109 protein-coding genes, 1 pseudogene, 1 riboswitch and 1 other annotated feature (1 of these 112 running past the window's edge) are annotated in these 115,343 nt (G+C 46.4%); of the genes and pseudogenes, 70 read left to right on the top strand and 40 right to left on the bottom strand.

Annotated elements, in window-relative coordinates:
* The 12 genes from AC58UX_RS10830 to AC58UX_RS10775 form a co-directional block, all read left to right on the top strand.
* On the top strand, positions 1-1,015 hold the 3' portion of the coding sequence (locus tag AC58UX_RS10830) for a polysaccharide biosynthesis protein (protein WP_497252366.1). 917 nt of this gene lie to the left of the window's left edge; only the last 1,015 of its 1,932 coding nucleotides appear in the window; its start codon lies off the left edge, out of view; its stop codon occupies positions 1,013-1,015.
* Positions 1,005-1,622 carry a sugar transferase gene (locus AC58UX_RS10825; RefSeq protein WP_497252364.1) on the top strand — a complete coding sequence of 206 codons (618 nt, stop codon included), beginning with the start codon at positions 1,005-1,007 and terminating at the stop codon, positions 1,620-1,622. The genes AC58UX_RS10830 and AC58UX_RS10825 overlap by 11 nt, the downstream gene beginning before the upstream one ends.
* A 38-nt stretch (positions 1,623-1,660) precedes the next feature.
* Positions 1,661-2,830 carry a DegT/DnrJ/EryC1/StrS family aminotransferase gene (locus AC58UX_RS10820; protein ID WP_497252362.1) on the top strand — a complete coding sequence of 390 codons (1,170 nt, stop codon included), beginning with the start codon at positions 1,661-1,663 and terminating at the stop codon, positions 2,828-2,830.
* Between the two features lie 38 nt (positions 2,831-2,868).
* Entirely contained in the window at positions 2,869-3,942 is a 1,074-nt protein-coding gene (locus AC58UX_RS10815) for an EpsG family protein (RefSeq protein WP_497252360.1), read from the top strand.
* An 11-nt stretch (positions 3,943-3,953) separates the two neighbouring features.
* A complete protein-coding gene (locus AC58UX_RS10810; RefSeq protein ID WP_497252358.1) occupies positions 3,954-5,018 on the top strand; it encodes a glycosyltransferase family 1 protein in 1,065 nt (354 codons plus the stop codon).
* Positions 5,019-5,052: 34 nt separating this feature from the next.
* Positions 5,053-8,181 carry a glucosamine inositolphosphorylceramide transferase family protein gene (locus AC58UX_RS10805; protein WP_497252356.1) on the top strand — a complete coding sequence of 1,043 codons (3,129 nt, stop codon included), beginning with the start codon at positions 5,053-5,055 and terminating at the stop codon, positions 8,179-8,181.
* Positions 8,181-9,464 (top strand): nucleotide sugar dehydrogenase, encoded by a 1,284-nt coding sequence (locus AC58UX_RS10800; protein ID WP_497253623.1) that lies wholly within the window; start codon positions 8,181-8,183, stop codon positions 9,462-9,464. Before AC58UX_RS10805 ends, AC58UX_RS10800 begins: the two co-directional genes overlap by 1 nt.
* Positions 9,465-9,492: 28 nt before the next feature.
* Positions 9,493-10,638, top strand: a complete 1,146-nt coding sequence (locus AC58UX_RS10795; protein ID WP_497252354.1) for a glycosyltransferase — start codon at positions 9,493-9,495, stop codon at positions 10,636-10,638.
* Positions 10,639-10,682: 44 nt separating this feature from the next.
* Entirely contained in the window at positions 10,683-11,624 is a 942-nt protein-coding gene (locus AC58UX_RS10790; RefSeq protein WP_497252352.1) for an SDR family oxidoreductase, read from the top strand.
* Positions 11,625-11,660: 36 nt separating this feature from the next.
* Positions 11,661-12,773: an ATP-grasp domain-containing protein gene (locus AC58UX_RS10785; protein ID WP_497252350.1), complete on the top strand. Its 1,113-nt coding sequence runs from the start codon at positions 11,661-11,663 to the stop codon at positions 12,771-12,773.
* An 84-nt stretch (positions 12,774-12,857) separates the two neighbouring features.
* Positions 12,858-13,937 carry a peptidoglycan bridge formation glycyltransferase FemA/FemB family protein gene (locus AC58UX_RS10780; protein WP_497252348.1) on the top strand — a complete coding sequence of 360 codons (1,080 nt, stop codon included), beginning with the start codon at positions 12,858-12,860 and terminating at the stop codon, positions 13,935-13,937.
* Between the two features lie 106 nt (positions 13,938-14,043).
* Positions 14,044-14,262: a hypothetical protein gene (locus AC58UX_RS10775; RefSeq protein ID WP_497252346.1), complete on the top strand. Its 219-nt coding sequence runs from the start codon at positions 14,044-14,046 to the stop codon at positions 14,260-14,262.
* 170 nt (positions 14,263-14,432) lie between these two features.
* Here AC58UX_RS10775 and AC58UX_RS10770 read toward each other — a convergent pair whose 3' ends face one another.
* On the bottom strand, positions 14,433-14,861 hold the full coding sequence (locus AC58UX_RS10770; RefSeq protein ID WP_497252344.1) for a DUF2621 domain-containing protein: 429 nt from the start codon (positions 14,859-14,861) through the stop codon (positions 14,433-14,435).
* Positions 14,862-14,984: 123 nt separating this feature from the next.
* On the opposite strand from AC58UX_RS10770, the gene AC58UX_RS10765 reads away from it, so the two are divergent.
* Both AC58UX_RS10765 and purU read left to right on the top strand, forming a co-directional pair.
* Positions 14,985-16,112: a deoxyribonuclease IV gene (locus AC58UX_RS10765; RefSeq protein ID WP_497252342.1), complete on the top strand. Its 1,128-nt coding sequence runs from the start codon at positions 14,985-14,987 to the stop codon at positions 16,110-16,112.
* A 36-nt stretch (positions 16,113-16,148) separates the two neighbouring features.
* Complete coding sequence (gene purU, locus AC58UX_RS10760; protein WP_497252340.1) at positions 16,149-17,048, top strand: formyltetrahydrofolate deformylase; 900 nt, start codon at positions 16,149-16,151, stop codon at positions 17,046-17,048.
* A 39-nt stretch (positions 17,049-17,087) separates the two neighbouring features.
* Here the strand turns inward: purU and AC58UX_RS10755 are convergent, their stop codons facing one another.
* Entirely contained in the window at positions 17,088-18,314 is a 1,227-nt protein-coding gene (locus AC58UX_RS10755; protein ID WP_497252338.1) for a DUF1501 domain-containing protein, read from the bottom strand.
* Between the two features lie 18 nt (positions 18,315-18,332).
* The gene (locus AC58UX_RS10750; protein ID WP_497252336.1) at positions 18,333-19,640 is read right to left on the bottom strand and encodes a DUF1800 domain-containing protein; all 1,308 of its coding nucleotides are present in this window, start codon (positions 19,638-19,640) and stop codon (positions 18,333-18,335) included.
* A gap of 184 nt (positions 19,641-19,824) precedes the next feature.
* Between AC58UX_RS10750 and tkt the strand changes: the two genes are divergently transcribed.
* Positions 19,825-21,846: a transketolase gene (tkt, locus tag AC58UX_RS10745; protein WP_497252334.1), complete on the top strand. Its 2,022-nt coding sequence runs from the start codon at positions 19,825-19,827 to the stop codon at positions 21,844-21,846.
* Between the two features lie 78 nt (positions 21,847-21,924).
* Entirely contained in the window at positions 21,925-22,242 is a 318-nt protein-coding gene (gene ppnP, locus AC58UX_RS10740) for a pyrimidine/purine nucleoside phosphorylase (RefSeq protein ID WP_497252332.1), read from the top strand.
* A gap of 433 nt (positions 22,243-22,675) precedes the next feature.
* On the opposite strand, the gene AC58UX_RS10735 is transcribed toward ppnP, so the two are convergent.
* Both AC58UX_RS10735 and AC58UX_RS10730 read right to left on the bottom strand, forming a co-directional pair.
* Complete coding sequence (locus tag AC58UX_RS10735) at positions 22,676-23,218, bottom strand: ImmA/IrrE family metallo-endopeptidase (protein WP_497252330.1); 543 nt, start codon at positions 23,216-23,218, stop codon at positions 22,676-22,678.
* 187 nt (positions 23,219-23,405) lie between these two features.
* Positions 23,406-23,858 (bottom strand): helix-turn-helix domain-containing protein, encoded by a 453-nt coding sequence (locus tag AC58UX_RS10730; RefSeq protein WP_497252328.1) that lies wholly within the window; start codon positions 23,856-23,858, stop codon positions 23,406-23,408.
* A 117-nt stretch (positions 23,859-23,975) separates the two neighbouring features.
* Between AC58UX_RS10730 and AC58UX_RS10725 the strand changes: the two genes are divergently transcribed.
* Positions 23,976-24,386, top strand: coding sequence for an ArpU family phage packaging/lysis transcriptional regulator (locus AC58UX_RS10725; protein ID WP_497252326.1), 411 nt, complete (start codon positions 23,976-23,978; stop codon positions 24,384-24,386).
* Between the two features lie 294 nt (positions 24,387-24,680).
* Positions 24,681-25,067 carry a phage holin family protein gene (locus tag AC58UX_RS10720; RefSeq protein ID WP_497252324.1) on the top strand — a complete coding sequence of 129 codons (387 nt, stop codon included), beginning with the start codon at positions 24,681-24,683 and terminating at the stop codon, positions 25,065-25,067.
* 141 nt (positions 25,068-25,208) lie between these two features.
* Here the strand turns inward: AC58UX_RS10720 and AC58UX_RS10715 are convergent, their stop codons facing one another.
* Complete coding sequence (locus AC58UX_RS10715) at positions 25,209-26,513, bottom strand: NAD(P)-binding domain-containing protein (RefSeq protein ID WP_497252322.1); 1,305 nt, start codon at positions 26,511-26,513, stop codon at positions 25,209-25,211.
* A gap of 203 nt (positions 26,514-26,716) precedes the next feature.
* On the opposite strand from AC58UX_RS10715, the gene AC58UX_RS10710 reads away from it, so the two are divergent.
* The 4 genes from AC58UX_RS10710 to AC58UX_RS10695 all read left to right on the top strand — a co-directional run bounded on the left by AC58UX_RS10710 (position 26,717) and on the right by AC58UX_RS10695 (position 29,952).
* Positions 26,717-28,072, top strand: a complete 1,356-nt coding sequence (locus AC58UX_RS10710; RefSeq protein ID WP_497252320.1) for a glucose-6-phosphate isomerase — start codon at positions 26,717-26,719, stop codon at positions 28,070-28,072.
* Positions 28,073-28,237: 165 nt separating this feature from the next.
* Entirely contained in the window at positions 28,238-28,879 is a 642-nt protein-coding gene (locus AC58UX_RS10705; protein ID WP_497252318.1) for a YigZ family protein, read from the top strand.
* Between the two features lie 65 nt (positions 28,880-28,944).
* Complete coding sequence (locus tag AC58UX_RS10700; RefSeq protein WP_497252316.1) at positions 28,945-29,601, top strand: TetR/AcrR family transcriptional regulator; 657 nt, start codon at positions 28,945-28,947, stop codon at positions 29,599-29,601.
* A 126-nt stretch (positions 29,602-29,727) separates the two neighbouring features.
* Positions 29,728-29,952, top strand: a complete 225-nt coding sequence (locus AC58UX_RS10695; protein WP_497252314.1) for a DUF1128 domain-containing protein — start codon at positions 29,728-29,730, stop codon at positions 29,950-29,952.
* Positions 29,953-30,086: 134 nt separating this feature from the next.
* Here AC58UX_RS10695 and AC58UX_RS10690 read toward each other — a convergent pair whose 3' ends face one another.
* The gene (locus AC58UX_RS10690; RefSeq protein WP_497252312.1) at positions 30,087-30,422 is read right to left on the bottom strand and encodes a hypothetical protein; all 336 of its coding nucleotides are present in this window, start codon (positions 30,420-30,422) and stop codon (positions 30,087-30,089) included.
* 21 nt (positions 30,423-30,443) lie between these two features.
* Entirely contained in the window at positions 30,444-30,971 is a 528-nt protein-coding gene (locus AC58UX_RS10685; protein ID WP_497252310.1) for a GNAT family N-acetyltransferase, read from the bottom strand.
* A gap of 90 nt (positions 30,972-31,061) precedes the next feature.
* Here AC58UX_RS10685 and AC58UX_RS10680 point away from each other — a divergent pair, with 90 nt between their 5' ends.
* From AC58UX_RS10680 to AC58UX_RS10665, 4 genes are all read left to right on the top strand, one after another.
* On the top strand, positions 31,062-32,600 hold the full coding sequence (locus AC58UX_RS10680) for an FAD-dependent oxidoreductase (protein ID WP_497252308.1): 1,539 nt from the start codon (positions 31,062-31,064) through the stop codon (positions 32,598-32,600).
* Positions 32,601-32,725: 125 nt separating this feature from the next.
* On the top strand, positions 32,726-33,055 hold the full coding sequence (locus AC58UX_RS10675) for a hypothetical protein (RefSeq protein ID WP_497252306.1): 330 nt from the start codon (positions 32,726-32,728) through the stop codon (positions 33,053-33,055).
* Between the two features lie 179 nt (positions 33,056-33,234).
* Complete coding sequence (locus AC58UX_RS10670) at positions 33,235-33,477, top strand: spore germination protein (RefSeq protein WP_497252304.1); 243 nt, start codon at positions 33,235-33,237, stop codon at positions 33,475-33,477.
* Positions 33,478-33,496: 19 nt separating this feature from the next.
* Positions 33,497-33,757, top strand: coding sequence for a hypothetical protein (locus tag AC58UX_RS10665; RefSeq protein ID WP_497252302.1), 261 nt, complete (start codon positions 33,497-33,499; stop codon positions 33,755-33,757).
* Between the two features lie 31 nt (positions 33,758-33,788).
* Here the strand turns inward: AC58UX_RS10665 and AC58UX_RS10660 are convergent, their stop codons facing one another.
* The 8 genes from AC58UX_RS10660 to AC58UX_RS10625 all read right to left on the bottom strand — a co-directional run bounded on the left by AC58UX_RS10660 (position 33,789) and on the right by AC58UX_RS10625 (position 38,350).
* Positions 33,789-34,154: a hypothetical protein gene (locus AC58UX_RS10660; protein ID WP_497252300.1), complete on the bottom strand. Its 366-nt coding sequence runs from the start codon at positions 34,152-34,154 to the stop codon at positions 33,789-33,791.
* Positions 34,155-34,177: 23 nt separating this feature from the next.
* Positions 34,178-34,669: a hypothetical protein gene (locus AC58UX_RS10655; RefSeq protein ID WP_497252298.1), complete on the bottom strand. Its 492-nt coding sequence runs from the start codon at positions 34,667-34,669 to the stop codon at positions 34,178-34,180.
* Positions 34,670-34,677: 8 nt separating this feature from the next.
* Positions 34,678-34,896 carry a hypothetical protein gene (locus AC58UX_RS10650; RefSeq protein ID WP_497252296.1) on the bottom strand — a complete coding sequence of 73 codons (219 nt, stop codon included), beginning with the start codon at positions 34,894-34,896 and terminating at the stop codon, positions 34,678-34,680.
* A gap of 134 nt (positions 34,897-35,030) precedes the next feature.
* Entirely contained in the window at positions 35,031-35,474 is a 444-nt protein-coding gene (locus tag AC58UX_RS10645; RefSeq protein WP_441988858.1) for an Hsp20/alpha crystallin family protein, read from the bottom strand.
* 109 nt (positions 35,475-35,583) lie between these two features.
* Positions 35,584-35,877 (bottom strand): alpha/beta-type small acid-soluble spore protein, encoded by a 294-nt coding sequence (locus tag AC58UX_RS10640; protein WP_497252294.1) that lies wholly within the window; start codon positions 35,875-35,877, stop codon positions 35,584-35,586.
* Between the two features lie 22 nt (positions 35,878-35,899).
* Positions 35,900-36,349: a GtrA family protein gene (locus AC58UX_RS10635; protein WP_497252292.1), complete on the bottom strand. Its 450-nt coding sequence runs from the start codon at positions 36,347-36,349 to the stop codon at positions 35,900-35,902.
* A gap of 4 nt (positions 36,350-36,353) precedes the next feature.
* Complete coding sequence (locus AC58UX_RS10630) at positions 36,354-37,364, bottom strand: glycosyltransferase family 2 protein (RefSeq protein WP_497252290.1); 1,011 nt, start codon at positions 37,362-37,364, stop codon at positions 36,354-36,356.
* A gap of 380 nt (positions 37,365-37,744) precedes the next feature.
* Positions 37,745-38,350 (bottom strand): DUF2087 domain-containing protein, encoded by a 606-nt coding sequence (locus AC58UX_RS10625; protein WP_497252288.1) that lies wholly within the window; start codon positions 38,348-38,350, stop codon positions 37,745-37,747.
* Positions 38,351-38,499: 149 nt separating this feature from the next.
* On the opposite strand from AC58UX_RS10625, the gene AC58UX_RS10620 reads away from it, so the two are divergent.
* Together AC58UX_RS10620 and AC58UX_RS10615 are read left to right on the top strand one after the other, a co-directional pair.
* The gene (locus tag AC58UX_RS10620; RefSeq protein WP_497252286.1) at positions 38,500-39,138 is read left to right on the top strand and encodes a futalosine hydrolase; all 639 of its coding nucleotides are present in this window, start codon (positions 38,500-38,502) and stop codon (positions 39,136-39,138) included.
* 1 nt (position 39,139) lies between these two features.
* The gene (locus tag AC58UX_RS10615; RefSeq protein WP_497252284.1) at positions 39,140-39,982 is read left to right on the top strand and encodes a 1,4-dihydroxy-6-naphtoate synthase; all 843 of its coding nucleotides are present in this window, start codon (positions 39,140-39,142) and stop codon (positions 39,980-39,982) included.
* A 374-nt stretch (positions 39,983-40,356) separates the two neighbouring features.
* Here AC58UX_RS10615 and AC58UX_RS10610 read toward each other — a convergent pair whose 3' ends face one another.
* From AC58UX_RS10610 to AC58UX_RS10600, 3 genes are all read right to left on the bottom strand, one after another.
* Positions 40,357-41,313 (bottom strand): D-2-hydroxyacid dehydrogenase, encoded by a 957-nt coding sequence (locus AC58UX_RS10610; protein WP_497252282.1) that lies wholly within the window; start codon positions 41,311-41,313, stop codon positions 40,357-40,359.
* Positions 41,314-41,561: 248 nt separating this feature from the next.
* Positions 41,562-42,566 (bottom strand): RluA family pseudouridine synthase, encoded by a 1,005-nt coding sequence (locus tag AC58UX_RS10605; RefSeq protein ID WP_497252280.1) that lies wholly within the window; start codon positions 42,564-42,566, stop codon positions 41,562-41,564.
* 103 nt (positions 42,567-42,669) lie between these two features.
* A complete protein-coding gene (locus AC58UX_RS10600; protein WP_497252278.1) occupies positions 42,670-43,701 on the bottom strand; it encodes a LacI family DNA-binding transcriptional regulator in 1,032 nt (343 codons plus the stop codon).
* A gap of 240 nt (positions 43,702-43,941) precedes the next feature.
* Here AC58UX_RS10600 and AC58UX_RS10595 point away from each other — a divergent pair, with 240 nt between their 5' ends.
* The 5 genes from AC58UX_RS10595 to AC58UX_RS10575 all read left to right on the top strand — a co-directional run bounded on the left by AC58UX_RS10595 (position 43,942) and on the right by AC58UX_RS10575 (position 49,820).
* On the top strand, positions 43,942-45,285 hold the full coding sequence (locus tag AC58UX_RS10595; RefSeq protein WP_497252276.1) for an FAD-dependent oxidoreductase: 1,344 nt from the start codon (positions 43,942-43,944) through the stop codon (positions 45,283-45,285).
* 317 nt (positions 45,286-45,602) lie between these two features.
* Positions 45,603-45,827: a hypothetical protein gene (locus AC58UX_RS10590; protein WP_497252274.1), complete on the top strand. Its 225-nt coding sequence runs from the start codon at positions 45,603-45,605 to the stop codon at positions 45,825-45,827.
* Positions 45,828-45,915: 88 nt separating this feature from the next.
* On the top strand, positions 45,916-47,679 hold the full coding sequence (locus AC58UX_RS10585) for a B12-binding domain-containing radical SAM protein (protein ID WP_497252272.1): 1,764 nt from the start codon (positions 45,916-45,918) through the stop codon (positions 47,677-47,679).
* A 99-nt stretch (positions 47,680-47,778) separates the two neighbouring features.
* A complete protein-coding gene (locus AC58UX_RS10580) occupies positions 47,779-48,204 on the top strand; it encodes a pyridoxamine 5'-phosphate oxidase family protein (RefSeq protein ID WP_497252270.1) in 426 nt (141 codons plus the stop codon).
* Between the two features lie 113 nt (positions 48,205-48,317).
* Positions 48,318-49,820 carry an IMP dehydrogenase gene (locus AC58UX_RS10575; RefSeq protein ID WP_497252268.1) on the top strand — a complete coding sequence of 501 codons (1,503 nt, stop codon included), beginning with the start codon at positions 48,318-48,320 and terminating at the stop codon, positions 49,818-49,820.
* A gap of 65 nt (positions 49,821-49,885) precedes the next feature.
* On the opposite strand, the gene AC58UX_RS10570 is transcribed toward AC58UX_RS10575, so the two are convergent.
* The 3 genes from AC58UX_RS10570 to mnmL form a co-directional block, all read right to left on the bottom strand.
* On the bottom strand, positions 49,886-50,848 hold the full coding sequence (locus AC58UX_RS10570; protein WP_497252266.1) for a type I phosphomannose isomerase catalytic subunit: 963 nt from the start codon (positions 50,846-50,848) through the stop codon (positions 49,886-49,888).
* Positions 50,849-50,920: 72 nt separating this feature from the next.
* Complete coding sequence (gene mnmM, locus AC58UX_RS10565; RefSeq protein ID WP_497252264.1) at positions 50,921-51,493, bottom strand: tRNA 5-(aminomethyl)-2-thiouridylate-methyltransferase MnmM; 573 nt, start codon at positions 51,491-51,493, stop codon at positions 50,921-50,923.
* Positions 51,494-51,953: 460 nt separating this feature from the next.
* On the bottom strand, positions 51,954-52,910 hold the full coding sequence (gene mnmL / locus AC58UX_RS10560) for a tRNA modification radical SAM protein MnmL/YtqA (RefSeq protein ID WP_497252262.1): 957 nt from the start codon (positions 52,908-52,910) through the stop codon (positions 51,954-51,956).
* A 187-nt stretch (positions 52,911-53,097) separates the two neighbouring features.
* Between mnmL and AC58UX_RS10555 the strand changes: the two genes are divergently transcribed.
* Both AC58UX_RS10555 and trmB read left to right on the top strand, forming a co-directional pair.
* Entirely contained in the window at positions 53,098-53,715 is a 618-nt protein-coding gene (locus AC58UX_RS10555) for a WGxxGxxG family protein (protein ID WP_497252260.1), read from the top strand.
* Between the two features lie 137 nt (positions 53,716-53,852).
* Positions 53,853-54,617 (top strand): tRNA (guanosine(46)-N7)-methyltransferase TrmB, encoded by a 765-nt coding sequence (trmB, locus tag AC58UX_RS10550; RefSeq protein WP_497252258.1) that lies wholly within the window; start codon positions 53,853-53,855, stop codon positions 54,615-54,617.
* 62 nt (positions 54,618-54,679) lie between these two features.
* Here trmB and AC58UX_RS10545 read toward each other — a convergent pair whose 3' ends face one another.
* Entirely contained in the window at positions 54,680-55,807 is a 1,128-nt protein-coding gene (locus AC58UX_RS10545) for an MGDG synthase family glycosyltransferase (RefSeq protein ID WP_497252256.1), read from the bottom strand.
* Positions 55,808-55,810: 3 nt separating this feature from the next.
* Positions 55,811-56,341 (bottom strand): phosphatase PAP2 family protein, encoded by a 531-nt coding sequence (locus AC58UX_RS10540; RefSeq protein ID WP_497252254.1) that lies wholly within the window; start codon positions 56,339-56,341, stop codon positions 55,811-55,813.
* Positions 56,342-57,038: 697 nt separating this feature from the next.
* On the opposite strand from AC58UX_RS10540, the gene AC58UX_RS10535 reads away from it, so the two are divergent.
* From AC58UX_RS10535 to rplT, 4 genes are all read left to right on the top strand, one after another.
* Entirely contained in the window at positions 57,039-58,274 is a 1,236-nt protein-coding gene (locus tag AC58UX_RS10535; RefSeq protein ID WP_497252252.1) for a glycosyltransferase family 2 protein, read from the top strand.
* 29 nt (positions 58,275-58,303) lie between these two features.
* Positions 58,304-58,448: a sequence feature (ribosomal protein L20 leader region), on the top strand.
* 52 nt (positions 58,449-58,500) lie between these two features.
* Positions 58,501-59,001: a translation initiation factor IF-3 gene (gene infC, locus AC58UX_RS10530; protein WP_497252250.1), complete on the top strand. Its 501-nt coding sequence runs from the start codon at positions 58,501-58,503 to the stop codon at positions 58,999-59,001.
* A 30-nt stretch (positions 59,002-59,031) separates the two neighbouring features.
* The gene (gene rpmI, locus AC58UX_RS10525) at positions 59,032-59,235 is read left to right on the top strand and encodes a 50S ribosomal protein L35 (RefSeq protein ID WP_068666422.1); all 204 of its coding nucleotides are present in this window, start codon (positions 59,032-59,034) and stop codon (positions 59,233-59,235) included.
* Positions 59,236-59,291: 56 nt separating this feature from the next.
* Entirely contained in the window at positions 59,292-59,651 is a 360-nt protein-coding gene (rplT, locus tag AC58UX_RS10520; RefSeq protein ID WP_497252248.1) for a 50S ribosomal protein L20, read from the top strand.
* Positions 59,652-59,682: 31 nt separating this feature from the next.
* Here the strand turns inward: rplT and AC58UX_RS10515 are convergent, their stop codons facing one another.
* From AC58UX_RS10515 to AC58UX_RS10505, 3 genes are read right to left on the bottom strand one after another with little or no spacing between them, the layout of a single operon-like run.
* Positions 59,683-60,789: a GerAB/ArcD/ProY family transporter gene (locus tag AC58UX_RS10515; RefSeq protein ID WP_497252246.1), complete on the bottom strand. Its 1,107-nt coding sequence runs from the start codon at positions 60,787-60,789 to the stop codon at positions 59,683-59,685.
* A gap of 20 nt (positions 60,790-60,809) precedes the next feature.
* The gene (locus AC58UX_RS10510; protein ID WP_497252244.1) at positions 60,810-62,030 is read right to left on the bottom strand and encodes a Ger(x)C family spore germination protein; all 1,221 of its coding nucleotides are present in this window, start codon (positions 62,028-62,030) and stop codon (positions 60,810-60,812) included.
* Positions 62,031-62,051: 21 nt separating this feature from the next.
* Positions 62,052-63,590: a spore germination protein gene (locus tag AC58UX_RS10505; protein WP_497252242.1), complete on the bottom strand. Its 1,539-nt coding sequence runs from the start codon at positions 63,588-63,590 to the stop codon at positions 62,052-62,054.
* A 520-nt stretch (positions 63,591-64,110) separates the two neighbouring features.
* Between AC58UX_RS10505 and ilvB the strand changes: the two genes are divergently transcribed.
* The 10 genes from ilvB to AC58UX_RS10455 all read left to right on the top strand — a co-directional run bounded on the left by ilvB (position 64,111) and on the right by AC58UX_RS10455 (position 74,568).
* Positions 64,111-65,856: a biosynthetic-type acetolactate synthase large subunit gene (gene ilvB / locus AC58UX_RS10500; RefSeq protein ID WP_497252240.1), complete on the top strand. Its 1,746-nt coding sequence runs from the start codon at positions 64,111-64,113 to the stop codon at positions 65,854-65,856.
* Positions 65,853-66,341: an acetolactate synthase small subunit gene (gene ilvN / locus AC58UX_RS10495; protein ID WP_056609108.1), complete on the top strand. Its 489-nt coding sequence runs from the start codon at positions 65,853-65,855 to the stop codon at positions 66,339-66,341. Before ilvB ends, ilvN begins: the two co-directional genes overlap by 4 nt.
* Before the next feature lie 129 nt (positions 66,342-66,470).
* A complete protein-coding gene (gene ilvC / locus AC58UX_RS10490) occupies positions 66,471-67,463 on the top strand; it encodes a ketol-acid reductoisomerase (RefSeq protein WP_497252237.1) in 993 nt (330 codons plus the stop codon).
* A 157-nt stretch (positions 67,464-67,620) separates the two neighbouring features.
* A complete protein-coding gene (locus AC58UX_RS10485; protein WP_497252235.1) occupies positions 67,621-69,168 on the top strand; it encodes a 2-isopropylmalate synthase in 1,548 nt (515 codons plus the stop codon).
* A 92-nt stretch (positions 69,169-69,260) separates the two neighbouring features.
* The gene (locus tag AC58UX_RS10480; RefSeq protein WP_497252233.1) at positions 69,261-70,457 is read left to right on the top strand and encodes an aminotransferase-like domain-containing protein; all 1,197 of its coding nucleotides are present in this window, start codon (positions 69,261-69,263) and stop codon (positions 70,455-70,457) included.
* A 183-nt stretch (positions 70,458-70,640) separates the two neighbouring features.
* Positions 70,641-71,474 (top strand): VanW family protein, encoded by an 834-nt coding sequence (locus AC58UX_RS10475; protein WP_497252231.1) that lies wholly within the window; start codon positions 70,641-70,643, stop codon positions 71,472-71,474.
* A 174-nt stretch (positions 71,475-71,648) separates the two neighbouring features.
* On the top strand, positions 71,649-72,104 hold the full coding sequence (locus AC58UX_RS10470) for a DUF2269 family protein (RefSeq protein WP_497252229.1): 456 nt from the start codon (positions 71,649-71,651) through the stop codon (positions 72,102-72,104).
* Between the two features lie 186 nt (positions 72,105-72,290).
* A complete protein-coding gene (gene leuB, locus AC58UX_RS10465; protein WP_497252227.1) occupies positions 72,291-73,370 on the top strand; it encodes a 3-isopropylmalate dehydrogenase in 1,080 nt (359 codons plus the stop codon).
* Positions 73,371-73,587: 217 nt separating this feature from the next.
* Positions 73,588-74,136, top strand: coding sequence for a peroxiredoxin (locus AC58UX_RS10460; RefSeq protein ID WP_497252225.1), 549 nt, complete (start codon positions 73,588-73,590; stop codon positions 74,134-74,136).
* A gap of 105 nt (positions 74,137-74,241) precedes the next feature.
* Positions 74,242-74,568, top strand: a complete 327-nt coding sequence (locus AC58UX_RS10455) for a glycine cleavage system H family protein (protein ID WP_497252223.1) — start codon at positions 74,242-74,244, stop codon at positions 74,566-74,568.
* Here AC58UX_RS10455 and AC58UX_RS10450 read toward each other — a convergent pair.
* The 6 genes and pseudogenes from AC58UX_RS10450 to AC58UX_RS10425 all read right to left on the bottom strand — a co-directional run bounded on the left by AC58UX_RS10450 (position 74,565) and on the right by AC58UX_RS10425 (position 81,002).
* Positions 74,565-74,861: a hypothetical protein gene (locus AC58UX_RS10450; RefSeq protein ID WP_497252221.1), complete on the bottom strand. Its 297-nt coding sequence runs from the start codon at positions 74,859-74,861 to the stop codon at positions 74,565-74,567. The genes AC58UX_RS10455 and AC58UX_RS10450 overlap by 4 nt on opposite strands.
* 68 nt (positions 74,862-74,929) lie before the next feature.
* Positions 74,930-76,894 (bottom strand): glycoside hydrolase family 15 protein, encoded by a 1,965-nt coding sequence (locus AC58UX_RS10445; protein WP_497253621.1) that lies wholly within the window; start codon positions 76,892-76,894, stop codon positions 74,930-74,932.
* Positions 76,895-77,073: 179 nt separating this feature from the next.
* Complete coding sequence (locus tag AC58UX_RS10440) at positions 77,074-79,110, bottom strand: 1,4-alpha-glucan branching protein domain-containing protein (RefSeq protein ID WP_497253619.1); 2,037 nt, start codon at positions 79,108-79,110, stop codon at positions 77,074-77,076.
* 129 nt (positions 79,111-79,239) lie between these two features.
* A pseudogene (locus tag AC58UX_RS10435) lies at positions 79,240-79,944 on the bottom strand (polysaccharide deacetylase family protein); the annotation flags it as partial.
* A 32-nt stretch (positions 79,945-79,976) separates the two neighbouring features.
* Positions 79,977-80,531 carry a DUF4912 domain-containing protein gene (locus AC58UX_RS10430; protein ID WP_497252219.1) on the bottom strand — a complete coding sequence of 185 codons (555 nt, stop codon included), beginning with the start codon at positions 80,529-80,531 and terminating at the stop codon, positions 79,977-79,979.
* Between the two features lie 198 nt (positions 80,532-80,729).
* Entirely contained in the window at positions 80,730-81,002 is a 273-nt protein-coding gene (locus AC58UX_RS10425; protein ID WP_497252217.1) for a hypothetical protein, read from the bottom strand.
* A gap of 134 nt (positions 81,003-81,136) precedes the next feature.
* Between AC58UX_RS10425 and AC58UX_RS10420 the strand changes: the two genes are divergently transcribed.
* The gene (locus AC58UX_RS10420; RefSeq protein WP_497252215.1) at positions 81,137-81,559 is read left to right on the top strand and encodes a hypothetical protein; all 423 of its coding nucleotides are present in this window, start codon (positions 81,137-81,139) and stop codon (positions 81,557-81,559) included.
* 362 nt (positions 81,560-81,921) lie between these two features.
* On the opposite strand, the gene AC58UX_RS10415 is transcribed toward AC58UX_RS10420, so the two are convergent.
* Entirely contained in the window at positions 81,922-82,698 is a 777-nt protein-coding gene (locus tag AC58UX_RS10415; RefSeq protein ID WP_497252213.1) for a LytR/AlgR family response regulator transcription factor, read from the bottom strand.
* Between the two features lie 190 nt (positions 82,699-82,888).
* Between AC58UX_RS10415 and AC58UX_RS10410 the strand changes: the two genes are divergently transcribed.
* Complete coding sequence (locus AC58UX_RS10410; RefSeq protein ID WP_497252211.1) at positions 82,889-83,518, top strand: hypothetical protein; 630 nt, start codon at positions 82,889-82,891, stop codon at positions 83,516-83,518.
* Here the strand turns inward: AC58UX_RS10410 and AC58UX_RS10405 are convergent.
* Positions 83,489-84,130 (bottom strand): helix-turn-helix domain-containing protein, encoded by a 642-nt coding sequence (locus AC58UX_RS10405; protein WP_497252209.1) that lies wholly within the window; start codon positions 84,128-84,130, stop codon positions 83,489-83,491. The two genes, AC58UX_RS10410 and AC58UX_RS10405, sit on opposite strands and share 30 nt — an antisense overlap.
* A gap of 318 nt (positions 84,131-84,448) precedes the next feature.
* Between AC58UX_RS10405 and sigI the strand changes: the two genes are divergently transcribed.
* From sigI to AC58UX_RS10385, 4 genes are all read left to right on the top strand, one after another.
* A complete protein-coding gene (gene sigI, locus AC58UX_RS10400) occupies positions 84,449-85,237 on the top strand; it encodes an RNA polymerase sigma factor SigI (RefSeq protein WP_497252207.1) in 789 nt (262 codons plus the stop codon).
* A 19-nt stretch (positions 85,238-85,256) separates the two neighbouring features.
* Positions 85,257-86,645, top strand: coding sequence for an anti-sigma factor domain-containing protein (locus AC58UX_RS10395; protein WP_497252205.1), 1,389 nt, complete (start codon positions 85,257-85,259; stop codon positions 86,643-86,645).
* A 192-nt stretch (positions 86,646-86,837) separates the two neighbouring features.
* Complete coding sequence (locus AC58UX_RS10390; RefSeq protein ID WP_497252203.1) at positions 86,838-87,851, top strand: aldo/keto reductase; 1,014 nt, start codon at positions 86,838-86,840, stop codon at positions 87,849-87,851.
* A gap of 114 nt (positions 87,852-87,965) precedes the next feature.
* The gene (locus AC58UX_RS10385; protein ID WP_497252201.1) at positions 87,966-89,474 is read left to right on the top strand and encodes a leucyl aminopeptidase; all 1,509 of its coding nucleotides are present in this window, start codon (positions 87,966-87,968) and stop codon (positions 89,472-89,474) included.
* A 101-nt stretch (positions 89,475-89,575) separates the two neighbouring features.
* Here the strand turns inward: AC58UX_RS10385 and AC58UX_RS10380 are convergent, their stop codons facing one another.
* On the bottom strand, positions 89,576-90,130 hold the full coding sequence (locus AC58UX_RS10380; RefSeq protein ID WP_497252199.1) for a hypothetical protein: 555 nt from the start codon (positions 90,128-90,130) through the stop codon (positions 89,576-89,578).
* 129 nt (positions 90,131-90,259) lie between these two features.
* On the opposite strand from AC58UX_RS10380, the gene AC58UX_RS10375 reads away from it, so the two are divergent.
* Both AC58UX_RS10375 and AC58UX_RS10370 read left to right on the top strand, forming a co-directional pair.
* On the top strand, positions 90,260-91,537 hold the full coding sequence (locus AC58UX_RS10375) for an MFS transporter (RefSeq protein ID WP_497252197.1): 1,278 nt from the start codon (positions 90,260-90,262) through the stop codon (positions 91,535-91,537).
* A complete protein-coding gene (locus AC58UX_RS10370; RefSeq protein ID WP_497253617.1) occupies positions 91,533-92,462 on the top strand; it encodes a Gfo/Idh/MocA family protein in 930 nt (309 codons plus the stop codon). The genes AC58UX_RS10375 and AC58UX_RS10370 overlap by 5 nt, the downstream gene beginning before the upstream one ends.
* Positions 92,463-92,863: 401 nt before the next feature.
* Here AC58UX_RS10370 and gcvPB read toward each other — a convergent pair whose 3' ends face one another.
* From gcvPB to gcvT, 3 genes are read right to left on the bottom strand one after another with little or no spacing between them, the layout of a single operon-like run.
* The gene (gene gcvPB, locus AC58UX_RS10365; protein ID WP_497252195.1) at positions 92,864-94,321 is read right to left on the bottom strand and encodes an aminomethyl-transferring glycine dehydrogenase subunit GcvPB; all 1,458 of its coding nucleotides are present in this window, start codon (positions 94,319-94,321) and stop codon (positions 92,864-92,866) included.
* A complete protein-coding gene (gene gcvPA / locus AC58UX_RS10360) occupies positions 94,318-95,676 on the bottom strand; it encodes an aminomethyl-transferring glycine dehydrogenase subunit GcvPA (RefSeq protein ID WP_497252193.1) in 1,359 nt (452 codons plus the stop codon). The genes gcvPB and gcvPA overlap by 4 nt, the downstream gene beginning before the upstream one ends.
* A gap of 34 nt (positions 95,677-95,710) precedes the next feature.
* Positions 95,711-96,799, bottom strand: coding sequence for a glycine cleavage system aminomethyltransferase GcvT (gene gcvT, locus AC58UX_RS10355; protein ID WP_497252191.1), 1,089 nt, complete (start codon positions 96,797-96,799; stop codon positions 95,711-95,713).
* A gap of 217 nt (positions 96,800-97,016) precedes the next feature.
* A riboswitch (glycine riboswitch) is annotated at positions 97,017-97,113 on the bottom strand.
* A 153-nt stretch (positions 97,114-97,266) separates the two neighbouring features.
* On the opposite strand from gcvT, the gene gcvH reads away from it, so the two are divergent.
* The 5 genes from gcvH to AC58UX_RS10330 all read left to right on the top strand — a co-directional run bounded on the left by gcvH (position 97,267) and on the right by AC58UX_RS10330 (position 99,719).
* Positions 97,267-97,656 (top strand): glycine cleavage system protein GcvH, encoded by a 390-nt coding sequence (gene gcvH, locus AC58UX_RS10350; protein ID WP_065857454.1) that lies wholly within the window; start codon positions 97,267-97,269, stop codon positions 97,654-97,656.
* A gap of 43 nt (positions 97,657-97,699) precedes the next feature.
* Positions 97,700-98,296 (top strand): sulfite oxidase-like oxidoreductase, encoded by a 597-nt coding sequence (locus tag AC58UX_RS10345; RefSeq protein WP_497252189.1) that lies wholly within the window; start codon positions 97,700-97,702, stop codon positions 98,294-98,296.
* Between the two features lie 194 nt (positions 98,297-98,490).
* Positions 98,491-98,718 (top strand): spore germination protein, encoded by a 228-nt coding sequence (locus AC58UX_RS10340; protein WP_497252187.1) that lies wholly within the window; start codon positions 98,491-98,493, stop codon positions 98,716-98,718.
* A 129-nt stretch (positions 98,719-98,847) separates the two neighbouring features.
* Positions 98,848-99,093: a hypothetical protein gene (locus tag AC58UX_RS10335; RefSeq protein ID WP_497252185.1), complete on the top strand. Its 246-nt coding sequence runs from the start codon at positions 98,848-98,850 to the stop codon at positions 99,091-99,093.
* 104 nt (positions 99,094-99,197) lie between these two features.
* Complete coding sequence (locus tag AC58UX_RS10330) at positions 99,198-99,719, top strand: DinB family protein (RefSeq protein ID WP_497252183.1); 522 nt, start codon at positions 99,198-99,200, stop codon at positions 99,717-99,719.
* A gap of 69 nt (positions 99,720-99,788) precedes the next feature.
* Here AC58UX_RS10330 and AC58UX_RS10325 read toward each other — a convergent pair whose 3' ends face one another.
* Positions 99,789-100,220, bottom strand: coding sequence for a VOC family protein (locus AC58UX_RS10325; RefSeq protein WP_497252181.1), 432 nt, complete (start codon positions 100,218-100,220; stop codon positions 99,789-99,791).
* 226 nt (positions 100,221-100,446) lie between these two features.
* Between AC58UX_RS10325 and AC58UX_RS10320 the strand changes: the two genes are divergently transcribed.
* From AC58UX_RS10320 to AC58UX_RS10285, 8 genes are all read left to right on the top strand, one after another.
* On the top strand, positions 100,447-102,270 hold the full coding sequence (locus tag AC58UX_RS10320; protein WP_497252179.1) for a cache domain-containing sensor histidine kinase: 1,824 nt from the start codon (positions 100,447-100,449) through the stop codon (positions 102,268-102,270).
* A complete protein-coding gene (locus AC58UX_RS10315) occupies positions 102,254-103,876 on the top strand; it encodes a response regulator (RefSeq protein ID WP_497252177.1) in 1,623 nt (540 codons plus the stop codon). Before AC58UX_RS10320 ends, AC58UX_RS10315 begins: the two co-directional genes overlap by 17 nt.
* Before the next feature lie 140 nt (positions 103,877-104,016).
* Positions 104,017-105,411: an ABC transporter substrate-binding protein gene (locus AC58UX_RS10310; RefSeq protein WP_497252175.1), complete on the top strand. Its 1,395-nt coding sequence runs from the start codon at positions 104,017-104,019 to the stop codon at positions 105,409-105,411.
* 76 nt (positions 105,412-105,487) lie between these two features.
* Entirely contained in the window at positions 105,488-106,384 is an 897-nt protein-coding gene (locus AC58UX_RS10305; RefSeq protein ID WP_497252173.1) for a carbohydrate ABC transporter permease, read from the top strand.
* Positions 106,385-106,399: 15 nt separating this feature from the next.
* A complete protein-coding gene (locus AC58UX_RS10300; protein WP_497252171.1) occupies positions 106,400-107,290 on the top strand; it encodes a carbohydrate ABC transporter permease in 891 nt (296 codons plus the stop codon).
* Between the two features lie 14 nt (positions 107,291-107,304).
* Positions 107,305-109,413, top strand: a complete 2,109-nt coding sequence (locus tag AC58UX_RS10295; RefSeq protein WP_497252169.1) for a heparinase II/III domain-containing protein — start codon at positions 107,305-107,307, stop codon at positions 109,411-109,413.
* Between the two features lie 69 nt (positions 109,414-109,482).
* The gene (locus AC58UX_RS10290; RefSeq protein WP_497252167.1) at positions 109,483-111,900 is read left to right on the top strand and encodes a hypothetical protein; all 2,418 of its coding nucleotides are present in this window, start codon (positions 109,483-109,485) and stop codon (positions 111,898-111,900) included.
* Positions 111,901-112,039: 139 nt separating this feature from the next.
* A complete protein-coding gene (locus AC58UX_RS10285) occupies positions 112,040-114,943 on the top strand; it encodes a discoidin domain-containing protein (protein ID WP_497253615.1) in 2,904 nt (967 codons plus the stop codon).
* Positions 114,944-115,343 lie beyond the last annotated feature (400 nt).

Below are 115,343 nucleotides of genomic sequence, written 5' to 3'. Positions count from 1 at the left end.
TAAACCGAGGCAATTACTCCTTCTTGGACATGGTGAAAATAGTATTTATCATATCGAAGCAGATTTAAAAAGAATGTATCCACAGCAAAATGTGCTTCCAATTATCGCGGATATACAAGATCGAAATCGAATGGAAAGTGTTTTTTCTGAATTCAGACCGGCAATCGTATTTCATGCAGCCGCGCATAAACATGTGCCACTCATGGAAGCCAACCCGGTTGAAGCTATGAAGAATAATGTAATGGGAACGAAAAATGTTGCGGAACTCAGTGATTTATATGGTGTTTCAAAGTTTGTTATGGTTTCATCCGATAAAGCAGTTAACCCGACAAGTGTGATGGGGGCAACCAAACGATTTGCTGAGATGATCGTTCAAGGAATGAACGTTGAAAGCCGAACTACGTTTTCAACAGTTCGATTCGGGAACGTGCTGGAAAGTCGAGGTAGTGTGATTCCATTGTTTAAGAGTCAGATCGAACGTGGAGGCCCTGTTACTGTAACGCATACGGACATGGTTCGCTATTTTATGACGATTCCTGAAGCGGTTCAACTGGTCATTCAAGCAAGTATTCTTGCTAAAGGCGGAGAAATATTTGTATTAGACATGGGCGAACCAGTTAAAATCTTGGACATGGCTAGAGATTTAATTCGCCTATCCGGATATGAACCGGACACAGAAATTCCAATCGTTATTACGGGAATACGTCCGGGGGAAAAGCTTTTTGAAGAATTGCTAACTCTTGAGGAAGGGTTATCTGTAACAGCACATAATCGAATTTTTGCAGGAAAGGCAATGAATTTCTCTCGTGTGGAACTAAACAGTTTATTATTGGAGCTTGGAAATTTGATTCAAGACAAGGGGAATTCTTTTAATGAAATACAAATTAAACGAATTCTAAAAAGAATGATTCCCACTTATCAAGGAATCGATGAGGAAGTACATGATAAAGAAATTTATGCTTCCAATGTTATGTTATTTAAGGGGAAAAGGAGTGCAGAATTGAATGTACTATAAAATGAAACGTTGTTTTGACATTGTTGGTTCATTAGTTATTCTGACGTTGTTCTCACCAATGATTGCTGTAACAGCAATCATTGTGTTTTTGTTTCTTGGCAAACCAATCCTATTTAAGCAGCCAAGACCAGGTAAAGCGGGTAAGGAGTTTACCATATATAAATTTAGAACGATGCTCAATCTTTACGATCAAGAGGGCAAATTACTTTCTAATGAATTACGGATCTCCCCCATAGGAAATCGTATTCGAAAGTTAAGTCTTGATGAGTTACCCCAATTATTTAATGTGCTAAAAGGAGATATGAGTCTGATTGGACCAAGACCGTTGTTAATGAGATATCTTCCCTATTTTACAGAGAATGAGAATAAACGGTTTGAAGTAAGACCTGGAATAACAGGATTAGCACAGGTTTCAGGACGTAATACATTGTCTTGGAATGAGCGATTGAAGTTGGATGTTGAATATGTTGAGAATCTAACTTTGGCAATGGATATTAAAATTCTATGGAATACGGTCTATAAAGTAATAAAAAGAGATGGGGTCATTGAAAATCTTGCTATGAAGTATGAAACTGCCCTTGATAAAGAAAGGTCTATGCATGTATAAAAAATAGGATTTCAGGTTTTCCTAGAAGGAGTAAATATATGACTATCTCAAACAGTCGCATCTACTTATCCCCTCCACATTTAAGTGGACTTGAGCAGAAATATGTGGAGGATGCTTTTGCTTCAAATTGGATTGCACCATTAGGACCACATGTGGATGAATTTGAGAAAGAAGTCGCGGCTTACTCAGGCTGCAAAGGAGCGGTGGCCGTATCCTCTGGCACTGCGGCCATTCAATTAGCTTTACGTCTTGCAGGAGTTAAATTTGGTGATTTTGTTTTCTGCTCCACACTAACTTTTGCAGCTAGTGCTTATCCGATTGTGTATCTAGGAGCTACTCCCATATTTATCGACTCCGAACCTGACTCCTGGAATATGTGCCCCAAAGCATTGGAACGAGCATGTAAAGAACTAGAATTACAAGATAAACTACCAAAGGCCGCAGTAGTCGTTAATTTATATGGTCAAAGTGCTGATTTCAACCCAATATCTCACGTTTGCCGTCGCTATGGAATTACGATTGTAGAAGATGCTGCTGAATCATTAGGGGCTACCTATCATGGAAAAGCAAGTGGGGGGCTTGGTGATTTCGGCATTTTTTCTTTTAATGGCAATAAAATTATTACGACTTCAGGCGGAGGGATGTTGGTTTCTAACAACATAACTGCCCTAGAAACAGCCAGAGGGTGGGCGGCACAATCGCGTGATCCAGCAAGACATTATCAACACTCCCAAATTGGATATAATTATCGGCTAAGTAACATTTTAGCCGCGGTTGGCAGAGGCCAGCTGCAAGTTCTTGATCAACGTGTAGCGGCGAGGCGGAAAGTGTTTGAGAGGTATCAACAATATTTGGGGAATGTACTGGGTATTAGTTTTATGTGGGAAATGGAATATGGAGAAACCACTCGCTGGCTAACGACATTGACCATTGATCCGGAGAAAACAGATGTCACAGCGGAACAACTTCTTGTTGCTCTAGAAAAAGAAAACATCGAAGCGCGGCCAGTATGGAAGCCTCTACATCTTCAGCCAGTTTTTGAAGGCTGCGCTTATTATCCTTATTCGGAATCCTATAGTGTCTCAGATGATTTGTTTGCTCGAGGAATATGTCTACCTTCTGGCTCTAGCCTGACCGAAGTGGAGCAAATGCGTGTTATTGAAACCATCCAGAAAAGTGTATTGCGCATGAATATCAACTTGGTGTAGAAATGCATGATTATAACTAGAACCTGGGAGAGGGCTTCATGTTAATTTCATTATCTGTCATCTTTCTGTTATTCGTTTCTTCCATTTCGCCCAAAGATACAATGATCAATAATAAAATAAGCAGCACGTTTATTCTGCTGTGCATGGCAATCATTATTACAATTAGCATTACATTTAGGAATCTCGTCGACGATGGTGATACGCTAAATTACGTGAATCGCTTTTTAGATATGAATGACTTAAGCCTTAGTGCTGCCATTGAAAAATATCCAGGTGATCCCTTGTTTGCGACATATCAATGGATATTATCTCAATTCTCGGACTCATCACATGTATTTTTACTAGTTAATTGGCTTATTTTTCTTATTATTTTTGTAATATTCATTTTTAGAATATTTGATTCTTGGCAAGCGGTTTATGTCATCTTTACATATTCCATATTCGGCTTTTTTTACAATTTAGTTACTAACGTTCTAAGACAAGGTTTAGCTTGCGCGTTTCTTTTAATAATTATTGTCTATTACCTGAGAGGGGACACCAAGTGGCTGCGCACAATTCTACTTTTTGCATGTGCATCTTTGCTGCATTGGTCCGCAGTACCTTTTCTGGCTATTTTATTACTTCTCAAAAGATTCGACATTAAATTAGGCGTGTTACTTGGTATTTGGCTGGTTGCCGCTGTTGCCTTTTTGGGCAAGCTTCAAAAGGTTCTGCTGGGCCCGGTGCTAGCGTACATACCCAAAATTGATGAGTACCAATCAGCTTACGCACTCACCTCTTATTCTAATAAAACGAACCGAATCGATTTCTTTCTATTTAGTTTATTTTGGTTGGTACTAAGCGTTGGTATTTATCACATGTTTTTCCGAGATGGTACCTATCAAAAGTTGATTAAAGTGTACGTTGCATTTAATACGGTATTCCTGCTCATGGGCTTCCTGCCCTACACGGATAGAATCGCCATCTATTCATGGTTTTTAATTCCACCGCTTGTTTGGTATCCTATTTTGAAAAATAAAAACTATTATTGGCAACTGTCCTTTTTGGCTGTTGTTATTTCTTTATGTATTGGCTTTTACACAGGAACAATTAGTCACTATCAATTATTTTGAAAGGATTTATTATGACTAAACCCTATTGTCGTCTGAACATTTTCTCCAAGTCAGATCATATCAGTCAAGTTGTAACTGGGTTTCACATGTTGGAGCGAGCAGGAATTATTGATTTACAAATAAGCAGCATATCGGATCATACGCACCCATCACCTCATATTGTTGAAGTCGAAATAAATAACCAACATAAGGTGGCCTATGATCTTCTGGATGGCTATAACATCGACCAAGATACTTTCCAAAATTACTTGCGGAAGTTCAATTATTATTTTAAACGTAGCTATAATCCGGAGTACCATCAAGATTTACAGGGTGCATCACAGATATACCCACTCGGTTTGAATTATCATGTGACAATTTCCCGCAATAGGCTGGACCAAATCTTTTTTATGAATGATAAGAGCTTATCGAATGGAATCAAAAAATTTGGTAAATCGATTACAGGTTATCACCAAAACTTTTATGTACATCAATTTGAAGATACTCCGCATATGGAACACCAGCCGAATATTTTATTTACAACACGGACGTGGGATCCTAAAGAGAACGCTAGTAAGAGCACTACGATGCATTCGGCCAAGAGTAAGGATGATCGCATCACGATTAACGAAACGCGAGCCAAGTGTATAAGGCTGTTACGTAAGGAGTTTGGGAATCGGTTTATTGGCGGATTTAGCCCCTCTGAGCATGCAGTGACGCATTATCCAGATTGTGTTGTAGACAAAGCGCTCACGAATCGCATTCATTTTATGAAATTAGTTAAAAAGTCAGGTATATGCATTGCATCAATAGGGTTACATGAATCGAACGGATGGAAGTTAGGAGAGTATGTAGCGGCAAGCAAAGCGATCGTTTCAGAGAAGCTTCGTTATGAAGTTCCAGGCGATTTTGCTAAGGGAACTAACTATTTGGAATTTGTGAATGCCGAAGAATGCGTGGAGCAGACGGTACTTTTATCTGAAGACACAGATCTCGCCTATAGAATGCGAGTCAAAAATTATTTGTACTATCATAATTACGTGCGTCCAGATCGTTTGGTACTGAACAGCTTGCTGCAAGTATTAGCTAATTCCTAAAAAATTATGATGATGATCATGAGGGCAAATCCAAATGAGAACTAAAAAAGCATTTAATAATCTTGCTTCTAGTTTAATCCTACAATTTACAATACTCATTGTAGGATTCATATTGCCGAGATTGTTTATTACGATGTATGGATCCGAAGTGAATGGCATGATTTCTTCGATCAAAAACTTTATGGCGTATCTGATGATTGTAGAAGCAGGTGTTGTGAACGCGTCCATTTCGATTCTATATAATCCATTGTCCAAGCAAGACAGTGCAGGTGTCAACGGAATTATATCGGCATCGAAAACCTTGCTAATGCGTTCCTGCTACCTGCTTATTACATTAACCGTCATACTTGCTATTCTGTATCCAAGCATCGTTACAAGCAATATTGATCCTATGTTATGCGTATTTATGGTATTAATTGTAGGCTGCAGCGGGATTCTGGAACTAGCCGTCATCAATAAATACTTGATTATTCTTACAGCTGATCAACGAGGCTATGTCGTTACCAACATGCAAACCTTAGCTATGATTATGAATGCTGTTATTAGCATTACACTGATTTATTTCAATTTCAGTATCCTGTTTATATCTGCCATTGCCCCGCTAACTGTCTTAGTAAGGGCAGTATTGCTACAACGATATATTAGGAAGCATTATCCTGATATTGATTATAACCAGCCATCACCAATAAATACAATCGATCGGCGCTGGGACGCCCTTGTTCATCAGGTTTCTAGAATGATTATCTTTAATTCGCCGATCCTACTCGTTTCTATTTTTTGCGGATTATCAGAGGTTAGTGTATTGGTGGTTTATAACATGGTAATTTTCGGAATTGCATCTTTCATATCCGGGATGACTGAGGGAATTCTAGCCGGCTTTGGAGATCTTTTAGCCAGGAATGAGCGGGGGACGCTTTTAAAAACATACAACAGTTTAGAATATATTTTCTTTCTAATTATCGCATGGCTCTATACTACTACTGCCCTTCTTCTAATGCCTTTTATTAAAATGTATACATCGGGTATACATGATGCGGATTATTTACGTCCTTGGCTTGCCGTATTGTGCATTGCTGTAGGTATATTAAACAATTATCGAGAGCTGTTCAAAACGATTGTTTTCTCTGCAGCTCGTTTTAAAGAAACAAAATATAGTTCATTAATTGAGGCTGCTATTAATATAGTGGCATCTTTAGTTTTTATTTATTACTTTGGTGTCGAAGGCGTGTTAATGGGAGCAATTTGTTCTAGTTTATATCGCAATATTATCCTTACAACGTACGTTTCACGGCATATTTTACAGCGTTCAGCACTGCTAACCATACGTAGAATTGTGATGAATGGCATCTTCTCGGCAGCAGCAGCAGCACCTTTTATGTATGTTTACAAGATCCAAGTGACCAGTTTTATTAGCTTTGTATTATGGGGAATGGTGATTTTTACTTGGTCGCTCATTATCATTTTCGGTGGTAATGCTCTGATTGATAAAGCGACGACGCGAGACATTATTTTTCGTGTAAAGTTATTGTTTATGTCCAAGGTTAAACCTCAATCGATAGCTGCTAGCACTAACAAAGCGCCAAAGGCGTTATTACATAAGGAGGAGTCTTCTATTTCTGCGATTCAGTTAGGGATTGTTGTTGGAAGTTTTAAGGTACCCAAGTGGGTCTATAATACGATTTCTACACTTGCATCGGATCCTAACTTACAAGTTCAGATCATTATTGATCAAAGCAGAGTAGCTCAAGACATATTTGCTTGTGATGGGCTTATCGACAAGATCGAAAATGCGCTTCAATCAGCCGCGATGAAAATATTGTCACGTCGTATGCAAAATGCTTTTCTTCCAATGGATATCAAATCCTTAGATCACATTGAGGTGATCGAAGGATACACTAATATGGGACGTTATGACGAAATCCTCTCATTAGTAGGTCCGTTGTCTTCTAAGATTGTCTCTGAATTGAAAGTATCTCATTGCGCAGTAGCAAGCCTCTCGCTTCGAAATAAGTATCTGTTAAATGACTATCAAGTAGGAAATCATGCTTTTGATCAGGAAGGCAATGGACTCGTGCTTTTTCAATATGAAAAAGAGGGATGGCAGTTTAAACAAGATATTTGCACCACAATTACGCGTTCAAAGAAATGGATTTTAAACAATCTCAGTTTTGTTCTTCCCCACATCATTCCTGCTTTATTGATGAAAGCCCGATTAATGAGGAATGAAGAGATTCCTATAAACAACTTGATTCAATCTTCATTTACGAAACGTCGCAGAAAGTCATCTAAATTGATGAATTTTAGAAGGCAAATGCGATATGTAGCGGAAAAAATGATGCCTCAGGCTCGGTGGGAGCTTTGGTATGCAACAAGCAATACTTCTTTACATGACATGTCGTCGTACCGTCGACTTAGAGCGCCTGGAGGCGCGGAATGGGCAGATCCGTTTGTAGTTAGTCATGAAGGAAAAACATTTGTATTTTTTGAGGACATTCCATACCGCGCTAAAAAAGCACATCTTTCTGCCGCAGAACTTATGCCAGATGGGTCCATGAAGTTATTTGAGAAAATAATCGTAGAAGATTTTCATCTGTCATACCCGCAGGTATTTAAGATTGGAAATCAATATTACATGATGCCTGAAACTCGCGGCGATCACTCCATCCGAATTTATCGTTGCGTGAGCTTTCCAGATCAATGGGTACTAGACAGGCGAATTATGATTGGAACTGACTGCGTGGATAGTACACTATTCCAGCACAATGGGAAGTATTGGATATTTACAAGTCATTATGCAGGTAATGATGGGCATAACCTGAGCTTGTATATCTATTCATGCGATGATTTATTCTCAGACAATTGGTCACCTCATCCACAGAATCCTATCATTACGGATATAAGGCGTGCAAGAATGGCTGGCCCGATATTCAAGCAAAATGGTCGTTTATACCGTCCATCCCAATACTCAGAGCATCGTTACGGTGAGGCACTTTATGTAAATGAAATTATCGAGCTTAATGAGTTGATATACCGAGAGAAGGTTGTTGATCAAATAAGTCCACCTAAAAATCAAGGGATTGTTGGCTTACATACGCTGTCCGAGGCCAATGGCATCCGTTTTATCGATATTCTAAGGAGAGAGAAAGGTAGTGTGTTAATATGATGAATCAGACTATAGGCGTAGTAGGGTTAGGCTATGTTGGATTACCCTTGGCAGTAGCCTTTGGAGAGAAGTATCCCACAGTAGGCTTTGATACGAATGAACTAAGAGTAAAATCACTACGTATGGGAAGAGATCACACAGGAGAAGTGAAGGAATATGATTTAAAAAAATCGCAGATGAAATTTACGAATGACCCTACGGAATTAACCAACTGTAGGGTCATTATTATTGCAGTGCCTACTCCAATTGATAATGCCAAAAAACCAGATTTAAACCCGTTAATTAAAGCTTCAGAAACGGTAGGCGCGTATCTAGGCAAAGGCACGATTGTTGTTTACGAATCAACCGTATACCCTGGTGCTACCGAAGAAGTATGCGTCCCAATTCTTGAGAAATGTTCAGGATTGAAAGCGGGATTGGATTTTAAGGTAGGCTATTCGCCAGAACGAATTAACCCAGGAGATCAAGAACATACCTTTAAATCCATTATCAAAGTGGTATCTGGTCAAGATGAAGAAAGCTTGAATATCATTGCGGATGTTTACGGATCAGTAGTGGAGGCTGGGATATATCGTGCACAATCGATTAAGGTAGCCGAAGCAGCGAAAGTCATCGAGAATACACAGCGTGACATTAACATTGCATTAATGAACGAATTGGCCATTATTTTTGACCGATTAGGCATAGACACGAAAGAGGTACTAAAAGCATCCTCGACCAAATGGAATTTTCTTAATTTCACTCCTGGTCTCGTCGGTGGCCATTGTATTGGTGTGGATCCCTATTACTTAACGTATAAAGCAGAAAGCGTTGGTTATCATCCGGAAGTTATCTTGGCAGGACGCCGAATTAATGACAGGATGGGTCAGCATATTGCTACTTCATTAGTCAAGCAGATGATTTTGAAAGGAATTCCTGTTCAACGTTCGAGAGTTGCGATTCTGGGATTAACGTTTAAAGAAAATGTGCCAGATATCAGGAATTCCAAAGTTGTGGATATCATAAACGAATTACGACAATTTGGGGTTGATGTTTCTGTGTGCGACCCCTTGGCAGATTCTGAAGACTCAGTTCGAGAATATGGCATTGAGCTAACCAGTATTGAAAATCTGTGCTACTCGAATGATGCAGTCATTATTGCAGTACCCCATCGTGAATTCATCTCCATGCGCTGGAACGGCATTATATCATTACTGAGAAACAGCAGAGGGATTGTGGTTGACGTTAAAGGTTGCTTAGAAGCGAATTCATGTCCTGAAAATATAACTTTGTGGCGGCTCTAGAATTCTGCCAAATGAGGAGAATGTATACATGCTTCATTCCAAAAAAGTGAAAATTTTATATGTCATACCACAAATTATAGTTGGTGGAGCCGAGAAGCAATTATTAGAAACCATAAAATATCTAGATAAAAATGTGTATGAGGTTTATGTTTGCTCCATTTATTCCTTGAATAGAAGTAATAAGGATTTAAAGAATGAGTTCTTGAAAGCTGGCGCTCAGATCATAGATATACACAAGAAATCTAAGTATGACATGTCGATCATCTGGAAACTATTCAAATTTTTGAAAAAGAACGAGATCGCGATTGTGCACTCATTTTTGAATAATATGTGGGCAAGGATGGCGGGGATTATGGCCAAAACACCCGTCATTATTGCTTCTGAAAGAAGCGTTGATAGTTGGTGGAAAACCAGACTTCATTTGATCGTTGATAGTTTTTTGGCTATGTTTACAGATCATATTCTCGTAAATTCTGTAGCGGTGAAAAACTATTATTCGGAAAACTTATATTTTTTGAATAAAAGTAAAATTAAGGTGATATACAACGGAATCGACGTATCTAAATATGATAATGGCAAAAACAAGCATGAAATAAAGAGTCGTTTGGATATAGACAATACGAAGTTAATCGTGGGGATTGTTGCTAGCTTGAAGGAAGTCAAAGATCATTGGACTTTCTTTAATGCGGCTAGATTGATTCTGAACGAAATGAATAATGTGATGTTTCTCGTCGTTGGAGATGGGAGTATGAGGGAGAAGCTGGAGGCGTACACCCGACAGCTAGCTATTGAAGATCATGTGAAATTTCTTGGTTTGAGAGATGACATCCCAGGCATTTTATCCGTCATGGATATCTCCGTATTATCTTCGTTGCAAGAAGGGTTCTCAAACTCAATCTTAGAAGCAATGGCTGCTCAGAAACCGGTTGTTGCAACGAATGTTGGTGGAAATGCAGAAGCGGTTGTAGATGGGGAGACCGGATATATCGTTCCGCCACAAAGAGCAGATTTACTAGCAGAGGCTATATTGAAAATTATGAAGGATAAGAAAACGTTAAAAGAATTTGGGATCAACGGATACAAACGTGTGAAAGAAAACTTTATTAAGGATGATCGGTTCCAAGAATTACACGAGGTCTATCAATTTTCTTTGAAAAAGAAAGGTATTGGATAGGGATAAAATGGTGCCCAAACTCTATATGCGAATTGGAGGATACTATGACGAAGTGTTTAGTAACGGGAGGAGCCGGATTTATTGGTTCTAATTTAGTAGAAACATTATTAAATCAAAATTATGAAGTTAAAGTACTAGATAATCTCTCTACTGGAAAGAAAGAAAATTTGAGAAGTGTTATCGGGGACATCGAATGGATAGAAGGAGATATAAGAGACCTCAATACGTGCCAGAAAGCTTCGAAAAATGTGGATTATATCTTTCATCAAGCTGCATTAGGTTCAGTACCTCGATCAATCGTAGATCCAATTACTTCTCATGATAATAATGTCAATGGGACATTAAATATGTTAGTTTCCGCAAGAGACAACGATGTACAACGAATGATTTTGGCAGCATCTTCTTCTGCTTATGGAGATACAGCTGTTCTGCCGAAGGTTGAGACAATGAATGTAACGCCTTTATCGCCATATGCGGTTACCAAATTAATTTCCGAGTTTTATGCGAATGTATTTTATCGGACTTATGGGTTAGAAACGGTCACACTTCGATATTTCAATGTATTCGGACCCAAGCAAGATCCGAATTCGCAATATGCAGCTGTCATACCCAAATTTATTAAATCCTTACTCCAGAATGAGTCACCCGACATCCATGGAGATGGTGAACAGTCTCGAGACTTTACTTATATCGATAATGTGATGCAAGCGAATTTGAAGGCTTGTTTGGCACCAGTAGAAGCATGTGGAAAGGTATTTAATATTGCTTGCGGCGACCGAATTACGCTTAATGAAGTATTTTACACATTATCCAGTTTGATGAATCGTGATATTAGTCCGAAGTATGTGAAAAGTCGTCAAGGGGATGTAAAACATAGTTTGGCAGATATCGAACAAGCAAGGCTCTTACTAGGCTATCAGCCAGAAGTCAACGTATTTACAGGTTTGGAAAAAGTAGTGGAATGGTATAAGCAAAGTGTCCTATAACTCAATCAGAGAAATATAAACTTGGAGGTTGTCATGATGGGAAAAATACGAGTATTAATTACAGGTGCTGGAAGCGGGGTAGGACAGTCAATCATAAAATCTTTGAAAATGTCCGATTTAGATATCTTACTGATAGGTGCAGAACTGAATCCTTTTAATGTTGGAACCTATAATTGTGATACGGGCTACCTACTTCCTAGTCCAACGAGTCCAACATATGAAGATGAACTCATGCAGATCATCGAAGATGAACAAGTGAGGATTCTATTCCCTGGCACAGATACGGAACTCCCAATTCTAGCTAAGATGCGAGATAGGCTGCTTAACGCGGGTTGCATTGCAGTTGTAGGAAGTGTGGAGAGTATTGAATTAGGTTCGAATAAATTCTCGTGTTACAACTTTTTTGAAAACATAGGGTTCCCATTTGTAAGTACAGTGTATGTAAAAGATAGGATGAGTTTATACGAGAAGTCGGGTCTTCCCATTATTGTGAAACCAACGGATGGTTCGGGTTCTAATGGCATTACCATTATTACCAATAAGGATCAACTACACAATCTCGAGTTTCATGACAGCACATTAATTGCACAGAAGTTTCTCGTGCCGCAAAGTTGGAACAAATCACGCGAAGAAATTACAGATCGAGATGTATATAAGAATGGCAGTCTAAATCAACAAGACGAAATTTCCATTCAAGTTTTGATAGGACAGGATTCTTCCATCCTCGGTTGTTTTATGAGCAATAACGACTTAAAGGCTGGTTATCCCATGAAGATCATTCCTTTTAAAGATGTAAAGCTTGAGAATCTAGTGGTTAAAATGGCAAAAGCTCTTGCTAATGTAGGGCTTGTCGGACCTTGTAATTTTCAATGTAGGATGACAGATGAAGGCCCCGTATTCTTCGAAATAAATACCAGATTTACGGGAATAACAGGCATGAGAGCAGCAATGGGCTTTAATGAGTGTGATGCTATTATTAGAAGCTTTTTGCTCCACGAAAGCACGGAGTCCATACAAAAACGCCTCATCTACGAAGAAGGATTGGTCTGTGCTAGATATATGACGGAAGTCATTATTAAAGAATCTGATTTACAGCAATTCGCCTTATCCAGAGTTAGTTATGCCAAAGGAAATGCGATAAGTCTTTAAACTTCTTGTCATGTAAAAAGTCGCCACTCCAATTAGATGAGGTATGAGTGGCGACAATCGAAATATATTAATGGAGTGATATCGATGTTAACCGTTCCTGGCACTCAACAACAGTTTAAAATACTTAGATTGAGTGACCGAGCTCAATGGGAGTTCTACTTAAGTAGATTTAAAAATAATGTTTTTTGGAGCTACAACTATTCTTGCTTGTATCTTAATGAGGGAGAGGCAGAACTAGCCGTGTATGAGGATTCATCAGGGATCGTTATTTATCCATATATTAAAAGGAAAATTGAAAAGATGCTGGATCTATCTGCAGAGGAGAATTACGACATTACTTCTTCTTATGGATATGGTGGTCCTTTAATCCAGATGTTTGCTGATGGCGATCAGTTAGATTTAATGTATAATTTTTATCTCTACTTTGGTGCGTATTGTAGGGAAGCAAATATTATCTCAGAATTCGTTAGATTTCATCCATTAATACACAATAAAGAATTGTTCGAGAATTTTATTCAAATCGAAGAGATCAACAGAAACATATATGTTGGGCTTAATCGTTTTGAGACGGATGAGGATGTACTAAAGAGTTATAAACATAGTAATAGAAAAAGTATTCGTAAGGCAAAAGAGCATGGTGTTTCGATAATCGTCGATGAAACTTCCAGGTATGGAAGTGAATTTCGCCAAATTTACTATCATACCATGGATAGAAGTGAAGCGAGTGATTTCTACTATTTTTCTGAAGACTATTTTAATCGAATTGACACGCAATTATCAGGGAATTACGTTTATTTTCATGCCGTATTTGACTCGAAAATAGTTTCATCCGAATTATTTCTCTATGATGATGAATGCATTTATTCCTTCTTAGGTGGTACATTAACGGACTATTTTCATGTGTGCCCAAATAATCTACTGAAACACAATGCGATTGTATGGGCGATGAAAAAGGGCATAAAGTACTTTATGCTAGGCGGCGGATATAAAAGTAATGATGGCATATATAAATATAAACAGAGCTTTTCACCAAATCTTGATGCGGGATATTTTATTGGGAAAAATATTCATTGCTTGGACAAGTACAATAAACTTTTGGAACTAAAAAAACAAGAAGTTGGTTCAATAAATTTGAACTACTTTCCAGCGTATCGAAGCGGATAAAAATATGCAGACCTCTTGCATTGTTACGAAATGTATCATATACTAATTATGCAATACATAATGTAACAACAACCGACATTAGGATATGATTAGGAGGCTTTCTACGATGATTACTTCTTCCTCAATTTTTTGTATAGAATGTAATACAGTACTTGAAAGAGGAAATGCAGAATTGATTTTCAAAACAGGATTCTATAAATCACTTATGCCATTGGGGCATTGTAAGGAATGTGTCTGTGAAGGGAAAGATGTGAATATTGCCGTTGTAAGTGTATCGGGGCAAGATTACTCAGATTTTTCAGCTGCTGCATCTTATTTTGCCTAGATGTTCATCCAAGACTGATGCGATCTGGAGGATGTCTGCTGTTGTAACTGTGCATTATTTTCGCGACAGCAGGAATCGAACAGATTTTTTATTTCAAGTTATTGAAAGCGCATTCATTTATTTGATGAAAAACCTCCTTGTTTACAAGTAGGAGGCCACAAACTCACATCTTAATTCAATAAATGCTTATACGCGCTATAATCAATCTGCTGCTTCTCCAGAAAGCTTGTCAAACTCCGATAATCTCGCTTCGGCGTTGCTAATATATATCCCTCAATACAGTGCTCTCTTGTAACTTCCTTCGCGTTCGCCTCTAAGGCAACTTGTCCAATCCTTGCGGCAATGGAATGCTTAGCAATATCACGGAAGGCCGTTGGCACAGGTGAAACCAATTGGTCGAGAAATGCTTTGGAATCAGCAGTCCATAGATGACGCGAGTTGTCCACGTAATGATTTTGCCAATCGAGTTTGGATTTGCCATCCTCTTTCGGAAGTACCTTGAGAAATTTGCGAAACATGAAGTATCCGCCTACGGACATGAAGAAAAGCAGCACGCATACCCAGAAAATGATGAACCACATGAAAAAATCATTCGCCATTTATTTGTCACCTCACCAATTTGCTTCAAATAGATAGTAAGAATTATACCTTATTTCTAGATTTCTTGCGACAATACAGGTAAAATAGGAAGGTAGCAGCTACTAATAAAGGAGTTATGAACTATGCCCAAAATTGGATCACACGTTTCGTTCTCAGATAAAGGCTTGCTAAATGCAGCAGAAGAAGCCGTTTCCTACGGATCATCCACGTTTATGATATACACAGGCGCACCGCAAAATACGCGTCGCAAGCCGATTGAAGAGCAATATATTGAAGAAGGCAAAGCAGTGATGGACAAGCATGCGATGAATGAAATCGTCGTTCATGCGCCATACATTATCAATTTGGGCTCTTATAAGGATGACACCTTTGAGCTCGCTGTACGATTCCTTCAAGAAGAAATCCGTCGGACGGATTATATCGGTGTGCGCAATATCGTGCTTCATCCAGGGGCTTACACGGACAAGGATGCAGACTATGGGATTGCCAGAATTGCCGAAGGTTTGAATGAAGTGCTTGCTGGAGTGAAAGATACGAATGTCAACATTGCTTTGGAAACGATGGCAGGCAAAGGGACAGAAATCGGCCGCAGCTTTGAAGAAATTGCAGAAATCATGGAGCAAGTAGAGTTCAATAACAAACTGACAGTGTGTATGGACACTTGCCATATTCATGATGCCGGCTATGATATCGTGAATGATTTAGACGGAGTATTGCGCCATTTTGACCGTACGATTGGCTTAGAGAAGCTAGGCGTAATCCACTTGAATGACAGCAAAAACCCGCGCGGAGCCAGCAAAGACCGCCATGCACCGCTGGGTTCAGGGTGGATTGGTTTTGAAGCGATGAACAACCTTGCAAACCATGAGAGTCTGCAGCATTTGCCGATGATTCTGGAGACGCCTTGGATTGGTAAAGAAGACAAAACACAGCGTCCGATGTATGAAGCGGAGATTGCGTTGCTTTCCGGTAACTTAAGTGGACGTTTTGGCGGTGAGTTCTTGGATCATGTGGAACGAATCGACTTTTTGATGAACAAAAAGGATATTCACTTCCGCGATTACGTTCTCAAGACGTGGGAACTGCTCAAAAATGATGCAAAAGCGAAGAAAGCAGACGGACGAGAGCCGCTCGAGCGTTTATACGATATTCTGCACGAGGAACGACTTTTCGCTGATCTGAGCGAAGAACAAATCAATCAACGTTTGATTGTCTGGCTTGCTGGAAATGGCGTTTTGAAAAAGGCATAATCACTAGACAAGAGAAGAATCGCTAGGGGGATAAACATGGAAGCGGGAACCACGAATAATTCAATTCGCCGGGAGAGCGAATTGATGAATAGAGCAAGAATGTTGATTTCTTGCCCGGATCAGCCGGGGATTGTTGCAGCTGTATCACAATTTTTATTTGAACATGGTGCGAATATTGTGCAATCTGATCAGTACACGATGGATCCAGAGGGCGGCATGTTTTTCATCCGTATCGAGTTCGATCTAACGGAGTTGACAAGTCGTGTGGAGAAATTAAGAAAGGATTTCTTGGTCGTTGCGGAGAAATTCTCGATGGACTGGAGCCTTTCTCTGGCAAGCCAGAAGAAGCGTATTGCGATTTTCGTTTCAAAAGAAGATCATGCGTTGCTTGAGCTATTATGGCATTGGCGTGCAGGTGATCTCAAAGCAGACATCGCAATGGTTATTTCTAACCATAATGATATGCGCTCCTTGGTAGAGCCGTTTGGGATCCCGTTTCATCACATCCCCGTTACCGCGGCTACTAAAGCGGAGGCGGAGCAACGTCAGCTAGAGGTTATTGGCGATAGCGTCGATGCGATCGTGCTCGCTCGCTACATGCAAATCGTTTCTCCTTCGTTCATTCAACATTATGCGAATCGTATCATCAATATCCACCACTCCTTCTTGCCTGCTTTCGTAGGTGGTAAACCTTATGCCCAAGCGCATAACCGCGGAGTGAAAATTATTGGAGCTACGGCGCACTATGTGACTGACGAATTAGACGCTGGTCCAATTATTGAGCAGGACGTTCAGCGTGTAAGCCACCGTGATAATGTTGAAGATTTGAAACGCATTGGTCGCCATATTGAACGTATCGTGCTTGCACGTGCGGTAGCATGGCATGTGGAAGATCGGATTATTGTGCATAACAATAAGACAGTTGTTTTTAACTAAAAATGGAGCTGCGTCCTTTATTCGGACGCAGTTTTTTGTTTAAATAAACCCAAGATTCTCATATCTCCTGCCTAAGACACCTCTCGCATCGCCGCGCAGCCAATCCTCGATTAGTGTGTAGTATACAGATCGAAAATCGACTTCGTATTTCAAATCGTCTCCATCGAGTCGGATTAAGCTTGGATTATCGCCATATAAGCCACCTTTTACTCGACCTCCAAGTACGAATACTGGAGCAGCAGTGCCATGGTCGGTGCCACCGCTGCCATTTTCTTTCAAACGTCGGCCGAATTCGGAGAAAACAAGGGTTACTACATCGTTTTCCAATCCATGTTCTTTTAAATCTGAGTAAAACGCATGAAGTCCTTTATCTAACTCATCCAAGCTCACTGCATGCTGCTCTCGCTCATTGGCATGATCGTCAAACCCAACTAGTTGCGTGTAATAGATGCGGGTGTCAGAACGAGCGGAGATCAATTTGGCTGTAAGTTGAAGATCATTGGCAATATCAGTATCAGGATAGGATACATGGCTCGAGTAGGAAGATACCATAGAATGAATCGTATCGACACTTTGAAATGCAGAAGTCATGTGAGCCGCAGTTACGCGCAGTGCTTCTTTTTGAGATTGTTTTTGATATATATGCTGTAGTGACTGCGTCATTCTCAGTCTATCATTTTCATAGGTCTCAGAGGAAAAAGGATAGAACTGTTCGATTGAAGTTATAGAAGGAATATTGACACCAGGTGCGTTGAATGACAACTGAGCATACCCTCCAATTTGAATAGCAGGGAGAGACTGGTCACCTAGCGATGTTACGATATAACGGCCAAGCCAACCGCTATCTGAGTACTTCTCGGGCATAGCGGTTTGCCATATATCCATAGAACGGAAATGGGAGAAATTCGGATTAGGATAGCCAACTCCTTGAATAATTGCTAAATTTCCGTCACGAAAATAGTTATGCAAATGCGAAAGGCTTGGGTGAAGGCCTAGTTGATTATTTATGGCGAGAACTTCTTTTTGTTCATACCCAAGTGAAGGGCGATTGTCGTAATAAGCTCCGTACCCATAAGGGATGAGCGTATTAAGCCCATCATTTCCCCCTAAAAGTTGTAAGACAACCAGTATTGGAGATTTACTACGATACCTGTGTCCTGTAAGAAGAGCTCGTCCTTTCTCTGTGGCAAGCAGAGTTCCACCTAAGCTTAGGGTTGCAAGGAGAGCAGTGCTTTTTTTAAGAAAATCTCTTCTAGATAGCCTCATATTGGGTTTAAATCCCTCCTACTTTACTTGACTTTCAGGACATGCCAGTAACAACTGAAGAAGTTGACGTTTGATTGTATCTGAGAGTACGAGGCTATCCTGCGCATACGAGGTAAGCCCCTGAATTGTACTGCTGTTCAATTTACTAATCCGAAGCTTCTTACTCCATATCCGTAATCTTTCTTCCATTGAAACTTTGGCTGTTGGTCTATAGGAATCCAGAAGGAACCAAGAGGAAGACGTTTGGAAAGCGGCAGCTTCTGCAAATCGTAAGCGTTCAAATACATAGTTGGTGTAGAACCAAGCTTCGTTTCCAGCCCACCCAGCCACATTTGGCGGTGCATACAGCTCTTGTCCCATATCTGCTATGGCTTCAATCATGTTCATGGAAGGTGGTAAAGAGAGTGCTCGAGCGATCCCGACTACATAGTCAACAGGTGATTTGATTAGTGACATGTAATGGCCCTCTTCATAGAATTCATCGGAAATAAAGACCCCATAAAGTACATCTTTGATTTGCTTGGATTGTGCGAACTGCGAGGCTACTTTGGCTCTCCACGCATTAGAAGGATCTGGAGATGCAAAGGCTTGCAACAACTTTAATGTAATGAAATCATACAGTGCCGGTTGCGAAAGCAGAACGTTTATCACATCCTGGTCACGCATGTTTCCTTGCTCGCCAAATATCGTTTTCATATGATTATCATGTTGCTTTGGGTCAAACACTGCTTGTTCATGATCGTCATCGTATCGCCATCCCGTGAAGGCCCTGGCAGCTTCTTTCACATCTTGTTCGGTGTAATGCCCCCTACCTAATGTAAATAGCTCCATGACTTCACGCGCATAATTCTCATTTGGACTATCCTTACGATTTTCCCCGATATCGAGCCAAATCATCATGGCTGGATCTCTCCCGATTGCTACTAATAATTCACGAAAAGATCCGAGAGCCTCTCTTCGAAAGAGTTCATTTTGAATGACCATAACGTTGACATCTTCTACTTTTCGAATGGAAGTTGTGAAGTGATTATGCCAGAAAAGAGTCATTCTCTCGATCAATGGTGTATTGCTGTGTATCATTCTATAAACCCAGTAGATTTGTTGATCGTTCAGTTGGTCATATTGTAGTGATCGACCCTCGTCAAGCACTTCTTCTATTGAAAACAGCTTAATCTGTTCATCTAATATCGGCACCCCATTCACCAACCGCCTTACCGTCTCTTCCCTTCCCAAAGCCAAGCTCGCGGCAATATCCTGATCACTAGCGCCAAATGCGGCTCGATTAAATAGATGGATGATTTCTCTTTCTGTCCAGTTCTTTGCCATTTCCCACCTCTTGTCCCAAGCTTATAATTATATATAGTCCGATTATGTGAAAAAAATGATGTTTTAACGGGTTATTGTGGCAAAGCCTTAAAGCAAATGGTACAATAATGCAAGCGAGAAATGTCACTTGTATGTACAAGTTGAAGGCTGATGAAAATACAGAAATCATGGAGGGAAATTTCGAATGACTGCATCAAGCAAAACAATCGAACAATTAGCCGTCGACACGATCCGTACACTCGGTATCGACGCGGTTGAGAAAGCTAAATCAGGCCACCCAGGTATGGTAATGGGAGCGGCGCCAATGGCTTATGTGCTGTGGAAGCAGCATATGAAGCACAATCCTTCAAATCCAAAATGGGTGAACCGTGACCGCTTTGTTCTATCTGCTGGACACGGATCCATGCTACTATACAGCTTGCTTCACTTATGTGGCTATGATTTGCCAATGGAAGAGATCAAGAACTTCCGCCAATGGGGAAGCAAAACGCCAGGTCACCCAGAGTATGGTCATACAGCTGGTGTAGACGCAACTACGGGTCCACTTGGACAAGGTGTTGGTATGGCAGTCGGTATGGCAATGGCTGAAGCACATTTGAGAGAGACTTATAACAAAGAGAACTTCCCAGTTATCGACCACTACACGTACGCGATTTGCGGCGATGGCGATATGATGGAAGGCGTTTCTTCTGAAGCAGTTTCCCTAGCAGCTCACTTGAAATTGGGCAAATTGATTATGTTGTACGATTCAAATGATATTTCGCTGGATGGCGAATTAAATATGGCGTTCTCTGAAAACGTACAAGCACGCTTCGAAGCTTATGGCTGGCAAGTATTGCGCGTAGAAGAGCAAAACGATCTTGCTGCGATCTCCCAAGCGATTGCAGAAGCGAAAGCTGATACAACGCGTCCTACATTGATTGAAGTGAAAACGACAATCGGCTTCGGCAGCCCGAACAAAGGTGGTAAAGGCGGTCACGTTGGACCTCACGGATCACCACTTGGCGGCGACGAAGTGAAATTAACGAAGCAAGCATACGGCTGGCCAGAAGAGCCGGATTTCTTAGTACCGGACGAAGTTCGTGCACACTATGCTGAAATTCAAAAAGAAGGTTCTGCAGCTGAAGAAGCTTGGAGCCAATTGTTGAATGATTACATCAAAGCTTACCCAGAGCTTGGCAACCAATTCAGCGCGGCTGTTAATGGTGAACTGCCTGCTGGCTGGGATGCAGATCTTCCGAAGTACACAACTGCTGATAAGCCAATGGCTACACGTGTTGCTTCCGGTAATGCAATCAATGCAGTTGCAGGCAAATTGCCGCAATTAATTGGGGGTTCCGCGGATCTAGCGAGCTCGAACAACACAATGATTAAAGGCGAATCCAACTACAGCGCTAGCAACTATGCTGGACGCAACGTATGGTTCGGTGTTCGTGAGTTCGGTATGGGTACAGCAATGAACGGTATGGCGCTACATGGTGGTGTCAAAGTGTACGGAGCAACCTTCTTCGTATTCTCAGACTACCTGCGTGCATCCATCCGTCTTGCAGCACTTATGGAGCTTCCTGTTATTTACGTACTAACACACGATAGTATCGCTGTTGGTGAAGATGGACCGACGCATGAGCCGATTGAGCAACTGCCGGCGCTTCGCGTAATTCCAGGCATCACTGTAATCCGTCCTGCTGACGGTAACGAAACGTCCGAAGCTTGGCGTTATGCAATCTCCGAATCCAAAGGGCCGGTTGCGCTTGTATTGACTCGTCAAAACTTGCCGATCCTTGAAGGTACAGTTGAAGGAGCAAGAGCGAACCTAAGCAAAGGCGGATACGTGGTATCCGATGCTGCAAACGGTAAACCAGATGCACAAATCCTGGCAACAGGTTCTGAAGTTCAACTGGCTGTCGCGGCTCAAAAATTGCTGCAAGCCGAAGGCATCAACGTTCGCGTTGTCAGCTTGCCGAGCTTGGAGTTGTTCGAGAAACAATCCAAAGAATACAAAGATTCCGTTATCTTACCAGGCGTGAAGAAGCGTCTTGCAGTTGAGATGGCTTACCCACTTGGTTGGGAGCGTTACACTGGCGACGAAGGTTCAATTCTTGGTATTTCCACATTTGGAGCATCCGCACCAGGGGATACAGTTCTTAGAGAATACGGCTTCTCACCAGAGAACGTTGCAGCACGCGTGAAGGCATTGTTAGGTTAATGAAAATGTAGGGGCTCAGCTTGTCTGAGCCTCGGCTTGCAATCATACTTAGTCATTTTAGAGGGGGAACTATTAATCATGTCCAGCTTTGAAAATGTAACAGTACTTACGAAAGCCAATGTATATTTCGATGGAAAAGTAACAAGCCGCACGGTACAATTTGCTGACGGCACGAAGAAAACACTAGGCATCCTGCTTCCAGGTGAATATGAATTCGGAACAGATGTGAAAGAAATCATGGAAATCCAAGCTGGTGAGCTGAACGTATTGCTTCCAGGCAGCAGCGAGTGGATTACGATCAATGGTCAAGGTGAATTCACAGTGCCAGCGAACGCGAAATTCAAGCTCGAAGTAAAAACAGTGAGCGACTATATCTGTTCTTATATCGCAGAGTAATAACAAAGAGAGTCTAACTCGCTTCAATCCCAAACCCATACATCGATTTGGACCTAAAGTTCAATGGATGTATGGGTTTTCTCATTTTTTGGTAATCCAGCTATAATGGGATCTGATTTCCATCTGCAGCACCTCTTCGATGTCGGTTATACGAATCCATAATTGCTGGATCGTGGGGTGAGTCTGGAGTAGGAGAGTGTGTCGTTGTTTGATGTTAGAGAGGGAGATGCCAATGGATGCAGGATGTGCAGAGTTGACGACGAGGTCCTCAAGCAGCACGGTAATTCCGGCCTCTAAATCGAGGAGTTCTTCAAGGTGAAGTTGCTGAAAAGGAGCGCTTATTGGTATATAAAGTGTGTTCTTGTTGAAGTCTAGATCGTTAGGCCGAAAATGCAGCGCCATCAGAACTGGCTGGATGCGCTCTTCATGAAACTCATAAAAGACGGCTAGTTTGGCTATCTGCCATTCCCCCTTTTCGCTTTAAAATCTCTAATTTGTTCATAATGGCGCGGGTTGCATCGGACCAGTTGGCAGGATTATATGTACGCAATCGAGGTTGATTGAGTTGCTGGTATTCATGATCCATACTACCTTGCAGGACTCGCCGCTGAATCTGTTCGATCCTTTCATTAGCAAGTCGACAAGTCACCTTAAACTCATCAGCAAGAAAGGCGACGATTTCATTCTTTTGTTCGGGGAGCGATAGTTTCTTCAGCATAGATATGGGCATAGCCGCGTAGAGCTGAAAGGCAGATGCGTCCTGCTCCTGCCAATCGACATAGCGTTCTGGCATAACCATCTGATTGCCCGAATGGCGAAGCACATGACAAAGCTCATGTAGAAAGTCTTCCCACTGCTCTTTGACGGATAAACGGCGATCCACATTGATGCTGAATAGCCCATCTTTTTCAATCGCCATACTGTTCATATCCATACTATAAATCCAAATATGCAGTTTAGCAGCCAAATTCGTCATGTTGAGGTGAGTTGGCGATGTGATGCCATGTTGTTGATATAAATCCTCTACCCACTGTTCAAGGGAGGTAGTTTGGTAATGTGTGAACAGGTGAAAACACCTCAATTCCAGAATGTACGTTCGTATATTTAAGGTAAAGAAAAGCCCGTAAGGGCTCTATGTTCGTATAGCTAAAAAGAAATTTTGGCTACTGCTGGCTGTCTGGCGTTCGGGACTGCTGCTGCTCTTTAATGAAGTTCCAAAAACGGAGCATCTCTTCGCGGCGCTCTTTAGGAGCATTCTTGAAGTCTTTAAAAAAAAGACTGACCTCCGGGTCATCGACTTCATCAGAACTAGCCCCGTGTAGAGTGTCTAATGAATCTTCCTCCGTCGGAGCGAATCCAGCAAGGAGCAGAAGCTCGTCTTTCTCAGCAATACTAAGAGCATCAGCTAAGGCAATAACCGTCTCTCGTGAAGGACTGAAGCGGTTATTTTCTATGGAGTTAATAAATGAATAACTAACGCCGGACAGTTCACCTAGTTCTCTAAGAGAATAATTGTGCTGCTTGCGCAGATGCCGGATTCGAATGCCGAATTGCACCATATCTTTCATTGTGTGATCACCTGATTTAATTGTAAATGCTGAGTTGTGCAAAAACAAGGGAACAGGCGAAAAAAAGTTTTGAAACTCAAAACTTTTTGTGTTGAATTTTTAAACAAGAACAAGTATGATATGTTTAGAATTTCAAAACGACAAATTTTAGGAGATGAATGCGAGATGACAGGACATATTTTTAATATAGAACAAGAGCAGGTCGATCGTCGGGCCACACGCAAAAAAGTGGAAAGCGTACTGGAAGCAGTACGTATGTATCGTACGATGGGGGATTTGCGAAGAGACAATGAATTGATTTTGTTCAAATTGATGGAGCAACCGGCTAGCTATCAGGTCGGTTCAGATGAACACTTGCTAGGTGTATGCGGTGAAGTTGAGCAAGCCATATCCCGACTCGATGAGCAAGAACAGGAAATTATTAGAGAAAGGTATTTAAAAAGGGAGAAGACGTTCGACTTTTTGCTGTTTCATGAGCTTAATTTTAGTGAGCGTACGTATCGACGGAAGAAGGGAAGAGCGATTGAAAAGCTTGCGTACATGTTACGACTGGAAGTGAAGGTACAAGAAAGGTGACCGAAGGATGACCGTATGTTGGCAGTTTGCACTTAGTAAAGGCATGGTAAGATCGTTGTGTAGCCAAGTAATGGAGGTGATCTTGCTAAACAAACTGCCCCAATGAACGTTCCGAAAAGATCGTAGCGTGATGTAAGGGACGTGTGGAAGGAGTGAAGAAACGTTTTGATAAGAAAAAAATGTTTTGAATTTCAAAACATTTCATAGAACAACAACGGAGTGAACTAAGAGCAAAATTTATCGGATCTAGAGGGTTTAGTAGCTCTATTCCAAAAAAGAAAGGAGCAAAAACGCATGATCGAAATCAGTTTTAACCTATTCATAGAAGCGCTCGGTGCAATTGCAACTTACGCTTTCGGTGGGTGGAGTGAACTTATAGGGCTGTTCCTCCTGGCGATACTCGTCGATTATGTCACCGGCATTGCCGCCTCGATGAAGGAGCAGAGGAGTCTTGGTTTTTGGGGCCTTGCGCGAAAAGGGCTGATGTTGTTTGTTATTATCCTAGCGCATCGCATGGATATTCTCATGGATACAGACCTGATGATGACGTGCGCGATCTATTTTTATTTGGCAAACGAATTTATTTCGATTACGGAAAATTACGGACGTTTAGGACTGCCGCTTCCTATATTTGTTAAGCAAATGATTCAAGTTTTACGAAGCAAGGGGGAGGGGCTTTGAAATGGTTATTAACTTTTTATTTGCTACTTGGACAAGCCTCACTAGCAGAACCATCAGGTTCGTAATCGGCAGCCGATCCTAGAAACAGCAAAGAACACCGCCTCTTCCCTGTAAGGAAGCACGGTGTTCTATTAGAAGCACCTACACGGCACTCGCAATATGATCCTCAATATACTGCTCTAATTTAATCCGCACGTATGGCGGCAAGCCTGACAGCATACAGCCATAGCGGAAGCTGCGGCCTTCGGTCACGATGCGAATGACGCGTCCTGTGATCGGAGGGAGATCGGCTTCCTGCGGGAAGTGAATGACGACGAACATATCTGGCGCTAGCAGCACATTGGTTGTGATTTGTAAGCCGCTCTCCGATAGATCGAAGAGGGTACCTTCGATGGTTTGTCCGGAGAATGAACCTTCTTGCTCCCATTGATAAATGGACAGCTTGAGGTTAATGTCCAGCTGCACTCGCGTCTTCTTGCGCCGTTCGCGACCTGATAGCGGTGAAGCCGGTTTTCCCGCCTCAACGACAGGCTCGCGAGGCTTAATGACCTGCTGCCCCATCCACTCCTCGTAGCACTTAATAACAGCGCTGAGATCCTCTTCGCCAAAGCCTTTGCTTAGGCCAATTTGGAATAGATTGGTAGCGGATTGCAGCATCGGTGTCGGTAATTGAAATTTATTCGTAATCTCTTGGGCGAGCAGCAGATCCTTCAGCATCAGCTTCAAAGAGAATTGATTGCTGAAATCACGATCAAGAATTTTCTCGCCTTTGAGCTCGACTTGCTTGCTATTGGCTCCGCCAGAACGGGCGATTTCTAAGAATTGGTCTGGGTTAATTCCAGCCTTGGTGGCGATGGATAAGCCTTCTGCAAGACCGGCAAGATTAATGCCTACCATCGTGTTGTGAGCAAGCTTAGCGTAAGAACCAGAGCCGCTCGGGCCGAGGTAAAGTGCTTTGCTGCCAAGTACATGGAACAAATCCAGTTGCTCCTCAAATACTTCTTGGCTGCCGCCGACCATGAACGTAAGCGTACCTGCTTCAGCAGCAGGCTTCGTGCCGGTCACAGGCGCATCAAGGAAGTCGACGAAGTGCGCTGCGAGCTCCTCGGCAAGCTTTTGACTTGTTTGGGGAGATACGGTACTAGAATCAATAATGGTGAGTGCCGGGTGGATTCCGCTCAGAATACCTTGCTCACTATAAAATGTTTCGAGAAGCGCAGCATCATTGCTGAGCATTGTAAATAGGACATCTGAATTACGAGCAACCTCAGCAGGCGTATCGCCAGCTTCAGCCCCTAGTTGCACAAGCTCGTCCACTTTTCCAACAGTGCGATTATACACAGTTACCATAAAACCTTTTTGAATAAGGTTAGCAGCCATGGGCTTTCCCATTGTGCCAAGTCCAATAAAGCCGATACGTTTCATGTCCCTCACCTCTGATTTCATTTTATCATGGGAATTAATACCTGTGAATGACTTTATAGGGACTTTAGTAGGATATAAATGTCTTTTCGCTTACACGATCACTCATCGTGGAATATCATTGCATATAGGTTAGCTCTCTTGGAATATAGGCTCGCTCTCTTGCTTTTAGACAAGCAAATAAGTATGCTAGGAAAAGGTGAAAAATAGAGATGGAGGCGAACCTATTGAGTAAAAAGCTACATTTTGATTACAGTAAGGCATTATCCTTCTTATCCCAGCACGAGGTTGATTACATGTCAGCTCAAGTTGAGCTAGCGCATAATCAATTACATAACAAGACAGGCGCAGGCTCTGATTATTTAGGCTGGGTGGATCTTCCTGAGAACTACAATCGTGAAGAGTTTGCACGCATTCAAGCTTCCGCGAAGAAAATTCAATCCGATTCCGACGCACTAGTTGTGATCGGTATTGGCGGTTCCTATCTAGGTGCGCGTGCGGCACTTGAAATGTTGTCACATTCTTTTTATAACATTTTGCCAAAAGAACAACGTAAAACACCTGAGATTTATTTCGTAGGAAATAATATCTCTTCGACATATGTCACGCATTTGCTTCAATTGCTTGAAGGTAAAGATTTCTCCGTTAACGTCATTTCCAAATCCGGTACAACAACAGAACCAGCGATTGCTTTCCGTATTTTCCGCGAACTATTGGAGAAGAAATATGGTAAAGAAGCAGCTCGCAAACGGATCTATGCAACAACGGATCAAGAGAAGGGCGCACTCAAAACATTAGCGACAGCAGAAGGCTACGAGACTTTCGTGATTCCAGATGATGTTGGTGGACGCTATTCCGTACTAACAGCGGTTGGCTTGCTTCCGATTGCTACAGCTGGTATTGATGTTGAGGCGATTATGAAAGGTGCGGCTGATGCACAGCAAGAGTTCTCTAATCCGAAGCTCAGCGAAAACCAAGCTTATCAATACGCGGCAGTGCGTAACTCCCTGTATCGTAAAGGGAAAACGATTGAGATCCTCGTGAACTACGAGCCATCCTTGCACTTCGTTTCCGAGTGGTGGAAGCAATTGTTCGGGGAGAGTGAAGGGAAGGATTACAAAGGGATTTACCCTGCTTCCGTAGACTTCTCAACGGATCTTCACTCCATGGGACAATTCGTTCAAGATGGTAACCGCATTTTGTTCGAAACGGTAATCCAAGTTGACCAAGTGGCAGATCATATCACAATCGGTACGGATGCAGATGATCTAGATGGTCTGAATTTCCTTAGCGGCAAAACGATGGACTTTGTAAACAAGAAGGCTTTCCAAGGCACGATGCTTGCGCACACAGACGGTCAAGTGCCGAACCTGATCGTAACGCTGCCTGATATGACGCCTTACTCTTTCGGATACATGGTGTACTTCTTTGAAAAAGCATGCGGCATTAGCGGCTACTTGCTGGGTGTGAATCCATTCGATCAACCAGGTGTTGAAGCGTACAAAAAGAACATGTTTGCCCTCTTAGGCAAGCCTGGCTATGAGAAGGAAAAAGCAGAGCTTGAGGCTCGCTTGCAGCAGTAATTAGCATTTCAAAATAAAAACGATCAATCCTATGGGATAGGTCGTTTTTTTGCACCTTATTTTCCATTATTTAGATGGTAAATTTTCTTTCCATATTGTCGAAGTCCAAGCATGTGTGTAGAATATAGTGAAACAGTTGTTTCCTTCTACCGAGAAAGGTTGGCTATGCTAGCACATTACAAAACAATCCATTCGTATGGTTCGTCTGAGATTATCATCAAGAAGTCACGTTTCATCGGTCATGCTAAACCCGTAGAGTCAGAAGAAGAAGCAATTCAGTTTATTGAAGCAATCAAGAAAGAGCACAGATCGGCTACGCATAATTGCAGTGCTTATATCATTGGCGAGCGGGATCAAATCCAGAAGCAATCCGATGATGGTGAACCTAGCGGAACAGCAGGGAAGCCGATTCTGGAAGTGATGAAGCATCAAGGGCTCAAGAATACCGTTGTCGTAGTTACTCGTTATTTTGGTGGCATCATGCTAGGGGCTGGCGGTCTCATTCGTGCGTATACGGATGGCGCTGTGGCAGGCATTGAAGCAGGAAAGCCGATTTATAAAGTAAATCATCAGCTCGTGCTGATTGAAGTCGATTATACATGGTATGGCAAGCTGGAAAATGAACTGAGAAATCAAAAGATGCTGCTAGGGGAAATCGGGTTTACGGACAAAGTGACTGTTCCTTGTTATCCTTTAGCTGCTGAAGCGGAAGCATTCATGAATTGGGCAATTGATGTTACACAAGGTCAAAGCTTGATCGTAGCTGGAGAGAACGAATACATCGATCATGAGAGCTTGCCGGAATAGGCAGGCTCTTGAAAAAAGACAGACACAACGAATTTCATATGAGCTGAGGATGCGGAGGGATAGGAATGGCTAGGAAAGCAGTCGCGCAAGAGCTTAGCAGAGAACGAATTCTTACGGAGGCGCGGGAATTATTCGCTTCTTTCGGCTATCGCGCTTTAACGATGCGAAGCATTGCTAAAGCAATGGGGTACAGTCATGGTGCGTTATATTACCATTTTAATGAGAAAGCTGAATTATTTTATGCACTAATTAAAGACGATTTCGCCTCCTTGCTGCAGCGTCAGCGAGAAATGATTGGTCGTGAGCATGGGTTTAGCGTGAACTTGCTTCAGAAGTTAATGATGGAATTCGTCTGGTTCGGTTTAACCAATCCGAATCACTACGAAATGATGTTTATGATTAACGAGCCTGAACTACAGCAGTACTCGCGCACCGAACAAGCGCAGTGCTTGGATTTGTTTGCCATCGTAATTCGCGAAGTCACAGCTGATCAACCTGGCGCGGAGAGCCGGAAGTTTACGCTCCCGTGGAATTTGTTTATGTCCTTACATGGTCTTATTTCTTATTGTATTCAATTCAAGTTGTCATACGAAGAAGCACGTAAATTAGCGGATGAGCATATTCGCTTGATCTGTGTTAGTTTGGATGTGGATTCGTTAGAATTACAGCGTCCGCTAGTCAAAATGGTTGGGCCGAATGTACGGAAATCATTCGTCATATAGAGGTGAGAAGGAAGCGAGACATTGTGTCTTTGCTTCCTTTTTTAATCCAATAAAACAAACGGTATTTTACATTACCCTATCTGTGCTTTAAAATGATGAAAAGACACCGAGGGAAGGATGATTATCATGAATTTGAATATATGGTCGGAAGAGAACGTTGAGTTTATGTTTGAGGAAATTAAGAAGAAGCTACGCATGGCGACTGGGGGATCCATTAAAGCCTCCAACGTGAAGGAAGAGGTCTACGAGGATCTGAAGGATCTCTATGAGATGGTCGCAAGCAAGGATCGCTTCAGCATAAGCGAGATTGATGCGATTACAACGGAGCTTGGGAAAATTCGTAAAGCATAGTGGATTTGTTGTAAATATTATAAGCTAAAAAATAAGCCGCTGTTTCTGACGTTGAGTCGGAAGGGCGGCTTTTTGCTGCGATTGGCGAGGGGACTGGAACTGGAACTGGAACTAGAACTAGAACTCCATCGGTGCTACTGCTGTCTTCGCATTCCTAAAGCCGACACAAGATATAACAACAACATCACACTAAATAAATTCCAGATACTTGGTACGCTCGCTACCGTCAAGTAAAGTCCGTAGGGAAGTGACCAAACAAAAGCCGCATACATCAGCTTCCTCTTCCTTGTTAATGAGGCGATCAGCCCTAGTCCGGCAGGAGCAACCAACATCACGAGAAGGATTAGCTTTGTATTCATACTTGCTGCACTTTCTGAATAAGGATTCCAAAAAAGGAACCAACAGCAGAGCAGCATGCTACCTATAGAAGCGACGACCCCAACGTAGGAAATTGATAATCTCCATTTCAACGGAACTCCCCCTTTTACCCCTTATTCAGCACCGGCAAGCTCCAATCGCCAATCATGACATTGCATGAAATGGCCAGGTGGATACTCAAATTCACATTCACGCATCAGTGAAAAATGAAGCTTTCGGCACACCGCATTTGATGCGGGGTTGTGAATGGAGGGAAACGCGTGCATCCATCGAAATTTTGCTTCTGAGCTTGCATGGGCAATCGCTGCCTCTAAGGCTGCGCTAGCTATTCCTCGCCCTTGAAAACGGGACAGCACACTCCAACCGACCTCATACACGTTTTCCCCCTGCCATTGGCTGTTCCAGTATCCAATACTGCCCACGACTTCTCGGTTTGGTAGCATAACGATGCTGAACATATGGCCTTTCCCTTTTTCGCTAATTTCAAGGTAGCGTTTGTGGCGAATGAGAAGCTGCTCTTCGGTTTCCGGCCCTCCCAGATGCACCATCATCTCAGGCGCATTGATGAGCCGCAGAAGCTCGAGATCCGTTTCGGACCAAGGCAAGAGGTTAACTTGTGACACACTCACTTTATCTGACATTTTCTCACTCCTAAAGTAAACATGTTGTTTGTTTATACATACTAACACACTTACGAGGACAAAATAGGTGGAAATTGGTAAATAAGGAGTATGAAAATGGTTACCTTACCACAATTCCCACAGTCCTTCTGGCTCGACTCTGTGGACAAGATCCCTCAGTTTCCTAGCCTGACGGCTGATCTTAAGACCGATGTCGTCATAATTGGCGCTGGTATTACTGGGATTACGACTGCATATTTACTCGCTAAGCGAGGTGTGAAAGTCGTCGTTCTGAATGCAGGACCTATTCTAGAAGGTACAACAGGGCACACCACAGCTAAACTTACAACACAGCATGGACTTATTTATCATGAATTTTTGTCCCATTTTGGCGAGGAGAAGACACGGCTTTATTATGAAGCCAATCACGAAGCACTGACGCTTGTCAAACAGACGGTGAATGAGCTAGGCATCGAGTGTCAATTCACAGAAGATGATGCTTATTTGTATACGAGTGACGAAGCTTATTTAAATCAATTACAAGATGAATATTTGGCTTATGGAAAGCTTAACATTCCTGCTGATTATTTGGAATCAAACCCTTTGCCTTTTGCGACGAAATCAGCTATTCGTATGAAAGGGCAGGCTAGATTTAATCCTGTGCCCTATCTGATTCGACTCATTCAGGAGATTACCCAGTTAGGTGGGCAAATATTTGAAGGAACAACAGTCATCGGCGCCACGCACGAGAAGCCTTCTACTGTGAAAACAAAACAAGGGAACCAAGTCATCTGCGACTATGTCGTTACGGCATCCCATTATCCGTTCAACGATATCAAGGGCGCTTATTTTACCCGCCTGCATGCGGAGAAATCTTATGTGATCGCGACTCGTACGAAGACAGCCTTCCCAGGAGGGATGTACATCAACGTGGAGCAGCCGTCACGCTCACTCCGTGCTGTCACCATAGCTGGGGAACCTGCGGTTTTGATAGGCGGCGAGGGGCATAAGACAGGGCAAGGGCTATGCACCCACCAGTATTATGAAAATTTACAGAAGTTCGGGGAGGAGACGTTTGGACTCCAAGAGATTCTGTATCGTTGGTCAGCGCAAGACGTGTTCACGCTAGATAAAATGCCTTATATCGGGCAGCAATTCTCCGATGCTCCTCATCTCCTCATGGCGACTGGCTATCGCAAATGGGGGATGACGAACAGCATGGTCGCAGCGATGCTGAATACGAAGATTATCCTAGGGGAGCAAAGTCCCTACGAAGACGTATTCACACCGCATCGTTTCCATGCGGACCCTAGCGTCAAGACATTTGTCATGGAGAACGCGAATGTTGCGAAGCATTTTGTAGCTGGGAAGTTTGATTTGCAGCATAAACACCCAGAGGAGCTGTCGCCTGATGAGGGATCTGTCGTCAATGTAAATGGCAAGAGAGCCGGCGCTTATCGAGAACCTAATGGTGAGCTTCACGTGGTTGATACAACTTGTACCCATTTGGGGTGTGAAGTCGAGTGGAACGATGCGGAGCGAACATGGGATTGTCCATGCCACGGTTCCAGATATTCCTTCCAAGGCGATGTGATTGAAGGACCGGCGAAAAAAGCGCTAACCAAGCTAATCATCGAAGAACAAGCCTAGGCAAGCAAATCAAGGACAAGAGCGTATTTTTGCATAAAAATGGACAGCTATCCATGCGATGTTACCCCAATAGCCATACACTGTAGAGCAATGTATCTCTGCTCACGTGAAGGAGGTGGACGTTCGTGGCATCCAGAATTCGTAAAGAAGACGTTCGCAAATTGGTCGGAAAAGATATTTTAGCCGTTAAGAAAGACGGCACACAAGTAACGGGTAAGTTAGTACGGATTAGCGGTAACACATTAATTGTAGCTCCACAAAATGGCAAAAAAGTGCAAATCAAAGCGATTATCCCATTGGTTTTATTTGATTTGTTAGCGATTGGTACTGCACCTTATGCGTATGGTGGCTTTGGTGGTGGCTTTGGTTATGGTGGAGGCTTTGGCGGTGGCTTTGGAGGCTTTCCGTATGGCGGTGGCTTTGGCGGCTTCGGTGGTCCAGGACTCTGGTTCTGAGGATGATCGAAATCGAAACTCTTTCCTTTGGGGAAGAGTTTTTTGTTGTTTTAGAAAGGGAACGAAGGCGCCCGCACCAATCGGCAGCCCCCTGAATAGGCTAACATACAGGTTAACAGACGGTGCCCCGAATTGAGGGTAGAAGCGCTGAAACTAACCGCAAACAGGGAGTGAGCAGCATGCCGAGTTCCATCGTGTTTAACATGATCAATATTAATAATCAGAATACGAATGCAACGGTCGGGATCGGAGAGAATGCACAATCCAGCTGGGATTCTCATAGTAAAAACAATTACGGCACCGGTGAATTCATCGGTAATTCGATCGCCTGCAACTTCGTCAATACCATCTTTGATAATGACTTTATCGATGCTCCAATTAATGATCAGGACTTTAAACCAGCCATAACGAATCAAGCTTAGCGGAAGGGTGGCCCAAGGAATGCTGAATCTGCCTGGACCTTTAGACCCGCCGCTGATCCAATTTGATGCGATTCACGTCAACTCCATAGCTGATGGATCTGGAATATTCATCGGCACGAATGCTCAGGTGAATTGGACAACAAGCGGTAAAAGTAATAGCGGCCTTGGTGAAGTGAGTGGTGAACATAACTTGGTGTGGAACAATGTGAACACTGTTTACGATAACGATATCATCGACGCACCATATACCAAGGGTGATTTGATTATTGGACGTGTTTGAAAAACAAGTAAAAAAAAGCTTCGCAACAGCCTTAATCGGCCGTTTGCGGAGCTTTTGTCGTTCCATCTGTCGTAGCATCTGTTGATGCATCTGCCTGTTCTGTTGATGCTGCGGTGCCGGCGGTGAAGCCCGACGCCTGTGCTTGCGAAGTAATCATCTCCTGCAGCCACTCTGGCGTTTCGTTATCACCGACATTGAGCATATCGAGGAAATCCGAATCGTTTAGCATGGAGCGGGTACCGACCAGTTGATTATGATCGCCTTCGACGGCACCGAAGCCTTGAACGGTTTTTTGATTGCTTTGAAAATCGGTTGGCCAATTATTTCCCATATTGATACAGGATGCACTTTCGACAGAACCAATGCGGATGGAGCCAATAATAAAAGTCGGGGACATGAAAGAAGACACCGTAAATCACCTCATTCTCGCACTTTTGACGACTGTGGCGGTGTGTATCGGTAGCCGGTTGAGGTTCGCTCAGGTCCTGAACCCTCATGCACGGATGTACTGTCGGCAGATCTCTCAGGCCTTGACTCTTTGGTCACCTGAGAACGCTGAAAAGCTTTATCTACAGCTTCGTCCTGCGCTTTTCCATTCGGTTTAGCTCCAAAATTATTCCCTAAATTCAACGAGCCGCTCAGTTCCTTAATATCGAGTTGATCGAGTCGAAAGGTTAAATTTTCAAGCACAGGCTGATGGACGTGAAGGTTATCGATATGAATGCGCGGGTGCTTGGCTGACATGTCAGCCAATTGTTCTTCGAGCTTCCGCAGCCGCTGCTCTAATAAATGGACGGTTTGCGTGTGCAGGGAAGACGACACAGTCTCGTTTCTCAGAAGAGAGGATCCTGCTAAAGGCATGGAAGATGATCCGGACGGCGGCCGCGGCGCTTTCTTTTTTTGAAACCACATAGGTAAGGTCAGCTCTTTCGTTTATTCGGTTTAAAATCAAATGTATCATTATCTAGGACCGTGTGCTTCCCGCCTATCACCGCATTGTGATCACCTGTCAGTTCACCGATCCCTTGATTCGTCTTGGCTGAATGCCGCCTTCCGCTAATCCGATTGCTGCCCTTGTTCACGCTGGAATTTTCCGTTATGTCATCAATATGAATGGATTGAAATTGAATCCGAACCATCGTCATTCCCTCCAAATCCTCAATTTCGCCAGGTCTTTCTTTATTTATATGGGGACAAACGCAGAATCATTTCTTTTTTTGCAAAACAAAAAGATCACCTTGCCCCCATGAAGTGGAGTAGGTAATCTCTTCGGTTACGTAAACTGTATGGGGATGACTTTCTCGCCACCCTCCGGAGCAAGCGGAATCCGAATGATAAGCAAGCCATTATGATACTGCGCTCGCATCTGATCGGTCAAAGCTCTGCCAGGCAGGCGAATTGCGCGCTCAAATGTGCCAAAATAACGCTCAGACAGCCGCATTTGCTCGTCACTGACCTGATAAGGACGAACGAGCATGCCTCGGATCAGGAGGGACTGGTCGCGAAAAGATAGCTGAATGTTCTCAGGGGATGACAGTCCTGGCACCTCAGCGACTACGACGAGTTCCTGTGGCGTCTCGTACATATCAACTCTTGGACCAGTTAGCGGAATAATACTGGCAATGTCCTGCCAGAACTCGGGGCCAAGCACATCGCCGGCCTGTGCGGACAGTCCCTTCCAATCGGGTTTTGACGAACGGTTGCCTGGAGGATTCATCTGCCATCATCACCTGACTTCACCATTAAAAGTAGAGCTGCAAGCAGCTTGCTACTAGTTTATGTACTCAGGAGGCGGATTATGGCTGACTCCTTCATTCTGGCCTTACTTACTGCTGCGGAGACCGCCCATTCGCTAGCTGCTGCTGCGCCATACGTACGAGCTCCTTCACCATCGCACCTCCGATTGGACCGCCGACCCTGCCGGCGTCTTCGGAGCTGAGTTGTCCATTGTAGCCTTGCTGCAAGGGAACGCCGAGCGTACGAGCGACCTCGTATTTCACAAGATCAGGACGCTCTGGGTTCACCGCATATCCTTGGTTTTGCATGACGTGAGCTTTCAAAAGCCCTAAGCCATGCTCGGATCCGGGCACCATGGCCCGGTTTCTTCGTCTTCGTGACATCGTCTATCACCTCTTTTTGGTGTTAGGATGCCCTGTCACTCGAGGGTTCATGAGTACGGAAGGTGAAATATTTATGCCCAACATAATTGGCAATGGTGTATATTCCATTTCCGACTAGAATGGCTCCATTATGGAGCCAACCCGTACGGGCATTCGTTAGATAGGAGCCTAGCGCTTCGGCAAGAAGCCAGCTAATTCCATAGGAAACGAAATAGCAGACGAGGATCACCAGGACGAATTTCCACCAACTGCTGCCAATGCTAGCTTTTGAGCGGAAGGTAAACGAACGATTAAGCACGTAGCTCACGACGGCGCCGATCGTATTCCCTCCAAATGTAGCAACCCAATAGTTAAGATCAAATAAGTTAAAGAGAGCAAAGCTGGCGGACAAGCCAACCAACGTATTCAAAACGCCTACAAGTAAGAAGCGCACGAAGCTGCCTGATAATAAGTTTTTTATAGAAAAAGTCATCCCATTACCGCCTTGCAGTTACAGGTTTAACCGCCTGCGAAGTGACAGCTTCATTTTGCAGAGCGTGCTCCGTTAATTCCTTTTCGATCACAAACAGCGGACGCTGCTTCACTTCTTTATAAATTTTACCTATGTATTCGCCGATCAAGCCGAGCGCAAGGAGCTGCACGCCGCCGATGAACCATACCGAGAGAACAAGGGATGTCCACCCCGTCACGTTCGCACCTAAAAACTTGCCCACAATCGCATAAACAGCTGCTACAACGCTCATTGCAAAGAGAACAAAGCCCATCACCGTGACGAATCGGATCGGAGTTACACTAAATGAAGTAATGCCATCGAAGGCAAAAGCCAGCATTTTACGCAATGGATATTTGGATTCACCAGCGAATCGTTCTTTTCGGTCATAATAGACCTGAGTTGAGGGAAATCCTAGCAAAGGGACTAACCCGCGAAGGAACAAGTTAACCTCTTGAAATTTCTCTAAATTATCAAGGGCGCGTTTGCTCATTAAGCGGAAATCCGCATGATTGTAATGGATTTTTACACCTAATGATGTCATGAGTTTATAAAAGCCTTGAGCGGTAGCACGCTTGAACAACGTATCTGCTGAGCGATCCTGACGAATGCCGTAGACAATGTCGTAGCCTTCATGGAATTTAACGAGAAACTCACGAATGACCGCAGTATCATCTTGGAGATCAGCATCGATAGAAACGACACAGTCGGAATACGCTTTCGCTTTCATAAGCCCGGCGAGCAGGGCGCTTTGATGACCGGCATTTTTCGCAAGCTTAAGTCCTGTTACGAATGGATTAGCGAGATGGAAACGCTCAATTAGCGGCCATGTTGCATCTTTACTGCCATCGTCTACAAACAAGACCGTACTACCTTCGGCAACCAATTCATCTGTAATTAGCGCATCTAAGACCTCGCTGAGTTGAAAAACCGTTTCTGGGAGAACTTCTTCTTCGTTATAACAAGGGACCACAATGGTCAAAATCGGTTTAGACACAGTACCTCGTCTCCGTCCTAAATAGGTTGTAGATGTCATGATATAGCTTAAGATTTAATTATAGCTAAAAGGACTGGAAAAAGTAAGCGGCCAGAACGTAAACCAACGTCCCAGCCGCCATGATGCTATTTATTTATATTACCAGCCAAACCCGAATGTACTAAGAACGATAACCAAAAGGACGTATAGAACGAGGACTACAGCAGTGCTTGATCCAGTACCGCAACCACAACTCATGTCAATCCCTCCCTTCACAAAATTACTATATGTCATTCAACTAGTGGTTGCATGGATGAATGTCCCGTATACGTCATAATTATTGGGCAACGTGTCCACTTTTGGAGAGGAGATCTAAGGCCTGTGAGGGACGTTAAAGATGGCTACGATAATGTCTCCCATTTTGCCCACATTTCCCTCGGATTCAACTCGTAGACTTCACTTTCTCGGAACATAAACTGGTGCATAATCAACTCTCGGCGTAAGGTAGCGAAATCGGGATGAAAGTTTTTGAGCATGGTGTTTAGTTCCTTTTCGGTGTAGGCGCGTCCTTTTTCAAGTTCAGCAATGAGGTGCTCGAGGACAATAAGCTTCTTCTTAAGCTGCGCAGGAATGTGTTTGAGTTTGCCGTCGTTTGTGAAAAAGTTTTTTAGAACAGACTGCTTGAGACTCGAATTTTTGTCTGTGTGATCCATAGCAGCGGGAACCTCCTTTTTATTTTTAAAAATAAGGTCAGCAGTCGCTTGACCATGACTGCGAATGAAGGCGTCATTTAATGCGAAATAAATGGTGTTTTTGTCTCGACGTTCATGAATCAGGTTGGCTTCGCGAAGCTTGGAAGCATGGTGGGTAACGGTTGCAGGCGTCACACCTAGTTTCTCAGCGAGAGCTTGCCCATTGGATTCGCCGTCTGCTAACAAGATGAGCATACGTATACGCGTCGCATCGGACAGTGCTTTGTGATAGGTGATGATTTTATCTAATTGCATAGGACGATTAACTCCTCAACTAACTGATTTAATATATATCTAATTAGATAATATTTAAATTAGGTGAACGTGTCAAGCGCGAAAGTTTCCTTCTGGACAGGGGTCATGTAAAATACAAGTATAGAAGTCAAAGCTTAAAGGGGAAAACAATGCGAATACTTGTCATGACAGCAGTCGCTCCCGAGCGAGATGCTATACAACGCGGTCTTGGTCAGGATAGCCGATTCGAATATGCATTAGCAGGCGTGGGTCTTGCCGCAGCAGCAGTGAATGGTGCCCTCGAGCTTGCGAAAGCCGACTATGACCTGTTGATTATCGCTGGCATCGCTGGCGGTTTTGTAGGTCAAGCGGAGGTCGGCTCGCTTGTGATCGCGAGCGAAATCATCGCCGCCGATCTAGGTGTAGAGCTGCTGGACGGCTTCAGCAGCTTGGACGAGCTGGGCTTCGGCTCAACGCGTATTCGCGCCCAAGCCGACCTCGCCCAGCGGGTCACGGCGGCGCTGCAAGCCGCCGGTCTGCAGGCGCAAGCGGCGCCGGTGCTCACGGTGGCCACAGCCACCGGCACAGCGGCAACCGCCGCTGCGCTTGCGGCGCGCGTACCTGGCGCTGCCGCCGAAGCCATGGAAGGCTTCGGCATAGCGACAGCTGCGCAGCAGCGCGGCGTGCCTGTGTTGGAGATCCGCGCGATCTCCAACGCGGTCGGCCCACGAGACCGAGACGCCTGGCGGATCGGTGATGCCTTGCAAGCTCTAGAAGCAGCAGGTTCAGTCTTAGCGGAGGTGCTTTAACATGAAAATAGCGTTCTCACCATGTCCGAACGATACGTTTGTATTTCACGCCTGGGCGCATGGCTTAATCCCAGGCGCACCAGGACTCGATGTCCTCTACGCGGACATCGATATCACCAACCGTCTGGCTGCCGAAGGCATGGGGCCAGACGTGCTCAAGATCTCTTACGCAGCACTCCCGTGGGTGCTGCAGGATTACGCCCTGCTGCCCTGCGGCGGCGCCTTGGGCAGAGGCTGCGGGCCGCTTGTGCTGACGCAGCCAAGCGACGGCCTTGCGGCTGACCCGGCGGCCCTTAGCGGTCGTCGAGTAGCCGTGCCAAGCGAGCGCTCGACCGCGTACTTACTGTTCCGCCTCTGGGCGGAACAGAACGTGCCGGGCGGCGTAGGCGAAATCGTGGTCATGCCGTTCCACGAGATCATGCCCGCTGTGCGGGACGGCCTCATCGATGCCGGCCTCGTTATTCATGAAGCGCGCTTTACGTACCCGTCGTACGGGTTAGCGCTTCTAACGGATCTGGGCAGCTGGTGGGAGTCCGACACCGGGCTGCCAATCCCGCTGGGCGCCATCATTGCGCGGCGCACCATGGATTTGAAGGCGCTCGCCGGCTGGGCTCGCGCCTCGGTTGAATACGCATGGGCGCATCCGGAGGCTTCGCGTGACTACGTCATGCAGCATGCGCAGGAAATGGACCCGCAGGTCGCGCAGCAGCACATCGACCTGTATGTCAATGAGTTCACCGCTGATCTCGGCGATAGCGGTTATGGCGCTGTTTTGACCCTGCTCCAGCGCGCAGCTGAGACAGGTCTTGTGCCGCAGATGGATTATGCGGCTTTACTGAAATAGCTTATTTTGAAGTATCCAAAGAAACACAAAGGGCTGTCTCTCCCTGTAGATGAAATCTACTTGGAAAGACAGCCCTTTTTTAACATATAGGAATTTAAATGTTTTGCGTTCTTTTAAGCGAAGCTAGTTGTAAAAGATGCAAAAAGACACTTATTTTTTGAGAAAGTGGTGAAACGGAGGGAAATAAGTGCAAAAGTGCAACCTTTTGGACCGAAAAGGTGCTCAGAAGAGACATGGCGGCGGAAATAGTTGCCTATTTGCAAAAAAATTGAATCGAGCGGTTCAGCCGCTAGAAAAGGATGCCTTTTTGCAATTTTGCAGCCTTCACAGCTGCATGCAAGAGAGGACCCCGATCTCCTGCCGCCAATTCCACGCTACCCAATCACATTCACCAACCGACCCTCGACAAACCCGCGTGCATTCCGGCTCGCAACATCCATCAACCTTGCTCGCGCTTCCTTCGTTGCCCAAGCAATATGCGGCGTAATAATCACATTCTGCGCATGCAGCAAAGGGTTATCTGGCTTCGGAGGTTCAACCGTTAAGACATCAAGTCCGGCTCCAGCGATGCGCCCCTCATTCAAAGCTTGCGCTACATCGGCCTCATTGAGCAGCCCACCTCTGGCTGTATTAATTAGAATAGCCGACGGTTTCATCAAAGCGATCCGCTCCGCGTTAATCAGCCCATTCGTTTCCGGTGTCAGCGGACAATGCAAACTAATCACATCTGCACGCTGCAGCAGTTCCTCAAGCGATACCCATTCGATGCCTTCCACAGGCTCTGGTTCGCGGCGTCCACTACCTGTGGCTATGACCTTCATGCCCATCGCCCTAGCGATGAGTGCGGTTTGCTTGCCGATTTGACCTAGTCCGACTAGACCCATCGTTTGACCGTTTAACTCCATGAGCGGGGAGACACTATAGCTGAAATCGATTGACGCAGCCCAATCCCCCTGAAGCACACTGTCGCTATGGCGCTGCACACGATGGCAAAATTCCAACACCAACGCAAAAACCAACTGAGCCACCGAATGCGTGCTATATGCAGGAACATTCGTAACGACAATGCCTTTCTCCTTGGCAGCATGGACATCTACAATATTGTAACCAGTAGCCAAAACACCGACATACCGCAGCTTCGGCAGCTGTCCCAGGGTTTGCGCGGAGAGAGGCGTTTTATTCGTCAGCACCATGTCTGCGTTAGCCGCACGCTGGGCGATTTCGGACTCAGCGGTCCGCTCATACACAACTAGCTCCCCAAGAGCCTCAAGCTCGTTCCAGTCCAGATCCCCCGGATTTAACGTAAATCCATCAAGTACAACAATGTTCATCTATGTACATCCCCCAGTCTACGCTTACAAGCATTTACACTCTTTCGCTTTCTTCCTCAATCTCCCGGTTTCCGCTCTCCGTTCTTTCGCTTTCTTCCTCAATCTCCCGGTTTCCGGTCTCCGCTCTTTCGCTTTCTTCCTCAATCTCCCGGTTTCCGCTCTCCGTTCTTTCGCTTTCTCACTGAATCTCCGGTTTCCGCGCTCAATCTCTTTCCCTCACCGGTCTCCAACGTGCCTACATTCACACCTTACTTCTTCACACCCGGCTCCTTAAAAGGGTTCAAAAACACCTTCGGAATATGCGTCTCAAACCGCATCAACTGCCCAGTCGTCGGGTGCACAAAAGCGAGCACACGCGCATGCAGACCAAGTCGATTGATCTCCTTTGATTTGGAGCCATATTTTTTATCGCCAGCAACGGGATGCCCGATGTCCTGCATATGGACGCGAATCTGGTTCTTACGTCCAGTCTCCAAGTTCACCTCAAGCAGCGAAAAGCTCTTGTTCGCTTGCAGCGTTTTGTAATGCGTGACCGCATGCTGTCCGTCGTTCGGGTACGGCGTTGAAAACATTTTGAGCGATTTCGCATGCTCCTTGAGCCATGAAGTAATCGTACCCTCTGGCTTGCGCACCATGCCTTCCACTAGTGCAACGTAGGTCCGCTCCTTGACGCTCTCCTGCCAAGTGTTCTGGAGGTGCTGTTGGACTTGTTCATTTTTGGCAAACATCATCACACCGGATGTGTCTCGATCTAGGCGATGAACGACAAAAATCCGCGCCTTCGGATCATGATTCCGCACATGCGCCGTGAGCTGGCGATAGGCTGTAATTTGATTTTCTTGCGTGTCCGTCGCGATGGATAGCAAGCCAGCATCCTTTTGAATCACAATGACATCGTTATCTTCGTGCAAAATCGTCATGCCTGCCAGCGGGATATCCTCTACGACTTTATCTTTGTTAATCGTAACCGTCATTTCGGGTTGCAGGGGGTAATTATATGCCGTTACCGCTTTACCATTTACAGCGACTTGTCCGCGGGCAAGAATGGCTTTTACTGCGTTTCGGCCTAAGCTCGAAAGCTTTTCTAACAAAAAGGGTAGAAGCTCAGTAGGCTCCTTCACCGTATACTGACGAGTGCTCGACTCCTGGCTTACTTTAGCTGTTTGCGAGTGCTGGCCTTGCGGTTTATGAGAACCGAATTTGGGTTTAGAGTTCGGGCTCCCTTTTGGACGTGAACCTGGTTTCTTTTGCATGAAAAAGTCCTCCTCTTGCGATCGCTTACCTTCCGGTCAGATCATTTGACCTTCAATATACCACGTTCATAAAAGCAAATGAAATGCTTAGCGCGAAGCTTTCCTACCCCTGCAATCTCTGAATCGTACTCCCCGTGAAAAAATCCCCCTGCAGCCGCACATGCTCAAAAGGTAAATGCGGATTCGCAATCCGCCATAGCATGCGATCCGCTGCACGATAGCCAGCCTCTCGAATCGGCAGTTGTGGGCGAGAGCAGAGAGGCAGCGTGTCGATCTGCTCATTCAGGAGTGCAACCAGCGAGCATTGCTGCGGCACGTTCACCCCTAAGCGACGAAGTGTGTGGTACACAGGTGCAGCTTCTTCGTCAATGCCACAAATCACAGCTGTTGGCTGATGCCGCACATATTTTTGCTCAAAATCAACCAACCACCCCTCTGAACCATCTCGCTCTATCGCATGGTCCTTTGGATCAACTGCCACACCAGCTTCTTTCATCGCTTCGTTAAAAGCCTGCCAACGGATGACGAATCCGCGTTGATCTTTCGTATCACCGACATAGAGGATGTTCCTGTGGCCCATTCGCACGAGCCTTCGCACGGCCTGATAGACAGCCTCATAGACATCCCAAATGACACTGTCGACCTTGGACTCCGGCGGCGGAAAATTCAACAAAATTCTAGGGAGCTGCAGCTCTATCAGCTTTTGCTCCAACAAATCCCAGTTCATCCGTGGTGCGATAAACACCCCCTCTGCATAGAGCAGTCCTTGATCCTCAGCCCAGTCATCGAATTGAGAGGGCTTCAATTGAGGCGGTATGAGCAGCGGCTGTACCGTGTGTCCAAATTCCATGAAGCGTTCATGCAAGCCTTGCAGCAGCAAGCGGTTGAAGTTCAACGACTGTTTGTTCTGGACGAGCACAAACCTGCGCTGGACGACGGGATACGGTGAGATGAGATCCTGCTGTAAGGTTTGTTTCTGGTCTTTGGTCATGTAACCAAGTTCACGTGCTAGTTTGAAAACTTCACTTCGTGTCTGCTCAGACATGCCGGGCAGTCCGCGCAATGCTTTGGATACCGTTTGTATAGTCAAGCCTAGCTGATCCGCTAAGTCATGGAGTGTAATTCGTTTGCGCATACGTCTGAGTTGTCCCCTTTTCTGAAATATAGCATTTATATGTTTCACATGATAAGTCGGCTATATTTCTCCATAAACGCACTCGTCCTAAGAGGCCGGCGTAGCCGTTTATTTTGCTACCATCTGTATCTTTAATTTTAAACTAAATTTAAACTAAAAAGAAGGTTATTTTTAAACTACACTTAGAGAGAAGAAACGTATGCGGCATACCCATAAATGAGCAAAAGGGAGCGAATTCAGATGATTAAACAGATAGAAGCAGATGTGGTTGTAGTAGGGGGAGGACCAGCGGGGGTAAATGCAGCGATCGCAGCAGGCCGAAGTGGGGCCAAAACTGTTCTCATAGAAAAATACGGCTTTATCGGCGGGATGTCGACCGCTGCGCTGGTGTATCCTTGGATGACGTTTCACACCACGGATGGCAAACAAGTGATTGCCGGGCTCGCACAAGAAATCATTGACCGTCTCATGGCGATGAACGCATCCCCAGGACATCTTCGGGATACCGTTGGATTTGTAAATACGATTACTCCGTACCATCCTGAAATATATAAGGTTTTGGCTGTCGATATGTTAAAGGAAGCGGGCGTTAAGCTGCTTTTCCATAGCTTTGTGGATCATGTTGAGACGGTGGACAATCGCATTCAATCGGTGCAGCTAACGTCCAAGTCCGGCAGAATTGATGTCAGCGGCAAAGTGTTTATTGATACAACAGGTGACGCTGATCTCGCGTATCTGTCTGGAGCGCCGTGCTTAAAAGGGCGTGATGGTGATAAAGCCACACAGCCAATGACCATGAAATTCAGAATGCGCGGTGTGAATCTGCCTGCCGTGAAACAATACATGATCGATCATCCTGACGAGTTTTATAAAAAGACGCCTTTCTCCGAGCTCGCTGATCTCCCTCTATCTGGTGTACTAGGCTATTTCAAACACTGGAAGGAAGCGAATCTTCCGATCAATCGCGATCAAGTGCTGTTCTTCACAGGTCCAGAGGACGACGAAGTGCTGGTCAATACTACGCGTGTGCAGGGGCTGGACGGCACCAATGTGGAGGATCTGACAGAGGCTGAGGAGCTTGGACGCAAGCAGGTGCTGATGGTCGCTGAGTTTATGCGCAATAACCTGCCGGGCTTCGAAAAAGCTTCGATTTCCAATGTTGGCGCACAAATTGGTATTCGTGAAACACGTCGGATCGACGGTCAGTATGCGCTGCAGGTGGATGATGTCGTGCAAGGACGTCATTTTGATGACGTTATCGCACGCAGCGGCTACCCGATCGATATCCACGATCCGTCTGGCAAAGGCGTAACCGCAGCTTGGGTCAAAGGGGACGGCGCCTACGACATTCCTTACCGCTGCCTGCTGCCGCAAAAAATCGAAAACCTGCTCACCGCAGGTCGCTGCATCTCCACCACGCACGAAGCGCTGGCGACGACGCGCCTCACGCCAAGCTGCATGGCCACGGGCCAAGCCGCAGGCTCCGCAGCGGGACTCGCTGTGAAACACGGCTTGCTTCCAGCGGAGATCAACATTGCTGAATTGCAGGCCGTCCTTGAGAAGGATGGGGCTTTGTTGAAGTAATTAGTTGTTCAATTCAATTTAAATTTAACGTGAAAACCTACAGTTAATTTTCTGAACTTTTGACTTTTCTCCACATTACATGGAAAACCTCCAGCTATTTTTCAGGCTTTTTCCGCTTTCGCGGTAATTACCTGAAATTAACGGGAGGTTTTCCATTTATTTCACTATATTAAGCGAAAATCACGAAATTAGCTGGAGGTTTTCCAGTTAACTCCGTGTTAGGGGCAGGAGGGATGGAGGTTTGGCGTCCGAATACCTCCCCTCAAAACAGGGAATACTTGCATACACATCCTAACCTGTGAGAGAGGCGAGTCCCTATGCTTTTATACCAATTAACCCAATGGTTTGAAGAACGCACGACGTTGCAGCAAGCACTGCAGCATGAGCCGCTTGAATCGGCCGGAGAAATCCACCAGAAGATTCAAGAGGTGGAGCAGCAGCTATATTCCCATGCGGAACGCTGGAAAAACGCCATCGAAGAAGCCTCCTACCTGCAGTTCCCCTATGAAGTCCCGCATCTGGACGATGACATGGTCTTATAATTTGCGTTGTCTTTCCTTTGTATTTCCTCCGTTTTCGTGTAGAATTAGAAGGCACGATAACCCAAGAATAGAACGAGGTTTTTTTCATATGAAAGTACTTGTATCCACACTGAACGCCAAATTCATTCATACCTCCTTGGCTTTGCGCTATCTGAAAGCGTTCTGCGAGAAGGATTTTGATGTTGAAATATCCGAATATACGATCAAAGACCCCGTCATGAATGTTGTCTCTGACATTTATCAGAAGGCGCCAGACGTGCTGGGCTTTTCCTGTTATATATGGAATATCGAAGAGACGATCCACATTATCAAAATGATCAAAAAAATCAGACCAGAAATCCTCATCGTCCTCGGTGGACCTGAGGTTTCTTATGATACGGACTACTGGATGGAGCGCATTCCAGAGGTTGATTTCATCGTCATGGGCGAAGGGGAAGAGACGTTCCACCAGCTGCTGACCGAGATTTCAACAACGCGCAAATACCACTTCGTGTATGGCCTTGCTTACCGCAAGGAGCAAGAAGTCGTGCTCATGCCGGGCAGACCGAAGCTGAAGCTGGATGATATCCCGTCGCCGCACCGCTTCAAGGAAGATCTTCCGAGCCTAGCCAATCGTGTTGTTTATTTTGAGACGAGCCGCGGCTGTCCGTTTTCCTGCCAATTCTGTCTATCCAGTATTGAAGTGGGTGTGCGGTATTTTGACATGGAGCGAACGAAGTCGGACCTGCTGTACCTCATTGACTCCGGCGCGAAGCTGATCAAATTCGTGGATCGTACATTTAATATTAAGCGTGATTATGCGATGGAAATCTTTGAATTCCTTATCCAAAACCACCGCGGCACCGTGTTCCAATTCGAGATTACGGCGGACATCATGCGGCCAGAGGTTCTAGACTACCTTGCTGAAAATGCGCCTCCAGGCACGTTCCGTTTCGAAATCGGTGTGCAATCGACGAATGACACGACGAATGACCTCGTGCAGCGCAGACAAAATTTCTTCAAGTTGAGCCGTACCGTTTCTAAGGTGAAAAACAGTCTCAAAATCGATCAGCATCTCGATCTCATCGCCGGACTGCCGGAAGAGGATTATAACTCGTTCCGTAAGACATTTAACGATGTTTTCGAGCTAGGACCGGAAGAGCTTCAACTAGGCTTTCTTAAAATGCTGCGCGGCACAGGGATGCGTAACGATGCCCATAAATATGGCTATATTTATATGGATCACGCCCCTTATGAGATTCTCGGCAACGACATCCTGCCGTTCACAGACCTAATTCGCATCAAGCGCGTAGAGGATGTGCTCGAAAAATATTGGAACGCCCACCGGATGGATCACACGGTGAAGCACCTTATCGCCAAAGAGTTCGCTTCGGCGTTTGATTTCTTCCAAGAATTCGGCGACTTCTGGGAAGGTCGCGGCTGGCAGAAGATCGGGCATCAGCTCGAGGATCTGTTCACGCGATTACACGAGTTCCTGCTGCATCGCGGAACGAAAAACATGCACATCATCGAAGGCCTGATGAAGCTCGACTACTTCCTCGGCCATAAATATAAGCCGCGCAAAATCTGGTGGGACTTCACCTTGGAGAAGTCCGAGCAGAATGCGTACCTCAAGCTGATCGCGGAGCAGCCTGAGCTCGTCAGCGGAGACTTCCAGAGCCTCCGCATCAACGAAAAAGACCTCCACAAGCATGCCATGCTTGAGGTCTTGCCGTTCGCTTTGCAGACGTATCTGCAAAGCGGCGAACTCGACGAAAGCAGCAAGGAGCTGCTTGTCGTTCACTTCCCGCCGGACGCACAGAAGCCGGCGTCCTACTACACGATGCCGCTGCAGCAGCTGGCCACCATCTAACAACCCTGCCCCTCACGATCATCGTGAGGGGTATTTTTCTTGCGATCTGGGTAAATTAGGAGAGTTAAAGCAGATTGAGAAGAAAGAGGAGAGCGAACAATGATTGAAACGAAACACACACAACTTGAAGAACAAATCATCCAGGTACTGAACGCCAATCAGGTGTGCTCCTTCGCTACGATTGACGGTAACAAGCCGAAGGTACGCTATATGGCCTTGTTTCACGACGGTTTGGAGATTTATTTAACGACGAGCAAAAAAACAGATAAAGTCGAAGAACTCCAAGATAATCCCCATGTGCATATTCTTGTGGGATATGACGGGAAGTCTACGCCTAATATTTTGCAAATTCAGGCTACAGCAACGATTTCTTCGGATAATGCTCTTCGGGAGAAGCTCTGGACGGAGGAGATGAAGCAATGGTTTGAGGGGCCGCATGATCCTAACTATGTCGTAATGGACATTTCTCCTTCCTATATTGAGTATTCGAGTCATGGCTCCGAGCCGCAAGTTTGGAAGAAATAACGCCAGAATCGTAGCTGACTGAACATTTCCCTAAAAAATCCATTGACCACAGGCAAGGTTCAGTGATAAGATTATAAAAATTTACCTATGGATCAAAAGGAGGAAATTGTAAAGTGGCTACGTATTATATGGAACCATCGCGTACGTTTAGTGAGTTTTTGTTGATTCCTAACCTGACGACGAAGGCATGTACACCGGCGAACGTAAAGCTGAAGACCCCGCTAGTCAAGTTTAATAAAGGTGAGGAGCCTGCAATCTCACTGAATATCCCGTTTTCTTCTGCTGTCATGCAAGCTGTATCCGATGACGGAATGGCTATTGCTTTGGCGCGTAGTGGCGGGATTTCGTTCATTTTTGGCTCTCAGTCGATTGAAGAACAAGCGCAGATGGTGCGCAAGGTAAAAGGGTACAAGGCTGGTTTCGTCGTAAGCCGCTCCAACTTGACACCTTCTCATACACTTAGTGATGTGTTGGCATTGAAAGAAGAGACAGGCCACTCCACAGTTGCGATCACAGATGATGGTACAGCGAACGGAAAATTGCTGGGGATCGTAACAGGTCGTGACTATCGCAAGAGCCGCGACTCGCAAGATCGTAAGATTTCGGAGTTCATGACGCCTTTTGAGAAATTAATTTACGGCAAATCAGGGATCACATTGTCCGAAGCGAACAATCTCATTTGGGATCATAAGTTGAATTGCTTGCCGATCGTTGACGATAACGGGCAGCTGGACACGCTTGTTTTCCGCAAGGACTATGATGAGCACAAAGAGAACCCGATGGAGCTTCTAGATAAAAACAAGAGCTACATTGTTGGCGCAGGGATTAACACGAAGGATTATACCGAGAGAGTTCCAGCACTTGTTGAAGCGGGTGTAGATATTCTTGTTATCGATTCCTCGGACGGTTACAGTGAGTGGCAGCATGAGACTGTGCAATATGTGAAGCAAAATTTTGATGTCAAAATTGGTGCCGGTAACGTCGTTGACCGTGAAGGCTTCCGTTACCTAGTAGAGTCCGGTGCAGACTTTATTAAAGTAGGGATCGGCGGCGGTTCTATCTGTATTACGCGGGAACAAAAGGGTATTGGCCGCGGCCAAGCTTCCTCTGTTATGGAGGTTGTTGAAGCAAGAGACGAGTATTTCAAAGAAACAGGTATCTATGTTCCGATCTGTTCCGATGGTGGTATCGTACACGACTACCATGTTACCCTTGCTTTGGCGATGGGCGCTGACTTCGTGATGTTGGGCAGATACTTCGCACGTTTCGATGAGAGTCCAACTCGTAAGCTCAAAGTCGGTAACAATTTCGTGAAAGAGTATTGGGGCGAAGGTTCCAATCGTGCTCGTAACTGGCAGCGATATGACACAGGCGGCAAAAGTAAGCTTCTGTTCGAGGAAGGCGTGGATTCCTACGTTCCTTATGCGGGAAGTCTGCAAGAGAACTTGGACAAGACACTTGGTAAAATCAAGTCCACGATGTGCAACTGCGGTTCATTGTCGCTTGATGAATTGAAGCAAAATGCAAGAATCGCGCTCGTATCCGCAACATCACTCGTTGAAGGCGGAGCACATGACGTGATTCTAAAAGAAAGCAGCCTAACGGAAGAACACTAATAGCGAGAAATAAAAAGCTCTCTGACCATGCCGTATCGCGGCGGATCAGAGAGCTTCTTTCATACTTAGAGATAACTGCGAATAACCGTCATGGTGCCTTCTAATGAGTAGCTGCCCAAATCGGCAGGAAGCAAGAAGCAATCGCCAGGTTTCGTGGCAATTTGGCCATCAGCCCATTGCAGCGTTCCGTTGCCGTCCGCGATAACGAGGATAACGAAGCTGTCAGGCGTTGTGGTAAGCTCCCATTGCGGACCTACAAGCCCTTTTTCTACTGTGAAAAAAGGAGAGGACGCGAGCGTCAACCATGTGCCGGTTTCTGTCATATTGGTTTTCATACGTGTAGAGCCTGAGCCTTCATAGGCGATCACGTTGAGGGAATCCTCGATGTGCAGCTCGCGCAGTTTGCCATCTAGACCAGGACGATTATAGTCATACAACCGGTATGTCGTATCGGAATTTTGTTGAATTTCAGCAACTAGAACGCCCGCGCCAAGTGCGTGTACCGTTCCAGCAGGTATGTAAAAGGAATCGCCAGCTTGAACAGGAACTTCTTGCAAACAGTCCATAATGCGGTTTTCCGCAATGGCTGCTGCCAAGCTTTCCCGTGTTACGCCTTCATTCATGCCGTAAATGATTTTGGCACCAGGCTTCGCATCGAGAATGTACCACATTTCTGTTTTGCCAAGCTCGCCAGCGGCAAGGTTCTCATAGTGATCGTTCGGATGAACTTGAACGGACAGATCGTCCTCACAATCTAGCAGCTTAATTAATAGAGGGAATCGACCGTTTTTCTCGGAAAAGCCTTTCGTACCGAACAACGTTTTACCGTATTTCTCACGAATCTCATCCAGACCTAGGCCTGCCAACTCGCCATTGATGACTTTCGTAGTGCCGTTCGGGTGATCCCCGATCATCCAGCCTTCGCCAATCGCGCCTTCTGGCAGCTCAAAGCCGAATCGTTCAAGGGTTCTGCCTCCCCAAACACGTTCTTTCATTTCTGGTTGAAATTGCAGCGGGTATGACTTCAAAACAATCCCTACTTTCCCCTAGTATTCTATCCATCTGTGTCATTTCTTTCTCTCTAGCATTATATCATGCGGCTATCTTTTTTCTAGAGCCAAGAGATACGGCGCGGAGGCGCTGCGATTGGCAAATTGATACCGCAGCACTTGAAACGCTGCGAGTGGCAGCTGAGAAGCCCAGCGCTCGACCGCGGCGGCTTCTTCGGATCCACCATCGTGCCCGCTGTACAGCACGATGGTCACGATTCCGCCTTTGCGCAGCAGGCGGAGCGCAGCTTCGAGAGCAGGAATGGTGGATTCCTGCTCGGTGATAATGGCTGTATCGGCTCCTGGCAGGTAGCCGAGATTGAAGGTGACCGCGGCGACCTTGCCGTGGCGGTCTTGCGGCACCGCCGCTTCCATGAGCGCATGGCTGCATAAGCTCATGTGCACCTTGGCGTCTGGCTGCTCCTTCGCCAGACGCTGCTCGGTTTGATCCAGCGCGGCCTGCTGGATATCGAAGCCGTACACGCTGCCGCGAGGGCCTACGAGCTTCGCCATATATACAGCATCCACGCCCGTGCCTAGCGTGGCATCTATAACCGTATCACCTGCTTGGACTCGCTGCCCAAGTAGTTGGTGTACAAAACTCAGAACTGAAACAAAACCCATGTGTAATCAACCTCCGTTATTCCGATTTGTCTCTCTTACAAAGGTGTGGTCACATACGATTCCCAAATTCCAAATAAGGTTTTACAGTAACCTTATTTGCTCCACATCCATGTTCTACGATAAAATAACGCCGCGAAAAAACGCTATTTCGATCGAAATGAGTGAAAAATAGCCGTTTTGGAAGAATAGCGCTGTGATATAACGCTATTCTTCCGAATTCTCTACCGAACGACCAAATAAGATGTTTTCGTAACGCTATTTTTCAGAACAGAGGGCATCTTCTCCATACCAGAGGCTGCACTATGACCACTATCCCGCTAACTCAGTAATGCTCAACTCTCGAATCGCCTCTTCCTACCTGAGCGAATGGGATAGTGTCTAGAGGTGTCCTTCTATAACAATGTCACTCCATCACAATAGAGCATTCTGGCTTGGCTCACCAGAATGCTCTAGAGTAATCTTACTTTTTACCTTCCCAATACTTTCCTTGCCACGTATTGCGCTCCAGTAACAATTTATCAAAGGCATTCAGCACTTCCCACTTCTTAAGGCTCCACATCGGTCCGATCAACAGATCCCGCGGAGCATCTCCGGTCAAGCGATGCACGATCATTTCTGGCGGTAAAATTTCTAACGTATCTACAATCAGCTTCACGTACTCATCTTTCTCCAAGAACTGCAGCAAGCCTGCTTCGTATTGTTTCACCATCGGTGTTTTGCGCATGAGATGAAGCAAGTGAATTTTGATGCCTTGCACATCCATCTGGGCGACAGCTTTACCTGTGTCCAGCATCATCTCATGTGTTTCCCCTGGCAAGCCATAAATAATGTGCGCACAGACACGGATATTATGTTTGCGTAGCTTGGCAACGGCGTCCAAATAGCATTGGGTATCATGCGCGCGATTGATCAACGTGGAGGTTGATTCGTGCACGGTTTGCAGACCCATTTCCACCCATAAATACGTGCGCTGATTCAATTCAGCCAAGTATTCGATGACATCATCCGGCAAGCAGTCTGGTCTTGTAGCGATAGATAAGCCTACCACGCCAGGCTGCTTTAAAATGACTTCATAATATTCGCGAAGCTCTTCAACTGGCGCGTAAGTGTTCGTATAAGCTTGAAAATAACCAATATAGCTGGCTTCTGGCCATTTTTGATGCTGCAGATCGCGGATCTTATTAAATTGGGTGACGAGATCATCGCGGCGACTGCCTGCGAAATCTCCTGATCCGCGCGCACTGCAGAAGGTGCAGCCGCCAGTTGCAATTTTGCCATCGCGGTTCGGGCAGGTAAAGCCAGCATCCAGCATAACTTTGAAAACTTTCCCGCCGAAAGCATCGCGCATTTCATAATTCCATGTATGGAAACGTTTATCTCCCCAAAGCTGAGGTGATTCCTGAATCATTGTAGACATAGGACATGTATCCTTTCTTTCTGTTGCTTTTCTTTCTTTCACCCTGTTTTGTTCCAACCTATATTGTAGCGAAATTCCCGCTTGAAAGCGACCCCTGCCTTTCCAATAAAGTCCCCCTATAAAAGCCCATAGAAGGGAGCATGATAACCTTGCACCACAATTACGAGCTGAGAGGGGACATGACTACGTGAAAAAGTTTCGTACGATAACTTTAGCAGTAGCTTTGACAGCAGCTTTAAGTATGGGGGCAGCGGGTGTACAGGCAAGGAATATGGATTCAGGAAACGCAGTGGGAACGGGATCACCAATTGGGACATTGGGGACGGGAACTACGACATCTACGGGCTATACAGGAAGCAACTATGATGCTACTTCTCCTGGAATGGGGCTAGGAACTGGCGTCAGCTCACCAAATTTTAGCGGAAATGGAACGAACGGAATTTATAACGGAAATTTAACGACTCCGAATACGTATTCTGGCTATGGGACAACGACCAGGGGAACTGGTGTCATGGACCATATTAATGGCTATGGAACGAATCCGGTAGAAAAAGGCGCTAACGCGGTTGAACGGGGTGTCGAACGCGGAGCGAATGCTGTCGAGAGAGGTTTTGATCGCAGCGCGAATATGGTTGATAGAATGAGTACCAAAAGCATAGCGACAACACCTCCGAACACATATAGAGCCTATGCAACACCGGAAGATAACACGGATATGAGCTGGGGATGGCTAGGCCTTGTAGGTTTGCTGGGCTTAGCAGGTCTGCGAAGCAATAATAGAAGAAGAGACGAAAGCTATAAATAACGTTCTTTGAACATGCTGCAGCACCTTCCATCTTGGAGGGTGTTTTCTTCTATCTATGAGAGAAAGCTTTGATTTTTTTTATAGAATCGACTATGATTTGTATTCGATAGCATGTACGTGTAGGAGGAAAATGAATAATGCGGTTACGGGGCAGAAAAGGTATTAGAGAAGATATAGAACGTCAAAAAGAACTCGTAGTGTTAAATGCCAAGGATTATAAGGGCAAATGGGCCGAGTTATTCGGAAACAATAACCCGATTCATGCCGAGCTTGGGATGGGTAAAGGGCGCTTTATTAGTGAAATGAGCAAAAAATATCCGAACATCAATTTCATTGGTGTCGATATGTATGATGAATTGATTCGTAAAGCAAGTGAAAAGGCCAAAGTTGCACACGAAATTACAGTTGAAAATGAAGAGGATGCGGTACTTAGCATTCCAAATCTAAGATTGATGCTGTTCAACATCGAGCATATTGAGGATGCTTTCGCTGATGGAGAGTTAGAGCGTGTGTATTTGAACTTCAGTGATCCTTGGCCGAAAAAGAAGCATGCTCGCAGACGTCTAACGCATCCAGGCTTTGTTGCCAAATATCAACAAATTTTGAATGCAAAAGGCGAAATCCATTTGAAAACCGATTCTCAGTCCTTATTCGAATTCTCTTTGAATTCCTTTGCCGATATGGGCCTCAGAATGCGCAATATTTCACTGAACCTTCATGTGGATGGCATTCACCCAGATCACGTGATGACCGAATACGAAACAAAGTTCGCAGGGCAAGGCATGAATATTCATCGCTGCGAGGTTGTGATTGGACAAGAAGCTTTGTCTGCACACCAAGAGCAATTGAAGCAAGCCGTCGCATCCGCTCAAGCCGAAGAAGCTGCTGAAACAGCTGAATAAGACGCTAATCAAACAGACTTTCCAGAGTTGCTGCCAATAAGCAACATGGAGAGTCTGTTTTTTCATCCAAGCAATTGCAGGATCACTTCTGAACCGTCGCCTGCCGGCAGGTGAGACTTTCTATGCTGATTGGACATCCGCTTGGCCTGCACATCGGCATAACGACTAGCAAGCATGGACAACCAGTGTGAGATCGTATCCGCGGACTGGATCGGTTCACCGAAGCCATGTCTTGTACAATAATGAACGTTTTCTTCTTCTTGGCCTGGAAGGGGGTCATAAAATAACATAGGAATCCCTTTAGCCAGCCCTTCTGAGCAGGTCATTCCGCCTGGTTTCGTTACGAGCAAGTCCGAGGCCTCCATCAGTTTACCAATTTCCTTTGTAAATCCGAGCAGATGGATATGAGGGTGCTGATACCGCGGATCTGCGGATAGCTTCGCGATGGCTTTTTCATTATGTCCTAAGCAAAAAATAAACTGAATCCGGTCTCTCCACATCAATAGATGCTCACTTAACGAATCGCCGCCGATCAAGCCCCAGCCTCCGCCCATGACTAATACGGTAGGTATGGAAGACAGCTGGAATTGCTGGCGAATCAGCGTACGATCGTGAATTTCTCGAAAGCTGGGATGAACGGGTATCCCTGTTATTTCGACATGTGAGGCCGCGATGCCATGAATGAGGAGCTTGTGTTTCACATCTTCGGAAGACACCATGTATTTATTAACCTCACGGCTGACCCATGTTCCATGAACATCGTAGTCGGTAATAACTGTACATAGGGGGATGTGTAAGCCTGCGCGCTTTAATCGAGAAACAACTACGCTGGGAAAAGGATGCGTACATACTATGGCTTGGGGGGCCCAATGCTTAATCATAGCAGCCGTTTGTGCATAGAAAATACGATGAAGCGCAAGCTGAGTCAGTGGGTTCAGCGATTTTTGATACTGAGCACGGTACAAACGACCATATAATTTCGGCTGCTTGGAAATAGTTTTCTTATAAGCGCTTAGAATCCATGGGGCCAAGGTGGGATGCAAAAAGGAGCCGAGCTCCACCACACGTGTTTCGATGTTAGAACAGCGCTGCTCCAAGCTGCTGGCTAGTGCGAATGCAGCTTGTGTATGGCCCGCCCCAAAGCCTTCGGATAGAATGAGTACTCTTCTTTTTTGCGATAGATGTTCCATGATTCACCCCCAGAAGGCTGCAGTCACTAATGAAGCTGTCGTCCCAAGCAAGCAACCGACAATACAATCGGATGGATAGTGAAGCCCCAAGTAAATGCGGGACAAGCCGACGATACAAGCTATAGGAATCAATACGAGTCCAAGCATAGGTAAAGCAGATACAATGGGAATCATAACTGAAAAGATGGCTGTGGTATGTCCAGAGGGAAAAGAATGATCCGTTAGTGGGTTTTTATGTGTAATGGTTTGAGGATGGACAAGATAAGGGCGCAGTCTAGGGTACCTTTTTTTCATAATGGCAACAGGGATGTGACTGATTGTCAACGCGATCAGTGCTTGAAAGCCGGCTATACGTAACGAGCCTTGCCCAAAGCAAGCCAAGCATATAGCAACCATGATGGAAGCTGTGGCACCGCCTAGATGGGTTATTTTCGCAAAAAAATGGTCTAGGAAATGATGATGGATACGCTGATTGACGAAGTGGAATAGACGTGTTTCATGATGCTGAAGCCAATGCACAACTTTGCTGCTCATGAATAATCTCCTCCTTCTAATCTGATGAAGTTTCACTCTAGCTTAATTGTACGATGGGTTTATTCGAGGAAGATTAAATGAATGATAACAATTCATAAATTTAAAATTAATGTTGCACTAATCTAGCGTTAATATTTCCGTGTTAGGATGACACATATCTTCGAACCAACAGGCGCAGTTCATAGATCACATCGCAGTTTTCTTCCAGTGTTCCCCAAAGCGGGTACGACTATCCCATCCAAATCTTAGATGATATGTCCTATTTGTGAACGACGGACTCTCTTCGGCATTGTTCTTCGAATGATGTGAAGGTGACCATTTCATCCATTAACAGGGTAATTAAGCAAAAGTTGTCAGTGATTAGCGGAGTGACTTATAATAGGGACGTCGCCACTTAGAAAAGACAGTGTTCGTCTAAATGGTGAACTTTTTGTACACAATAAATGAAAAACGATGAAAACAAGACATTTTCGACCCGATTTCAAGCGCATGCTCTATTCGGCTTGTGCGAATCACCCAAAAATCAAAGAACTGCCCTTTTTTCGGTGTTTGCAGACTTTGACAAACCGGGGGAAAGAGAGGAAAATCAAAAACGATTGTTTTAACGTTTGCCTTTAAACACGAACTACCTGTACATAAACGCACGAAGCATACAAAAAGATAGCTAACGTGCACAAAAAAAGGGGGACTTTGCTTCATGCTAGACAAGATTATGCTTGCCGTTCAAATGTTCTTGGCATTAGTCGGTGCGTATCAGCTGTTTTTAACGTTTTTTGGTTGGTATCGTCCCAAAAAGAAAAAAATGTTCGCTCCGCAGAAATCATTTGCTGTATTGGTTGCCGCTCATAACGAGGAACAAGTTGTTGGGGCCTTGATTGAGAATCTCAAGACGTTAGATTACCCAAAAGAGTTGTATGACATCTTCGTGATTTGTGACAACTGTACAGACAACACAGCGGATATTGCGCGTAATCATGGCGTGTATGCGATGGAGCGTCACAACCCGAACCTGAGAGGGAAAGGGTACGCGATTGAATGGATGCTCAAAGAGCTGTGGAAGCGTGAGCGCCAGTATGACGGCATCGTAATGTTCGATGCGGACAATCTTGTAAGTCCTGACTATTTGACTCACATGAATAATGATCTTTGTTCAGGATCCCGCGTCATTCAAGCCTACTTGGATACGAAAAATCCGAATGATTCTTGGATCACTGGTTCCTTTGCAATCTCGTTCTTCTATGCAAACCGTTTTGTACAAACTCCGCGTTCCAATCTAGGGCTTGCCAATTACCTTGGTGGGACGGGCATGTGCTTCGATGCCGCTTTGTTAAAGCAAGTAGGCTGGCGGGCAACAAGTCTGGTTGAGGATCTTGAGTTCTCCATGATGTGTGTACAAATGGGGATTAAACCTACGTATAACTATGAAACGCGTGTCTATGATGAAAAGCCGCTATCGTTCAATGCTTCTGCTAAGCAGCGTCTGCGTTGGATGCAAGGTCACTTTGAGGTAGCGAAACGTTTCTTCTTCCCGTTGCTATGGCAAGGGATTAAAACAGGCAGCTGGATGAAAATTGACGCGGCGATCTATTCGGCGAATGTATACAATTTCTTCTTCGGTGCCATTCTAACCGTTATGTTGTGGATTCAGTCCATGACATCTCACGGCACAGCGGATTCAGCGTTAGTTCACGTCAACCCCGTGCTTATCAATTCAATCAGCTTAGCGATCTATGTATTGCTTCCGATGGCGATGCTAATTGAAAAGGCACATAAGAAAACATATAAGTATTTGCTGCTTTACCCGCTTTTCATGCTTTCCTGGTGGCCAATTACGTTCTATGCGTTCTTCACGCAAAACAACAAACAATGGAGCCACACCGAGCATACGCGTGTTATTCGGTTAGATGAAATGAAAAGTAAACAAGTGAGTTGACTTTTCTAGAATGAGATGATAATATGTTTCAAGTAAAGCAGAAGCGCCCGCTTCTCACCTGACTAACACAACGTTGGCTGGTTTGAATGAATCATCATGGATATACAATAGGTTTCGTATGAACCTGTTATTGATGAAGATGTGGGCCCACTGTGCCCGCATCTTTTTTATATTTGGAAGAGAGTTACATACTTTATGGAGGTGGAACACGATTAGCAAAGATCATATGATTAATGACGAGATTCGTGTTAAAGAAGTACGCCTTATTGGGGCGGACGGAGAACAACTCGGTATCACGCCGATACGCGAAGCTCTACAAATTGCACTTGACGCGAATCTTGATTTAGTAAACGTTGCACCGACGGCGAAACCGCCTGTCTGCCGCATTATGGATTACGGCAAGTTCCGTTACGAAATGCAGAAGAAAGAAAAAGAAGCTCGTAAGAATCAGAAGATCGTGGACATCAAGGAGATTCGCCTTAGCGCGACGATTGATGAACATGACTTCCAAACGAAGCTTCGCAACGCTGTTAAGTTTCTTGGCGATGGCGATAAAGTCAAGGCTAGCGTTCGTTTCCGTGGTCGCGAAATAGCGCACTCGGAGATTGGCCGCAAAGTTCTTGAGCGTCTAGCTACAGAAACTGCTGACATCTCCTCACAGGAGCGTGCTCCTAAGCTTGAGGGAAGAAGCATGATCATGATCTTAACGCCAAAAGCAACAACTTAGGCGGTATACTAAATTAGGAGGAACAACACCATGCCGAAAATGAAAACACACAGCAGCCTGAAAGGCCGTTTCAAAATCACGGGCACAGGCAAAGTGATGAGATACAAACAAGGTAAGAACCACTTGCTTTCCGGTAAATCATCCAAGCAAAAACGCGTATTGTCCACGAACCCAGTAATGGCTCCTGGCGATGTACGTCGTTTGCAACAACAATTGTCCCTTATCAAAGGTTAATCGTTACTCAGCTTAAACACGGAACATCATTTATATATCCCAGGAGGTAGTTCACAATGGCAAGAGTCAAGGGCGGATTTATTCGCGCTCACCGTCGTAAGAAAATTTTGAAATTAGCAAAAGGTTATTTCGGTTCCAAACACCGTTTATTTAAAACAGCTAAAGAACAAGTAATGAAGTCTTTGGTATATGCATACCGTGACCGTCGTCAAACGAAACGTAACTTCCGTAGACTTTGGATCACTCGTATCAATGCAGGAGCTCGTCAAAACGGCTTGAGCTACAGCAAATTGATGCACGGTTTGAAATTGGCTGGTATCGAAGTTAACCGTAAGATCCTAGCTGATCTAGCTGTTAACGATGCTAAAGCGTTCAACGATTTGGCAACAGCTGCAAAAGCAAAAGTAAACGCGTAAGCGATGCGATGCGTCTGAGAGCTTGTCCCCATCAGGGGGCAAGCTCTTTTTCTTTTTGTACGGAAATCTTGCGAAATCGCATCGTTATAAACATCAGGATCGGGATAACGACTTGGAACAAGGGGTATATCTTCACGCTAAACTTTAGTCCTAACCAAACGTGGATCGTATAGTTAGGTTCAAGAAAGGCAGTAATGAAGATAAGAATCCCAATAATAATAAGCCAACGGCGTTTTTTGATAGCCGGGAACAGATGGGTAAGGGCATATACGGCCCCCCAGTAGAATGTCGTCATTTTCACGAATAAGCCAAGAAACAGCAGTAAGGTGACCATCACATCCAAACGCTCTAATATATCTCCCACCTCGATAAGCTGAACGGTCTGCAGGAAGGGCAGCGTACTGTTAGCCACAAGCGTCGTGCCTAAGACGGCAATATTAAGAACGTTCATGGCGATTAGAAATAAGGAAACGGTCGTATACGAGAGTAGACTGATCTTTTTTAACTTGATCTGATCCGGGAACAGATGCCAAATCATAAAGAAGATAACTGTCTGACCAAAGGGAAAAGACACAAGATCAGGAAAGGCTGTTTTAAGGACGGGAGATAAGCCATTTTCCAGCACTGGGAGCACATTATCGAGATGGATCAAGCCCGCAATGCTAATTAGCAGGATAAGGAAGCTATAGCTCAGGACGACAATGGGGAGAAGTGCCTCTGTCACTCGAAATAACGTATCTACGCCCATGATAATCGCATAAAAAGCTAAGAGAAGGATGATGAACATGGTCACATATTTCGGTGTTGTGCTAAGTAAGGTTAGATTGGAAATTTCGCCGAAGTCGCGCACATTCCTCATGGACTCATAGGCAAAATACATAGCAAAGGATACTCCGATGCAGGTGCCCCCCCACTTACCAAAACAGAGTTTGAGCAATCCCATTAAATCCTGATCAGGTGCCCTTCGTTGTATCGCTATAAATAAAAGCAGGAGGAAAAAGCCAGCCACCGCAGCAGCAAGCATCGCAAGCCAGGCGTCTTGTTTGGCCGAGCTGCCTAACGCAAAGAGCGGAGTACTTCCGATTTCGAAGAGTACGATCATCACAAAAAGCTGATATTTCGAAATCTGAACGGGCATTAGCTAATCCTCCTCTTTGTTTATTTACCAGTCTCTTCTTTTATTTGTAGAAAGGATTTGCCGCTCATCCCAATTCTTTCGATTTTCACTTGTACATTTGTCTCTATTTGAAGGTTTGCAAACTGCTCGTCCCAATTGGGTTTAACTTGATTCCAGATTTTGAGGTAATGTTTGTGCATCGTATCTGCAAGCAGGAAGACATCTGCTTTTTTCTGAACAGCGGAACGAAAAGACTTCGTGATCAGCTCCGTAAGTTCGGCGGAAGCAGACTGCTCCAAGGTGCGTATATCTGCAGGCTGCGTAGGATCATTTGGACAACCGAGCTCCATGAGGGTGCCAGAGGCCTCAACATCTAGGTGCATGATTAATTTTCCGTCTTCGGAGAGAATCGGCTTCATCTTACTTTTGCTGCGATCAATGCGCAGTGCTGAATTGAATTCTCCTGTTCCTTGCTTACACCCAAAGTATAACGTGCTTCGGCTAATCGTATTTCGTATCCAACTTATCCCGTATTCTTCGTCAGGTGTAAACCAGCCAATCAGCTTGTCTTTTTTGAAAATAGACATTCTCCCTAACCGCAGCTTATTCGTGAAGGAGGTTTTTGTAAGCGTAGAAATCGAGGTATTCTCTCCTGTCCCTGAGATGATGATTTCAGGAATAAGGGTAAAAGGGGAGTCTCCCGTCATGCCCATCATCATTTGATACATCATGAGCTGATTGTAATTAGAGCTATTGTTCGCTTCGTTACGAATCATGTTTTTAATGGCGGCTCCTGGCACTTTCTCCAGGGGGATAATTTGTTCAATAATCGTTCTTCCTTGGCCGCCAGTCACTAAGATACTTACCGTCTCACGCGAGTCAGCGTTGCGCAGATAGACGTCTAATAATTGGGATATGCCTTGTTCTGCGGCCTTTTCGCCGATAACAATGACACGATTGTGTGCGAAAAAAAGGGAACGAGGCATTTCCCGGCTTGATTTCTGCACAGCGCCTCGAATCGAGCCGCCACTTGTTGAAAAGACCATCACGGGAGCTTGCTGTCCAGGACTGCCACCCGTGTTAGGGTTTGCAATGGATTGTGGAATAACGACCTGATAGGAAACGATCCATTCCTTTCCGTCCCAGTCAACGGCGGTTGCAGAGGTAATCGCGAGCTGATTTAATTCTTTTCGATCCCAGCAGCCAGTAAGCAGTAAGCAATAGAAGATAAGAAGCCCGAATCGCAGAATACGTTTGTGCATGTCGATCCTCCCATAGGATATCTAACGATCGTCATTGCGATCCTCCTTAGGCATAGAAGGTTTGTCATATGGTGTTTGTCTATTTCGGTTTGTTTTACTGAGCGGCCGTATGAACGTTAACCATCTAGGAATACGAATGAAGGTATCTTTTAGTCTGCTCAGAATCATTGGTGCCACTGGTGTTAAATAGGGGACGCCAAAGGAGCGCAATGAGACCAAATGGATAAGGATGGCCATACAGCCTGTCAATATGCCGAATAAGCCGAAGGTGCCTGCCAGGAGCATCAAGCCAAATCTGATTAAGCGTGCGGCTACAGCCATATTCAGCGCAGGTGTCACAAAGTTGGAAATCGCGGTAAAAGAAACGATAATGACCATCGCAGCAGAAACTAATCCAGCTTGCACAGAGGCTTGTCCTAGCACGAGAGCTCCTACAATGGAGATGGCTGAGCCGATGACACGCGGCATACGCACACCGGCTTCACGAAGCACCTCGAACGTAATTTCCATCAGAAAGGCTTCAACAATCGCTGGAAATGGAACGCTCTCGCGCTGCGCAGCCAAGCTAATTAGCAGGGTAGTCGGCAGCATTTCTTGGTGAAACGTTGTGACCGCGATGTACAGAGACGGCAGCAGCATTGATACGAGGAAGGAGATATAGCGAATGCCCCGGATGAATGTCCCAATGTCAAAACGCTGATAGTAATCTTCACTCGATTGTAAGAATCTAAAAAACGTGACGGGCGCCTGCAAAACAAAGGGAGTCCCGTCCACAAGAATGGCTATTTGTCCCTCTAAAATGCCTGCGGCTACTGAATCCGGCCTTTCAGAATTCATAATCGTTGGAAAAGGAGAGTAGGTCACATCCTCGATATATTCTTCGATATAACCGCTTTCGAGAATACTATCGGTATCGATTCGTTCCAGCCGTTGCATCGCTTCTTTCACGACCTCCGGGTTCGCGATGCCTTCCAAGTAGGCAATCACGACTTCCGTTTGCGTAAATCGGCCAATTCGCAAGGAAATGAACCGTAGATCTGGTGATTTTATTTTCCTGCGCAATAAGGAAGTGTTCGTGCGTATGTCCTCTGTGAAGCCTTCCTTGGGGCCGCGAACGACCGTTTGTGTTTGGGGCTCCTCAATGGCTCTTTTTTCCCAGCCTGCTGTACCTGCAAGTATGGCTTGGTCATAGCCGTCTGCGATAAGAATCGTGTTGCCATTGATCAGCGCAGCGAGGACATCATTGCCTTCGGTGCTAAAGGATATATCGCTGATTGTGATCGTCTGGCACAGCAAATCATGGAAGCACACATCCTGCTGCCAAAAGGATTCATTCTCATGGGAAGCCTGAAGCGGTTTCGTGATATGCTCATTCAGGAGGTCATACTGGGCAAGTCCTTCTATGTAAAATAACGCGACATGATTCGTATCCGGGTAGACGCCGATTTCGAGCAGACGATAGTACACATCAGAGCTTTGGCCTAATTTTTGCTGAAGCCAGTTAACGTTGTCTTGTAAGCTTGTAGACAAAGGGAAAGCGACTTGTAGAGACGGCTTCATGGGTGGCTTCCTCAGAACTTTCCATAGAATTGGTATTATCTTCTCTCTCGCCTCCATTTTTTATTCGATTTCCCTATTGACTATTGGCCTTCCGATGCATATAATAATCTTTAATCATATTTGATATGGTGAAGCATACGAATGAATCGCTATGAAGAGGAAGAAGTAATAAGGGCACTTATGCGCAGAGAGCGTTGGACTTGCTGAAACCATCGCCTTAATCCCTTACGTACGAAGTCACCTCGGAGCTGTTTTCCTGAAACATGCAGATCGCTTGCAAGTATTAGGGAGAACCGGAAGAGCACACGTTATCGTGCTGAAGGTAATGTTCGCTGATGAACATTCCTGCTAAGGTTATGTGCTGTGAGGCATATAGCAAATTTGGGTGGTACCACGGAAGCTTAAACCCCTTTCGTCCCGTTGAACACGTTTTGTGCGTGTCCGGGATGATAGGGGTTTTTCTTATTTTCATGGAAGATTTAACGATGACACGAATTGACTTTTCGAGAGGAGGATCACAATGAATGTTCAAACTGAACCAAAACGCTCTAAAGAAGAACTAATTGAGAAGCTTACGCAGCCAGACCTGATTACAGGTTCCGAAATTTTGCTAAGAAGCTTATTGCTGGAGGGTGTGGACTGCGTCTTTGGATATCCAGGCGGCGCTGTATTGTACATCTATGATGCGATGCACGGTTTTGATGATTTCAATCACTTGTTGACTCGACATGAACAAGGCGCGATTCATGCGGCTGATGGCTACGCTCGTTCAACAGGCAAAGTTGGTGTATGTATCGCAACTTCCGGACCGGGGGCTACGAACCTTGTCACTGGGATTGCTACAGCATATATGGATTCTGTTCCTCTAGTCGTGATTACAGGTAACGTGGCAACGAGCTTCATCGGTACGGATGCTTTCCAAGAGGCTGACATCACAGGCATTACAATGCCGATTACGAAGCACAGCTATCTGGTGAGAGACGTTAATGACCTGCCGCGTATTATTCATGAAGCTTTCCATATTGCAAACTCAGGTCGTAAAGGGCCGGTTCTTATTGACATACCAAAGGATGTCTCCGCTCATAAAACGATATTTAAGCCTGCGAAGGAAGTAAATATTCGTGGATACAACCCTACGGTACAACCTAACAAGCTGCAAGTAGATAAGCTGATCAAAGCCATCGAAGAGGCTGAACGTCCGGTTATCATTGCAGGCGGCGGCGTTGTGTATGCGAATGCTTCTGAGGAATTAATCGAATTTGTAAATAAAACACGGATCCCTGTAGCAACAACGTTGCTAGGCTTAAGCGGCTTCCCAAGTGCACACGAGCTGTGGCTCGGTATGCCAGGGATGCACGGAACGTTTACAGCGAACACAGCGATCCAAAATGCAGATCTTCTTATCTCTATTGGCTCCCGTTTCGATGACCGGGTAACGATGAATTTGAATGGTTTTGCTCCAAAGGTGAAAGTGATCGCGCATATCGATGTTGATCCAGCGGAAATCGGCAAAAACGTGAAAACAGACATTCCTTGCGTAGGCGATGTGAAAGCTGTTCTCGAGTATGCCAATACGAAAGCGAAGCCTGCGAATAATGCAGCTTGGATCACTGAACTGCAAGAAAGCAAAGAGAAGTTCCCGTTGAAATACGGCGAAACAGAAACTGAGCTTAAGCCTCAATTCGTTATTGAAATGATTAGCGAAACGACCAAAGGTGAAGCGATCGTTACGACTGACGTTGGTCAACATCAAATGTGGGCCGCGCAGTTCTATAAGTTCAAAAACCCGCGTTCCCTTGTAACGTCTGGTGGACTTGGTACGATGGGCTTCGGATTCCCATCAGCGATCGGCGCTCAAATGGGGAACCCAGATAAACTGGTTGTTTCCATTAACGGTGACGGCGGCGTGCAGATGTGTGCGCAAGAGCTTGCGATCTGTGCGATCCACAACATACCAGTGAAAGTTGTTATTATTAACAACCAAGTGCTAGGAATGGTTCGCCAATGGCAAGAGATCATTTATGAAAATCGCTACAGTCACATTGATTTGGCAGGAAGCCCTGATTTCGTGAAGCTTGCAGAAGCTTACGGCGTGAAAGGCTTGCGCGCAACGACGAAGGAAGAAGCGAGAAAAGCATGGCAGGAAGCCCTCGATACACCGGGGCCTGTCGTTATTGATTTCGTCGTACCGAAGGGCGAGAACGTATTCCCAATGGTTAAAGCCGGCGATACAATTAGTGACATGTTAATGGGGGATTCGGAATGACAACTAAACATACAGTTTCCGTACTCGTAAACAATCAGCCTGGTGTCCTGCAACGTGTATCTGGTTTGTTTGGACGCAGAGGCTTTAACATTGAAAGCATCACGGTAGGAGAGTCCGAAGAAAACGGACTTTCCCGCATGGTTATCGTAACCACAGGTGACGACAACACGTTGGAGCAAATCTCCAAACAATTGTACAAGTTGATTGACGTCATCAAGGTTGTTGATCTGAGCTCCAACCCAATGGTTGCCAGAGAACTCGCACTTATTAAAGTAAATGCAGAACCTATTATGCGTCCTGAAATTCTTGGTATTGTTGAAACGTTCCGCGCGGCAGTGGTCGATATTGGCCCAGCTTCGTTGATCGTGCAAGTTGTAGGAGATTCAGATAAAATAGATGCTATGGTCGAATTGCTTCGTCCTTATGGCATTCGTGAGCTTTCCCGTACGGGCGTAACTGCGATGATTCGCGGTTCGGTTAAATAAAGAGCTATACCACAAGAAATAAGCTCCTCTTGAGTGGGGGTTTCAGCGAAGTACCACGGTAAATCGTTGAAACACCCACTCAAGGGGTAGACAAAACGGATTCATCATATCAAAGGAGGATTTATTCGAATGGCAGTTACTACTTACTATGAAAAAGATGCAGACTTAGCGGTACTTAAAGGTAAAACGATTGCAGTTGTTGGTTATGGTTCCCAAGGGCACGCACAAGCACAAAACTTGCGTGACAGCGGTTTGAACGTTATTATCGGACTTCGTGAAGGCCGTTCATGGAACGCAGCTAAAAACGATGGTTTTGAAGTTGTATCTGTAGAAGAAGCAGCACGTCGCGCTGATGTTATCCAAATTTTGATGCCGGATGAAACACAAGCTCGCGTTTACCGTGAGTCCATTCAACCGAACATGAAAAAAGGCGCAGCTATCATGTTCTCCCACGGATTTAACATCCATTTCGGACAAATCGTTGCTCCTGAAGGTACAGATGTATTCTTGGTAGCTCCTAAATCCCCTGGTCACATGGTACGTCGTACGTACGTTGAAGGCTTTGGTGTACCTGGCTTGATCGCGATCGAGAAAGATGCGACTGGCAATGCAAAAGCAATCGGTCTTGCTTATGCAAAAGGTATCGGCTGTACACGTGCAGGCGTTATCGAGACTTCTTTCCGTGAAGAAACAGAAACTGATTTGTTCGGTGAGCAAGCAGTTCTTTGTGGTGGTGCTTCCGAGCTAGTTAAAGCTGGTTTCGAAACATTGGTTGAAGCGGGTTATGCTCCAGAAATGGCTTACTTCGAGTGCTTGCACGAATTGAAATTGATCGTTGATATGATGTATGAAGGCGGAATCTCCTCCATGCGCAGCTCCATCTCCAACACAGCGGAGTATGGTGACTATGTAACAGGACCTCGTATCATCACAGCTGAAACGAAAAAAGAGATGAAAGCTGTTCTTGCTGACATCCAACAAGGTAAATTCGCTCGCGACTTCATCTTGGAAAACCAATCCAACTTCGCATTCATGAACGCTACGCGTCGTAATGAAGCACAACACCCAATCGAGGTTACTGGTGCTCAATTGCGTGAAATGATGCACTGGATCAAAAAATAATCATTCGGCATTATAGAATCTTATAGATGTACATTCCACAGGGAGTGATTGAGGAGAATTTCCCAATTGCTCCCTGTGAATACTATACAGACATGGAAATTCAAATCGTAGCACATGCTTACAAAATAAGATTTCAAACGTTTTAGGAGGTGACATGGTGCGTAAAATTTATATTTTTGATACAACTCTTCGTGATGGTGAGCAATCGCCAGGGGTAAACCTAAATACGCAGGAGAAGGTCGAGATCGCATTGCAGCTGGAGAAGCTGGGCGTGGATCGTATGGAGGCTGGTTTTCCTGCAGCATCCCCAGGGGATTTGGCTGGTGTAAATGCGGTCGCAAGAGCGGTTAAGAACGCTTCGGTTATCGGCTTGTCTCGTTCCAGAGAGCAGGATATCGAGGCTGTGCGTGAAGCCCTTAAAGGTGCACAAGATCCTTGCATCCATCTCTTCCTTGCCACGTCGCCAATTCACCGTCAGCATAAGCTGCGGATGGAGAAGCACCAGGTGCTGGAAACTGCGGAAGCTGCGATTAAATACGCGAAAAAGTACTTTAGCAAAATCGAGTTCTCACTTGAGGATGCTGGACGTACGGAGCTGGACTTTATCGCTGAAGTGACGAACATGGCGATTCGCGCCGGCGCTTCTGTCGTGAATATTCCAGATACCGTTGGCTACATGACACCGTATGACTACGGTAATATTTTCAAAATGCTGAAGGAAACCGTTCCAGGCATTGAGAAAATTCAATTGAGCGCGCACTGCCATGACGATCTTGGCATGGCGACTGCGAACGCGCTCGCTGCTGTTCTGAACGGTGCCGATCAAATCGAAGGCACCATTAACGGAATTGGCGAGCGAGCAGGGAACACCTCGATCGAGGAAGTCGTCATGGCGTTGGAAACTCGCCAGGACTTCTACCAAGCGAAGACATCGCTTGTGTTGAACGAGATCTACCGCACCAGCCGTCTTGTCAGCAAGCTGACAGGCATGGTGGTTCCAGGCAACAAGGCGATTGTTGGCGCTAACGCCTTCGCGCATGAGTCCGGCATCCATCAGGATGGGATGCTCAAAGAGAAAACAACATACGAGATTATGTCTCCGGAAACGATCGGCGTGAAGGAAAGTAAACTCGTGATGGGTAAACACTCCGGACGCCACGCGTTCCGTGAGAAGCTCATTGATCTCGGCTACGAGCTCGGCGACGAGCAAGTGAACGCAGCTTTTGCCAAGTTCAAGGATTTGGCAGATCGCAAGAAGCAAGTCGAAGACGAAGATATTCGTGCTTTGATCGAAGAGAAATTGATCGAGACACCGGAAATTTTCGCGCTGGGTACGCTTCAAGTTGCTTACGGCAACCAAATGACACCAACGGCAACAGTGCACGTTCGCTTCCAAGACGGCAGCGAAGTGGCTGAAAGCGCGGTAGGTAACGGTTCCGTTGACGCAATTTACAACGCGATTGATAAAGCGACAAAGGAAAACGTAGAGCTGGATGATTATTCCATTAAATCCGTTTCCCACGGGAAAGATGCGCTTGGTGAAGTTCACGTCGTGCTGAAGCAGGACTCAGTATCTGTGCAAGGACGCGGTATTTCGACGGACATTCTGGAAGCAAGCGCGAAGGCTTACCTCGACGCTGTGAACAGACTGATCGATAAGCGCAAAAACCCAACAAGCAACAGAAGCAACGTAACGTTAATATAAGCTCTTAGCTATTATGGCAACCCGGATTAGCACCTCACCTCCAAGAATCGAGGAGGGGTGCTTTCTACAAATGCGAAAGGATGCGTCCCTGTATGAAATATCGATTTTCTAAATCGTTGGAAGGCTTCTCATCGTCGGCTGTAAGAGAAATTCTTAAGCTGACACAAGGGAGCTCGATTATTTCCTTCGCTGGCGGATTGCCTGCTGAAGAGTTTTTCCCATTAGACGCTGTCAGTGAAGCGTTTACGCGAGTTGTAGGCGGCGGCAAGTCTGCGTTGCAATATGGTTTGACCGAAGGTTACAAGCCTTTGCGCGAGTCCCTATGCAAGCGGATGGCGGCTAAAAACATGATCGTTACGCCAGATGAGATGTTGTTGACAACAGGCTCGCAGCAAGCGATCGATCTTTTAACTCGTGTGTACATTGACGAAGGTGATGTCATTCTCGTCGAACGTCCGACCTATTTGGCAGCGATTCAAGTGTATCAAGCCAAAGGGGCGAAAATCGTTTCGGTTGATAGCGACAATGACGGTATGATTCTCGAGGATTTGGCAGCTAAAATCGCGAAGCATAATCCGAAAATGGTCTACGTCATTCCAACGTTCTCCAACCCTGCGGGTCGTGCGTGGAGCTTGGAACGTCGTCAAGGCTTGCTGGATATTTGTCGCGGTGCCGATGTACTCATTTTGGAAGATGATCCGTATGGTGAAATCCAGTTTGACGAGAGCGAAAGCTACCCGACGATCTACTCGCTTGGCGGTAAAGCGGAAGGTGGCAACGTTGTTTATACGAGTACGTTCTCCAAAACCGTAGCGCCTGCTTTCCGTACAGGCTGGATCATGGGCGACGAGTCGGTTATTCGTCAGGTTGCACGCTTCAAGCAATCCGCGGATCTGCACTCCAGCACGATCGATCAGCAAACGCTGTATCATTTGCTTGAGCATTTTGATCTGGACGCTCATATTTCCCTCATCCGTGAACAGTATCTGGATCGGATGAAATTCATGTCAGGGCTGCTCGCAGAGTTGAACTGGCCTGGTCTGAAATGGGAAGAGCCAAAGGGCGGCATGTTTATCTGGGTAGAGCTTCCTGAGCAAATTAACGCAGCCGAGTTGTTGAAAATAGCGGTCAAAGAAGGCGTTGCCTTTGTACCAGGCGCAACGTTCTACGCGGAGAATCCACAGTATAACACGATGCGTTTGAACTACACGCACACGGATAAAGAAACAACAGCTTTGGGTATGAAGAAGCTCGCGAAGGCGATGGAATCGTATTTGCAAAACGCATAATTTAGAGAGAAAGCACCCAAGGTTTTGGCCTTGGGTGCTTTTTGTCCATGACCTTCTTTCAATCTTCGTAATCGTTCACCCTAGCGTTTTACCATTAATGTGAGTAACTAATCAAACAATTGACTAGGAAAAAATTAGAAATTAAGATGGAAATAGGATGTGAGAAAGGGGGCTTTCTAGCCGATGCGCAAGCAAAAACAACCCTTAAAGCCGATCCGCCGAAGTCGGGCGAGGATTTATTTCGGAATCAAAGCCTACCGATTGAAGCGATATATAGCCTGGTTTTTTGATGGGAAAAAATATGCGAAAAGTCAACAAGAACAATCGCTGCCAGAGCTAGCTTTTACGCACCGTACTCCACTTCTAAGGCAGTTAAAAGACGTTGATATGTGGCTTCAGCACAATAAGGTCATCAATTTGAGGCTCGCTGCCAAGAAGTTGAATGGCGTGATCATCCGGCCTGGCGAGACTTTTTCCTATTGGCGCTTAATTGGGACGACGACCCGTAGAAAAGGATATGTCGATGGCATGGTGCTTTTTCATGGGCAGGTGAAGTCGGGGGTTGGAGGCGGTTTATGCCAGCTTTCGAATCTGATCTATTGGATGACGTTGCATACGCCGCTTACGGTAACCGAAAGGTATCGCCACAGCTATGATGTATTTCCAGATGCGGGGAGAGTTCAGCCTTTTGGGAGCGGGGCAACGTGTTACTATAATTATTTGGATTTGCAGATTCGGAACGACACGACGGAGGCGTATCAGCTTGTTATCCAGCTCACAGATACCCATTTGGTTGGAGAGTGGCGAACGCTAAGCCCAAGTCTTCATCGTTACGAGATCTATGAAAAGAGCCATAGAATGACACGTGAATCTTGGGGCCGATATGTGAGGCACAATGAAATTCACCGAAAAGTGATGAACAGGGACGGGCAGCTAGTTAGGGATGAATGGGTGACGGATAACCATGCCATTATGATGTATGAACCTTTACTTACGGCGGGCGAGTCCAAAATATGAGTCCCGAAAGCTTACCAATGAAGTCCGGACATAACTCCGAAATTTGATGAAAACTTAATGTTTTTTATGGGAAATATATCCACTACTGGATGTGCTCATCATTGGAAATTGTTCGATCAGATTGTATCTTATACAATGTGTTGTTTGTATATTACGTCTGAGAGGGGAATTGGCATGAAGTTTCTTGTCCTTGTTCATGTTTTGTCTGCGATCATCGGGGTTGGTCCAACGTTTTTTGCCCATGTACTGCTAAGAAAAAAGCAAACGCTCGAGGAATTGAGGATGTCTTTACGAGTAGGTAGTCGTTTGGAGATTTTCCCGAAAATCGGCGGCACTCTTGCCGTACTGACTGGATTGTTGCTGATCTGGTTAGGCGATTATGGCTCCATCATGCAAACTTGGCTGATCGGCTCGCTAGTGGCCTATGTCATCATTCAGATTCTTGCGATCGGTTTCGCAACGCCAAATCAGAAAAAGCTTGGAGGCTGGGTGCTAGACCCTTCCAATCAGCAGGCGACTACACTGCCAGGGGAGCAAGTGATGCTGTGGTCAAAAGCGCGCAATTACTTCTATGCCGCATCTACGGTGGGTGTCATATTGTTCATCTTCATGATCATGAAACCAAGCTAAGCTTACGCCCTTTCATGCTAATCGGCAGGAGAGGGCTTTTTGTAACTAGCTGTTATAGGAATAAACTATTAAAGCGATAGCTTTTATATCTAAAGTAGGGTGTAATCTTATGGTACAATGAGGACAGAAATAATGATTGGAATGCTAACAAACTAGGTTTGCTAAAATAAGGAGTGAATGATTGTCATGGCTGATGTTAAAAAAATCGCGGTAATCGCTGGGGACGGTATTGGTCCAGAAGTCGTTGCAGAAGCAGAAAAAGTATTGAAACGTACCGAAGAATTGTTCGGATACCAATTTGAAACAGAACACGCGCTTTTCGGCGGTATTGCGATTGATGAGAAAGGTACACCGCTTCCGGAAGAAACGTTGAAAGTTTGTCAATCCGCAGACGCTGTACTTCTAGGAGCAGTTGGCGGTCCGAAATGGGACAACAACTCCAAAGAGCTTCGCCCAGAAACAGGTCTTCTAGGCATTCGTAAAGCGCTTGGCTTGTTCTCCAACATTCGTCCTGCGTTCATCTTCGACTGCTTGAAAGAAGCTTCCACATTGAAACCGGAAGTTCTTGAAGGTACAGATTTGATCGTTGTTCGTGAGTTGACTGGCGGTATTTACTTCGGTGAGAAATTCCGTCGTGAAACAGCTAACGGTCAAGAAGCGGTTGATACTTGTGCGTACTCCGTGCATGAAATCGAGCGCATCGCGCGTCAAGCGTTTGATATTGCACGCACACGTCGCAAGAAGCTTGCTTCAGTTGATAAAGCGAACGTACTTGAAACATCCCGCCTATGGCGTGAAGTCGTTATCCGTGTATCGGCTGACTACCCAGATGTTGAGCTTGAGCACGTATTGGTTGATAACTGTGCGATGCAATTGCTTCGCCGTCCGTCCAGCTTCGATGTTATCGTAACAGAGAACATGTTCGGCGACATTTTGAGCGACGAAGCAGCTATGCTGACAGGCTCTATCGGGATGCTAGCATCCGCTTCCCTTGGCGAAGGTGCATTCGGCTTGTACGAGCCGGTACACGGCTCTGCGCCTGATATCGCAGGTCAAGGTATCTCTAACCCAATCGCAACAATCCTTTCCGTTGCATTGATGTTCCGTTTGACATTCGGCTACCACGAAGCTGCGGATTCCATCGAGCGCGCGGTGAAAGAAGTGTTGGACGCTGGTCACCGTACTGGCGACATCGCCGTGGATAAGAGCACGGCGATCGGTACGCTTGCTATGGGTCAATTGATTGTTGACGCTATGCGCAAATAAGAATAACAATAAGCTCGCACCTTCGAGGCAGATAGGCTTCGGAGATGCGAGTTTTCTTTGTTTGAGCAAGCAGATGGAGCGAAGAGCTGTCATGATCTCATTTTAAAATAATTATTATCTAGGATACGATCTAATTATTGACTTTCAAGTAGGTGAATGGTACCATTTTATACGGTAAATATAGAATTTAGATAGATTTTGAGGAGGAATTATACTCATGGCAGAGCGTTTAGTTGGTAAACAAGCTCCTGATTTTACTATGGAGACAGCTACAGGTGACGGTACAGCATTTGGTAAAGCATCTTTGTCCGATTACAAAGGAAAATGGTTAGTTCTTTTCTTCTACCCATTGGATTTCACATTCGTATGTCCAACTGAAATTACAGCACTTAGCTACGCAGCTGATAAATTCAAAGAATTGGACACTGAGATTCTTGGTGTTTCCATCGACAGCATCCACACACACAAAGCGTGGATCAACACACCAGTTAATGACAATGGTCTTGGCAAATTGGCATTCCCACTTGCTGCGGACATTACGAAATCCGTTGCTCGTGACTATGGCGTTCTTATTGAAGAAGAAGGTATCGCACTTCGCGGTCTTTTCATCATCGATCCAGAAGGCGAATTGAAATATGAAGTAGTAAACCACAATGACGTAGGTCGCAGCGTAGAAGAAACACTTCGTGTGCTTCAAGCGCTTCAATCCGGCGGATTGTGCCCAATGAACTGGAAACCAGGCGACAAAAACTTGGTTGTAAAATAAGTTAGAACTACATAGGAAGGCCCCTCAGGTTAGCATGCGAATGCGGGCAGAGGGGTCTTTCTTCACGATTCACGATTCACGAAAACAAGAAAGGTGGTTAAAGCAGTGACAGATATCGAAGAAACACTGGATCATCAAGCAATGTACTGGATTCGTGACGAAGGCACGCATGCGGTCATTGGACTAACCGAAGCGGCGCTGGAGCGATGGGGGATGATCCTGTTCATTGAACTCCCTGAAGTTGGAGCGGTATTAACAGAAGGCGGGTACATGGGTCTTGTCGAGACCGCTGAAAGCGAAATCGATATATTCGCCCCGATGTCAGGCATGGTAACGTCAGTGAACCTGCTGCTAGAGCGCTCGACCGAGCTGCTGTACACGTCGCCAACAGTGAAAGGCTGGCTAATCCGACTGGAAAAAGAAATAGGCTAGTCCGAGCTGCCGGAGTCCCCGCCCGAATCACCGGAACCACCTGAATCACCGGAATCGCTGGAATCGCCGGAATCCCCACAGTCGTCATCCCCATCCCTGTGATGGTGATGCTTGTGGTGTCCACCACCGGAATTGTGCAGTGGGTGATTATAGTAGATCGGGTCGTTCCAATCGCTTGAAGCTTCTGCAATAGCCCCTTTTTTACGAGTCCTTCCCTTCCGGAAGCGGGACCACACAAGATAAATCAAATACAGAACAATGGCACATAAAATGTAAAAATTTAAATTCCCCAAACCAAATCTTCCCCCTAAGGCTGGATATGAAAAGAGGACAAGAATCGCTCCTGTCCTCCGTTACCCGTTTATTTCCCTGAAAGCTGTTTATATTTGTTCAAATATTTGACGACCGTAAGGACATATGTCGCGTGGGACCACGTAAGCGGCGCTACGGACACGGGCTCGCCAGAGAATGGATCCAATTGCTCGGACAAGACGCCGCTTTCCATCGCGTGCTTGACGACCCACTCCAGTGTGCGGCGCGGAGCCTCCAGCTCTTCAATGGACTTGGCGTACTCAATTTCCCATTCAGCAATCCAGAGGGTACAAATAATCCAAGGATTACCCGGCACTTTTTCAATATCAGTGGAGCGTTGGAAGTAATAATCATGATGATAGCGGGCGGAGCCACCGACTTCGGTTTTGATCATAAGACCTTCTTTATTAGCTTTCATCGTACTTACCACACGTGGATCATCAGCAGGCAGCACACCGAACTCAAAAATGCCGTACACGGAGCTCTCGAGCGTCATATCTTTAACCCAAGCGCCATCTTCCATATACAAGCCGCGAACGAATCGTTGTTCACCTTCATCCCACAGATGCTTCAGGATACCGGATTTGATTTTCTCCGCCGTATGCTTGTAGCGGTTGCTTCGCTCTTCATCCCCAAACAAATCGCTGAAGTTCGAAGCCGCAATTAACCCGCCGTACACCGCTGAAGCAGTGAAGGTATAGATCCCGTAGCGTTCTTCCCATAAATCGTAGCTTGGCTTAGGCAAATTCAGCTCTTGATCAATGTAAGTGGACATGAATCTGGCCGCTCTACGAATGAGGTTGCGATATAAAGATTGAGCAAACTCAAGGCTTCCATTTTTCTGGAAATCCTGCCAGAGTGCATATAAGACAAGCGCCGTCTCGTCTTCCTGAATGGGAAGTTGTACACGGCCGGAATGAATATAAGGATGCCAGCTGGAGCCTACGGTGCCATCTGGATTGTATTTATGATGCAGGTACCCCTCAGGCGACAACACATTCGCGCAAAAGTTAAAGAACGGAATAATCATACCTTGGTAGCCAGCCATGGACATGGAGTAAGCGATTAACGCGCCATCGCGCGGCCACATGTAGCTGTAATGATCGCGGTTGCTTTGCATGATGTCGGAATCGTTTGCCGCAATAATAGCGCCATTTACATCGGTTTGCGTACGAACGAGCAGCAGGCTTTGTTTGAATAGCCGTTGCACTTCTGGGGTGAGATCGAAGTAGTCGCGATCGATTTTGTTCGCCCAACGCTGCCAATACACCGTCACACGGTCAAGCAGCTTGCCTGGGTGGCTGTCTTTGACATAAGCGTCGAGCTTTTTGACTTCCTCGAGGTTTTTGCCTGCGCCCATCCAGTAGTAGAGCGTCTGGTTTCCGTTGGGAGGTACGAAGAGTCGGAAGGAGATGGTACTATCGACGGAGCCTTGTGCGATGGCATTGCCCATGAGATGACCATCTTCGGCATCGCGCCATGTGCCTTCGGCGTTGTAGAACCTTTTGACACCGGTAGAATATTGATAAATACCCTCCGTACCCGTGGAGCCGTTAAACATGAAATAACGATCCTTTTTATAATGAAAGACGGTGTTGGTTGCAGGGTAGTAAGCGGCTGTATCGCCGACTTCCGTCTCATTAATGAGCAGGTCCTGATTGAAGAACATACGTACTTCACGCACCGTATTGGTGTGATTCGTAATGTGAATCCTTTTCAAATAAATATCCTCACGCTGGTGAACGCCATCATTCATAAGCAGAGTAACACCGAGTCCAGGATGCGTAGCAGTCACCTCAGTAACCAGAGAGTCTTCTACATAGCCGAGCTTGAATTGCCACTCAGGGGCATTCAACCATGCGAAGTCACCATCTACCCATACACCAACACGACACTGATAGCCGCCAATATGGTTAAGCTGGCCTACGAAAGGATAGTACAGATCTCTCATGTACGAGTGCTGATCGAGGTTAATAAGGAATTTTCCATTTCCGATGACCAGATGTCTTGGCAATACAATCACTTCCCCACTCTTTTGTTTGATGCGCATTCAGCTCAGACCAGGAGGACTGAACCATGGAGCACAAGTCTTGCCAATAGGTTACCTAATTCTAACAAAGGAATCAATGATCCTTTGAAAAAAATTCTGAAAATTCTTACTGGTCGCGCTTACATGTGGTATTTATATCCAAATTACTTGTTTATTCCCTTTTGTTGAGGGGACACACTACTTGAAATAGCCAGATTGGAAATCACTTTTTCGTAAACGTGAGTTGTCAAAGATCCGATTTTTGCCCAGTCATACAGTGGATAAAGGGTTCGTAAAGCGGTGTCTGCCAGCTTGGACGCGTAGACGGGTTGATTGAAAAGCTGAATGACTTGTTCTGCTAAAACATCGCTATTTCCTGGTGGAAATGTGCATCCGTTCACACCGTGATGGACGATCTCTGCAAGTCCTCCGGTATCCGAGACGATGAGAGGCGTTCCGCTGGCCATGGCTTCCAAGGCAACTAATCCGAAAGGCTCGTAGAGGCTTGGAACTATACACAATGCTGCTGAGTTTAAAAGAAAGCTTTTGTCCGCCTCACCGAGAAATCCTGTGAAGCTAACTTGATCTCCGAGGCTTGCAGCGAGAGCGAGCTCCTCTAAGGCCTCACGCTCGGGACCTTCACCTGCGATGACTAATTTGCAATCCGGAAACCTTGCTAGAACAAGGGGCATAGCAGTTAGCAGCGTGTGTACGCCTTTTTCATAGACAAGACGCCCCAAAAACACAAGGATACGCTGCGGCGTAGCGGCCGTAGAAAGGGCATCAGCAAGCAGCGGATTCGCTGTTGGCAATGACGAGTGTAAAGGTGCAACACCGCCCGGAATAGGTGTGATTTTGTGAGTAGGGACGTGAAAGAGCGTCTTGATCTCCTGCTGCATGGACAGACTGCAAACGATGAGATGGTCGGCCGCCCCTGTTAATTTATCTTCTAGGGTATGAATTCGTTTCTGTAACGGTGACTCCAGCTTTCCAAGATTTCGTCCTGTTTCCGTTGCATGGATCGTTGCTAGAAGCGGGAGGCGCAGCTCATGCTTGGCTGCATGCGCTGTATAATACACGAGCCAATCGTGGGCATGCACCAGATCGAAAACGAGACCCTGCCGCGATAAGCCCAACATGACGTCAGTGAATGCCAGATTAAATTGGAATACGCGATCCAGAAAATGCAGCGTGTCAGTCGTCGGCAGCACTTCTGCACGATGAACATGAACCTTATCGATAACCTCATAGGAAGGGCATCCCGGAGACTGGCAGGTGATGACATGCACCGTATGGCCGCCTGCAGCAAGTTGTCTGGATAGGTCGCAGACGGCTCTTGCCAATCCTCCGATTACATGCGGCGGATATTCCCATGCGAGCATGAGAATGCGTAGTTTCGACGGATGACGGCGTGGTGCTGCCTCTGTCACAGAAGAAGTTGTCTGAAAAATGCGATAATGAAGTTCAGGTAAAAAAGGAGCCTTTCGTTCCAGCGAGTGGACGAGTGTGGAAAGCTCTTTATCCGAGCTGCCCTTGTCTAGCAAGTTCAGCAGGTTATGAAAGTGAGATAAATGATTTTCGATACGTTTAGTCGCGTATGTCGTGACCGTGTCCGTATCGAGAATAAACGTCCAGTCGCTGCTCTGCGCGAGCATCAGCTCCCGCGCGGCTTGATTCAGCGCCCGCAGCTGTAGACTGCTGAGCGCTGCGGGGTCCTGGTGCTTCTGCGCAGCCAGCACCATCCGATCCTCCGCCGCGTGCAGCCGCGGCGTAACCCACTGGCTGCGCGGCTGCAGCCAGACCTCGGCATAGCCGCCGCGGCCCCAGCTCGACACCGGTAGCTCCGCTACGGTGGTCGGCGCATGGGCGGCGGCGTAGCCGCCAAGCGTAGTCGTGTTCACGACTACGCTTTCATCGCTGCGCGCGGCAAGGCCGCGCAGCACGGCTTCGAGCCACTGGTGGCCTTCGTGCCACCAGTGCCCGAACAGCTCGGCATCGTATGGACATACGATGACCGAGGAATCCGTGCGCTGCTCCGCGAGGCGGCGCACCTGCGCCACCCGGCTAGCGATGAAATGCTCAGCATGCTGCTGAGCTTTCAGAGCGGCGCGCGCCGGGTGGTAGGGCTTTTTGGCGTCACCATCGCTGGTGACGCTGTAGTACTTGAAGCCCGTATTAACGCGTGCGCCGTCCGGCAGCACATAGGGCTTCAAGTAAGCCCACTCGGCGCCGCCTTCGCGGCCGAGGTCAAAGCCGATATCGCGATAATATTCGCGATAGTCAGCATCGCCGGGGTACCCGGCCTCGGCGCTCCAGACGTTGGCGCCGGCCTCGGGGTCCCGGGCGAACGCACAGGCACCGCCTGGCGTGCGCAGCGGCAGGCCAGCGATGCTGGCTTGACCATCGCGATGTGCTAACGCATGCGCGTGCGATTCAACGACGAAATAGCGCAGATTCAGCGCTTGCAGATGTGGTTCTAGCGCTGGCGTGTAGCCGCACTCCGGCAGCCAGATGCCAGCCGGGGCAACACCAAAATGCCGGCGGAATTCCTGCACCGCCGCCTCAAGCTGTGCGCGTATGGCGGCATCGTTCTTGACTAAAGGCAAGAACGCATGCGTGGCTGCGCAGGTAATTAATTCTAAGCAGCCTGTGCTGCTGAGGGTGCGGAATTTGGCAATGAGATCGCCATGAAGCCGATCATATAAAAGGCTGAGCCGATGATAACGATCCGCATACAGCTTCGCTAGCGGGCCGAAGTCTTCATCGCCCCACAGGCGAATGACTTCACGCTGTCCCAGCTCGCAAAGCGAGGACAGGTGCTTGCGAAGTCGCAGATGCAAACGTGAATCCTCCAACATCGCGAGCAGGGGCGGAGACAAGGACAATGTAAGCCGGAACGGGACTTGATCTTCAAGGAGCCTTTCCATCATATCGATGAGAGGAAGATACGTATCAACAACCGCTTCGAAAAACCAGCGTTCTTCTAACGTAATTTCGGATGCATTATGGCGAACATAAGGGATATGGGCATGCAAGAGCAAAGCAACATAGCCTTGTACGTTAGTGCTCAATCAGTATCGCCTCCGGATTCCATATCTACTAGGTAAGTGTTCTTCGGGACATACACCGAATAGGCCGAGAAATACGCATACGCGTCGGGCGTTACTTGCGGACAATGAATGGGCGCGGGCTGATAGACGAAAGGCTGGTCAGAATCGGATGGATCACTTGTGCCAGGCAGTGCAATGGCTGGAATTTGAATGGTATTGGATTGCAGGATCGGAAGAAATTGGCCGTGTTCATTCCGAACACCGAGGCTTGCGTAGTACGCTCGACCAGCTTTCAATCCGCTTACAAAGCAAGATTCTCCTGGGGGAAGTAGAAGCTCTAAGAGCTGCGCTACAGGCTCCTGTGGCTTCCTTTGGGATGGATCGTCCACTTCATGAAACCGAAGTGAGGGCGTTAAGGAGCGCCAGTCCATCTGGAAATGCTCCTGAAGGAGCATTCGTTTACTGGCGGAGAGCTGCCAATAAATAAACTGAACGTAAGGGGACTGTCCTACTAAATGAAGCGTATCATGATCGATGTCAAAGAGGCGTGCTTGGCTAGAGATCAGACTCACCTTTTCTCAAAGTTTTACCTATATATAGATTAAGAAAATAAAAAAACAGTGTCGAGGCCATTCAGCCATTAACTCATGTAAGAGGATTGGGTTTAAGATCGCACAATTGTGCTAAACCTAAGTTTAATTGTAGCATATGCGCCATATAAACCAAAAATCTCCACCCATATTAAAAGGGGGGAGATTACTGCATAGGCTCTACTTGGATGAAATGTTTCCTTCCATGTACCTACTTTCCGTAAGTCTCATTAGAGAATCATACCGATTGGCCGATGTAAAAAGCAAGAGATATTCATCTTGTTTTACATTGGTGTAGGAGGCTCTGAATCCGGTATGATACTGAACTGTCATGCTGGAGGATTGATCGTCATATTGGACAAAAGCAATCTGTCTGGAAACACTCGGAATCATGTTCAACGCCGCTCTCCCCTTCATCTCAAGAATTCGGAAAACACGTAATGGATCGATCATTAGTATAATTATGCTTATTCCCACACATTTAGAATGTTTTGACATTAAGCCAGCTCTCACCCGAAAAAGGAATTTCACACATTTGTAACGAATATATTAAAATATTCCGGGTTCGACGATTAGGAGGGAATTCCATGAGTTTTTGCTGTGGAGCCAGTATGATTGGAACAAAAGGTACTTTGAAGCACATTCGTACACAGATTCACAATGTGCCCATTCTCTTCTGCCCGGTATGTCACCATATTGAGGTTCATTATTTGGTTGAGAACGAATATGAAATTCTCGCCGAATACGCCCATGGAGATGGAGCAGTTGAAGTCGATTTTATTGAATACGTGGATGGCAAAGACCATCTGTTGCACGACAATTGTGTCAACCACGAAGGCGAAGAGCCGATGGATATTGTGCGCTGTCAAATTGACATGGCGTTAGATTTGCTAGGCTTCGCCAAAACGATAGCGGATCATGAATGGGAAGAGCAGCTCATGAAACGGTTAAAAATGCTAAGCGCGCGTCGCGACAAGCTGAAAAACAAAAAAACCTCGAAGAACTCTTAGAGGTGCAAATAGACTTGGCTTCGCCCTGGAAGTAGATGGAAAATCTACAGCTATATTTTTGATTTTTCAATGAATATTCTAAATAAATGGAAAACCTCCCGTTAATTTTCTGGTTTTTGCTGTTTTTGAAGCAAATACCCGAGAATAGCTGGAGGTTTTCCTGTTATTTGGCTTATAGGCGGATTTTTGGCGGAAATAGAGGGAGTTTTTACAGTTAGATTTTATTTATCAATGCTAATTGATGAAAGGTAGTCTACTTTGAGGCCCAACTGCTCGAAAAACGAGCGGAAGGGTACTAAAACAGGTTGCAGAAAAGCCCAAATAAGCCGCGCTCATACTGGCAGCGGCTCATCTAACCATGCTCACTTAGTTTCCTGAAGCAACCTTGCAAAATCCTTTTGTAAATCCCGGCTCAAAGGAATTTTGACCGAGGTATGATTCAAATGAATCAAGAATCTCCGAGAAGTGGGAAACCCACTTTCTTTCTCAAAGCAGACGACATGCCGTAAATTGACCAAAAAACCCTTGAATGGGCTGAACATGTGCGGTGTACTTTGAGCCAAAATCTCGGATAAATTAGAACTGGATTCCATTTGTGCTCCGTTCACCAGATGGATTCTGGACAGACGCTTGTCTTCTTTTTCCACAAAGAGAATGGCATCTTCGGAGATGGGCAGCTGGGATTTCTGATTTTTTATGGTGATCCAAGTTGCGGAAGGCGACTGGGGCACTTGCTCCTGCACGCGGCTGCGATCTAATTGAATTTCGGAGATAGCCTTGCGGATGGCGGCTTGAAATTTGGGAAGTATGACAGGCTTGGATAGAAAGTAGACAGAGTCTAGTTCGTGAAAGGCTGTCAAAATATGATCCATATTCGTTGTTCCGCTAACCATGATCACCTTTTGCTGATAGCCGGACATCCGTAAGGATTGAATGACACTAATGCCATCCAACTTCCCTTCAAGTCCAATATCCATGAGCACAATGTCAGGCTGAAGCTTGTCGTATTCCTGTATAAACTGCTCCCCGTCCGATACGATTGCTATGACCCGCAAACCGCATTGCTGACAGTAGCTTTCAAGCAATTGACCTACCCAATAGTTATCTTCTACGATGGCGACTGTAAAATCGTGCTTCATTTTCCTGAACTCACTCCAATCCTTTCTTGACAACAGCACGAAAGTTTGTCATCTTATACGCGTTAACAGCCAACTTAGTCCACTTTGAATGCAAAAGAATGAATATCTTGTATACTTCGAAGTGTGATTAGAGAAGGTCAGAAATGCTTATGTAGCACCATGGCTTCGGTTAGAAATGAGGGAAATACACTTGCCTACATGGGTGAAATTGATCATAGGTATTATTCATTTTGTTCCCATGTTCTTATTCTCTCTCTTACTATTTCGAATCCGCATTAAGCCATATTTGAAACAAATCGCACTAGCTGTGCTGGCAGGCACTCTGTGCGCATTGTTTACGGACTCACCGCTACCGTTGGTTTGTCTGATATGTATTATGCTTATGTGCGTATGGAAATATCGGTTCATACCTGCTTTATTTATTGCACTTTCAGGCTACATGACAGCTGTCCTCGTGTCTACAACGACGATCGTTTGTATGGATTTCGCATATGCGAAAGCGTATATAGATGTCAAAGACGATCTCATGATTTCCCTTGTGGCGCGTTTCTTTATGTTATTGGCAAAATGTGGGCTTATCCTCATTCTCTACAAGCAGAGATTGGGTTTTACTTTTCTCACGCATTATACGAAAATCCCTTTGGTACGTGAAAACGCAGGGGTGTATTTATACATGATCGTACTCATAGTAGGTATGATTTACCGTCATGCCTTCCGTGATAATGTGTTCAGCGCAATTATGCCAATTCAGTTATTGAGTATGGCAGTATTCCTCTTTATTTACGTCATGCTAAGTAAAGAACTTAGCCTTCAAAGATGAAGGGCACATGGCACCTAATGAATCCACAGCTTGCCCATTATTCAGAGCGACATAGTCAAGAATGGTTTGATGATATTTCTTCTGTGGAATGGCCGCTGCAACGATGAAAGGTGCATTTTCATACGTATCAAAATAAAGTTTGCCTTCTGAGGGGGCATACTTTTTTATTTTGTTCAGATTTACAAATAGATGCATATCTAATTTAACAAAGTGATGCTCTGTTAATGTTTCAATGAAGTGTGTGAAGGCCACGAGTGATTCGACCAGTTCTTCTTCCATCCCGTCTGCAGAAACGTACAGGATCGTTTGAATGCCGAACTCGACATACCAAATGTCATCCAGATTCACTTGAGCTGGTTTAGACCATGTGGAAGATTCCTCCAAATATCCGGCTTTCTTAAGTAAGTCCGTATATGGATATTGATAGGCCTGAGCCAATTTTCTCAAGGTTTCAGGCGATGGTTTAATAACATCGTTGGTCGTTCGATTTCGACCGAGCTCCAGATCCCTAATATATGCGTGAGATAACCCACTTTTGTTAGCTGCTTTTCGCAGTGATGCTTTGCCTCGTAACGTTTCAAGGAACTTACCGAAGTGATTGCTAGCTTCCATATGAAACACCCCCCAATCTTACCAACTTAAGAATAATACAAGTTCTCGAGATTCGAAACCAAAATATTTTCTCAATGGCATTAAAAATGATTTACCTCTAAAGCGGTGCTTACCCTGGTTGGCAACGATAAAGGCTTTCTTAATATTATAAAGGATTGATTAAGCAATTGAAACCGTAATCAAGGGTTTATTTGCCAGTAGGTGCTCATTTAGATATCTATGTTATAATGAATCAGCAAATTATTTGTGATTTTCATCATACGTACCCCCCGAATTGATATACATAGGGACGAAACTACTATACTGTGAGGTGGAAAGGTGCTACTGGTACTATTCAAAAAGTTTCTGGGAAAGAACGAGTCCCACGGAAAAAATGAACCGCAAGCCTCTTCACTCGAGGTCACTATACATCAAATACAATCAGGAGACCTACGACTACGGAATCAATTTATTGCGGATTATCAGCCGTATGTTGCGAAAGTAACGAGCCGATTTTGCAAACGATTCATTGATCCCGCCAGGGATGACGAATTTAGTATTGCATTGGCTGCCTTCAATGAAGCTATTAATCAATATTCATCTGCGATGGGAAGGTCATTCCTAGGTTTTGCAGAGACGGTGATTCGGCGAAGGTTAATTGATTTTATTCGTAAGGAGCAACGATTCAAAGGGCAGATCCCTTACAGTTCATTCGATCAGGAAGATGATGAAGATAACTTAATGAATCCCATTGAGGTTCATCAAGCGATCGAAGCCTATGAGAAGCAGAAGGGGTTAGAAGAAAGACGAAGCGAAATTATTGATTTTAATCGTTGCTTAAGTGATTTTGAGATTAATTTTTCGGAGTTAACGGAAGCCTCTCCCAAGCATGACGACTCAAGGCAGATGCTGTTCGGCATTGGCCGTACACTTGCACAGGATTCAGAGCTTATGCGCACTCTGTTGACGAAACGACAGCTGCCGATTAAAGAGCTGCTCGAGCAGGTTCAAGTATCTAGAAAAACCTTGGAACGAAATCGTAAGTACATCATTGCAATTGCACTTATTTTTAACGGCCCATATCCGTATTTACGGGATTACTTACATATTCGTGATGACGAAAGTTGAATGAAAGGAAGAACAGCGCATGAACAAGGGGATCGTAATGGAATTAAGCGAGAACTCCATTATTGTAATGAACTCAGAGGGTCGGTTTGATAAGCTTCCAAGGGGGACGCGTAGCTGTGAGCTGGGAGAAGAGATTCTCTATACGCCAGAGAAACGTCGATTACGAGTACCGCAGATGGCGATTGTGTCAGGGCTAGCTGCAGCAATTATGGTTTGCTTCGTTCTGGTCTCGACCTTGTCAGGTGGCGTGCCAGGCAATAGCGTTGTTGCGTACGTATCCATTGATATTAATCCAAGTGTTGAAATTGGGATCGATAAAAATGAGATTGTTCGTGACCTGCACGGACTCAATACAGACGGTGATGTTTTGATTCAAGCTTTAGTGTATGAAGGCAAATCACTAGAGGATGTAACGTCTGCTATTCTAGACAAAGCCGAACAGGGTGCACTCGCTAAAGGGGAGGGAGATATCATTATTTCTTCCACAGTTGTAGGCTCCAACACAACGGTGAGTGACGAGGCCATCGCCACAAAGCTGAAAGCTCAGGTCAATAAACATATCGAAGACAGTCACCCAGACCGAGTGAAAAATTATGAGGTGCAAGCCTTCGCTGCTCCGCAGGAGGTTAGGAAGGAAGCACAAGCGAGTGGGGTTTCCGCAGGGAAGTATGCCATTTACCTGAATGCCGTTGATAATGGTGTGAAAGTATCGCTGGATGACATCAAAACGACTTCCATTCATGATCTGGCGAAGAATAACGGCGGTATAAAATCATTTGTCCCACCAGATAAGCCGATTGATAAGTCATCTTTACAAAGACTGCTTGCAGATGAAAAGTCCGGTAAGTTGAGTGAACGTGCTGGGCAAACGCAAGGTGCTGCGAAATTTGGTGCGAGCAATTCACCGAATAAAGATGATGATAAAAACAAAAACAACAACGGCAAAGGGAACAGCTCAGGGAGTAATACCCCAGGCAAAGTGACAAGTAAACCGACGCCGACGCCAACACCGAAGAATGATCGCGACAATAATAACAAGAACAACAACGATAGAAATAATAATGACAGAAACAATAATAATGATAAAAACAATAACAACAATGATAGAAATAATAATGATGACAGAAATAATAGCAACGACAAGAACAACAATAATAAGGACGATAAATCGACCCCAAAGCCGGATCGTAAAGATGACGACGATGATAAAAAGCCATCCGCTACGAAGAAGCCTACATCAACACCAAAGGCAACCGCTAAGCCTACTGTAATGCCGACAAGCACTAGTAAACCAACGCCGAAGCCATTTCAGCAATCCAGAGATGACTTTGGGAAATTTCCAGGCGTTGGTTGGGGCTGGGGAGACAATGATCGAGACAACAATGGCAATAATGAGGGAAGACGGTAGTAATCAGAACACCTGAGGCGATGGCCTTAGGTGTTTTTGCTTTTGGATAGCCCGTTTCACAGCATGGAAAGTGCAACCGAGTTGTATTACAATAGTTGAAGATAACGTGAAGTTTGAAGCTCTTGCGGGAGAGCCAAGTTTGAGGAGAAAGTTGATCTGGCAGCTAGCTGCTAAACAAAGGGGGAAAAAGGCTTGAGGTATTCGACGTTTGGGAAGTCAGGCTATAAAGTGTCATCACTAGGTTTCGGGGCAATGAATCTGCCGAATGTACCCATCGAGCAAGCAAGAGAAACGCTTAATTATGCCTTGGATCAAGGCATTAATTATATAGATACGGCCGCTGCCTATAGGAATAGCGAAGAAATTATTGGGGAGTGTATTTCCCACCGGAGACAGGAATATTTCCTGGCAACGAAAACAGGGGCACGCGATTATGCAACCGCGAAAGCGGAAATTGAGCGAAGCTTGGTGCGCATGAAGACCGATTATGTGGATTTGCTGCAAATTCACTATGTGAATAATGTGACTGAGTATAAAAAAGCGATGGAAGTCGGCGGCGCCTATGAGGCTGCGTTAGAAGCACAGCGAGAAGGCAAGGTGCGATTTATCGGCATATCCGGGCACCGTCCAGATCTTCTAGTCAAATGGATTGCGAAGGGTCAATTTTCACAAATTTTATTCCACCTGAATTTGGCGCAGCCCTTCGCGCTGGATGAGTTGATTCCTAAAGCATCCGAGATGGATTTGATGCGGGTAGCCATGAAGCCATTGTCGGGCGGATTCATTCAACCCGTCGATCGTGCAATTCGATACCCGTATAGCCAAGACGTACATGTTACGATTTCTGGTATGGTAAGCATCAAGGAAGTACAAGAGAATTTGGCTGCCCAAGAGAAGGAAGTGGGACCAGAGGAACGACATGAGCTAGAGCTGCTGGCTCGTGAATTAGGTGAGCATGATTGCAGACGCTGTAACTATTGCTCATGCCCACTGGAAGTATCCATTCCTGATGTCATGATCGCTAGTAAGTTCAGAGAGAAGTTTGGCTTGCTGCCGAAGGGTGATGGATTCTTCCAACGTCAAAAGGATCGCATAACCGGCTGCGCTGACCATGACGATTGTAAAGTTGCCCCACTTTGCGAAGCGAAGTGCCCATACCAATTGCCGATGCAGTCGGTTGTGCAGAAGGCGGCATCTTTTTATTAAGGTATTTCAGCTAAAAAGGGAAATGATGGGAGATACTACAGTTTTGAAGAATACCGAAGCTGGGGATCAACACGAGAAGACTAGAAATTTGAATGAGGGCAGGGACAAATTCCTATGTTTACAAAAATAACAGACATCACCACGCGTGTTTATACCTCGCTGATGGAGAATTGGGCAGGGGCAGACGCAATTCTCGTCTGCCTGACAGAAGCGGAGCTGCGCCAGGACGGCGTCCTCGGCCTGCCGCAGCTCGATCAGGCCCTTGAGCGCATGCGCGCAAAGAGCCTATTCACGGGCGCCTCAGGCGAGCTCGAGGCGCTGCCGACCCACGGGCTGCTGCCGTACGCGTACGTTCTAGTTGCGGGGCTCGGCCCCGCAACAACGCGCGATACGCTGCGCGCAGCCGCGGTCTTTGCAGCGCGCAAGATGCTCGCGCTGCAGTTCGAACGCTTGGCGCTGAAGCTGCCAAGCGGGTTTGACGCTAGGTCAGCCGCCTCGGCGCTGACCGAAGGGCTGCTCCTCGGTACGTACCGCATCGCGGCGTACCGCAAGAACGAGCCTGCGCGCGCGGAGCTGCGCCAGGCGGTGTTGCTCACAGAAGCGGCTGCGGATGCAGCGCTTCTGACAAGCGCGATCGCAGCCGCTGAGGCGGTTGCGGAGGGCACGAACTATGCTCGGGATCTCACGAACCTCCCGGGCAACAAGCTTGTGCCGGCTTCCCTTGCCAAGGAAGCCATGCAACTCGCCCTGCACTATGGCTTCGCCTGCGAAGTGCTGGATGAGTACGAGATCGCCGCCCGCGGGATGGGCGGCCTCATCGCAGTGGGCGCGGGGAGTGTCCACCCGCCCCGCATGATCACCCTGCGTTACACGGGTGATCCCGACAGCGCCGACGTGCTGGGCCTCGTCGGCAAGGGCGTGACCTTCGATACCGGCGGTATCTCGATGAAAAAGCCCGACGGCATGGAAGAAATGATCAGCGATATGGGCGGAGCCGCCACGCTGCTCGGTGCCCTGCACGTCGTTGGTCAACTGAAGCCGAAAGTGAACCTTGTTGTGGTTATTCCGGCAGCGGAGAATATGACATCCGGCGCCGCGTACCGCCCAGGAGATGTCGTCAGGCTGCTGAGCGGTCATTCCGTGGAGGTTTTGAATACTGATGCGGAGGGGCGAATCATCTTGGCAGAGGGCATCACCTATGCGAAAGCGCATGGAGCGAACCGTCTGATCGACGTAGCCACCTTAACGGGAGCGATTCTGATCTCTCTTGCAGATGTTGCGACAGGGGCGGTAACGAATGATGATGAATTTTTGAAGCCATTACTTCAAGCAGCTTCAGCTGCAGGAGAGAAAGTCTGGCAGCTTCCCAACTATCCGGAGTATCGTGCGATGCTAAAGAGTGATGTCGCAGATATCAAAAACGCAACCTCCTCCGACCGCTGGGCAGGCGCGATAACAGCTGGTTTGTTCATCGGCTTCTTTGCCGAGGAAACACCGTGGATCCATCTTGATACTGGCGGCACAGCTTGGCTTTGGTCGGCCAAAGGCATCGAGCCTAAAGGGGCAACAGGTGTCATGGTCCGAACGTTAGCTGCGTACTTGTGCGGCGAGCAGCTCGGCTAATATATTTAAATTAAAAAAATCACCCGCGATTGAGACTTCTCTGACCTGCTTTTGCAAGTCGGTCGAGAGCTCAAACGACGGGTGATTTTGTTTTGTGTTGCTTATGCGCCAACCTGTTGCCCTACGGATGCAGGGTGATTCACGTTGGTTTGCTGCAGTTCTTGAATATCCGAAATGCGAATAATGAGGCGGTTTACTTCATTGGTTGTATATGAGAGCTGTTCGGTGCGCTGCTCGAGTTGTGATAAGGAAATGCCGATCCAATTCTTTTTGCGGCGATGCGTTTGTAGATCATATTTGAGAACAGTAAGCGTTGCTGCAAATGGATCTGGCTTTACATACACATCTTTCATTCTATCTGCCAGATTGAAAAATAGCTTGCCGCCATTCCATTTGATATATCCTGGTTCAAAAAGGATCACGATAAAATCGGAATCTCCGCCATCCTTGTCTTCCATGGAAATGAGGCGTACGGCTCCGTTCGCCTTAGGTTTAATATATTGATTGGAACGGATATCTGGTAGAAATGGAACGACCAGAATCGGGCAAACACTAGCGATATACAAATAAGTAGTTGACTCAAACTTGATAGAGAGTACAATGAAAGTCAAAAAGAGCAACAAAGTTGCAAGTAGACCCAAAATTTTAGGTTTCATAAGTTTACGAGAATCCCGCCTGACATGATAGATTAGGTAGTCCTACCTATTTTACCATAAGCAACCCATAGGTTGTAAACTATTAGATCCTGCTAACTATGATAGACAGACATAAGGAGGTTTATGCCTATGAAATTATTTGATCCGAACGCCCGAAAACCGAAGAAAAAAATGTCCACATACCGAAAAAGCCTACTCGTAGCGACATTTGAGGGCTTCCCTGCTGTCATTATTTTTCAGTTGCTAGGTGGACCGTTTCTAACCGGTTATTTGATTTACTTGGGAGCAAGCTCAACTGAGATTGGTTTCATTCTTGCGATAACCACGGTCGTGAACATCATTCAAATTGCGATGGCCGTCGTCATGCAAAAATTCCGTAATCGAAAGCTCATGCTCATTATTTTCGGATCTTCGCATCGAATTTTATGGGCTTGTGTAGGTCTAATTCCTTTTATCTTGCCGCAAGAGTATTGGGTCATCACGTATATCATTTTGTACACAGCTGCGCATCTAGGGAATGCCGCTGGGGGGATTGTGTGGACTTCCTTGATTAGCGACGCGGTACCGGGGCCGATTCGGGGACGGTATTTTGGACTGCGCAATACCATTTTAGGAGGAGTCAGCTCGTTGGCACTTTTTGCAGGCGGACAGATTCTCGATCAGTACCCGGGTGAGCAGGGCTTCACCTATATTTTTATGATCGTTAGTGTTTGTGTGGTACTTAACGTGAGTGCTTACTTTTTATACCCGAATCCACCTTTCGAGCCATCAACAGCATCCAATCCCGTCGGGATGATCCGGAAGCCGCTTATGGACCGAGCATTTTTAAAAGCCATTATTTTTCTGGCAGCTTTCCTCTTCGTTCAAGGATTGACCGTGCCTTTGTTCTCTTATGTCATGTTGAAGCTGATGAATATTTCGTACAGTACTGTTTCTTATATAACTGTCGTACATACCTTAGTCATGATGGCTAGCTACTATGTTTGGGGAAATTTGAATGCGCGCTTCTCGGCGCAAACCTTGCTATTATGGTCTTTGCCGATTATTGCTCTGGCGTGCCTCTTATGGGGAGCGATCGCCTTCGTTCCAGCGGTCGTTGTTCTGTTTGTCGTTCATATCGTGCTGGGGATTGGCTTGGGCGGCTTCAATCAAATGGTCTTCGCTTTTACGATAGGCGATACGCCGAAAAGTGAGCGTCCGATGTATATTGCGACATACTCGGCGATTACTGGCTTCGCAGCGTTCCTGGGCCCGATGGCAGGCGGGAAGATTTACGCCTTAATTACGGAACAACCGATGTGGGTGCAGGTTTATGGCATGTCGACGTTGGTTGGGGCTATTTTGCTCATACTAGGATTGTGGGTAGGGCGTTACGTATTACGAACAGAGATAAGGAGTGGCAATTAACGTGTCTAAAAAGAGAATTGGCCTTATCGGCTTAGGAGATATCGCGCAAAAGGTATATTTACCGCTGCTGTCCGTCAATGAGCAAGTTGAGCTTGTAGGCATCATGAGCTCTACGCCTGCAACCGTTGAACGGATGAAACTGAAATATAGAATTCCATTCGGGACGACACAATTGGATGAACTGCTAGCGCTTGGGTTAGATGCCGTGTTCGTGCATAGCCCGACGTCGACGCATTTTGATATTGCGATGAAATGTATGGCGCATGGCGTTGCGGTATACGTAGATAAGCCGCTTTCGTATACGTGGTCAGAGTCAGTGGATATGGCGGTCTATGCGGAGCGAAAAGGCGTGCTGCTAGCCGCAGGCTTCAACCGTCGCTATGCGCCGCTGTATATCGAGGCGAAGCAATGGTTGCAGGAAGCGGGCGGTTTTGATGTGGCCTCAGCGGTTAAGCACCGGACCAAGCTGCAGGGGCATAGCGCTAAAGAAACGCTGTATGACGATTTGATTCACATGCTGGACACGTTGCTTTGGTTGGGAGAGCGTTCTTATGAGGTAAAAAGCTCCCATCAGCAAGTGGATGACAGCGGCAAGCTGCTGCATGCAACAGGCACGCTGGGCTTCGGCTCCGCGATCGGCTCTTATAGCATGGTCAGATTAGCTGGCGTTGATTTGGAAAAAGTCGAGCTGCATGGCAGCGGCAGATCCGTCGAGGTGACGAATTTGGAGTCAGCGGTCTTCTATGATAAAAACGCCGCTCCCCGCCTGCGCACCTTTGGCAGCTGGGACACCGTGCTCGAGCGCAGAGGCTTCGCCGGCGTCGTTCAGCATTTCTTGGACTCGCTGGATAATCCGAATGCCTGCGGCATCCGCGGGGATTTGGTGCTGGCTTCGCATCAGTTGGTGGAGAAGTTGTCGGTGTGAGTTAAATAACCCACATCCATCCGACTGGACGCCGATCTTTCCAACACCTATCCGACTGGACGCTCCGTCCACCCCCATCGATTCGGCTGAAGACAGTTGTTGAGAATGTGGGAGTGGATTAGTTCGATTTTGCCTGCTTAAATGGGAAATTTGAAGGCGATTAGCGGCAGTAGTTTGATTTTGCCTACTTAAAACGCCGGAAATTGGCAGTCACCTGGGAAATTGGTTAAATAGTTGGGTGGAATCGAACTATTCGTTCATCGGAGATGATTTGGGCTCGTTTAGTTCGGGTTTTTCGGACTAATGACTGTCAGGTAGCTATAATGACGTAAAAAGGCTGATCCTATCAGGTAGAAATCTACTTGAGGGATCAGCCTTTTCGTATATAGATGCGTGTTGAGTTACCCGCAGGTACAGTTCAAAACCGGCTTCCGAGCGGCCAACGCCTCATCCATGCGACTGACGACTGTCGTGTAGGGGGCGTTTTTAACCAGTTCAGGATTCTCTTCGGCTTCCTTAGCGATCGCAATCATCGTGTCGATGAAGCTATCGAGCGTTTGCTTGCTTTCGGTTTCCGTCGGCTCAATCATGATGCATTCTTCCACGCTGAGCGGGAAGTAAATGGTCGGCGGGTGATAGCCGAAGTCAAGCAGTCTTTTAGCGATATCGAGTGTACGAACGCCCAATTTCTTCTGCCGGTTGCCGGAGAGCACGAATTCATGCTTACAGAAGCGCGGATGTGGAACGTCGAAATAAGGTGTTAACCGAGCGAGCATATAGTTAGCGTTCAGCACGGCGTATTCGGATACTTTGCGCAAGCCCTCCGGACCGAGCGTACGAATGTAGGTGTAGGCACGAACTAGGATGCCGAAGTTGCCGTAAAAGCCTTTGACACGACCGATGGACTGCGGATAGTTATAGTCGAAATAGAAGCTGTTATCCTCACGTTTGGCTACGAGCGGCGTAGGCAAGAAGGGGATCAACCGCTCTTTGACACCTACGGGGCCTGCGCCAGGACCGCCGCCGCCGTGCGGGGTGCTCATCGTTTTATGCAGGTTGAGATGGACCACATCGAAGCCCATGTCCCCGGGCCGCGTGATGCCCATAATGGCATTCGCGTTTGCGCCATCATAGTAGAGCAAGCCGCCTGCGGCATGCACGATCTCTGCGATCTCGACGATTTGTTCTTCGAACAAGCCGAGGGTGTTAGGGTTCGTCAGCATGAGTGCTGCGGTATCGGAGCCGACGGCACGGCGCAGCTCGTCGAGATTTACAAGGCCGCGTTCATCTGATTTGATCGTGACCGTATGGAATCCGGCAACGGTTGCACTGGCTGGATTGGTGCCATGTGCGGAGTCAGGGCAAATGACTTTTGTCCGGTGCTCGCCACGGCTTTCGTGGTACGCGCGGATCATCATGAGACCGGTCCATTCGCCATGGGCACCAGCAGCAGGCTGCAGGGTTACGCGGTCCATCCCCGTGATCGCTTCAAGATCATGCTGGAGATTGTACAGCAGCTCCATCGCGCCTTGCAGCGATTCCTCGGGCTGATAAGGATGTATATGGGCGAAGCCGGGGAAGCGGGCGACGTCTTCGTTGATTTTGGGATTATATTTCATCGTACACGAGCCTAGCGGATAGAAGCCATTATCCACCCCGAAGTTGCGACGAGAAAGCGCCGTGTAGTGGCGGATGACATCGACTTCATACACCTCGGGTAAGTCGGGCTCCTGTTTACGCCGAAACTTGGCAGGGAGAAGCTCATCGATGTTTACGTCGGGAACATCCGAGTCAGGCAAGGAATAGGCGACACGGCCAGGATGGCTCATTTCAAAAATGAGTGCTTTGTCGTTGCTCATACAAGTTCCTCCAATGCAGCTGCGAAGCTATCAATGTCTTCGCGAGTTCTTTGCTCGGTGACGGCGATCAGCATGTGGCCAGCGAGCTCGGGATAGTCGCGGCCGAGGTCGTAGCCGCCGATGAAGCCCTTCTGCAGGAGCTGACGATTCAGCTCCTCGATGTTCGTGCCGTCCGGCAGCTTGACGGCAAATTCATTGAAGTAGCTGCCGGTGAACGGCAGCTTTAGTTTAGATGACGCGGCGAGGCGATTCGCCGCGTAGTGCGCTTTGCGGACGTTGAGCGTGCCAACGTCCTGAATGCCTTGCTTGCCCATCGTGGACAAGTACACGGATGCGCAAAGCGCGAGAAGCGCTTGGTTGGAGCAGATGTTCGACGTGGCTTTCTCACGTCGTATATGCTGCTCCCGCGCTTGCAGCGTAAGCACGAATCCGCGCTTGCCATCGCGGTCAACGGTTTGACCTACGATGCGCCCAGGCATGCGGCGCATCCAGCTCTCCGCGACGGCGAAGTAGCCGCAGCTCGGTCCTCCCAGCGCAGCTGGGATGCCGAGCGGCTGGCAATCGCCGACGACGATGTCAGCGCCGAGCTTGCCTGGCGCTTCGAGCAGCCCGAGCGTGAGCGGATTCGCGCTCACGACGAGCAGTGCGCCCGCGCCGTGCGCGAGCGGCTCCACAGCCGCGATGTCCTCCAAGCAGCCGAAGAAATTCGGCGATTGGAGGATGACGGCGGCTGGTTCGCCGCTGGCGACCTTGGACGCGAGATCGTCAAGATCGGTTACACCTTCGGGGGTAACTGCGATCTCGACGACGTCCAAGTTGAGCCCGCGGGCGGACGTGCGCAGAACAGCGCGCGCTTCCGGGTGTACCGCGCGGGACACAAGCAGACGGCTGCGCTTCGTCGCGCCGCTGGCGAGGGCGCCGGCTTCGGCCAGCGCCGTGGCCCCGTCGTACATGGAGGCGTTCGCTACGGCCATGCCGGTCAGCTCACAGATGTACGACTGAAATTCAAAAATCGCCTGCAATTCCCCCTGGCTAATCTCCGGTTGATAAGGTGTGTACGCCGTATAGAACTCCGAGCGTGAGATCACATGATTGATCACCACGGGAAGGTGATGGTCGTAGATGCCAGCGCCGAGGAAGCTGGCGTAGCGTTGGAAATCGGCGTTGCGCCCAGCCAATTCACGCATATAACGGAGCAAGCCTTGCTCGCTGAGCGCCTGCCCCACTTGAAGTTCACCTTGAAACCGCACCTGCTGCGGGATATCCGCAAACATTTCTTCAATCTCGGAGATGCCGATCGTGTCCAGCATTTCCTTTTGATCCTGTTCCGTAATAGGGAAATAACGATGCTTCATAGCAAGGATGCTCCTTCCGACCCGGCTTCGGGGATTATTTCTTTTTATGAAAAGGGGTAGAAACAACACGAGCTTTCACTTGCGCGCCTCTGATTTCAACGAATACTTCCGTACCTAGCGCGCTATACGCGGAATCGATTAATGCCAAGCCTACATTCGTTTTGTAGGTAGGTGACTGCGTACCCGTTGTAACTTCGCCGATCTGTTTCCCGTCTGCGAATACGGTGTAATGCGGACGCGGAATGCCGCGCTCCTGCATTTCAATGCCGACGAGCTTGCGCGGTACTCCGTTTGCCTTTTGAACAAGAAGAGCTTCACGCCCAATGAAATCGCCTTTATCCAGCTTCACAAAATAAGAGAGCCCCGCCTCAAGCGGCGAAATATCGGCAGATAGCTCTTGCCCGTAAAGGGGGAGCCGCGCTTCAAAGCGAAGCGTATCCCGAGCACCTAAGCCTGCGGGAATGAGCCCATGCTCAGCGCCTGCTTCGAGCAGCTTACGCCACAGCGTAATCGCATCCTTTTGATCGACGTATAGCTCAAAACCGTCTTCGCCTGTATATCCAGTGCGCGATAGCAGCGTTGCAACACCACCCACCTGGACCTCCGTGAGGAAGTGAAACGTTTTTAATGTATCGATAGGGGCAGTTGTTAACTGAGCTAAAATATCGACAGCCTTGGGACCCTGCAGAGCCAGCAAGGCAGTCTCTTCAGAGACGTTGGTCAGCTCTACATGTCCTGTCAGGTGCTGCAGCAGCCAAGCGATGTCTTTGTCAATGTTGGAGGCGTTGATCACCAGCATGAAGTCGTTGTCGCTCAGCTTATAGACAAGCAGATCATCGACCACACCGCCATTTGGGTAGCACAGGAGACTGTATTGGCATTGCCCATCCGCGAGCCTAGACACATCATTCGTCGTGACTCTTTGGAGACATTGGAGGGCATCTGGCCCTTGAATACGTACCTCGCCCATATGAGACACATCAAAAAGCCCCGCTTGCCCCCTGACAGCATCATGCTCTTTTTGAATGCCGGTGAACTGCACAGGCAGCTCCCAGCCGCCAAAATCAATAATTCGCGCGCCATACTCCGCATAAATCGGGAAGAGCGGTGTTCGTTTCAGCATGCGTCTAACCTCACCTTCAATCGACTTTGTGTCCGTTGGTCACTTTCCGGAAATGCAAAAAAGAGCAAAAAGTATGCAACACAAACATACCTTTTGCCCCTGTCCTTTGTACCTGAGAGTTGCCTTAGACGGATGAACCTGTACGTCCAAACGTTAAGTTTCCCCTTGGGTGTCCGATTTCTCGTATGCAACGAGTCCTCGAAGCTCTCCAGAGTTGCGTCCGATACAGGTCCTTTTGCCTGAGAGATTCACCGCATCCGGCTTACTCCTTCGGCGCTGCAAACGTGCTTCGCAGTCTCTCCCTGTATCCTCATTCGCCAATATTTAATTGTCTTATTATATTCATTATGCGCCTAAATCGGTGTTAATTGTCAACAGTAACTTTTAGGGAGGGGAGCACCTTGACTTTGATGTTCACAGTAGATTAAGCTAAAAGCAAAATTTGTAAGTAAGTGAGGCGTGGACTGATGAGCAACGTACAAGCCAATTTGTTATACACGAAAGAACATGAGTGGGTAGAGAAGCTATCGGATACGGTGGTTCGCATAGGGATTACAGATTTTGCGCAAGATCAATTGGGTGATATTGTATTCGTGGAGCTTCCGAAGGTCGGTGCTTCTGTTACAGCGAATGAGAGCATTGGCAGCGTGGAATCGGTCAAAACGGTTTCGGATATTTTCTGCCCGGTATCAGGTAAAGTGACTGCTGTGAACAGTACGTTGGAAGGCTCACCAGAGCTCGTGAACAGTGCGTCCTTCGGCGAAGGTTGGATGGTTGAGGTTGAAATCTCAGGGCCAGAAGCCTTGGAAGGCTTGTTGAGTGCTGCGGAATACGGGTCTTACATCGGCAACGACTAGGGGTTAGATGCGTTAACAGAGGTTAACGGATGGAGGGTTTTCCATGCAATTTGGGCAAAAGCAACCGCAGAATCCGAGTGATCGTGTTCCTCCCGGGCAAACGCTGACACAAGGCTGGCCTGTGCTGCATTATGGGTCCGTGCCCTACTATAACGACATGAGCAAATGGAATTTGCGTTTGTTCGGTTTGGTGGAAGAAGAGTTCACCATTTCGTACAAGGATTTTATGGCGCTTCCCCGCAAGGAATATGCCAATGACATTCACTGCGTGACCACGTGGTCCAAGCTGGACAATGTGTGGGAAGGGATCGCTGTTTCTGAGCTGATGAGTAAGGTAAAACTGAAGCCAGAAGCTACACATGTGATGCTGCATGCCGAGCATGGATGGACGACGAATCTTCCGTTGGAAGATTTCTTGCTGGAGACGTCTTTTCTGGGTATCCGGCATAATGGTGTGCTCCTAACACCTGATCATGGAGCGCCTGTGCGGATGGTCGTGCCGCATCTCTATTTTTGGAAAAGTGCCAAATGGCTGCGCGGCATTGAGTTTATGGCGAAGGATAAGCCGGGCTTCTGGGAGCGGAATGGATATCATATGTATGGCGATCCTTGGAAAGAGGAAAGGTACGATTTCGATTAACTGAACAAAAGAGACGGATTCGCGGTCCGTCTCCTGCGCATGAATAACCCTACCCTATGGCGCTAACCTGAGTGGGGTTATTTGTTTTTCATAAAAGCTTGTCTCAGGCTCCCCCACTTCATTCTCCCTCGCAAGTGACCATTAGGCACATCAATACATACAATGGTTTAGAGCAGGAAGGGAGTGGCCGGAGCATGCCTGCAATCATTAACGGTGGAATCAAAATCCTCAATGTCGCCCAGGGCTCCAACGTCCAAATCGGCGACACCTTCGTGGTTAGTTTAACGAGCAGTTCCAAAATTTTTGCCGGAGCGAACTCATTTTCGCCTGGTGACAGCTTTGGAAGTGTGCAAAATGTACTCAATGGTAGCACGAATACGGTTGATCCTGATGCTGTTGATACGCCAAATACGACGATCTAGGGGTACCCTATCTATTTCCACAAATTGGACGATGATTAAGATGGAACTGACGGTCCTAAAGCTTATTAGCGGTGCGAAAGCTATACGGAGTCTGAAACCATTTTATATATAAATAGGGGATAGAGCAGCTTGTTAAAACGAAAAGCCTTACGAGTTTATATCGATACAATAATGTGGTTCATGCCTGTCCTGATTCTAATCATCGGGGCAAATCCATCGGTAGCAGGCAGCATCTGGTGGAAGTTGCTAGGATTCATGCTTTTTTCTGGCATTGTTGTCGTATGCATTTGTTCCTGGTTTCAGGCACATCGTGAACAACGTGAACTTGATAAAAAACGATTTGAATATGAATCTGTTGTATACCGTCAGTTCTAAAATAATAAGTCGAAAAACCCTGACAGGATGCTGTCAGGGTTATTGCTGTACAATAAGGGTATAACTGGAAATAACGAGATGACCAATCGAAGGAGCGGATTTGAATGACACAAACGGCTGAACGTATGTATGACTATCATGTATGGGCGAATCAAACATTGATAAACAGAATAAAGGAGCTTCCTTCAGAGGTATTCAGACAAGAGATTCAGAGTGTGTTTCCGACGATTGCAAAAGTCATTGCGCATATTTACCTCACAGATCGTGTTTGGTTAGATATCCTAGGAGGTATGAGTATGAAGGCGGCAATGGAAGCCTCCTGGCAGATAACTGAAGCAACAGAGAGTAAAAGTCTAGAAGAACTAGAGGTCATGTATTCCGAGTTGTCATTGCGATTTAAGGCTTTTCTGAAGGAACAGTCTGATTTGGAAAAGAAAATCACGCTCGATAATCCCTATGCAGGCGTAAGAGAAACGAGTCTCGCTGAAATGCTCTTGCAGGTCGTTAATCACGCTACGTATCACCGTGGAAATGTAACAGCCATGCTGCGCCAATTGGGCTATGCCTCCGTTATGACCGAGTTTGCGTTGTTTTGGTATGCGGGAGAGGGAGTAGCTCAGAGCTGATCGCTATCATCCTACAAATTCCCATACAAAAAGGCCCATCGCATTATGCGATAGGGCCTTTACTTCGTTTTAATTCATCGATGTACCTTCTGTGAACAGGTGGAAGGTCACGCCAAACTTATCCTTTACTTGACCATATGCCGGGCTGAAAAATGCTTCATGCAGATCCATAATGACCGTGCCGCCTTCTTTCAGGGCTTCGAAGAATTGTTTCGATAGGCTAGCATCCTTCGTCGTAATGCAGATCGTAACGTGATCTCCTAGTTGAACAGGTTGACCTGGGTCGGTGTCCGAGAACATCATTTGACTCTCGCCGACTTGCAGCATGGCATGTCCAATTAGCCCTTTTTGTTCATCCGCAAGCGGGAAATCCGGGTTGGCTGGCATTTCACCAAAGGTTTGCTTAAAAAGGACTTGAGCATTCAATGCTTTTTCATAAAAGGCAATAGCTTCAGCTGCAGTGCCAGGCAATACTAGATACGGAGTTAAACGCACGGACATGGTTAATCTCTCCTTAGATCGAGTTATTTGAGATGAAAAAAGTCTACCTCTTATTATTACCACACTTATTCGGAAAAATAAAGAACATATGTTCTATTTTGCGTTGAGATATCGAAATAGCTGCCCTCCATCTTGAAATTCCCCCCTGCCCGCGGAAAGTGACCTGTACTATAATACAATAGATAAAGACTATCTTCTCGCAACAGGAAAGGTGCTAACGTCGCCTATGAATAAGCAAGCTGTCTGGTCGTGGCTGCCACGCCTGTTCCACTCCTTTTCGTTAAAACAACGGATATGGTTTACTTTTGTCATCCTCATCACGGTAGGTCTGATCGCAACAGGTAGCATTGCTTACCTCATTGCTTCAAAGGAAATTCAACGGAACGCTATGCAATCCAGTCAGGATACGGTGAATCAGTCCGCACAAATCGTGAATGAACGATTGAAAAATATAGGCACAGCCGTCCGTGCCCTCATGTTCAGTGATGCTTTCAAGCAACTCATGAAGGATGTTCAGAACAAGGACAGCTCCAGCTACTTTAAGTCATTGACTGCCCTGCAGTATGTTTTCTCGCAAGTGAAGTTCAACGATACGATGATCGAGAGTATACTTATCGCCACGCCGATTGGTGATTTCTATCCAACCTCCAGTGCGCGAAATAATGCGGCTTCCTTTTATCAATCGGACATGTTTAAGCAGTTTCAGCTTTTGAAGCGGGGCTTTTGGAGTAAAGGGCATGTGGATCCTTTTTTTACGGATAAGCAGCGGGTAATCTCACTTGTGGCGGAGGGTGTCAGTGAAGATTCCATCATGAGCAACGAGCCAACGAACGTTTATGTGGTCATTAATGTGAAAGAAGACGATCTGCGGGATCTCTTTATGGAAAACTTAACGGATCCCAACAAGCACTATTATTTTGTTGATTCGAAAGGTGAAGATGTTAACTACGCGGATCGTACGCAAGATAGAGCGTTCATGCAGCGTCCAGATTTCGTGGAACAATTGACAGACGAGAGCAAGGGTTCTTTTTTCTATAGCGATTCCGATCGCAAGGATTATCTCGTGAACTATGCACGGCTGGACGTCAAAGATGACTGGATGATTGTCGGTGTTCAGGCGAAAGACACCTTGTTAGCCAAATTGAATGGCATTAAGCAAGCGACGACGTATGTGACGATCGGCTTTGTATTGGTCTCTCTTTTTATCACGAACAATTTAACGCTCCTGCTGCTCAAACCGTTGTTCCGATTGCAAAAGCTGATGAAGCGGGTTGAAGAGAATGATCTGGATGTACGTTTCGAAAGTGTGTATCAGGATGAAGTGTCACAGGTAGGTTTTCGATTCAATCGCATGCTCGATGAGATCAAGCAGCTCATTGCGGATGTTAAGAATCGGGAACGCGATAAACGAAAAGCCGAGATTAAAGCGTTGTCTGCGCAAATGGACCCGCACTTTTTTTATAACACACTCAATACGATTTACTGTAAATCGGTGCTAGGTGAGAACGAAGACGTGAATGAAATGATTTTGGCGTTATCGAATATGTTCCAATTGAGTTTAAGCGGGGGACGGGATTTGATTCCTCTTGCGGATGAGGTGGATCATGTTCGGCAATATTTGGCGATTCAGCAGAGGTCCTATGAGAATTTATTTGTTTTTCAGATGAATGTGGATCCTGAGCTGCAGTCTTGTCTTGTACCTAAAATTATGATTCAGCCTCTCATTGAAAATAGTATTTTGCATGGCTTCAAGGACATGACGGCCGGTGGTGAAATTCACCTTACGGCTCGAGCGGATGGGGAATGGCTTCATATCACGGTGGAGGATAATGGACACGGCCTCGTTCCCGAGCTGCTTCTCCAAAGCATGATGCACCCTACTACCTCGAAGCATGGCTATGCTCTGCGCAATATTTATACACGTTTACAGCTGTACTATGGGACTGAACAACGGATGGAAATCAAGACGAATGCATGCGGCGGTGCCTGCATTGAACTGTGGTTACCACGGTATGAGAAAGAGGAGGATTTCCATGGATCGACTAGTTAAGCTATGTGTCGTGGATGATATTCGGAGTGTTGTAGATATGATTACGAAAAAAATTCCATGGGATGCTCATGGCATCGAAATCGTGGGCAGCGCGACGAATGGCGAGGAAGGCTTTGCGGTAATTCGTGAAACGAAACCAGATCTGATTCTTACAGACATTCGGATGCCTAAAATGGATGGCTTGGAAATGACGCGCAACATCATGGAAATCTTGCCGACGAGTAAAGTAATTATTTTAAGCGCGTACACAGACTTTGATTATGCCCAAAAAGCGATCCAATACGGAGCATTAGACTACGTGAAGAAGCCTTTTTCGATTGATCAAATTGTGAAAGCGGTCGTAAAGGGGAAGGAAGTCTGGGAACAAGAGAACCTGAGTCGTAAACAGCTGATTGGTCTTCAGCAGAAGATCAAGGAAAGTATGCCGGCATTGCGGCAGGAATACTTGTCCCTGCTCGTTTACCATCAAACGAACGAATCTGAGTTAGCGCGTCTTTCGGATTTTTTGGATATTAATGAGCTGAAGCCGCCTTTTGCCGTGATGACGATTCAGATTGATCAGTTTACTGATAAATATGGGGAAGTACCTGTGAAAGAGCTGGAGCTTGTCCGATTTTCCTTGCAAAATATCGTCGAAGAGACGATTGCTTTTAACGGGGCAGCCGTTGTATTTCGAGAGGGACTCAATCGGTATATTTGTATCCTAAATGTATCGAATCAAGAGCTGCCGATTGCAGTTGCGGACCAATGCTGTGCGAACATTGCAAGGCATACGAAATTCACGATCTCCATTGGCATTGGAAATAGTGTAGAGACCGTGCAAGAGCTGCCGAAGAGCTACCAGCAGTCGCTTAGCGCGTTATCGTATCATTTTTATACTGGCGGGAACGGGGCATTTAGCTTTAATACGGATGGTGCAGCCCTTCCAGTGGAATGGATTTATACCGAGGATAGCGAGAATGAGTTTCTGTTCGCTTTCCGATCTGGCAATCGAGACGCGTGCGTAGAGTGGGCGATGTCGATTTTCACCGAGATGGGAAAAGTAGCCGTTCTCCCTGATCCAGGTGTCGTAGAGCGATTGCTGCAAGGTCTCGTGCTGCGTATGCTGCGCGTGCTTTTGGAGAAATTCCCTCGTCCTAGCCTCGCCGAATTTGAAGCGAAGACGCTTGAAATTAGAGATAGCGAAGCTGCTATCTTGGAGTATCGCGCCTGGTTTATTGAGCTGTGCGAAATTGGCTGCCGTCTGATTCATCAAGAGCGAGCCAGCGAGTCGCAGAAGATTATTCTTCGCTCGGCCGATTATATCAAGGCGAATTTGGATCTCGATTTGACGCTCGAGCACTGCGCGAAGCAGGTGAATTTGAGCTGGGGTTATTACTCGAATTTGTTCAAGAAAGTCACAGGCTCAACCTTTGGGCAGTTCGTTACGCAAGCCAAAATGGAGCGGGCGAAGTCGATGCTGATCGAGGATTATCAAGTTCAGGAAATCGCGCAACAGCTCGGTTATGAGCATCGGCGTTATTTTAGTGAGGTGTTTAAGAAACAGACGGGTCTTACACCGACCGAATTTAAAGAAATGTCTCTGGGCAAGCCCTCCAAGCCGTGAGGGCTTGCCTGTTTCTTAGGCAGGCGGAAGGGCAACATATAGAAATATCTGCCCTCATTCAAGAGTTGACCTCATTATCAGGACATCGAAATTCTTTTAGTATTAAAAGTGTAAACAACAGATTTAAGGGAGGCTTACACATGTTAAAAAAATTAGGGACGGTCACATTAACAGTCGCACTCGCAGGCAGCATGGCAGCTTGCAGCTCAAACAAAACCGAAACAGCAGCAAGCCCAGCGGCGTCTGCGAAAGCATCTACTGCACCGGCAAGCGCGGCTCCTGCCAAGGCGAAAACGAAGCTCTCCTATTGGACGGGTGACCGTCATGATATGGACTATATCAAAAGTGTGGTCCAGAAATTCAACGAAACGAATGGCGATAATATTGAAGTTGAAATGGTCGTAAAGACAGAAGATTTCAACCAAGCGATTGATCTGGCATTTGCATCCGGACAAGCGCCTGACATTATTCGTGTCAAAGAAAATACGATTCAGCCTTTTGCAGCGAAAGGTTATCTCAAACCGATTGATTCCTATCTCAATGATGCGATTAAAAAGAAATTCCCGGTCATTGACGATTTCAACCGCATTGGCGGCAAAATGTACAGTCTTCCTAACTACGGGTCAACGATTCGTCTCGTCTACAACAAAGAGCTTTTCGCGAAAGCAGGCATTGCCGCACCTCCGAAAACATTGAAAGAAATGGTTGAAGACGCGAAGAAAATTACCGCTGTTGGTAAAGCGAATGGCTCCTACGGTTTTGCTCAGAACTTCAAGAGCCCAGATAGTGCGCTAGGTCGTTCAGCAAGAGTGATCGCAGAAGCTAGCGGCTACGGCGGGTTTGGCTATGATTTCAAAACAGCGAAGTTTGACTTTGCAGGGTACAAAGATATCATTCAATCCTTCAAGCAAATGGTAGACGACGGCAGCACATTGCCAGGTATGGAATCCTTGGATATTGATCCACTGCGCGCACAATTCGCTGAAGGCAAAATCGGGATGTACATCTCCTTCTCCTCGGAGCCAGGCGTATACGCGAACCAATTCCCAGCGAAGATTGAATGGGCTGCAGCACCAGTGCCAACGATTGATGGAACGATCAAAGGAGCATCCTCTTTCTTAGGCGGTCAATGGCTATCGATCAGCAACACAACCAAAAATGCCGATCAAGCTTGGAAGTTCATGCAGTTCATGTATGAGGATGAAGTATTGAAAACGTATCATGAAAAGGGCTTCGGCTTATCGATGGTACCATCTGTATCTTCCGTTGCGAAAAAACCAGAAATCAAGGGCATTGAAGGCTTCTTACCAAATGGCAATGACGGCACATGGCCGCTTCAGCCAACCGTAACGGTTGAAGGCATGAAATACAATGATGCATTCTTCAAATATATGATCAGTGGCGGTAATTTGGATCAGATTATCCAAGATTTGAGCAAACGTTATAACGATGCTTTGGATAAAGCTGTCGCTAAGGGCGATGTTAAAGTAACACCGAATGCAAGCTTCGATCCAATGAAATTAATGATGAAATAAGCGCTAATTGAAGAGATAGGAAGCGAGAGTGGAGCCGAAACTCCACTCTCGCGCTCTATAAAGAGGAGGGAATGGGATGAACAGAACACGCCAGATCGGGTTTTCCTACTTATTTTTGTTTCCAAGCTTTCTGCTGACCATGGTGTTAGGCGTCTATCCGATTGCTTGGGCGATTCGCTATATGTTTTATGAATACAAAGGCTTCGGGGCACCGACGTTTATTGGGATTGATAATTTCAGACGACTTTTCCGAGATACGGAGTACTGGCATTCTGTCATAAATACATTCGTCTATGCAGGAGGCAAGCTGATCATAACACTTCCGTTATGTTTACTACTTGCGGTTATATTAAATTCAAAGCTGCGTGGACGCAACTGGTTAAGAGCGATCTACTTTATGCCTACCATCATCAGCTCGGCGGTCATGGCTGTCGTATTCTTTATCATTTTTAACTCGTACAACGGAATTCTGAATCAATATTTATTAAAGTTTCATATCATCTCTGAAAGAATCGATTGGCTCGGACCCAAGAATGCGATGCTGACAACGATAATCATTGCAGTCTGGGGGGCAGTAGGGAATTACATGCTGTTATTTCTAGCTGGTCTTCAAAATATCCCACATGATGTGTACGAAAGCTCATCCTTGGACGGCGCGAATAAATGGCAGCAGTTCTGGTATTTAACGATTCCGATGCTAGGTCCTGTGCTCCAAATCGTCATCATGCTCGCGATCATCAATTCACTCAAAGGGTATGAGAGCATTATGGTGCTCACCGAAGGCGGGCCGGTTGGTAAGACGGAAGTGATGTATCTGTATGTTTACAAGCTCTTTTTCCCAACACCATCGGGATCATTTACAGATCAACAATTTGGTTATGGCAGTGCGGTAGGCTTCATGACCGCTGTCATTGTCGGTATCATCACGTTAGTTTATCATCTGATGTCGAAGCGCCTAAACAAACTTCAATAGGAAGGAGATCGGATCATGGAAGTGACAGAATCGATACCTGCTGTTCATATAAAGAAACAAACACAGTCATTTTCAGTGGGGAGATGGGGGGGAAGAGCGCTGCTCTGGCTGTTTTTACTGATTACGGCCTTGCTTATCGTTTTCCCCGTCGTTGTGACTTTTTTAGGCTCATTTATGTCGAATATGGAGATTACCAAAGGGGGCAAAATTTTTCCGTCTTCCTGGCACTTTGAAAATTATAAGGAAGCTTGGGTACAGGCTAACTTCGCAAGATTTACTTGGAATAGCTTGTTCCTGAGTGGAGCAACGACGATCGGCGTACTTACCGTAGCCTCCATGGCTGCTTATGTGGTCGACCGCCTCAAATTTCCAGGAAAAGCGATCTATGTGGCGATTCAAGCATCCACCATGTTTATCTCCATTGGCGCAGTTGTGATTAGACCGCAGTTCGAGCTGATGGTCAAGCTGCACCTGAACACGAATTTGTGGGGCGTAGTCCTTATTCTCGTCAGTGGTCACGCGTATATTTTCTTTATTTTACTTAGCTTCTTAAAAGGTATTTCCCGGGAATTAGATGAGGCTGCACGAATTGATGGATGCTCGAACGCCGGTATTTTCTGGCGAATTATTTTGCCGCTAATGCGACCAGGACTAGGCGTAGGTGCGCTGTTCACCTTTTGCGGGGCGTGGAATGAGTACTTGCGACCTTTAGTGTTCACCATGACGAATCCGAAGCTGCAAACGTTGACTGTGGGGTTATCTTATTTGCGGTATGGCACAACAGCTGCGGTTCAAACACACTATATGCTGGCTGGAGCGTGCTTATCGATTCTGCCATTGTTGATTGTCTATATGATTGCAAATCGTCAGTTCATGCAAATGACGGCAGGTTCATTGAAAGGCTAGGAGGACTTCGAATCATGGACATCAAGCGTTTAGAGAGACTGCGGAGGAACGCAGGTAACTCGGATTTTCAAGCAGCGATGGAGCTGCTAAGACGGGATGCGGAAAAAGCGGCGGAGATCACCTTCGCCATTTGCTCCCATGAGCAAGGTGAATGGATGCACTACTACTATTGTGATGAAGATGGGACTCGGCTCACTTTCCAGTGGAACGAGCCTTTTCTTCATCGTTGTTCGACTTGTGGCAAAGAGCGGCAGAGTAATCGGTTGGATGGGTGCTGGACATCGTTTGCCCATAGTCAGATCGGCCGAGCTGTGTATCACGTTGGTTTACTGTATGCGATAGAGCCTGATGCAGGCAGGCTGCAATTCGTTAAATCCTATTTGACGGCGTATGCCGATCACTATGAAACGTACGCCATCCATGGGGATATTCCTTATAATGGGCCTGGTAAATTATTTGCCCAAACGCTGGATGAAGCGCATTGGATCACGGATTTGGCGCTTGGCTTTGATATGATCCAAGAGCATCTGACGCCAAGTGAGATTGCTCATATTCGAGCAGGGCTACTTGAGCCATGTGCCCGATTTCTCATTGCGCATAAAGAAAAGCAAATTCATAATCACTCGGTATTGATTACATCAGCGATTGCCGCGCTGGGGCTTTTGCTTAACGATAGAGAAGTGTTGGAGGCAGGCTTAGACGGTGAATACGGCTTGCATGACCAACTGGACCGCGGAATCATCGAAGACGGCTTATGGTACGAGGGGAATGTGCAGTATCACTTCTATGCCTTCAAATCCCTGTTGCACTATGCCCTAATCGCAGAAGGAACACCATGGGATGTATGGAAAAAGGAAGCGCTGAAAGCGATGTTCGATTATCCGCTGCAGCTGGTTTTGCCGAGCGGCGTTATGCCGACGATCAATGATGCAGGGCTCGGCGATCATATCGGCACGTATGCACCCTTTTACGAAATTGCCTACGATATTTACGGAGATGGCAAGTATTGCTCGCTTTTGAATACGGCTTATAGAACAGAGGATGCAGACCCACGCATGCAAGTAGCGAGCCAAACAAAGCGAAATTCGATCTATGCGTTGATGTTCGGCCAAAATTTGGACGGAGATACAGCGGAGTCGGACTCTCTTGGAGCCGAGGTGCAGCGATCACGCTCATTACCCGCAAGTGGGCTGACCAAGCTAGTGAACCAAGCTGGCTGGCATGTGATCGTGAAGCATAGCCGTTTCGGTGGCGAACACGATCATATGGATCGTCTAGGGCTGTCTGTTATGCATGGCAAAGTCCCGCTGCTTATTGACCCCGGCACGACGGCTTACGGCGTTCCTGCGCATTACGGTTGGTTTAAGCATACGTACTCGCATAACACGGTGAGTATCGATGGAGCTGATCAGCCGCCACGGGACGGGCAATGCATTCAAATGCACGAAGAGCCATGGGGCGTATGGCTGGAAACAGCCGTGGATTGGCTGGCAGCGGATTATGCGATGAAAGATAGCATCATTTTGCCTGCGGAGCTTAACCCTTGGGATAGCGAAGCTTATCAAGGAACTCAAATTCGGAGAGTGAACCTCCTGGGCGCGGATCATCTCATCGATATTGTGCAAGTCACTGTCGCTGTGCCTCGCGTGGTGCATTGGACGAATCATTTTAGCGGCGGTATGCTGCAGAGCAATGATGAGGGTGAAGCTAGCCGTTGGGCCGTGTCGGAAGATCAACTGAGCCGACTGGATCAGCAATGGTTCAAAGAGAAGAGGAAGCTGAAGCAGGATGTTTCATCCTTCGGTTATCAGATGCGTGAAGGCACGTTAGAGCAGCACCTCTGGTGCTCACTGCCAACAACGATATACACCGCGTTGACCCCAGACAATCCGCCGAGTGGTCAGCGAGCATCGCTTTTGACATCGGCTTCGGTGGAAAAGCGTGTGATATTTGTACAGGCACTACATTATGATGCCAACGAGGGAGAGAAGCTTCGAGGTCGACTGAAGGTGGCAGAATTGACTAGCGATACCCTTCAAATATCGTGGAATTATGCGGAATCACACGTAACTTATCAAATAGAGCTATTTGACGGAAAAGTGTATATTGAGAAGCTGGCTTGATGTCTTTATGATACCCATGTGAAGCAATTCGAAATAACCCCTAGGTAGGGGGAAAGGGTGTGTAAGAACATGAGAAATAAATTGTCATTCCTCAGTTTTTGGTCCATCAACGATGAATTGAATTTGGAACAGCTGATAGACCAGCTTGACGAACTTCGTTTAGCCGGGTTGGAGGGGGTTATTTTTCATCCTCGGTTTTATCCCAATAAACCAGTCTATATGAGCGAAGCATATCTCGCGATTCTTTCAGACTTGATTTTATATGCCAAATCAACGGGGATGATCTTCTGGATTTACGATGAAAATGGCTGGCCTTCTGGCACAGCAGGCGGTGAAGTGATTAAACGATTACCTGAATCTACCTGTAAGCATGTCAATTGGATCACGGATGAGCACGGTGGCAGTGGCAGGCTCGTGTTCGGAGAAATCGCAGCCGTCTCCTCCTTAGATTCAGAAGCAGTACATCTATTTATTGAGTTCACGCATGAGGGCTATCGCAAAGGCTTGCTTCCCGAAGCGTTCGATTATGTGACTGGCTTTTTCTCAGATGAAGTGGCGTTCTTAGATGGGCATGGGATTACGGTCAAAACAGGTGCCATTCCTTGGGATGATCGATACCCTGTACTTTATGAGAACAAGTATGGCGAAGCGTTGCTCCCGCAATTACCGCTGCTGTTCACAACTGGCGAAGGCTACGAGAGCTTCCGTGTTCGATACTGGGAAATGTTAACCGATGCCATCATTTCGAGTTTTTATAAGCCTGTAGCTGATTGGTGTGAAAAGCATGGCAAAAAATTCACAGCCCACGTGAAAGCAGAGGAAAGTCCTTTCTTTCAGGTGTCGTATAGCGGTTCAGCGTTTCAAGTGCTGCAACAAGTAGAAACACCGGCCGTTGACGCCTTGGAGCGATTCCCCGGTAATAATTTTTACCCGCGGATTGCTCACTCCGTCGCGATGCAGCAAGGACGAGATGGCGCGCTGGTTGAAGCCATGGGGGGAAGCGGGTGGGGCGTCTCGCCAGAGTCCTTCACCAACTACGTGATGTGGCTGGCCAGTCATGGCGTGGAACATTTCGTGTTCCACTTGAATCAGCTTAAGCTGACCACTCAAGCCGTGCAAGATTGGCCGCCGTCCATGCCGAGCCATCTGACTTGGAAGGATGCCTTTCCAGCGCTGTTGGCCTCCTTGCAGGAGCAGGCCGCACAGCTGCCGGATTTAAGGGCGAAGCCGGATGTGCTTATCGTAGCGCCAACCCGTGGGATTATGGCGAATTTTGATACGCATGATGCGATGCAAATGAATGAGCATGACGGGTCGAACATTCCTGCTAGCACAGCAGGTATCCTTGATGCGAAGCTGCTTGCGCTCGTAGAAGCTTGCTTCGAGGCAGGGCTTCATTATGAGTTGACAGAGGAGCGTGTCATTGAGGAGTCTGGAGCTGTCAGCGAAGGTAAGCTGCGGATCGGTATGCGGGATTACACGCATGTGTTGCTGGCCGACGGCTGTCGTTGGCATGACCCCGCGATTGTAGATCGTCTGCACGCTGCGGGGGTTACGGTATGTGATTCGGAGGACTGGCAGCGTGTACTGCCAGTGAAGGCTCCATCCGTACAGACGACTGCGGAGGTGTCTTATATAGCGCAGACACCGTGGATTGCGGAGGTGCCGGGGGCGAATCAGTTCTATGTGGAGTTGCAGCCGCAAGAGAATGGCAAGCTCACAGCTGAAATCGCCGTGGATCAGGCAGCTTCGTTTGGCGGGTTGACACTCTTTTTCCTTGATGATGTGCGTGCGGTTTGGTTGAATGATGAGGAACTAGAGGTGGTGCCAACGGCACTCGGTTTTGAGGCGGCTGTTCCTACATCATCAACTGCGAATGTGCCGAAGCTGCATATCGAGGTAACGCCGTTGCCAGATGGAGAAGCATGCCCGATTGCATTCCTGCGTGGTCCATTCATCGTCACGAGTAAAACTCCTTTTATCGAAAAGGACGAGCATCAATGGCTGCTCGAAGGACCACTTGAGCTAGCTTCTTTACCCTCCGCGATCCTGAGTGAAAACTTGATCTCATCAGGCTTCCCTTTTACAGGAACACCGATTGCTGTGAGGAAGACCATCCAACTAGGCGATTCAGCGCAGGTGTCCATTGAGCTTACAGATCTATGGGCAGATGCCGCCTTGGTGAAGCTGAATGGGGATGAGCTGGGCTGGTGCTGGGGACCGAATTGGTCGGTGCCTCTTCCGCATACCGTTAAGGAAGGCACGCATGAGCTGGAGGTTCTGCTGTATCCGAGTACTTTTAATGTGTACGGACCTCATCATCATGTGGATGGCGACCGTTATTTAACGAGTCCGGATCAGTATAAAGGTGTCAAAAATTTCGCCGACCGTCCAGATGCTCCTGAACAAACGAAGGTGGATGGTGCCCATTTCGTCAAATGGGGTATTGCAGGCGACGTACGGTTGCTTCATCACTTATCCAAGTAAAGTCCAATAGAAAGCTGCCCTCGGTATAGAAATTTCCGCATTACGGAAATGAGGGCAGTTTTTTTATAATTATCATTGTAAGCGCTTTAATATCTCGTCTAGGCGAGGACATCTGAAGGAGGGAATTTATTTGCACAAAATGAAAGCATGGCTGATCGGATTATTTGCATTTGTTTTTATCCTTGGGAGTTTAGGAGCTTTACCTGTTCGGGTTCATGCGGCTACCGTCTCCTCTTACGCACTGCCTTCGATCTACACGGCATCCACGGTGTATGGGCTCAAGGTAGATGCAACAACAATTCCGGTCGTGAGTTACACAGGTGACTATGATTATGCGCACTTCTCTATGTTAGGATCAGCCACCATTGAGATTACAGCCCTTGGGCAATCAAGTATTACTTCTTACTCCATCTCTCCTAAGAAGCTAAATTTAACGGGAACCACGAGCGGGAATAAGCTTACGTTTACGGTGAGTGGTGATGAGTATTTGATTGTTAAAATCAATGGGCAACGCGCGCTCGTCATCGCAGCTGACCCGGCGGAGACGAACAAACCCGCGTCATCGGGGACGGGGATTTATAATGTGAAGAACGCGCCTTACAACGCGGATAGCACGGGTTCCGGCATGGCGACGACCGCCATCCAGAATGCCATTAATGATGCGGCCAACTATACAGGCGGGCAGGGGATCGTGTATGTGCCTGCGGGGATTTATAAGGCGGGCAATTTGCAGCTAAAAAGTGACGTCGCCCTGTACTTGGAAGGCGGAGCGGTGCTTCGTTTTACAGGGGTAGCGAGTGATTACACGGTGAATTGGCACAAGGATTCACAGGATCGAGACGTCACCTGGTGGTTGTACACGCCGACCGGCGCAGACAACGTCAAAATTTACGGTCGAGGCACCATCGATGGCAACGGGAAATACGCGACAACGACGAACAATTTTGCCAGTAATATTATTGTTCCGATCGGGACTACCAATTTTACCTTCGATGGTCCGTTGATTCGCGATTCCGGTTCATGGGCAGTGACGCCAGCAAGGTCGAATGATCTTACGTTCAAAAATATGAAGATCTTTAACCGCTTCGACATGGGCGAAAACGACGGCATCGACGTGAATGAATCGCAGAATGTGCTTGTGCAGCACGGCATCGGCATTGGTTTGGATGATCCTTACACCACGAAAACGTGGGATCAGACGACGGATATTAGTCTAAGCTGGCCTGGTAGTCCCGAGCCTGTCAGTAATGTCGTGTTCGATGATCTTATTTCTTGGACAGTGTGCTTCGGATATAAAATAGGGCAAGGCATGCGGCAAAATCAAAGTGACGTGACCTTTAAGAATAGTGTGGTATACGACGCATCTGTCGGTATCGGTGTTGACCATAAATATGGGACGGGTGCCCTCACGAATGTGACCTTTGAGAATATCGATATCGAAAAAATCGGGTACACCAACGACAGCACGCGTACATGGGCGTTCTTTATCATTCGAAATGCCGATGGTTTCGGTGGCGGTACGATAAATACGTTGACAGTGAAGGATATTCTGGTCCGCGATGCTGGGACGACTTTGGGGACGCTGAAGGGCTACAGCAGCACCAAAAACATCAGCAATATTACGTTTAATAACGTGGTGATGCCAGGGAGCCCGACGCCTGCTCAAAATTTAGCACAAATGAACATCCTCAACCGTGCTTATTATACACCTGTGACGATACTGCCAACGCAGATTGCGGAACCTGTACAACGTGTGAACCTGGCATTGAATAAAGCAGCAACAGCCTCATCTGCTTCTGCTGCGCCGAGTCTTTCTTTTGATGGTAATTTCGGTACGAGATGGGGGTCCAGCTATACGGATAATGAGTGGATCTATGTAGATCTGGGGTCCTCCGTATATGTCGATGCAGCGAAGCTTTATTGGGAAGCAGCTTACGGCAAAAACTATCAAATCCAAGTTTCCAATGACGGCAGCTCTTGGACAAATGTATTTAGTACAACTTCCGGTGATGGCGGTGTCGATGACATTAGCTTCACGCCGACTTTGGCTAGATATGTAAAAATGAATGGTACCTTGCGGGGTTCGGTGTACGGCTACTCCTTGTGGGAGTTTGAAGTGTATGGCACCGTAGGCAACTTGGCTATTGGGGCAGGTGTGTCAGCGACCAGCTCTGTTGAGAATACGAATTACTCGACGGCTAAAATAAATGACGGACAACGCAGCAGTGTAACAGGTTCCATGGGTTGGACCAGTAACAACAGCCTAACTTCGAATCATACAGAGTCCGTGACGCTCGATATGGGGTCTAGTAAAACGATTTCGAAAGTGGATCTGTATCCACGTAATGACATTGGCAATGTGGGTCAAAATTTTCCGATCGACTTCACGATTAAGACCTCGACGGATAATGTGAATTGGTCGACGGTTGTGACACGTACGGGCTATGCGCAGCCGGGGGATGTGGTTCAAAGCTTTGCGTTTTCTGCGGTATCTGCTAGATATGTTAAGGTGGAGGGCACAAACTTACGCCCGAACCCGAGCGATGCGAATCGCTATCGGATGGCTTTTCCAGAGGTTGAGATCTATGCAGCCAATCAAGCATCCGGCGCTATCGTTACAGCGAGCAGCTCGCTGGAAAACAGCAATTACTCCACGAGCAAAGTGAATGACGGCGGGCGAAACTCGGTAACAGGCTCCATGGGCTGGACGAGTAACAATAGTTTAACTGCAAATCCTACGGAAAACGTGACGATGGATATGGGAGTGGGCCGCAGTGTGACGAAGGTGGACATCTATCCGCGCAATGATTCGGGCAATATTGGTCAGAATTTCCCGATTGATTTTACGATCCAAACGTCTACGGATAACGTAAACTGGACGACGGTCGTGACACGTACGGGGTATGCGCAGCCGGGGAATGCGGTGCAAAGCTTCACGTTTTCTGCGGTATCTGCAAGATATGTGAAGGTGGAGGGCACGAACCTACGTCCGAACCCGAGCGATGCGAATCGCTATCGGATGGCATTTGCTGAGGTTTACTGATTTAGAGATGACCACGCTAGCGTTACTGGCGTGGTTTTTTTAGCGGTTTAGCCGGTAATTCGAGGCCCGGTGTAGGTGGCAAAGATGCAAAAGAGCATCCTTTACACGAGTATTCAATTTAAAGTTTGAAATAATTGCAAAAAGGCATCTTTTTGGGGCAAAAAGGTCCAAAAAATTGAGAAAACACGAGAATTGATGCCTTTTCGCATTAATTTTAGCTGAAATCGTGTTTTGATAGAGAAAAGTTGCACTTTTGCATTTCTCAGCCGATGGAGAGTATGCTCACCCAACCCAACCCAACCCAACCCAACCCAACCCAACCCAACCCAACCCAACCCAACCCAACCCAACCCAACCCAACCCAACCCAACCCAACCCAACCCAACCCAACCCAACCCAA

This window comes from Paenibacillus sp. J22P90 (assembly GCF_059692195.1).
Note: the sequence above shows the minus strand (reverse complement) of the source record. Positions and strands in the feature narration are given on the sequence as shown.

Excerpts from the sequence above, each read along its gene's own strand:
- AC58UX_RS10825 (WP_497252364.1), top strand. The coding sequence starts at position 1,005 with ATGTACTATAAAATGAAACGTTGTTTTGACATTGTTGGTTCATTAGTT.
- AC58UX_RS10820 (WP_497252362.1), top strand. The coding sequence starts at position 1,661 with ATGACTATCTCAAACAGTCGCATCTACTTATCCCCTCCACATTTAAGT.
- AC58UX_RS10815 (WP_497252360.1), top strand. The coding sequence starts at position 2,869 with ATGTTAATTTCATTATCTGTCATCTTTCTGTTATTCGTTTCTTCCATT.
- AC58UX_RS10810 (WP_497252358.1), top strand. The coding sequence starts at position 3,954 with ATGACTAAACCCTATTGTCGTCTGAACATTTTCTCCAAGTCAGATCAT.
- AC58UX_RS10805 (WP_497252356.1), top strand. The coding sequence starts at position 5,053 with ATGAGAACTAAAAAAGCATTTAATAATCTTGCTTCTAGTTTAATCCTA.
- AC58UX_RS10800 (WP_497253623.1), top strand. The coding sequence starts at position 8,181 with ATGAATCAGACTATAGGCGTAGTAGGGTTAGGCTATGTTGGATTACCC.
- AC58UX_RS10795 (WP_497252354.1), top strand. The coding sequence starts at position 9,493 with ATGCTTCATTCCAAAAAAGTGAAAATTTTATATGTCATACCACAAATT.
- AC58UX_RS10790 (WP_497252352.1), top strand. The coding sequence starts at position 10,683 with ATGACGAAGTGTTTAGTAACGGGAGGAGCCGGATTTATTGGTTCTAAT.
- AC58UX_RS10785 (WP_497252350.1), top strand. The coding sequence starts at position 11,661 with ATGGGAAAAATACGAGTATTAATTACAGGTGCTGGAAGCGGGGTAGGA.
- AC58UX_RS10780 (WP_497252348.1), top strand. The coding sequence starts at position 12,858 with ATGTTAACCGTTCCTGGCACTCAACAACAGTTTAAAATACTTAGATTG.
- AC58UX_RS10775 (WP_497252346.1), top strand. The coding sequence starts at position 14,044 with ATGATTACTTCTTCCTCAATTTTTTGTATAGAATGTAATACAGTACTT.
- AC58UX_RS10770 (WP_497252344.1), bottom strand. The coding sequence starts at position 14,861 with ATGGCGAATGATTTTTTCATGTGGTTCATCATTTTCTGGGTATGCGTG.
- AC58UX_RS10765 (WP_497252342.1), top strand. The coding sequence starts at position 14,985 with ATGCCCAAAATTGGATCACACGTTTCGTTCTCAGATAAAGGCTTGCTA.
- purU (WP_497252340.1), top strand. The coding sequence starts at position 16,149 with ATGGAAGCGGGAACCACGAATAATTCAATTCGCCGGGAGAGCGAATTG.
- AC58UX_RS10755 (WP_497252338.1), bottom strand. The coding sequence starts at position 18,314 with ATGAGGCTATCTAGAAGAGATTTTCTTAAAAAAAGCACTGCTCTCCTT.
- AC58UX_RS10750 (WP_497252336.1), bottom strand. The coding sequence starts at position 19,640 with ATGGCAAAGAACTGGACAGAAAGAGAAATCATCCATCTATTTAATCGA.
- tkt (WP_497252334.1), top strand. The coding sequence starts at position 19,825 with ATGACTGCATCAAGCAAAACAATCGAACAATTAGCCGTCGACACGATC.
- ppnP (WP_497252332.1), top strand. The coding sequence starts at position 21,925 with ATGTCCAGCTTTGAAAATGTAACAGTACTTACGAAAGCCAATGTATAT.
- AC58UX_RS10735 (WP_497252330.1), bottom strand. The coding sequence starts at position 23,218 with ATGACGAATTTGGCTGCTAAACTGCATATTTGGATTTATAGTATGGAT.
- AC58UX_RS10725 (WP_497252326.1), top strand. The coding sequence starts at position 23,976 with ATGACAGGACATATTTTTAATATAGAACAAGAGCAGGTCGATCGTCGG.
- AC58UX_RS10720 (WP_497252324.1), top strand. The coding sequence starts at position 24,681 with ATGATCGAAATCAGTTTTAACCTATTCATAGAAGCGCTCGGTGCAATT.
- AC58UX_RS10715 (WP_497252322.1), bottom strand. The coding sequence starts at position 26,513 with ATGAAATCAGAGGTGAGGGACATGAAACGTATCGGCTTTATTGGACTT.
- AC58UX_RS10705 (WP_497252318.1), top strand. The coding sequence starts at position 28,238 with ATGCTAGCACATTACAAAACAATCCATTCGTATGGTTCGTCTGAGATT.
- AC58UX_RS10700 (WP_497252316.1), top strand. The coding sequence starts at position 28,945 with ATGGCTAGGAAAGCAGTCGCGCAAGAGCTTAGCAGAGAACGAATTCTT.
- AC58UX_RS10695 (WP_497252314.1), top strand. The coding sequence starts at position 29,728 with ATGAATTTGAATATATGGTCGGAAGAGAACGTTGAGTTTATGTTTGAG.
- AC58UX_RS10685 (WP_497252310.1), bottom strand. The coding sequence starts at position 30,971 with ATGTCAGATAAAGTGAGTGTGTCACAAGTTAACCTCTTGCCTTGGTCC.
- AC58UX_RS10680 (WP_497252308.1), top strand. The coding sequence starts at position 31,062 with ATGAAAATGGTTACCTTACCACAATTCCCACAGTCCTTCTGGCTCGAC.
- AC58UX_RS10670 (WP_497252304.1), top strand. The coding sequence starts at position 33,235 with ATGCCGAGTTCCATCGTGTTTAACATGATCAATATTAATAATCAGAAT.
- AC58UX_RS10665 (WP_497252302.1), top strand. The coding sequence starts at position 33,497 with ATGCTGAATCTGCCTGGACCTTTAGACCCGCCGCTGATCCAATTTGAT.
- AC58UX_RS10660 (WP_497252300.1), bottom strand. The coding sequence starts at position 34,154 with ATGTCCCCGACTTTTATTATTGGCTCCATCCGCATTGGTTCTGTCGAA.
- AC58UX_RS10655 (WP_497252298.1), bottom strand. The coding sequence starts at position 34,669 with ATGTGGTTTCAAAAAAAGAAAGCGCCGCGGCCGCCGTCCGGATCATCT.
- AC58UX_RS10650 (WP_497252296.1), bottom strand. The coding sequence starts at position 34,896 with ATGGTTCGGATTCAATTTCAATCCATTCATATTGATGACATAACGGAA.
- AC58UX_RS10645 (WP_441988858.1), bottom strand. The coding sequence starts at position 35,474 with ATGAATCCTCCAGGCAACCGTTCGTCAAAACCCGATTGGAAGGGACTG.
- AC58UX_RS10640 (WP_497252294.1), bottom strand. The coding sequence starts at position 35,877 with ATGTCACGAAGACGAAGAAACCGGGCCATGGTGCCCGGATCCGAGCAT.
- AC58UX_RS10635 (WP_497252292.1), bottom strand. The coding sequence starts at position 36,349 with ATGACTTTTTCTATAAAAAACTTATTATCAGGCAGCTTCGTGCGCTTC.
- AC58UX_RS10625 (WP_497252288.1), bottom strand. The coding sequence starts at position 38,350 with ATGCAATTAGATAAAATCATCACCTATCACAAAGCACTGTCCGATGCG.
- AC58UX_RS10620 (WP_497252286.1), top strand. The coding sequence starts at position 38,500 with ATGCGAATACTTGTCATGACAGCAGTCGCTCCCGAGCGAGATGCTATA.
- AC58UX_RS10615 (WP_497252284.1), top strand. The coding sequence starts at position 39,140 with ATGAAAATAGCGTTCTCACCATGTCCGAACGATACGTTTGTATTTCAC.
- AC58UX_RS10610 (WP_497252282.1), bottom strand. The coding sequence starts at position 41,313 with ATGAACATTGTTGTACTTGATGGATTTACGTTAAATCCGGGGGATCTG.
- AC58UX_RS10605 (WP_497252280.1), bottom strand. The coding sequence starts at position 42,566 with ATGCAAAAGAAACCAGGTTCACGTCCAAAAGGGAGCCCGAACTCTAAA.
- AC58UX_RS10600 (WP_497252278.1), bottom strand. The coding sequence starts at position 43,701 with ATGCGCAAACGAATTACACTCCATGACTTAGCGGATCAGCTAGGCTTG.
- AC58UX_RS10595 (WP_497252276.1), top strand. The coding sequence starts at position 43,942 with ATGATTAAACAGATAGAAGCAGATGTGGTTGTAGTAGGGGGAGGACCA.
- AC58UX_RS10590 (WP_497252274.1), top strand. The coding sequence starts at position 45,603 with ATGCTTTTATACCAATTAACCCAATGGTTTGAAGAACGCACGACGTTG.
- AC58UX_RS10585 (WP_497252272.1), top strand. The coding sequence starts at position 45,916 with ATGAAAGTACTTGTATCCACACTGAACGCCAAATTCATTCATACCTCC.
- AC58UX_RS10580 (WP_497252270.1), top strand. The coding sequence starts at position 47,779 with ATGATTGAAACGAAACACACACAACTTGAAGAACAAATCATCCAGGTA.
- mnmM (WP_497252264.1), bottom strand. The coding sequence starts at position 51,493 with ATGGGTTTTGTTTCAGTTCTGAGTTTTGTACACCAACTACTTGGGCAG.
- mnmL (WP_497252262.1), bottom strand. The coding sequence starts at position 52,910 with ATGTCTACAATGATTCAGGAATCACCTCAGCTTTGGGGAGATAAACGT.
- trmB (WP_497252258.1), top strand. The coding sequence starts at position 53,853 with ATGCGGTTACGGGGCAGAAAAGGTATTAGAGAAGATATAGAACGTCAA.
- AC58UX_RS10545 (WP_497252256.1), bottom strand. The coding sequence starts at position 55,807 with ATGGAACATCTATCGCAAAAAAGAAGAGTACTCATTCTATCCGAAGGC.
- AC58UX_RS10540 (WP_497252254.1), bottom strand. The coding sequence starts at position 56,341 with ATGAGCAGCAAAGTTGTGCATTGGCTTCAGCATCATGAAACACGTCTA.
- AC58UX_RS10535 (WP_497252252.1), top strand. The coding sequence starts at position 57,039 with ATGCTAGACAAGATTATGCTTGCCGTTCAAATGTTCTTGGCATTAGTC.
- infC (WP_497252250.1), top strand. The coding sequence starts at position 58,501 with ATGATTAATGACGAGATTCGTGTTAAAGAAGTACGCCTTATTGGGGCG.
- rpmI (WP_068666422.1), top strand. The coding sequence starts at position 59,032 with ATGCCGAAAATGAAAACACACAGCAGCCTGAAAGGCCGTTTCAAAATC.
- rplT (WP_497252248.1), top strand. The coding sequence starts at position 59,292 with ATGGCAAGAGTCAAGGGCGGATTTATTCGCGCTCACCGTCGTAAGAAA.
- AC58UX_RS10515 (WP_497252246.1), bottom strand. The coding sequence starts at position 60,789 with ATGCCCGTTCAGATTTCGAAATATCAGCTTTTTGTGATGATCGTACTC.
- AC58UX_RS10510 (WP_497252244.1), bottom strand. The coding sequence starts at position 62,030 with ATGCACAAACGTATTCTGCGATTCGGGCTTCTTATCTTCTATTGCTTA.
- AC58UX_RS10505 (WP_497252242.1), bottom strand. The coding sequence starts at position 63,590 with ATGAAGCCGTCTCTACAAGTCGCTTTCCCTTTGTCTACAAGCTTACAA.
- ilvB (WP_497252240.1), top strand. The coding sequence starts at position 64,111 with ATGAATGTTCAAACTGAACCAAAACGCTCTAAAGAAGAACTAATTGAG.
- ilvN (WP_056609108.1), top strand. The coding sequence starts at position 65,853 with ATGACAACTAAACATACAGTTTCCGTACTCGTAAACAATCAGCCTGGT.
- ilvC (WP_497252237.1), top strand. The coding sequence starts at position 66,471 with ATGGCAGTTACTACTTACTATGAAAAAGATGCAGACTTAGCGGTACTT.
- AC58UX_RS10480 (WP_497252233.1), top strand. The coding sequence starts at position 69,261 with ATGAAATATCGATTTTCTAAATCGTTGGAAGGCTTCTCATCGTCGGCT.
- AC58UX_RS10475 (WP_497252231.1), top strand. The coding sequence starts at position 70,641 with ATGCGCAAGCAAAAACAACCCTTAAAGCCGATCCGCCGAAGTCGGGCG.
- AC58UX_RS10470 (WP_497252229.1), top strand. The coding sequence starts at position 71,649 with ATGAAGTTTCTTGTCCTTGTTCATGTTTTGTCTGCGATCATCGGGGTT.
- leuB (WP_497252227.1), top strand. The coding sequence starts at position 72,291 with ATGGCTGATGTTAAAAAAATCGCGGTAATCGCTGGGGACGGTATTGGT.
- AC58UX_RS10460 (WP_497252225.1), top strand. The coding sequence starts at position 73,588 with ATGGCAGAGCGTTTAGTTGGTAAACAAGCTCCTGATTTTACTATGGAG.
- AC58UX_RS10425 (WP_497252217.1), bottom strand. The coding sequence starts at position 81,002 with ATGATCGATCCATTACGTGTTTTCCGAATTCTTGAGATGAAGGGGAGA.
- AC58UX_RS10420 (WP_497252215.1), top strand. The coding sequence starts at position 81,137 with ATGAGTTTTTGCTGTGGAGCCAGTATGATTGGAACAAAAGGTACTTTG.
- AC58UX_RS10415 (WP_497252213.1), bottom strand. The coding sequence starts at position 82,698 with ATGAAGCACGATTTTACAGTCGCCATCGTAGAAGATAACTATTGGGTA.
- AC58UX_RS10405 (WP_497252209.1), bottom strand. The coding sequence starts at position 84,130 with ATGGAAGCTAGCAATCACTTCGGTAAGTTCCTTGAAACGTTACGAGGC.
- AC58UX_RS10395 (WP_497252205.1), top strand. The coding sequence starts at position 85,257 with ATGAACAAGGGGATCGTAATGGAATTAAGCGAGAACTCCATTATTGTA.
- AC58UX_RS10385 (WP_497252201.1), top strand. The coding sequence starts at position 87,966 with ATGTTTACAAAAATAACAGACATCACCACGCGTGTTTATACCTCGCTG.
- AC58UX_RS10380 (WP_497252199.1), bottom strand. The coding sequence starts at position 90,130 with ATGAAACCTAAAATTTTGGGTCTACTTGCAACTTTGTTGCTCTTTTTG.
- AC58UX_RS10375 (WP_497252197.1), top strand. The coding sequence starts at position 90,260 with ATGAAATTATTTGATCCGAACGCCCGAAAACCGAAGAAAAAAATGTCC.
- gcvPB (WP_497252195.1), bottom strand. The coding sequence starts at position 94,321 with ATGAGCAACGACAAAGCACTCATTTTTGAAATGAGCCATCCTGGCCGT.
- gcvPA (WP_497252193.1), bottom strand. The coding sequence starts at position 95,676 with ATGAAGCATCGTTATTTCCCTATTACGGAACAGGATCAAAAGGAAATG.
- gcvT (WP_497252191.1), bottom strand. The coding sequence starts at position 96,799 with ATGCTGAAACGAACACCGCTCTTCCCGATTTATGCGGAGTATGGCGCG.
- gcvH (WP_065857454.1), top strand. The coding sequence starts at position 97,267 with ATGAGCAACGTACAAGCCAATTTGTTATACACGAAAGAACATGAGTGG.
- AC58UX_RS10345 (WP_497252189.1), top strand. The coding sequence starts at position 97,700 with ATGCAATTTGGGCAAAAGCAACCGCAGAATCCGAGTGATCGTGTTCCT.
- AC58UX_RS10340 (WP_497252187.1), top strand. The coding sequence starts at position 98,491 with ATGCCTGCAATCATTAACGGTGGAATCAAAATCCTCAATGTCGCCCAG.
- AC58UX_RS10330 (WP_497252183.1), top strand. The coding sequence starts at position 99,198 with ATGACACAAACGGCTGAACGTATGTATGACTATCATGTATGGGCGAAT.
- AC58UX_RS10325 (WP_497252181.1), bottom strand. The coding sequence starts at position 100,220 with ATGTCCGTGCGTTTAACTCCGTATCTAGTATTGCCTGGCACTGCAGCT.
- AC58UX_RS10320 (WP_497252179.1), top strand. The coding sequence starts at position 100,447 with ATGAATAAGCAAGCTGTCTGGTCGTGGCTGCCACGCCTGTTCCACTCC.
- AC58UX_RS10315 (WP_497252177.1), top strand. The coding sequence starts at position 102,254 with ATGGATCGACTAGTTAAGCTATGTGTCGTGGATGATATTCGGAGTGTT.
- AC58UX_RS10310 (WP_497252175.1), top strand. The coding sequence starts at position 104,017 with ATGTTAAAAAAATTAGGGACGGTCACATTAACAGTCGCACTCGCAGGC.
- AC58UX_RS10305 (WP_497252173.1), top strand. The coding sequence starts at position 105,488 with ATGAACAGAACACGCCAGATCGGGTTTTCCTACTTATTTTTGTTTCCA.
- AC58UX_RS10300 (WP_497252171.1), top strand. The coding sequence starts at position 106,400 with ATGGAAGTGACAGAATCGATACCTGCTGTTCATATAAAGAAACAAACA.
- AC58UX_RS10295 (WP_497252169.1), top strand. The coding sequence starts at position 107,305 with ATGGACATCAAGCGTTTAGAGAGACTGCGGAGGAACGCAGGTAACTCG.
- AC58UX_RS10290 (WP_497252167.1), top strand. The coding sequence starts at position 109,483 with ATGAGAAATAAATTGTCATTCCTCAGTTTTTGGTCCATCAACGATGAA.
- AC58UX_RS10285 (WP_497253615.1), top strand. The coding sequence starts at position 112,040 with ATGAAAGCATGGCTGATCGGATTATTTGCATTTGTTTTTATCCTTGGG.